The following is a 115,343-nucleotide window of genomic DNA, read 5'->3' as shown; positions in this document are numbered from 1 at the left end:
ACCCAACCTGAGATGGCACGATGTTATCCCGTTGTGCGATATGATGAAAGAATTCTATCCGCAGTTACCGATATTCCTGACAAACGATGCCAACGCTGCAGCTATCGGAGAAATGATATACGGAGGAGCTAAAGGCATGAAAGATTTCATCATGGTAACATTAGGTACCGGTCTGGGCAGTGGTTTCGTTGCCAACGGCCAGTTGATATATGGAAGCGATGGATTTGCCGGTGAACTGGGACACATTATCGTATCTCCGAACGGACGTCAGTGCGGCTGCGGTCGTAACGGTTGCCTGGAAACCTATGTTTCTGCCACGGGAGTAAAAAGAACTGCTTACAAAATGATGGCCAAATACAACTATCCGAGCGATTTGCGTTTGGTTCCTTTCAACGAAATGACGGCCAAAATGGTATCGGAAGCAGCTCAAAAAGGAGATATGATTGCCATCAATACATTCAAATATACCGGTAAAATGCTGGGAGAGGCATTGGCAAACATGGTAGCTATTACCAGTCCGGAAGCCATCTTCTTATTCGGCGGTTTGGCAAAGGCAGGTCCCCTGCTTTTCGAACCCACCAAAGACCATATGGAAATGAATGTACTGAAAATTTTTGCTAACAAAGTAAAATTACTGCCTTCACAACTGGATAAAAATGCAGCTATCTACGGAGCTGCTGCTCTTGTCTGGAATGAATTGAAGATGTAATTCCCATCCTCATGTCCGGTTCCTCAGCTCCGTAGCAACTACGGCTCTGATGTTCCGGACATTTTTCTTTTTTATCGTTTCTCATCCATCCGCAATTGTCCTCGCCATGAAAAATATATTCTTTCTACTTTCGTTCGTATTTATCTTACCATTGGGTAGTTGCAGCAATAAAGAAAAAGACCCCAAAATCACCGAATACGTAAACCCTTTTATCGGTACGGCCGAACATGGACATTGCTTTCCCGGCGCGACTGTTCCCTTCGGAGCAATACAACTCAGCCCTGATAATCCGAGAAGCGGCTGGGACTGGTGTTCCGGTTATCATTACAGTGACAGTATCATCAGTTCATTTTCACACACTCACCTCAGCGGAACCGGAATCGGCGACTTGCAGGATATTCGTTTTTTGCCCGTAATTACAAAACCGGACACAAACCGGAATGCAGCCGACTACATCCGATCCGGATATGCCCGTTTTTCACACGATAACGAACAAGCCGAACCCGGATATTACCGCGTAAAATTTGACAACGGAATCATTACAGAATTAGCTGTCACCCCCCGTTGCGGTTTTCACTATTACCAATACCCGGCCAACTCGGTCCACGGCCTGACCCTGGACCTGACAACTTCCCGGAATTGGGATAAAACGACAGAAGCCAGCCTGAAAAAGATCAATAACAGGACATTACAAGGTTATCGTAAATCCACAGGATGGGCTGCCGACCAACGAGTATACTTCACCATAGAATTCTCTCAAGACGTAGAGGTCCTCGCAGGTAAAAATACGTTAAAACCTTTGCAAAACGGACAGAAAATCGTTACCGATTCCTGTTATGCGTGGATCGACTTCGGCTGCAAAACCGATAAAATACTGGCCAAAATCAGTCTGTCTTCCGCCAACATTGACGGAGCCGACGCCAATTTGAAAAAAGAACTTCCACACTGGAGTTTTGATAAAGTAAAGCGGGATGGCAAACAGGCCTGGCGTAAAATCCTATCCCGTATAAAAGTAGAAGGAAACAATGAAAACAACATACAGGTTTTCTATACAGCCCTCTATCATGCCTATCTGGCCCCGAACCTGTTTTCTGACGTAAACGGCAATTTCAAAGGACCGGATAAAGAAATCCACAGCGTACAAAAACACAAACAATATACGGTATTCTCCTTTTGGGATACTTTCCGGGCAGCCCATCCGTTATTTACCCTCACTCAAAAAAAACGGGTAAACGATATGATAAATTCGATGCTCAAACATTACGACGCATCCGGATTATTGCCCGTTTGGGAACTGGTCGGAAACGAAACAAACTGTATGATCGGTAATCACTCCATTCCGGTCATCGTCGAAGCCTATCTGAAAGACATTGACAATTATGATGTAGATAAAGCCTACGAAGCCATGAAAGCGACAGCCTTATCGGGTAAGGCAGGACTGGCAGAATTGCGTCAATACGGCTATATACCTTATGACAAAGAAAATGAATCCGTTTCCAAAACACTCGAATATGCATACGACGATTGGTGCATTGCTCAAATGGCCAAAGCTTTGAACAAGGAAGAGGATTACCTCTTCTTCTTGAAAGAATCCCGGAATTACACCAACCTTTTCGATAAAAACACCGGTTTTATGCGGGGAAAATCAAGTTCCGGAGCTTGGAAATCACCGTTCTCTCCACTCTATTCAAATCACCGGGATGACGAATACACCGAAGGAAATGCCTGGCAATATTCCTGGTTTGTCCCCCACGATATTGAAGGGCTGATCTCTTTACACGGAGGGAAAGAAGCCTTTGCAACCAAACTGGACAGTCTCTTTACGATCCCAAGTCAACTGGAAGGCAGCAATGCTTCTCCCGATATCAGCGGTATGATCGGACAATATGCCCAGGGTAACGAGCCCTCACACCATGTAGCCTATCTTTTCAACTATGTCGGACAACCGCATAAGACACAATACTATGTAAACAAAATTATGACCGAATTATATACCAACACACCCGCCGGACTGTGCGGTAACGAAGATTGCGGTCAAATGTCCGCCTGGTATGTTTTTTCCGCCATGGGTTTCTATCCTGTCAATCCCGTAGAAGGCAAATATCAGCTGGGGACTCCTTTATTTAACAAAGTAACCTTACGCGTAGGACCGGAGAAAAAATTTGTCGTTACAGCCAACAAAGAAAACGACAATTACATTTACGTTCAGAAAGTCCTGCTCAATGGTAAAGAGTTGAACCGAACCTGGATTACTCACGATGAAATCACACAAGGAGGAACACTGGAATTCGTCCTGACGGATAAAATTACGGAAAAACAACAAGGAGAATCTTAAATTTTGTCAGACCCACAGATTAATTTTTAATTACGATCCAGGATTGAATCCCGGATCGGAGATTTCGCAGATAGATTCAGGATAGGGAACCTGATAAAAATGTTAATTTAAAATAGAAAACCTCCGTAAAGACGGAATGAAAAATAAACATCAAACTTTTTTACAATAAAACACTATTTCTTCGACCAAAGCACTGCTTTACGGGTAAGCTTTACCGTTACACCGAAATTATCGGTAAGCAGACGCCCGAAATCCCCATAAACACCTAAATCAATATGAAAAGGAATATGCCGGAGATCGGGAATACCGGCCTCCAACCCGAAAGAAAATTGCTTTACGGGAAGATCAGGTAACGGCTTTCCGTACGTCCCGTAATTTAAAGTATAAGTCAGCATCGCTTTATAAGGAATTCGCTGAAAAGCATATCCTTTTAATCCGAGATGATGTCCGATAATCCGGTTATTATAAATTCCCATCGTTATGCCATGCACATTGGGAGCCAACGGTGTCATAAGCGGAGTTCCTATGGTTCGCCCATAATACGTCCAACCACTCCTGTATTCTCCGTTATTGAAATAATTGTCATTGCCTCCCAATACCTTTTTCCCATCTTCCGGACGGTCGGGATTTATCGGACGGTCGTGGTAACGCCCGGATTGATATTTAGTGTAGTAAAACTCATAAATCACATCACTCACCCATTGATTCTTGTTGTGAGCTCCGTAATAAAAACTGTACGTTCCGTCGGGGAATGAGCGGAAATCAGTACCGGAAGCGTCTTCGAACGGTATATCATGATAAAAAGTAAGCGTATAATTATCGGCCAGATAATTAATTCGCAAATGCTCTCGCCCCAGATGATTTCCCAGTGCATTAATAACATCGCTAGTCGAAGCGCCTTCCCCTCCCTCCTTACCACATACGATACGCAGATAATCCTTAAAGGAAGAAGGCTGTTTTCCCAAAGTCGGAGATGTACCGCCCCACTGTACCCAATGCTCCAACCCGACTATAATCTCCCAGCGGCGTGCCGGCTTTATCTTTAAGAAAACCGATTTATTATGCAAACGTGTATCTTCTACATAACGGTCGTCAATCATCATATAGTCGGCCCAATTGAATTTAAAAGAAAGCACCTTATTCGTCCAGGGAATAGCGATATAATCAGAACGCAGATTATACCCCGGCAATGTCCGCGAATTATTCGACCATATCATATCCCCGTTCGTAGAAGAAATACCCTCATATTCGGTGTCCCGGTGAATCATCCCCAAATCAAGCCGCAAATTACGCCAGCGTCCGCTGATATACAATTGATCCAACAGAATATTATTGTCGAAATCAGACAGAAACCCCGCTCCCGAGACGCCATAGGCGAAATTGATTTTATGCTTGTCCGTAAAGTCAGAAAATACCCCGACCTCGAGCAATCCTCCCCGTCCGTCCGGCATCAGGCCGTAACGGTTAGAAACAGCCCAGAATGGCAAATTATCTTTTGTAGAGACAAAGCCCGACAATGAAGCTGAATAATCAACCGTTCTGTCCTGAGCCCATACAACCGTAGATACGATTCCCCAAAAGAATATTGACAGTATTATTTTCATATCATTCAATTAAGTCAAAAATCAATCACATACAAAACACCGGCTTTACCAGCAAATTTCAGACCGAAATTTGATTTGTCGATAATTATTATTTAAACCGGTCAGCCAAACGCACAAAATTACACCCCAAATCCCCCTGATACACAATCCTCGATTCACACCGGATTCTACCCCCTACAAATCAGCATTCACCCCAATCGTAAATCAAAAATCATAAATCGTAAATTACACAATAAGTCCGTCCCGGTATGTAATTTTCTCCCTCCCTGTTTTTCAATTTAAAATCTAAAATCTAAAATCATAAACCACCTCTTCTAAACCCTTCTACGAATGAGCATTCACCTCAATCGTAAATCTAAAATCAAAAATCGTAAATTACACAATAAGTCCGTCCCGGTGTGTAATTTTCTCCCTACCTGTTTTTCAATTTAAAATCTAAAATCTAAAATTTAAAATCATAAACCACCTCTTCTAAACCCTTCTACGAATGAGCATTCACCTCAATCGTAAATCAAAAATCGTAAATCGTAAATTACACAATAAGTCCGTCCCAGTGTGTAATTTTCTCCCTACCTGTTTCTCAATTTAAAATCTAAAATCTAAAATTTAAAATCATAAATCACCTCTTCTAAACCCTTCTACAAATCAAAAATCTCCCCAATCGTAAATCAAAAATCGTAAATCGTAAATTACACAATGAGTCCGTCCCAGTGTGTAATTTTCTCAACACCCATTTCTCAATTTAAAATCTAAAATCTAAAATTTAAAATCATAAACCACCTCTTCTAAACCCTTCTACATATCAGCATTCACCCCAATCGTAAATCAAAAATCGTAAATCGTAAATTACACAATGAGTCCGTCCCAGTGTGTAATTTTCTCCCTACCTATTTTTCAATTTAAAATCTAAAATCTAAAATCATAAACCACCTCTTCCAAAACCCTTCTACATATCAGCATTCACTCCAATCGTAAATCAAAAATCAAAAATCGTAAATTACACAATAAGTCCGTCCCAGTGTGTAATTTTCTCCCTCCCTGTTTCTCAATTTAAAATCTAAAATCTAAAATCATAAACCACCTCTTCTAACCCCTTCTACATATCAGCATTCACCCCAATCGTAAATCAAAAATCAAAAATCGTAAATTACACAATAAATCCGTCCCAGTGTGTAATTTTCTCCCTACCTGTTTTTCAATTTAAAATCTAAAATCTAAAATTTAAAATCATAAACAACCTCTTCTAAACCCTTCTACGAATCACCAATCTCCCCAATCGTAAATCAAAAATCGTAAATCGTAAATTACACAATAAGTCCGTCCCAGTGTGTAATTTTCTCCCTACCTATTTTTCAATTTAAAATCTAAAATCTAAAATTTAAAATCATAAACAACCTCTTCTAAACCCTTCTACATATCAGCATTCACCCCAATCGTAAATCAAAAATCGTAAATCGTAAATTACACAATAAGTCCGTCCCAGTGTGTAAATCCGGAATTATATTCTACTGTAATTGATAAAAGAATAAGCAAATTCATTTTTTTCATCCGCTTCGAAATTTTCCTGCGAAAGGATATGCCATTGTCCGGGATCAATAGCGGGTATATCGACATCACCTACGGCTTCGGTATGCACACGGGTCAGATACAGGCGGTCTGCCCGATCCCACAATGCATGATAGAGTGTCGCCCCTCCGATGACAAATACCTCGTCTTCTTCTTTCACCTTTTCCAAAGCTTCTCCGATACTTCCGGCCATCTCAACACCTTCCGCCCGGAAGGCCGCATTCCGGCTGACAACAATATTCCTCCGATTCGGTAAAGCCTTCCCGATGGACTCAAAAGTCTTCCTCCCCATGACAATCGAATGTCCGGTTGTCAAAGCCTTAAAACGCTTCAAATCAGCAGACAAATGCCATATCAGTCCGTTATCTCTTCCGATAACATTATTCTCAGCCGCAGCCACAATAATCGATAAAATCATAGACTCTTATTTATGTTCCGCAACAAAAGTAATATATTCAAAACAATTCCTCCCTCATAGGCAAGGCATTTTTGCTCTTTTTTATTCCTTAAATTGAATTTTATCATATACCTTTGTCCATATTTATTCTGACACTAACAAAATTATAGTGTGTTTAACATGGATTAATACTTACAACATGGATAAAAAAACAATCTATCTCGACCGAAATGAATATAATTACGGACCGGCTCCGGAAGTAGGGGAAGTTTTAAAGAATTTCGACCCGAATAAATTATGCTTTTACACCCGTATTTACGACGAAGGTAAAAAAAGTATCCTATCCGATTATTTATCCCAGGTCTATGATATACCTGAAAAACAAATCATCCTCGGATACGGTGGAGAAGATATTTTAAAGCAAGTTGTACATTGTTTTTTGGCAGGTAAGGAAAAGCAAAAAACCTTATTGATACCGAAATTCTCCTGGTGGTATTACAAATCCATTGCAGATGAAGTCGAAGGAAGAAGTGTACTTTATCCTCTGTACGAAGAAGGCAATACTTTCAAATACGATTTTAAAGCCATGCAGGAAGCGGTCGAACGGGAAAAGCCTGAAATGGTTCTTATCGCTTCTCCCAACAACCCGACCGGCAACTCCCTGACGGCTGAGGAGTTAGACAAGGTACTTTCATTTATCGATCCGGCTACTGCTGTTGTCATCGACGAAGCTTACGCATCATTTGCCAACCAGGACACAAGTTATATCAAACCTTTGCTGGAAAAATTTCCGAATCTACTGATTGTCCGCACCTTATCCAAATTCTACGGGCTTCCCGGATTGCGGCTCGGATTCGCATTTATGGGCACTTCCCTCACCCGCTTTTTAAATTACAGTACAAAATACCTAGGATACAATCGCCTGTCTGAAGAGTTGGGAATCGCAGTATTGAAAGCAACCGATTATTATCAACGTGTAGCCGATCAAATGGCAGAAGACCGTCAGATGTATATCGATGAATTACAACCTCTGGAAGGTTTCAAAGTCTACGAATCCAATGCTAATTTCATGCTGGTAAAATATCCGATAGAACTGAAGGAAAAACTACAGGCAGCTTTTAAAGCCAAAGGATATCTGATTAAATTTATGAACGAAGCGGACATAAATACCCACATGCGGATTACATTGGGTACCCATCATCAGAATTGTCAGGTAATCGAAACCATAAAAGAAGTCGTTTGTTGATGAAAGCTGTAATCCTAGCCGCCGGCATCGCCTCCAGACTACGCCCGTTGACCGATCACAAACCCAAATGTTTGTTGGAGATCGGCAACAAATGCTTGTTGGAAAGAGCGATAACCGGTTTAACCGTTAATGGCATCCGGGAGATTGTAATTGTCACCGGATATTTACAGGAACAAATCATATCCTTCGTAAAAGAGAAATTCCCGGAAATAAAAGTGGAATTTATCTACAATGAGAAATATGCTTCGACCAACAATATTTATTCCTTATGGCTGGCTAAAGAAAGAGTACTGACCCATGAAGTACTCTTGCTCGACAGCGATATTCTGTTCGATCCGGCACTTGTAAAAGCCCTGCTGGATTCTCCTGACAAAAATTGTCTGGCTTTGGCCGTACATCCCCTGGGAGAGGAAGAAATCAAAGTCATTCCCGACGGGCATAACCGGGTCAGGGAAATCAGCAAAACCTGTTCCATAGAACAAGCCATCGGTGAATCCATCGGGATAGAAAAAATGTCGGCTGATTACATTGCAGCATTATACCGGGAATTGGATCAAATGATCCTACGCGAAAATCTCGACAATATTTTCTATGAGGCAGCTTTCGAACGGCTGATTCCACAGGGTAAAACCTTCGGTATCGTCTCTACCGAAGGTCTGTTCTCCATCGAATTGGATACGGTTGAAGATTTTAAAGCAGCAACGGACAGAATTCCGGCTCAATTATTATAAATAAATGGATTATGCGCATCGTACTATTTTGCGAAAACAAATATGCGATCAGCATCCTGACGCCGATTCAGGATGCCGCCCTAAAAAACGGAAATCAGGATATATTCTGGTATGTACACGCTAAAAACATACCGGAATTTCCGCTGAAAAACGAAGTAAAATGGACAAATTCCATACAGGAGATATACGATTATTCACCGGAAGCTATTTTCGTTCCCGGTAATATCGTACCCTACTATTTACCCGGAGTGAAAATTCAGGTCTTTCACGGATATGCCGCAGAAAAAAAAGATCATTGGGTCATCCGGAGATACTTCGACACTTATTTCACACAAGGACCATTTTTCACACAAGGTTTTAAAGCACTAGCAGCCAAATACAAAGATTTTGAAGTAACCGAAACGGGTTGGCCCCGTCAGGATTGGATCTATGCCAATCTGCACACTTTCGATGCCGAAAAACAAGCCTTACTTCAGGAACACCGAAAAGAAAAGCTGGTTCTCTATGCTCCGACTTTTTCTCCTTCTTTGACCTCCCTTCCTTTTATCAAGGAAAGCCTGAAGCAATTGGTAAAAGAAAAAAACATACTCCTGCTTATGAAATTCCATCCGTTGACAAAAGCAGAATGGATGGAAGAATACAAGCAACTGGCAGCTACCGAAAAAGACATCCTCTGGATCGACGACCACAATATAACGAAATACCAGTTGATGGCCGATCTGATGATCAGCGATACCTCTTCTACCGTATATGAATTTCTCCTGCTCGATAAACCGGTGATCACATACAAAAATGTCGCCAAAGACATTTACTGGATCGATATCCGGCAACCGGAACAATTATGTGAAGCTTACGAAAGTGCATTACAAGACGAAGAATACAGACAGAAAAGGAAATGGATCATCGACAATTACGATCCTTATTTAGACGGTAAAGTCGGAGAACGTATGCTGGCAGCAGCCCAGGACTATATTGTGCGACACGGTGTTCCGACACACCGCAAATTGAATCTATGGAGAGTATACACCAGTATTAAACGATTCGGGAAAATCCAAAAGCATAAATAGTTACCCTATACTGCAACCGCAGAGCCGGCCGCCCTGCGGTTGTAATTTTGTTTCTTCCGAATATTTTCCCTAGCTTTGTTACACTAAAAAATATTAACTTACATTATAAAATCCGATCATGACATTTACAACATTGTGCAATAAGATTTTCAACGAGTCTATCAATAAATATCATCTGACCGACAACGTCGATACTCCGATAGAAAACCCCTATCCATTGAAAACCATCGAATATTACCTGTATTTGAAAAATTGGATTGACACGGTACAATGGCATTTCGAAGATATCATCCGCGACCCGAACATCGATCCGGCAGAAGCTTTGGTACTCAAAAGACGAATCGACAAATCCAACCAGGACCGTACTGATCTGGTAGAATTAATCGACAGTTATTTTCTCGATAAATACAAGGAAGTAAAGGTATTACCGAACGCCGTTATCAATACGGAAAGTCCGGCTTGGGCTATCGACCGCTTATCGATCCTGGCATTAAAAATCTACCACATGCAACAGGAGGTCGACCGTACCGACACCACCCCGGAACATCACGCACAATGCCAGACAAAACTGAATATCTTGCTGGAACAACAAAAAGACCTTTCCACGGCTATCGAGCAACTGCTAGAGGATATTGAAGCCGGGCGCAAATACATGAAAGTCTACAAACAGATGAAAATGTATAACGATCCGAGCTTAAACCCTGTGCTTTACGGTAAAAAATAAGTATGAAGCGACTATTGGTATTTCGTTTTTCTGCAATGGGAGACGTAGCAATGACGATTCCCGTCCTGCATGCTCTCGCCAAACAATATCCGGAACTGGAAATCACGGTAGTCAGCCGGGCAGCTTTTCACCCGTTATTTGAAAAGCTGCCGGCAACCGTATCTTTTATAGCTGCTGATCTACAAGGTAAGCACAAAGGGATAAAAGGACTTTTCCGTCTATTCCGGGAATTGCATAAGCAGAAATTCGATGCCGTCGCCGACCTGCACGACGTACTACGTACTAAATTCTTACGGTGGTGTTTTCGGCTGACCGGAACAAAAACCGCCCGTATTGACAAGGGACGTAAAGAAAAGCAAAAACTCACCCGACCCGAAAACAAAGTTTTCCGTCCTTTAAAAACCTCATTCATCCGGTATCAGGAAGTGTTTCAAAAATTAGGATTCCAATTCCCGTTACACTTTTCTTCCATTTTTGAGCAAGCGAAAGCAGATACCGGTCAGATTATTTCCGTAACCGGAGAAAAAGGAAACAATACCTGGATCGGTATTGCTCCCTTTGCCAAACACAAAGGAAAAATCTACCCCCTTCCTCTGATGGAACAAGTCATCGCCAACTTATCCCAACAACCCGACACGAAAATATTCCTGTTCGGTGGCGGTAAAGAAGAAGCTGCAACACTGGCAGCATGGGAGAAAAAGTTTCCGCACACCTTAGCTCTTCCCGGCAAACTACGAATGAACGGCGAACTCGTATTGATGAGCCAGCTGGACACGATGGTATCTATGGATTCCGCCAATATGCACATGGCTTCCCTGACGGGCACTCCAGTCATTTCCATCTGGGGAGCGACACATCCCTATTGCGGCTTCAGCGGCTGGAATCAATCATCTGAAAACACCGTCCAAACGGATCTATCCTGCCGCCCCTGCTCCGTATTCGGTAACAAACCTTGTCTGCGTCAGGACTATGCCTGCCTTTACGAAATCAAGCCGGAAGAAATTCTGCAACAAATAAAAACGGTATTGAAACGCCGGAAATCTTAAAACATCAATTTAAAACCATCTGCATCCGCAAATCAATACTCTCAGATCAGGAATCTCTTAATTCTCGATCCATATCTTCCGGACGTATCCGGCTTTCCCAGATTTTTGCTATTGTCAGGAATTTATAAAAAGCATCCAGACCGGCATTTACCAAACCGGCTTTCCCGTCCCGGAAACCGCCTTTTATAAAATAAGCCTTGATAAAACGATATGCCGGCGCATAAAACATTTTCCACAAGGAGAAGTTTTGTCCTTCCCGTTTCGGAATTTCCATCGTGGAATAAGTATTCATTTTCTGAAGTTTCAATTCCAACGGATTATTGATCAAATGAATAAAAGCCAGATTTTTCTTTTTCCGGGGAATTTTTTCCACGTTACCTTCGATACGGGGAATTGCATGTACATAAGGAGGCCAGAAAACATTGTCTTTTCTAAAAAAACGTAAAATATAATCCGGATAATCCCCGTGCATAAATTTACCGAACAAATAATCTTTACGCGGGATCCACAACCCTTGCAAATCGTCTTTTCGTTCTATCCGCTCATACAAATAACTCCGTAAATCTTCCGGAACGACTTCATCCGAATCAACAACCAATATCCATTCATAAGAAGCAGACTGAATAGCGAAATTACGTGCCGGTTCACAAAAAGGTATCTTTTCATGGTAAACTACCTTACAGCCATAACGTTGTGCTATCTCCAGGGTACGATCGGTACTATACATATCACAAATAACGACTTCATCGAACGACTTTACCGATTCCAGTACCCGCCCAAGATACAACTCCGAATTATAAGTCTGTATAACGACAGATATCTTCATATACTTTATATAAACTGTATTCCAAGTCGGTGGATATTCATATATCCCTGTATCCCCGACTATAACACAACAAACTAAACGGCATTTATTTTTGATTTACGATTTATGATCCCTCTTTTGGCAGGGAAAAATTGTGGATATAATCTAAAATCGTCAATCTAAAATCTACAATTTTAAATGTCCGTTTTAAATGGATAAATTCCGTATTTCAATCTCTTTACTTATCTCTTTGTCAATATGAACGATAAAAAACAAATCAATTCCTTTTTTTTTCTTACTTTTGTCCTCATTAAAACGGACGTTTTAATTGTAAATTTCCGATTGACGATTTTAAATTTAAAAAACTGATAACCAATCGGTTTGTCAAACAACTCAAAATTTACAATCTAAAATTTACAATTTTGACGGGTATTTTTAACTGTCTAAAACAAAAACCTGATTTACTGAAAATGAAAGTATTCGAGATTTTTTCATACAAATACTTTCATTCTTAATAGCAGTCTCATCGACATCTAAACGGCAAAAGATTTATACGATATGTACAAAGTGAAATTTACACCTTACCGTAAAAACCTGGGTGAAATCATGTTACGTCAGACTATTGGCGGTAAAGGTATCTCCGCAGACGGTAAATATCGTTTCTACATAAATGAAGAAATAGAAAATCCTGATTTTTGGGTCGTACAGGGTAAAGGATTACGGCAAAACGAAAGCTGTTATGTCGCTCCGGAAAATACAATTTTACTGACGACGGAACCCCGTTCCGTACTCGTATATCCGCGCCCCTATATCCGCCAGTTCGGTACGGTATGTTCCTGCCAGGAACAAACCAAACATCCGAATCTCATTCTGGGACCGGCTATATTGCCTTGGTTTATCGGATTTACAGAAGATGCGGAAGGGAAATGTGCATATAGTTTAGATTACGACCAACTGAAAGCTGCTTCGGCACCTAAAAAGACCAAACTTATCTCCGTCATCACCAGTAATAAAGCTTTTACGCAAGGTCATCTGGATCGTATCCGTTTCGTTGAGAAACTGAAAGCTCACTACGGAGATCAACTGGATGTATTCGGGCGCGGTTACCGGGATTTCGACGATAAATGGGATGTGTTGGCTCCCTATAAATACCACATCGTAATCGAGAATTCTTCCCAACGTTATTATTGGACCGAGAAAATATCCGACTGCTTTCTTGCCGAAACATTTCCGTTTTACTACGGATGTACCAATTTGTCTGATTATTTCCCGGCCAGTTCTTTTCAACCCATTCAGTTGGACAATTTCGAACAAACCGTAGCTCTTATCGATACATTGATTGCCCAAGACATATATACACAACGTAAATCCGTTCTGGCCGAATGCAAACAACTGGTATTGGGGTCCTACAATCAATTTGAATATGTAGCCTCTTTGTGTGACCGGTTAAACCCTGATGCCCCAAAACAAAAAGTGGAAATTCAACCTTGCCGTTCCATGCAGGACTGGCATAATTTCTATAATTATTCGATTAACCGCAATCTGTTTAAGTGGAAACAAAAATTAAAAAGTATCTTTGCCGGACAATCCGTATTGAAAAAATAAAGGAAACAAACGCCTCAATACAGCTTTAAGTCTGCAAAATATGAAAATCGAATATAATCCTGAATACAAAAATAACCTTAAAGTAACAGAATTCATCGAAAAATTACCTTCCCGATTTGAACAAGAAGGTAGCGTACTTTTTTCAGGACGTAACGTAATCAAAAGTTTCGTTATCAATCCGGCCGACAACATACTTAAACAAGTTGTCGTAAAGCGGTATAAATTTCCCAATGCGATACAACGCATCGCCTACAGTTTTTTCAGAGCCAGTAAAGCAGCGCGGGCATTCCACAATGCTGCTCAATTACGGACAAGAGGCATTGACACCCCCCGGGAAATCGCTTATATCGAAGAGTGGAAAAGCGGATTATTCACATACGGATATTTTATCACGGGCTTCGACGGCGCCCCCGGTATAGCCGAACGCCTGACAGAACCGAAAGAATTTGACCGCGATCTGGCAACGGATTTTGCTCGTTTTGCAGCTCATCTGCATTCCCGGGGCATCCTCCATCACGACCTGAATTCCACCAATGTACTCTATCATTCCGGAGAAGAGCATTATCGTTTCTCTATCATCGATATCAACCGGATGAAACTATATCCTCTCGGCAAATATCCATCCGACAGGGAATGTATGGAAAACCTGACCCGTTTCTGCGGAAGAATGGACCTTTTTGAACACGTTGCCGGAGAATATGTCAAAGCCAGAGGCTGGGGGGCAGATACCGTCCGGAAAATGATCCGGGTAAAAAAACACCACGACAGACAATGGGAACGCCGTAAAGCCTTTCTAAAAAAAATCACGTTCAAATAAAATTTCTCCAAAGATCATAACCACAAACTCCTTATAAAAAGCAGGTAATCTTTTAACATTGCCCGAATAAATTTGGTTCTGTATCCGGCTTGCATTATCTTTGTCCTGAAAGACTACAAACCTTATGAAAAAAGAATTTGATTATTTAATCGTCGGTGCAGGATTATTCGGTAGTGTATTCGCCAATGAAGCCCGGAAAAAAGGGAAAAAATGCCTGCTCATCGACAAAAGATCCCACATCGGAGGAAATCTTTATTGTGAAAATTACGAAGGCATACAAATCCACAAATACGGTGCCCATATATTCCATACTTCCAATAAAAAAGTTTGGGATTATGTAAACGATTTAGTAAGCTTCAATCGCTATACCAATTCTCCACTGGCTTATTATAAAGGAGAAATCTATAATCTCCCCTTCAATATGAATACTTTCAACAAATTATGGGGAGTCAATACACCGGCTGAAGCCAAAGCCAGAATAGAAGAACAACGGGCACGTTACAGCCATATCGAAGAACCGGCGAATCTGGAAGAACAGGCCTTAAAATTATGCGGAGACGATATTTACCGCATCCTCATCAAGGGATATACGGAAAAACAATGGGGCCGGGCTGCCACCGAACTTCCGGCCTTTATCATCCGCCGTCTTCCGTTCCGTTTTACTTACGATAACAACTACTTTAACGATCTCTACCAGGGCATTCCTGTCGGCGGTTATAACAAATTGATTACCGCTTTGCTCGAAGGATGTGAGGTGCGCACGAATACCGATTATTTCAGTGATCGTTCTTATTTTGATAAGCTGGCAGACAAAATCCTGTTTACAGGCTGCATCGACGAATATTTCAATTACGAATTCGGAGCTCTGGATTACCGTAGTCTCCGTTTCGAACATGAATACCTGGACATCGACAACTTCCAGGGCAATGCCGTTGTCAACTATAACGAACGCGAAGTTCCCTATACACGGATTATCGAACACAAGCATTTCGAATTCGGGACCCAGCCCGTTACCGTCATTACCCGGGAGTACCCGAAAGAATTTACCAAAGGAGACGAACCTTATTACCCGGTTAACGACAAAAAAAATTCCGATACCTATCGGAAATACAGTGAAAAAGCCGGACAAACACCCCACGTTATCTTTGGAGGACGGCTGGCACAATATGCTTATTTCGACATGGACGATACTGTCGAAGCAGCTTTAAAACTGACAGAACAGGAATTATAAGATCTACCCTATGAATAAATGTTATATCGAAATACACTCCACCAACAAAGCCAAGAACGACATCGACATATTGATGAATCGTGCAGGCTATCGGAACATCGGCAGCAGTAAAAAACCCTCCGGTAAAATCGGGAAATTCTTCGTTAAACTCGGAATCATTCTGAAAATACCGTTCTGTTTACATAAAAACGAAGTTCTTCTTATACAATATCCGTTCAAAAAGTATTACACCTACCTATGCCGGGTGGCTCATTTCCGGAAGTGTAAAGTAGTGACCCTCATACACGATCTGGGAAGTTTCCGCAGACAAAAATTAACCGTACCCCAGGAAATAAAAAAATTAAGTCACAGCGACTATATCATCGTACACAATCCGTCGATGAAGCGCTGGCTGGAAGAGCAAGGATGTAAGGTGCCCATGGGATGCCTCGAAATATTCGATTATTTATCCGAAACAAAAGCAATCGATTATTGCCCCGTTACTTCTGTTCCTCAAGTGATCTATGCCGGAGGACTCGGTCCGCGGAAAAATGCATTCCTTTATCAGTTGGACGATCATATATCTTCTTACGAACTCAATGTTTACGGCAAAGGACTGGATGAAAAAGTCGCTCAAAACTGGAAGCACATTATCTATAAAGGTTTCATACCTTCCGACGAACTGATCTCCACCAACCGGGGACATTTCGGACTGGTCTGGGACGGAGATTCCATATCTGCTTGTGACGGTAACTGGGGCGAATACCTGCAATACAACAACCCGCATAAAACGTCCTTCTACATCCGCTGCCATCTCCCTGTCATCATCTGGAATAAAGCGGCCTTGGCTCCTTTTGTACGGGAAAACAAGATCGGTATATGTGTAGACTCCCTCGAAGAGCTTAACCAGCGTTTCAATTCGATGAAAGAAGAAGAGTATGCGGAAATACGGCAAAACATCATAGCCATGAGTAACCGTCTGTCCGAAGGTTATTATTTTTACAAAGCGATGCAAGCTGCCTGTGAAAAAATCCAGGAGAGAAAATAACCGTACATGAAAAATATAGCCGTTATTTTAGCCGGAGGAAGCGGTACCCGCCTAGGGGAGAATTATCCCAAGCAATTATTACAAATTGCGGGAAAAAGCGTCATTGAGTATACACTGGATGTTTTTGAAAAACATCCGCTTATTCATGAAATTTTCATTGTGGCAAATTCCGGTTACATTCAGAATATTCAAGACATTGTCACAGCGGGTAAATATCAAAAAATAAGCCGGATTCTGGCAGGAGGAAAAGAACGTTACGAATCCAGTTGGAATGCTATCCGGGCCTGTAAAGAAAAAGAATGTAATCTTATATTCCACGATTCCGTGCGCCCTTTGGTAAGCGAACGTATCCTGACCGACTGTATCGAAGCCCTGAAAACATACAATGCCGTTGACGTTGCCGTCCCGACAACAGACACCGTTATTCAAATAAACGAAAACAACATTATACGGCACATTCCCCAACGCTCGACCTTACGAAACAGTCAAACTCCACAAGCATTCAGGCTTAGTGTTATAAAAAAGGCTTACCGGAAAGCTTTGGAAGATCCCCGTCTGCAAACGACAGATGACTGCGGTATTGTTCTCAGATACCTGCCCGGAGAACCGATATATGTTGTTCCCGGGGATACCGTCAATTTAAAGCTGACTTATAAGGAAGACTTATACTTACTGGAAAAGCTGTTACAACTCAGATTTCCCCATAACACCGAAAATAAATAATACTACTTCATTTTTCCGTGCCGCAATTCTTTCCGTAGCAACTTATAACTTTTTTCCGTATCAAATATCAATCCTCCATGTAATGTAGGCGCCTGCACGGGAGTCATATAATCGGGCCCGAAATCCAGGGTTAAAATCCGGTCGTATCCAATAGGCACAGGCATTTTCATATGCTCAAAATCCACCCATAATGTCTCGGCATACCAGGCTTTATCTCTGATTTTTTGCCTAAAATTAAAAGAGATCGCCGCCACAAATTCTGTATCTTCCAGCCTGTTTTTCCTCAATACATTCTCATACTTCCGAAACATTTTACTATCCAAACGCCATCTCTGATACAATCCATCCGGCAGTAAATTCATCAGGCGAATGGCCAATTTCAGAAGTACCCGATACAACTTCACTTTACGAACCATCCGATAAGAATATTTTATCGCTTTCGGATAGCTGTCCAATATAAAAATATCGACAAAAATACCCTGGTTGTATTTTCTGCGGAAATCCCCTTCGGGAATGGCAGCAGTATCGCTGTTTCTTAATTGAGCATGACGATGATTGTAATGCTTGTCCGAATAGATTGTTTGCAAAAAATAAGGATGTTTGAGTTCCTTATCCGCAATTTCTACAAGTTTATCATAATCTTCCCTCAACATCACCATATCGATATCGTCATCCCAGGGAATATAACCTTTGTGCCGGACGGCTCCCAATAATGTTCCGTAATCGGCCCAACATTTCAGGTTGTATTTATCGCATACACGCAATAATTCTTTCAAAAGGTCCAGTTGACAGGCCCAGGCCCTTTTCATGGCCGCCGGTACCAAATAATCATTACGTATCTCTTCCCGGAAAAAATCCGAACAAGCTATTCCAAAATTTTTCATAACTATAAAAAGGCTCTGCTTATAAACAAGGGAAACAGAGACAATAGAATCAAATATAAATACTTAAAAATAAAAACATTAACCCCTTAAAACACAAACAATAATAAACGCCAATATGCGTCATCTTATAATATGTCCGACAGAAAAGATCCTTGTATTTTTCCTAAAATAATCGGTCGTTTAATATGGAAGGAAAAGGCTGTATTTTGAGATAAATTCATTAGAAAATAAAGTATTGAAAACAATGTGCTTATAATTAAATTGTAATTATTATTTTTGTTCTATATAATAAAAATAGTCAACTGAAAAAAACGACCGTTTTCCTTGACATCAAATCGATCAATATAAGCAAGTATACCGTAAAATATACGCATTGCCAGGTAACTTCCGATGTGTATATTTTGTATTATATAAATATATAGTAAATGAAAAAAATGTCCTTATCGTTGGATTTTCAGCAGGAAGCAATGAAAAATAACCTGGACATATAAAAAAGAAAAATTCTTTATGAAAAATATAGCTGTAGTTTTAGCCGGAGGCTCCGGTAGTCGTATGGGAGAAGATTACCCCAAACAATTACTGAAAATCGCAGGGAAAAAAGTCATAGAGCACACTCTGGATGTTTTTGAAAAACATCCGCTTATTCATGAAATTTTCGTAGTATCGCATACGAACTATATTCATGATATAGAAGATATCGTTACGTCTAATAACTACCGGAAACTGACAAAAATCCTGTCCGGAGGAAAAGAGCGTTATGAATCCAGCTGGGCAGCGATTCAGGCATGTGAAGAAAAAGAATGCAACATTATTCTTCATGATTCGGTGCGTCCTTTGATAAACGAACGCATTATTACCGACTGTATCGAAGCTTTAAAAACGTATAATGCGGTAGATGTCGCAATTCCCACAACGGATACAATTATTCAGGTCAGTGAAGATAATAAAATCAAAAACATCCCCCAACGCTCCACTTTGCGAAACGGGCAAACCCCACAGGCATTTAAACTTTCTGTCATCAAAGAAGCCTATCAGAAAGCCATGCAAGATCCGCAACTACAAACAACAGATGATTGCGGCATTATCCTGAAATATTTGCCCGATGAACCCATATATGTCGTCAACGGAGAAGTTTTCAACCTGAAATTAACATACAAAAGCGATTTGTTTTTATTGGACAAACTATTTCAATTAAAATCGATCCATAATCTTCAACACCGTATCAATAATGAAGAAAAAAAACAATTGGCCGGAAAAGTAATCGTTTTATTCGGCGGTAGCTATGGAATCGGAAAATCCATCGCTGACATTTGTTCCGAAGCCGGGGCCCGGGTATTTTCATTCAGCCGGAGTAGCAATAAAATTGATGTTTCCAATCACGAAAATGTAGCAAAAGCATTAAAACAGGTACATGAAGAAACAAACCGAATCGATTATATCGTAAATACCGCCGGTATCTTAATGAAACAGCCTTTAGAAGGTATGTCCTATGAAAATATCTGGCAAATAGTAAATGTAAATGTGCTGGGAGCAATAAATGTCGCAAAAGAAGCTTTTAAATATCTTAAACAAAGTCAGGGTATGCTACTTTTATATACGTCCAGTTCCTACACCAGAGGACGTTCCTTATACAGTATTTACTCCGCATCGAAATCCGCAGTCGTCAATCTTATGCAAGCATTGAGTGAAGAATGGTATAAACATCACATCTCTGTCAACTGCATTAATCCGGAGCGAACAAAAACACCCATGCGCATCCGGAATTTTGGAAACGAACCTGAAGAAACGCTGCTGACAGCTGAAGATGTCGCCAATGTATCCATTAACACCCTGCTCTCAAATATGACGGGTGAAGTTATTGATGTAAAACTCAGTAAATGAAAAAATATTTTAAAATCATATCCAATAGCATTGCATATACCCTAAGGGGAATTTCGTATTTAATACCACGCAATAAAGATAAATGGGTAGTAGGCAATTCCAGAGGTTTCAACAACAATACCAAATACTTTTTCATTCACGCTAAAACCGTTTTGGAAAAAAACAAATGTTATTGGATCAGTAAAAACAAATCCTCCCGCAAAATTGTACGGACATTCGGATTTAAAGCATATCATCCCTGGAGTATTACAGGGATATATCATTTACTTACCGCCGGAGTTTATATATACGATTCCCGGGTGTCTGCTTTAAATTACTGGGTTTCGGGAGGAGCTAAATTTGTAAATTTATGGCATGGAGTCGGTATTAAAAATATCGAGTTTGCAGGACAGGTAAAACCATTTCCGGCAGAAACCTGTATGAATAAATTTTTAAAACCAGTCATTTACTTAAAACCGGATTTATTTTTATCAACGTCTCCATTAATGACCCGGCATTTTTGTAAATGTTTCAGAATATCCCCCCAACAATGTATTGAAAGCAGTTACCCCCGCAACGAAATCTTACAGTGGGAAGAAAGCAGACTACTCGAATTTATACAAAAGTATGAACCGAAAGAAACAATGGCGATCATCCGGCGTCTAAAAAAGGCAACACAATCTTTTATATATATGCCGACATTCCGGGATGAAAATAAAAATTTCCTCGAACAAAGTGGGATCGATCTCAAAAAGTTAAATGATACCTTAAAAGCACAAAACAAACTTTTTATTTTAAAACTTCATCCTTTTACCCGTATCAATATGGATCTCTGTGCTTTCGATCATATACTTACGGTAAATAATAAAACGGATATCTATCCCATTTTACCATTCACAGATGTTTTAATTACCGATTATAGCTCCATCTATTTCGATTATCTGCTCATGAAAAATAAATCCATCCTTCTATTTCCTTTCGATTACCAAAAGTATATCGAAGAAGACCGGGATTTAGCTTTCGATTTCGTCACTTATATGCCTGGGCAACACGTATACAATTTCAATGCATTAATTGAGACCATAAAATCCGGAAAGATACAGGCCTCCGACAAAAACGAATGGATCAGAAATCAATTTTGGTACAGTCCCCACCCCCAAAATTTGTACGATGCTATTTCAAGATTGTAGTATTATGCATGTAAGAGATACGTCCTGAGCGACACATTTCTCTCCCCTTTCATCGTAAAAAACAAAAGAGAATATTCTATTTGTTTAAAAAATATTCAGTCAATCGGACAGTATTTTATCACCGTCTTTACTGCGGCAAAACACCGATAAGATTGAATCACCCATTTTACTTTTCACCCACAACGGGAATTCCTAAATCCGGAAAGCTACCCCATACATACAGAGACATTAGACATGCACTCGAAATATGTAAAAAACAGGGATAATTATATCAAGTCAATACAATGAAAAAATCCTTCTGTATAAAATTTCACACTGCAACCTCTCCCTTTATATGAGGGTGAGGATTGTAACCGGTCAATTCAAAATCCTCGTATTTAAAACCGAAAATGTCTTTTACATCCGGATTGATATGCATTCGGGGCAATTCCCGCGGTGCACGGGTCAATTGTAATTTCACCTGCTCGATATGATTCAGGTAAATATGCACGTCTCCGAAAGTGTGAATGAATTCCCCGGGTTGTAGACCACATACCTGGGCCACCATCATCGTCAGCAAAGCATAAGAAGCAATATTGAAGGGTACTCCCAGAAAAGAATCCGCACTGCGCTGATACAACTGACAGGACAATTTACCGTTCAAGACATAAAACTGGAACAAGGCATGACAAGGAGCCAATGCCATTTTATCGATCTCTCCGGCATTCCAGGCGCTGACGATCAGCCGCCGGGAATCGGGAGACGTTTTAATATCCTGAATCAACTGAGTGATCTGATCCAGATGCGAACCGTCCGGCCGGGGCCACGAACGCCATTGATAACCGTAAATATGACCGAGATCCCCATCTTCATCCGCCCATTCATCCCATATTTTAACGCCGTGCTCATGTAAATACTTTACATTCGTATCCCCCTGCAAAAACCATAAAAGTTCATAAATAATAGACTTCAGATGCAATTTCTTGGTTGTCAATAAAGGAAATCCTTCTTGCAGATTAAAACGCATCTGATGTCCGAATATACTTATTGTGCCGGTACCTGTCCGGTCGGTTTTGCGTTCGCCTTCTGTTAGAATCCGATCTAATAAATCCAGATATTGCTTCATGATCATCAAAAATTAATACAACAAAAGTACATATTAAATTATAGATTTACGATTTTAGATTTCAGATTAAATACATCTGATAACGAATCAGTTTACCAGGCCATCTAAACTGCTCCGCAAAGATACAGTCCATTGAAAATCCCGATTCTGGATCGTAAATCAGAAATCCGTTTATTTTTTACGAATTAACATCAAGCCATGACGTACAGGCAATATCAGTTTTTCAACACGCTCATCGCCGGCAACCAAATCATTAAATGCCATAATCCCCCGGGTTTGGGCATCTTTATCCGTCAATACTTTCCCTTCCCACAAAACATCATCGGCTACAATAATTCCTCCCGGTTTCAGCTTATCGAAAATTAAACGGTAATACTCCGGATACTGCCGCTTGTCGGCATCGATAAATACCAAATCAAACGTCTCCGCCAAATCCGGGATAAGCTCACAGGCATCTCCCAACAAAAAACGGATTCGTTCCTCCAAACCGCTCTTCCTGATATATTCCCGCGCAATATCTTCAATTTCATCATTGATATCAATCGTATAGACGATCCCGTCTTCCTCAAGTCCTTCTGCTAAAGAAATTGCCGCATAACCGGTATATGTACCGATTTCCAAAACCCGCCTCGCTCCGATCATCCGGCAAAACATTTTCAGCAATTGCCCCTGCATATTCCCCGAAAGCATCCGCGGCCGCATGACATTCAGATGGGTTGCCCTCCGCAATGCAGCCAGGACCTCAGATTCCTGCTCCGAATGAGCCGTAATATATTCCTCCAGTTCCAAACTCCACTCCATAATTTACTCCTGATTCATACTATTAACAGACTTCCGAAAGGTTTTACAGATTTATTCTAAAAATCTACTTGTATATCAATACCGATTGTTTTTCTATAGCAAAAATCTCCGCTGCCACTTCCTGTAAAGTAGACACATCGACTTCCTCCACCTTCGTACAGATTTCCTCGATACTATCAACCCGGTCGTATACCAGGAAACTCTTCCCGATAGAAAGCATCGTATTTTCATAATTTTCAGCCGACAAAGTCAACTGTCCTATCGTCTGAATCTTAATTTTACGCAACTGCCCATGTCCTAAAGCATGAGTATACAAATGCTCCATCTCCCGCTCACACAATTTCCGGCATTTCTCCAGATCATCCGCATCGCAACCGAAATATACAGTAAACAATCCCGTATCCGAATAAGGCGTATAAGCAGCTTCTACATTATAAGCCAATCCGTGTTTTTCCCGGATATTCAGATTCAAGCGCGAATTCATGCCACTTCCCCCCAACAAATCCACCAGCATGGATAAGGCTAAACGCTTATCATCCCGGTAATCATACGCAATATTACCGATTATGCAGTGATTTTGAAAAGTTCCTTTATCGATTTCCCGGAACTGAGGTACATACAACATAGGTTTCACCCGGCAAACCGAACTATCATCTCCGGAAATACCTCCGAAGTATTTTTCCACCCAACGTACCAATTTCGAAAAATCAATATTCCCGACCGAGCTGATCACCATACGTTGCGGTCTGTAATTCCGCCGGACAAAATCCAATATCTGTTCCCGGCGCAAATTCCGTACATTCTCCTCACTTCCCAGGATATTCCGTCCGATCAGTTCCCCTTTATACACCAGCTCCTCGAAATCATCGAATATCAACTCTCCGGGAGAATCCTTATAAGAGTTAATCTCATCGATAACCACCTCCTTCTCTTTCTCAATCTCCTTCTCCGGAAACACCGAATCAAAAATAATGTCCGCAAACAATTCCAAAGCCCGCTCATAGTCCTTCGGCAAAAAAGAGGCATAGATACAAGTGTCTTCTTTCGTCGTATAAGCATTCAATTCCCCGCCTACATCCTCCATACGGCTAAGGATATGATAAGCTTTCCGCTTCTCTGTTCCTTTAAAAATCACATGTTCGATAAAATGCGCAATCCCAGCCTCATCTTCCCGTTCGTCCCGACTCCCCGCATTAATAATCAATCCGCAATAAGCAGCCTTCCCGTCTACCTGCTGATGAATAATTTTCAGCCCGTTACTCAATATATACGTTTGGTACATCACCTTGAATTCACCTCATTTTCAATTCGCCCACAAAAGTAGGCAAAATATAGAAGATTCAGAAACAAATAAACGGTTTTACCCACGTCTTCCGGAAAAGATATATACAAAGCAGAAAATACTAAAAAAACAGGTCGTTTATAAAAATACCTGTAAAAATCGGTCGTTTTTTATGGCTTGATATCAGATAAAAAAACGACTCCTGTTTCATTTTAGCACCTACCAACTACACACTGTAAATGAAACACATAACAATGATTTTACAAAATTAGTCATTTATTTATTATTCAATATTTATTTCCATAAAAAACGACCGTTTTTTTAATTTATAAAATAATATGTAATTTACAGTTAGTCCATGAAACATATCCTTTCGCCGGAAAAAGAAATCCATTTAAAAAAGGGGTTCTTATTTTTCATATCCACTACCGTTATCCTGTTTACTCAATTCTTTGCATACCTGTACAACAGCTACTTAACAACATCCATCGATTGGATCGGCTGGCTGTATTATACCTTATCGGCCAGCGGTCACGCTTTTCTGTTTACACTCATTCCTTTTTTTACTTTGTACCTTCCTTCAGTCCTATTTACCCGTTTTTATAAAACAGCCCTGACCGTCTTATTTTCTTTCTATCTTTTATTGAACCTGTTAGCCTACCTCAACGGAATCATTTTCCGGCTTTACAAATTTCACATCAACGGATTCGTAACCGATATGGTCTTCGGGGCAAATGCCGGGCAAATATTTGTATTCAATCCGGCTTTGGTATACAAAAGCATTGGTGTCGTTCTGGCATTTTTTATCATCGGCTTGATCCTGCTTTGGATAAGTAAAACATATTACAGAAAAATCCATCTGAAAAACGCAATTTTCATCTGTATCTTTTTTATTTCAGGCATTGTCACATCCCACATCGGTCATGCCTATGCCGCTGTTGCCGGTAAAAGTTCCATAGAAAATGCTGCGCTCAGCTTACCTCAATTTTATCCGTTGACAGCCAACCGTTTACTATTAAAACTGGGAGTTGTCAAAAAAGAAGATTTATACACCGACAACTCCGAGAAAAACAAACATAACGTTGTAAACTACCCTTTACACTCCCTGGAAACAGACGATCATATCTCCCGGAAAAACATCATATTTTTGTTGGTCGATTCGTGGAATCCCCGGACTCTTACTCCGGAAACCTGTCCCAATATGTACCGATTTTCCCGGAAATCAGAAAATTACCTCCGGCATTTAAGTTCCAGTAACGGTACGCGGGGTGGAATTTTCGGCTGGTTTTTTGGCATATCTCCCATTTACTGGAAATATTTTGAAATTGCCGGCATTCAACCGGTCTTCATTGAGCGTCTATTGCAACTCGATTACGATATCCGTATACTTGCCAGTGCCAGTCTTGTCAACCCGCCCTTCTACCGGGTAGTATTCGGAAATGTGAAAAACCTCCGGACAGAAACTCCCGGCTCAACACCTTTTGAACGGGACAACCGGATTACAAAAGATTTCCTTGCCTATCTGGATCAACGCGAACAGGATACGATCGCACACTCTCCTTTCTTCGCTTTTCTATTTTACGATTTACCACACGCCATAGATCTCCCTCAAGGTTATCCCCGCCGGTTCCAGCCGGCCTGGGAATACGCGGATTATATGCAACTCGGTAACGAAACAGATCCCACCCCTTTTTTCAATTTATATCGCAATTGTACTTGGCATACCGACTCTTTGATAGGATGTATACTACAAAAACTCGAAACCCGGGGATTACTTGAAAACTCCGTCGTCATCATAAGCGGTGACCATAGTCAGGAATTCAATGAAAATAAGAAGAATTTCTGGGGACACAACGGTAATTTTTCCGATGCCCAAATTCATGTGCCTCTCCTGTACTATTATCCGGGAGTCACACCGGGTCAAATCACCCATCAAACCACTCATTACGATATCATCCCGACCTTGATGCATACCTGGCTGGGTGTAAACAATCCCTATTCCGACTACAGTATGGGACAACTACTCTCCGACAGCCTACGGCCACCGTTTCACATCACCGGCTCGTTTGACAACCATGCCGTCATCACAGACAGTGTCATCTACGAAAAAAAGACAGCCGGAAGGTTAATCATCACCGACCGGCAACTGAATAAGTACGAAGGCCGTTCCGATGCCCGTGTCTTACAAGAAGCCATACGATTTAAAAACCGTTTCCTGAAAGACAAATAACCGAAAAAGAATATCCCGGAAATCCATAGATTTCCGGGATACACATTCTACCGTATTATTTTCCTTACTTCTGGAATAATTTCTCAAAATCAGCCATAGCAATTTCCTGCTCTTCCAACTTCACATTCTCTCTGATTGCAGCAAATATTTTATTATCCACAGCTCTTTCATACAAATGCTGACGCTGTTTGGAATCTTCAAGCAATTTTACGGCAAATCCGTCCAACTGCTCGTCACTCAAACCATACAAACCATATTGCTGTAATTGAGCAGCAGCAACTTCACGGGCAACAGACTTCATATCCGCTTCTTCCACTTTCAACCCGTATTCTTTACCCAAAGCTGTCTTAATGACCTGCCACTTGAATTCGTCACGATATCCCTCGAAATCTTTCTCTACATCCTCAGCCTTCATATCCTTATTGACAGCCACAATCCATCTTTTCAGGAAAGCATCCGGCAATACCACATCTTCGTTCTTTTTCAGGATCTTCTCACGGGCATCAATTGTAAAGCGATATTCCGAATGTCCTTTCAATTGTTTCTCAATATCTTCCTTCACTTTCGTACGGAATTCTTCAACACTCTTCACGTTGTCTTTTCCATAAACCCGGTCAAAAAGTTCCTGATTTACTTCAGCATCCGTATAACGTTTGATTTCATTCACAATAAAACAGAAATCCGGATTCACCTGTTCAGCTTCTTCTTTCGTCACACCGAGCATAGAAGCAAAATCTGCCTTATTCGGGAAAGATTTCACTGCATTGAATTTTACTTCCTGACCTACTTTCGCCCCTTTGAATGCATTGACAGACTCTTCATCCTTAATGTGCATTACCGACAACGAAGCATCTTCATTTTTCACTCCTCCCTCTTTTACACTACCGTCGGCATTCAGTTCGATCAATTCTCCCTTTATATATTCCGTACCTTCGATTTCATCGACCGGTTTCAACTCACCGTTGCCTTTACACATACTTTCAATCTGCTTGTCGATCATCTCATCATCGACTTTTATCAGATAATAAGGTACTTTTTCCCGCTTGCTCAATTTTACATTTACTTCCGGAGAAAGGGCAATATCATATATGAATTCGAATTTGTCATCTTCCAAATTCAATTCTTTCTGCTCCGTTTCATTCGGCAGCGGTTCCCCCAGAATCTGAAGATCATTTTCTTTAATATAATTTGTAAGAGCTTCTCCGAGTACTTTATTGATTTCTTCTACCAGAATCGCTTTCCCATACATCTTCTTAACAATTCCCATCGGTGTTTTTCCCTTCCGGAAACCGTCAATCACAACCTTTCTCTGATAATCTTTCAATACATTCTCTACGCGCTCGGCATAATCTTCTTTACCTAACTCAATCTTAATCATTGCATTAAGATTGTCATTCTGGGTCTTTGTTATATTCATGCTATCGTTTTTGTTACAACAGTCGCAACAGTTACAACAGTTACAACAGTTTTAATTATACATATTATTAAATCCTCATATCTAAAAAAGCCACCTCTTAAGGCGGCTTTCATTCTGTACGGGCGAAGGGACTCGAACCCCCACGTCTTTCGACACTAGATCCTAAGTCTAGTGCGTCTACCAATTTCGCCACGCCCGCTCATTATTTTTTCGGCGTTGCAAAAATAATCTATTTTTTCAAACTGTCAAAATCTTTACCGATTTAGACACAGAAAATACTAAATTACTTTTTCTTACGCAATTCAAAATTCTTGCCCAGGTATACACGTCTCACCTCCGGATCTGCCGCCAAATGCTCCGCAGTACCTGATTCCAATATCCTCCCGTCATACAACAGATAGGCCCGGTCGGTAATCGACAGTGTTTCCTGCACATTGTGGTCCGTTATCAATATGCCGATATTTTTCTCCTTCAATTTCTGAACAATACTCTGAATGTCTTCCACTGCTATCGGGTCAACCCCGGCAAACGGCTCATCCAGTAATATAAATTTAGGACGAATCGACAAAGCCCGGGCAATCTCCGTACGCCGCCGTTCTCCTCCGGACAACTGAATACCGAGACTCTTCCGTATATGCTGCAATCCGAACTCATCCAACATCTCTTCCAAACGCTCCCGCTGTTCTTCTTTGGGCATCTTGGTCATCTGCAACACAGCCTTTATATTATCCTCCACACTTAACCTCCGGAATACCGAAGCCTCCTGTGCCAAATAACCGACTCCCAATTGTGCCCGTCTGTATACCGGTTCTTTTGTGATCTCCCGGTCATCCAAAAAAATACGTCCGCCATTCGGAGTAATTAATCCCACTATCATGTAGAATGAAGTCGTCTTACCTGCTCCGTTAGGTCCCAGTAAGCCCACAATCTCCCCTTGTTCTACCTGAACAGAAACCCCCTTCACAACCGTACGACTCTTATATTTTTTAACAAGATCTTCTGCCCTTAATATCATATTGCCCTATATTATATTTAGGTAATAACCAAATACAGACCCAGCTCCTATTTTAGCCGGAATCTCCCTGAAAACCAAAACAACAAGCAGTCAACAGGCTGCAAAGATAGACAATTATTATCTGAAATTAAAATTCAATCCGGCTTAAACCGTTAGCGGCTTAAAAATTGAGATTTATACTGAAATTTATAGCAAAATTCTGTACATTTTGTCCGGGTACACTATGCCGGTGGCTCAACCGCCAGATCGCATCCACCCGGAGAATCCGGCATATATTTTCAATACCGATACCAGCTTCAAAATAAGGTTTGGATACCGACGACATACCTTCCGGAAAGAGCAATATCGCTTTCGTATCAGCCAAACTTCCGTTATTACGGTCTTCCAGGGTTCCGATCAGCGCCTTGAAAATAAACACTTCCCGCCATTTCAAACGCTTCATCAACGGAATCTTGCCTAAAAAGAAACCTTTAAAATGATGTTCATATATCAACGATACCCATAAATCCGATGCAAATTCATAGTAATTCATACATGAAAAAGCATAGGTATCGTAAAAATAAGTTGCATTTCCTTCATGTAATTTCAACAACGGATAAGGCACCTTACCGAAAACCTTACCACCGTTAATTATAAATTTCGATGTTCCGATAGGAGGAATACCTAAATCATACAATACCGTTCCTACTACCCGATAGTATTCATAATCATTCTTAAACATCCCTTTTACCCCCATCGATAAATCAATTCCCACAATCGGATAATCCGATCCCAGCGAAAACTTATCGAATGTTTTCCGTACCACGATCTCATCACGGGACAAACGGGTTTTCAACTGCAAGGAAAACGTCTGTATTGAATTCACCACTTGTCCGTCCGGTCGCACAAAAGGCACATAAGGAGATGAAAAAATGGTCCGCATTTGAGCGGCAAAAGTATTACTGATTCCTTGTCTCCATTCGTGTTCGTAAGAAATATCACCCTGATTTACCAAACTGAGACGATCGTTATTGCCCCGCGAAAAAACAGAACTCAGTATGTTTCCTTCCGTAAAAGCATTGACACCGGCTCCCAACTGTACGGCATCGTGCTTATAGGCCAGCTTCAACTTCGATGTCGGCAATTCATTGACCATATACTCTATTCCTCCGCCACCTTTAAAATGATTATCCTTCGTACCGTACGCCCCATATCCGCTCAACCGGATTTTCCTGCTAAAATCCGTCGTGGTACGCAACCCAAGCTGGAATCGAGCCCCCTCCAACTTATTAAAACTAAACATTTTATAATAAGGTCCGATGCCTACATATTTGGTATCGTAATACCCTCCGAGCACAGTCGACAGCAATGTATAAATATTATGGTACAAAGGCACATTCTTTATTGAATCCACCATTCCATATATCTGCTTCTCCTTGTCGCTCAATGCAAAAGGACGTATTGAATCCCAATAACTTTCGTCATTTTTCAAAACATCCCTGGATATCACGACATTGTTATCCAACTTTAAAACCTCTGCCGGAATAGGTTCATTCAGGCGCACATGCGTATAATCAACCTGACGGTGTCCTAAAAAAGAAACGACCTTGGCTGAATCGGACATAACGATCGAAAAATCCGCAAAAATCTTATCCTGTTTCGGAAACCACACAGAATCATTTATCAAACGGCTTTTTGTCTCAATCACCAGATGCCTGATCCAGTTCACATTCAACCCCTTCATCATCTTCACATTAGCCGACTGTAAAGCCCAGGAAGCCGAATCGATATTGACCTCTCCGTCCAGGACAGGCGTAGACATCCCCTTCGGATGAAACCGGATCTTATAAGTCTTGCGTCCGTTCACCTGCATACTGTCTACCAGAAAATACTTATAATACAGTAAGCCGTGATCGGACAGCGGACTGGCAAACTTTACGTCGAAAACATCTATATAATTGTCGTATAAATTGACATTACCGTGTAAATGTCCGGTAAACTGAGCCAATGTATAATCCTCTTCAATTCCCGAAATCCGGCTTGCCTTTACGATTTCACGGGAAAAAGAAGGATTTTTGCGATGATAATAATCCGCCGTCGCTTCCGAAATCATTACCGGCAAAAAAGATTTACCGGTAATGACCGAGGTATCCATATGTTCAAATATAAAACCGAAATTCTTCTGGAGTTTTTTATTCTTAAACCACGGGTTTATGTTGGTAAGGTCCAGCTCCATCTTAGTATAGGTTGTACAATTGTACAAAGCTATTTCGTCCGGATTATTCCTTTTCTTATTGTCCGAAACATTCCGTAAAATAGCATGTGCCGGATTTTCTCCCGGACGCACCTTTACCTCTTCCAGGTCAAAAGTAATCGGTACCAACTGAAAATCAACAGCATTAAAGGCCGTCGGAATAATCTTTACCGTCTGGGGTTCATATCCCACAAACGACACCTGGAGTTCGGACACCGGTTCCCGGGTCTCGATTACATAAAGCCCGTCAAAATCCGAAGTGACTCCTATCGTCGTACCTTTAAAAACAACGTTCACCAAAGGCAGCACTTCCCCCGTCTTTGCATCTGTAATCTTTCCCCTGACACGGGTACTCTGACCCGCAACAATGCCGGCAAGCAATAACAATATCCCCAAAAGTACGGTCCTTTTCATTGAAATCTAAATTAAAGTTGCCTCGCAACTCCCGAAAATATTCTTTTAGTTACTCGGTTCCTTTTTAACCCATAATCTGCAAATTCAATCCTAAACTCACCTTTTTTTGCTTTCTCTCATTTTTAAATTTACGATCAAACAACCCCTTCTTTTAAGATATCGTGTAAATGAACCATACCTTTATATCTTTTTTCTTTATCGACAACGACCAGTTGGGTGATGCTGCTCTTCTCCATCAACTGAAAGGCATTGTAAGCCAACTCATCTTCTCCGATTGTCTTTGGAGACGATGACATAATGTCTGTTGCTTTCAAGCCATCAACATCTTCGTATTTCTCCAGCATTCGTCTCAAGTCGCCGTCCGTAATAATCCCCAGCAAATGCTCCCCTTCATCCGTGACAGCTACTGCCCCCAAACAACCGCCGGACATTTCCAATATAATCTTCCGGATATGATCATCTATAGCTACCCGGGGCTTGTTTTCCCGGTCAAACACATCCGCGACCCGGGTATACAACCGTTTCCCCAATGAACCTCCCGGATGATAACGGGCAAAATCCCGGCTTGAAAAACTCCTCAATTCAATCAGGCACATCGCCAAGGCATCTCCCATCACCAATTGTGCCGTCGTCGAATTCGTAGGGGCCAGATTATTCGGACAAGCTTCCCGCTCTACTGTCGCTTTCAATACAAATTCCGCATTTTGAGCTAAAAAAGAATCTGTATTCGACACCATAGCTACAATATGATTATTTCCGATATTCCGGATCAAAGGCAATAACACTTTAATCTCCGGCGTATTCCCACTCTTAGAGATAAATATCACAACATCTTCATCCTGTACCATTCCCATATCTCCATGAATCGCTTCCGCTGCATGCAAAAAAATAGCCGGCGTACCGGTTGAATTCAAAGTAGCTACAATTTTTTGTGCAATAATGGCACTCTTGCCTATCCCCGTTACAATCACCCGCCCTTTGCTTTCATAAATCAATCTCACAACCTTTTCGAAATCATCATCGACATAGCTTATCAAGCGTTTTACAGCCTCCGATTCATCTGAAATAACTTTTCTAGCAATATCCTTTATATCAACCATTTTCATTTATCATTAGAAATCTGTACAGTTAATTACAATATTTATGCCAAAAAAAAAAGTAAGAAACTATTGTAACAACCATTTTTTGCTATAACTTTACTAATGGCAAAAGTATCATTTTTTTATAATACAGCCATAAGAAGAGTAGGTTTAAGATTGTAGATTTACGATTTTAGATTTTAAATTAAATAAATCCGACGACGGACCGGTTTGTCAGGCAATTTAAAATTTACAATCCAAAATTTACAATTTATATGTAGGTTTAAATGAACGGAACAGGTCTTACAACATTGCAAAGACATCATTTCTTTCAAAAGATTTGAGAACTTTCGGATTTCTGAATTATGGATGTATTTTTGTTTGTTCATTCGAATTAAGTTATAAATTTGCAACTCCTTTTTCGAAAAAGTGTGCGAAAACAATATTGCGATGAAATTGGAAATTGATTTACATACAAAATTAAAAGAGTATTTTGGCTTCGATAATTTCAAGGGAAACCAGGAAGCCATAATCAGAAATATATTGGCCGGGAAAAACACCTTTGTATTGATGCCGACCGGAGGGGGAAAATCTCTATGTTATCAATTACCGGCATTGATACTCGAAGGGACAGCCATCGTTATATCTCCGCTGATTGCCCTGATGAAAAATCAGGTCGATGCCATGCGTGCATTCAGTGCAGCAGACGGAGTAGCTCACTTTCTGAATTCTTCTTTGACGAAATCCGAAATTCTGAAAGTCAAAGAAGATATTTTACAAGGCAAAACAAAACTGCTTTATGTAGCACCGGAGTCGCTCACCAAAGAAAGTAATGTCGAATTCCTGAAAAAAATCAGGATATCTTTCTTTGCCGTCGATGAAGCTCACTGTATTTCTGAATGGGGTCATGATTTCCGGACGGAATACCGGAAAATACGCCCTATTGTCGAAGAAATCGGGGAAGCCCCCATCATTGCCCTGACAGCAACGGCAACCCCTAAAGTTCAGCATGACATTCAAAAAAACCTAGATATGCTGGACGCCCAGGTATTCAAGTCATCGTTTAACCGTCCCAACCTTTACTATGAGGTAAGACCTAAAAACGAACCGACAAAAGACATTATCAAATTCATCAAGAATCACGAAGGAAAATCCGGCATTATATATTGTCTCAGCCGGAAAAAAGTCGAAGAGCTGGCAGAAGTATTATGTATCAACGGCGTTAAAGCTGCACCTTACCACGCCGGTATGGATGCTGCTACGCGTAGTGCCAACCAGGACAAATTCCTGATGGAAGAAGTAGATGTCATAGTTGCTACGATTGCCTTCGGTATGGGAATCGACAAACCGGATGTACGGTTTGTCATCCATTACGATATTCCCAAAAGCCTGGAAGGATACTACCAGGAAACCGGACGGGCCGGACGAGACGGAGGCGAAGGAATATGTATCACATATTACAGCTACAAAGACATTCAAAAACTGGAAAAGTTCATGCAGGGAAAACCCATTGCCGAACAGGAAATAGGGAAACAATTGCTCATGGAAACCGTATCTTATGCAGAGACCTCCATGTGCCGCCGCAAAGTACTTCTTCACTATTTCGGAGAAAACTACACCGAAGACAACTGCGGATGCTGCGACAATTGTCTCTACCCCAAAAAAGAATTCGACGGACGGGAATATATGCAGGATGCTTTATCTTTGGTTACTGAAGTAAAAGAAAAATTTAAGATAGAACATCTCGTTAATATTTTGATCGGAGAAGCTGATTCTGCCGTAAAAGCATACAAGCACGATAAACTGGATATGTTCGGAAGCGGTACCGAAAAAACACGCCAATTCTGGACAATGGTATTCAGACGCGCACTTATCAGCAGATTTATCGAGAAAGATATCGAGCAATATGGTGTAATAAAAATAACAAAAGAAGGTTTAGACTTTTTAGAACATCCTAAAGAACTTAAGATGATGGAAGATCGTAATTTTGAGGAAAGTGAAGACAAAATCCAGGAAAAAGGTGGCGTTTCCGCATTAGACAATACATTGTATGCCATCCTGAAAGATTTACGTAAAAAAATAGCTAAAACAAACGGACTGCCCCCATATGTTATTTTCCAGGATCCTTCACTGGAAGATATGTGTATCAATTACCCGATCACTCTCGAAGAACTGGCCAACATACAGGGGGTCGGCATGGGAAAAGCCCAGAAATACGGACAGGAATTCATTGACATCATCAAGCAATATGTAGAGGATAATGAAATTGAACGGGCACAGGACATGGTCGTAAAAACCGTAGCCAATAAATCCCGCTACAAAGTATATATCATTCAGAATATCGACCGACAGATCGACCTCGAAGATATTGCGTCTGCACAAGGCCTGTCTTACGAAGAACTGATTAAAGAAATGGAAGCGATCGTATTTTCCGGTACAAAATTAAATATCGACTATTACATCAATAAGATTCTGGACGATGAGCAACAGGAAGAAATATTTGATTATTTCATGGAGGCTCAAACAGATAATATCTCAGAAGCATTCGATGAATTCGATGGTGAATATCCCGAAGAAGACCTACGCCTGATGCGTCTGAAATTCCATTCTAAACACGGAAATTAACACTACCGTTTATAAAAACAGGGGCTTTCACTAAAATGTAAAAAGCCCCTGTTTTATTGTACAATTCCGACCAAATTCTTATCTACGGCATCATTTGTCGGCCGAGCGGACAAAAGTAATATCCTCCCGGAACAACTTCCGGTAAGTAATATGGGTTTTTACGGCAGTAGCACTCAGATAATCCATCAAATGCATCATTTGCGGATTAAAATCACCGACCCAATTCATTTCCAAAAACTTATAATGACTGTTTCGTTTCACGACCGTCTCACAAAAACATTTAATCAAAGCAGCTTCGACACCTTTCCCCTGAAATTCAGGTATGACACCAAACAACTGTCCCAAAGCCACATCTACTTTCTTTATATGACGATAATACAGGAATTTCAATATTCCCGTCAGATTCATCTTCCCATTCATATGCCTGATCACCTGATTCATTTCCGGAAACATCAGGAAGAAGCCGATCGGAATATTCTTATAATACCCGAAATATATCAAATCCTTATCAATGACCGGTTGCAAACTTTTATAAATCGCCTCCACCTGTGTCCGGGTAATCCCGTCTACCCCATGAACTTCCAGATTCCAGGCTTTATTATATACTTCCAATAAAGAATCGATGGCCTTTTGCTTACCGATTTCCCGGTAAGTATACACGGCATAATCCGGATTTTTCAGTAAACGATCGGCTTTCCACACGACAACCGGTGCCAGACTATCTATAGACAGGCGATTGCGGTACGTAAATTGACGGAAATAATCCCGGAAACCATAATCTTCAAAAAATTTGACGTAATAGGCATGAGTATAGGGCATCGCATAATTGGGATAGCGGTCGAACCCATCCGCCAGCAACCCCCACCATTCAATCCGTTCTCCGAAATTTACCGGCCCTTCCATAGCTTCCATGCCTTTCTCCTCCAACCATTTGCGGCATTGATCAAAAAGCATAAATGCGGCTTTTTCATCATTAATGCACTCGAAAAAGCCCATCTGTCCTACCGTATAATGATCCAAACGGCAAGTCTTTCCGTTTATAAAAGCCGCAACCCGTCCGATAACCTCCCCCTTATCATCCTGTAACAACCAGCGTACACACTCTCCGTTCTTAAAACAGGGGTTTTTATCTTTATCGAATACATGGCGTATATCGCTATCCAACGGACGAATCCAATAAGGGGTATCTTTATATAATTTCACCGGAAGCAGAATAAAAGCTTCCTCCTGTTCTTTCGTTTTTACTTCAGTTATCGAATACATAAATCAAATATTACATACGGTCCTGCCGTATTGAAACTCTATAATTTTTCAGTTTACCCATCTCCGACAATTTCAATTCCAGCCTTCGCTCCCACACGGCCAATATAGCGAGAATTAAACGCGGAATAATCAACCAAAAAACAGGCAAACCGATAACCATAAACAACAAAGGGTCCTCCAGCTCCGAATGAGAAACTGCCAGATGGTGATTCAGCAAATCCGCCTCTCTCCTATTCAAATAACCGGATGCACCGTAATCCATCATGATAGCCGCACCATAGGCCAAACCTACCGTATTTCCGACAATCCACAAAAAAGAAGTCGAAGCCGGCAAACCGAACAAATACATCAAAGGGGCAAACAGCCGAGACAATACCTTTAATATTCCGAATTCTTCCAACAAACGCTGCAATATCATCAAAGAGATAATAATCGCAAAAATCTTGACACACAAAATCAAGCTTCCTTTCAGCCAGGTCAGCATCGTTTCTGTGAATCCGACAGCAGTTCCCATTGTCGAAGATAAAACCTCCGGCATCTGAGGCAAAACCCAATTCAAACCGACGGCTGCAATGAGACTCCCCGACAAACGCAGCAAAACCATACGCAAGGCGGCAGAACCGGTCTTCTTCTGAACCAATGTCTCAATGATAAAACCGTGTGAAATCAGGCACATCACGGCCAATATGATCCCTTCCCGAACCGTGAAGTCCAAAGTTACGATAAGGGCTATTACGGTATAAATATTGGTAAAAATACTGGTCACAAATACCAAAGCAGCATCTCCCGGCAAACCCAGAAACCGGAACAAGGGAGCTGTCAAAGAAGACAAATAAGGCAGTATCCCGAAATAAGACAACAAGGTAACAAAAAGAGTAACCGGTAACATAATCTTCAGAAACCAGCAAGAGGTCCTCAATGCTACCGGAACTGCATTCCGCACACACTTGAATATACGTTCTTTAATCAACGGTTTTTACTTATAAATCCAAACATACCCCCCTTACCTCAGTTCCTCCGTCAGCAAACGAATTTCCATCGTCGGACTGATACGCTCGTACAAAATATTATATACTGCATTTGTTATCGGCATATGTACATTGTAATGTTTGTTGATCTCCTTAATTCCTTTTACAGCAAAATACCCCTCTGCAATCATCAACATTTCCATTTGTGCCGATTTCACCGAATAGCCTTTTCCGATCATCGTACCGAAGGTGCGGTTACGGCTGAATTGCGAATAAGCCGTCACCAACAAATCCCCCAGATAAGCCGAGCTTTTTATATCACGATGAATCGGATGTACTGCCGCCACAAAACGTTCGATCTCCTGAATTGCATTGGAAATCAACACCGCCTGAAAATTATCTCCGTAACGCAATCCATGACAAATACCGGCTGCAATAGCAATCACATTCTTCAATACGGCTGCATATTCCGTACCGTAAATATCGTCTGAAATACTCGTCTTTACATAATGGCAATCGAATGTCTGCGCCACCGAACGGGCCATTTTCAGATCATTGCTGGCAAATGTCAGATACGAGAGTCGCTCCAAAGCAATCTCTTCCGCATGACAAGGACCCGAAATAACGGCAATCTGCTCCAAAGGCACCTCAAAACGCATATTGAAAAATTCCCCGATAATCAGATTATCATCCGGTATCAGCCCTTTAATAGCCGATACCACCACCTTGTTTTTCAAAGAAACGGTAATGTTTGCCGTTACATTTTTCAAAAAGGCACTCGGTATGGCAAAGATGATAATATCACAAGCTCCGATCAACCGATTGATATCATCCGTAAAAGTAATCTTCGAAAGATCGAATTCTACTTCACACAAATAACGCGGATTATGACTTAACTCGCGAAAAGCCTTGATCGTATCAATATTCCGCATAAACCAATTGATATGGTCATTCGTCTCCGTCAGAATCTTGGCAATGGCTGTTGCCCAACTTCCTCCCCCAACGATTCCGAGCCTCGGTTTTTGTGGTAGTTCCATAAAAATAATATTTACGATTACGTTTTTACTTCACGATTACGTATACCCGCAAAGCAAAAACATATTCCTTATCATTTATTGTTCAACCCATCTCCTGACGTCTTCCTGAGCAGGTGCAGTCAGACCGAGTTTTTCCTTCTTATTGATGCCGCATAACTGCTGATGCAATTTGTTCGGATTCTCCGTTGCTTTCAATCCCTCAACCGTTTGTATACCTGCTTTACGCAAAACAGCAACCCATTCCATCGGTATTCCGATTCCAACAAACTTGTCATCAGCATCTACGGTTATTTTTTTCTCGGGTTTCATCTGCGGAAAAAACAATACATCCTGAATGGAAGAACTGTTCGTCAGGAACATACAAAGGCGGTCGATACCGATACCCATACCGGACGTCGGCGGCATTCCATACTCCAAAGCCCGTACAAAATCATAGTCGATATACATCGCTTCATCGTCTCCCCGCTCCTGTAATTTCATCTGTTGCTGGAACCGGTCCAACTGATCGATCGGATCGTTCAATTCCGAATAAGCATTGGCAACTTCCTTGCCGTTGACAAACAACTCGAAACGCTCCGACAAATTCGGATTTGCACGATGTTTCTTTGTCAAGGGCGACATTTCTTTCGGATAATCATAAATAAATGTCGGCTGTATATAATGTCCTTCACACTTTTCTCCGAAAATTTCATCGATTAGCTTTCCTTTGCCCATCGTCTTGTCTACCGGAATATTCATATCGATACAGGCCTGATACAAATCCTCCTCGGACATTTTTTCAATATCGTATCCTGTATATTCCTTAATGGCATCCGCCATCTTCACCCGACGGAACGGCGGTTTAAAATCAATCTCCTGATCTCCGATGACAGCTTTTGTCGTACCGTTTACCGCAATAGCAGCCCGGGATACCATCTCTTCCGTAAAATTCATCATCCATTGATAGTCCTTATAGGCCACATAAATTTCCATACAGGTAAATTCCGGATTATGAGTACGGTCCATCCCTTCATTCCTGAAATTCCGCGAAAATTCATATACTCCGTCAAATCCTCCGACAATCAAACGCTTCAGATACAATTCGTTGGCAATACGAAGATACAAAGGAATATCCAATGCATTGTGATGTGTGATAAACGGACGGGCAGAAGCTCCACCGGGAATAGCCTGCAATACCGGAGTTTCCACTTCCAGATACCCCTGACTATTGAAAAACTCCCGAATGGCATTAATCATCTTCGTGCGTTTCACAAATACATCTTTTACCTGCGGATTTACAATCAGGTCAAGGTAACGTTGCCGATAACGCAATTCCGGATCAGTAAAAGCATCAAACAGCTTCCCGTCTTTTTCCTTCACAATAGGCAATGGCCGCAATGATTTTGACAACATCACCAACTCCTGTGCGTGTATGGAAATTTCGCCGGTCTGCGTCCGGAAAACAAACCCCTTCACCCCGACAATATCACCGATATCCATTAACTTCTTGAAAACAGTATTGTAAATCGTGGCATTCTCATCCTTCGAAATATCATCACGGCTCACGTATACCTGTATACGCCCGGTCGTATCCTGTAATTCAAAAAATGAAGCTTTACCCATCACCCTCCGGCTCATCATTCTCCCTGCAATGACAACCTCCCGCTTAGGAGCAGCATCATCAAAATTATCTTTAATCTCTGCTGCATGTGCAGTTACTGTAAATTCTGCTGCAGGATAAGCTTCTATCCCCAGCTTTTCCAACTCCGTCAATGAATTTCTCCGGATAATTTCCTGTTCACTCAATTCAGTAAAACCCATTTTATTTTAGTTTAATCATTTTATATCCAACACCTTACCTTTTCCAAAGGTCATTTCGAATTGCAAAGATAATAAAAAATAAAAGAATCCTATTCTATTCATTTGATTTGTAACCCTATACCCATTTTATGTTTTAACTATTGAAAATTTATAGTTCTTTAGTTTTGAAATGCCAAGGAATTTCCGCTTCTTTGTAACAGAATTGGAGAAAAGTATAATGAAAAAAAGATGGGTTATAAACACTCCTCCGGAGACAAATAAAATACAAGAACTCGCACATAAAATAAATTGCAATCCGATCATTGCAAACCTTCTGTTACAACGCGGAATCAACAGCCCGGAAGTTGCCCAGGCTTTTTTTTATCCATCCCTCAACATGCTTCACGATCCGTTCCTTATGCAGGACATGGACAAAGCTGTCGATCGGCTGGACAAAGCCATTGCCCGGGAAGAAAAAGTAATGATATACGGTGATTACGACGTAGACGGGACCACCGCAGTAGCTTTATTATACAAATACCTCAAAAATAAATGCAATAAAAATAATCTGGAATACTACATTCCGGACCGTTACACCGAAGGCTACGGCGTTTCTGTGAAAGGTATCGATTATGCTGCTGAAAACGGTTTCAGTCTTATCATTGTGACCGATTGTGGAGTAAAAGCGGTAGAAAAAGTACGTTATGCCAAAGAAAAAGGCATTGACATCATCATCTGCGACCACCACACTCCCGGTGAAATATTGCCGGATGCCGTTGCAGTACTCGACCCCCAACGTGCAGATTGCCAGTACCCATACAAATGGTTGAGCGGCTGCGGTGTGAGCTTCAAGCTGGTACAGGCGCATAGCATCAAGCACAACCTGCCCATGTCCGAATTGTACCGATTACTCGATCTGCTTTGTGTAAGTATTGCCAGTGATATTGTCCCCATTACCGGAGAAAATCGTATACTGGCTTATTTCGGATTGCAACAACTGAATGAAAAACCCAGTCTCGGTCTGAAAACCATCATCGAAGTTTCCGGTATAGATAAAGAAATTACCATCAACGACATCGTTTTCCGTATCGGTCCCCGCATCAATGCAGCCGGACGCGTCGAATCCGGCAATAAAGCAGTTGCCTTATTGACTGCCGATGAAAAACTTTCAGCCAATGACATCGCTTCTGCCATTAATATTTTTAATGACAAGCGAAAAAAACTGGATCACGATATCACAGAAGAGGCCATCGCACATATTCTTCATTCAGAAATAGAACCGTCTAAAAAAACCACGGTACTCTTCAATCCCAGATGGCACAAGGGAGTTATCGGAATCGTGGCTTCCCGGCTGACAGAATCTTTCTATCGTCCGACCATCGTATTGACTGAATCCAACGGGATGGCAACCGGTTCTGCCCGCTCGGTTGAAGGCTTCGATCTGTATTACGCCATTTCACAATGCAGCGAGCTTTTGGAAAACTACGGCGGACATAAATATGCTGCCGGTCTTACACTCAGACTGGAAAACATAGAACCGTTCAAAGAAAAATTCGAACAGATCGTCCGCGAAACGATAAACGAAGAGATGCTGACCCCTCAAATCAACATCGACGCCCAGCTTAAACTTTCGGACATTACCCCGGAATTATATGATATGCTGCAAAAATTCGCTCCCTTTGGCCCCAACAATTCAATCCCCGTATTCATGACAGAAAACGTCGTTAACTTTATCGGTACACGACGGGTGGGACGCAATCACGAACATCTGAAACTTGTCGTTGTCGACGATACCCGGGTTTGTAAAGACCGTAGCGGCATCGGTTTCAACATGGGGTATCTGTATGATGAAGTGAACTCCGGAAAATATTTTGATATCTGCTATTCCTTACAAGAAAATGAGTTTATGGGAAAAACGGATATACAGATGATACTGAAAGACATCCGATTCAACACCTCCGGAAAAGAAAACGAAAGAAACGAAGAATCCAAAGCCTGAGAACCGATATGCAAAGCTTCTCTTCAAAGTTACTGGAAAAAGCCGTAGAACAATTTGCATCCCTGCCCGGTGTCGGGCATAAAACAGCATTAAAATACGCTTTGCACCTTCTGAAAAGAAATCCGGAAGAAGTACGGCAATTTATCAAAAGCCTCAGTGACCTGAAAGAAAACATACACGAATGCCGGGAATGTCATAACATTTCCGACGGGGAACTCTGCGAGATATGCTCGGACCCGAAACGGGAAACCTCTCTGATCTGTGTTGTAGAAAGCATAAAGGATATTATGTCGATAGAAACAACTTCCCAATATCACGGCCTATATCATGTGCTGGGCGGTATTATATCTCCCATGGAAGGAATAGGCCCCGCCGACATACACATCGAAAGTCTGCTGCAACGCATCGCTACAAATGAAATAAAAGAAATCATCTTTGCATTAAGTGCAACCATTGAAGGCGATACGACCGGTTATTACATCTATAAAAAAATCAAAAACCGGGAAAACCTGACGATCAGTACCATCGCCAAAGGTATCTCCATCGGCAATGATCTGGAGTATACCGACGCATTGACCCTCGGACGCTCAATTGTCAATCGGGTAAGCTTCTCTGAATCGTAATACGTATATTTACAGCAATGTAAATGCAAACGGGAGCAAATCGGAAGCCTTCAGACAAACCGAACGGTTCCGGCCTATCATAATGACCTCAAAATCCCCATAACGTTTGACCACTTCCGCCATAACCTGACGGCAAGCCCCACAGGGCGTAACAACATCCTCCGTCTGTATTCCCTTATTAAAAGCCGCAATAGCCAATGCTTTAACCTTTACTCCCGGATAAACCGACTGTGCATAAAACAAAGCTGTACGTTCCGCACAAAGACCGCTCGGATAAGCTGCATTTTCCTGATTCGTTCCGGCTACAATCTCTCCGTTTTCCAGCAAAACAGCCGCCCCGACCGAAAAGCCCGAATAAATACTGTATGCATTCGGAATGATCTCAACTGCTTTACGGCATATAACCTCATAAGCCGAAGGGCAGGAATTTTCATAAACCGTATAATCTATTTTTACTTCTCTTTTATCCATCGCTTATTTTTATTATTTTTACAGCCCGATAACGGATCGGTAAAGTTCGTAAAAGTTTATCAGAATACCACTAAAAATATATTTTTTAATCGCATAGCGGCCATCGCCATATTTAAATTTTATGAAAACAGTTTGTAAAATATTACTTCTTCTGATATTAAGTACACTCACATTAACTCTCTTCGCCCAGTCCCGGAAAGATTTTATCCGCAAATACAAACATATCGCCATCAAGGAAATGGAACGTACCGGTATACCGGCAAGCATCAAGCTGGCACAAGGCATCCTGGAATCCGGTTGCGGGGGTTCTCCCCTCTCTACCGAAGCCAACAATCATTTCGGAATCAAATGTCACGACTGGATAGGCCCGGCTTTTCACATGGACGACGATGAAGCCGACGAATGCTTCCGAAAATACAAAAATCCGGAACAATCCTGGATCGATCACAGCGAGTTTTTGCTTTCACGCCCTCGCTACGCTTCCCTTTTTAAATTAGAAGCGACAGATTATAAAGGCTGGGCCAGAGGATTAAAAGCTGCCGGCTACGCCACCAATCCCAAATATGCCGACATGCTGATAAAAATCATAGAAGAAGAAGAACTTTATCAGTACGATCACCGGGTTAAACATCCGACTGCAGGCGAACAAATACGGGTCTCTGCAATTGAAAAAGCATCAGACCCGAATCCGGTTACCACCACCATAAACTACCGGAAACGGGAAGAAATGCGAAACGGTATCATTTGTATCGAAATCAAAGAAGGTGATTCCCTCGAAGGCATCGCCCGCTATTATAACATTAAACTAAAGAAATTACAGGCATTCAACGACAAGCAGGACAGTAACCTCCAAATCGGTCAGTACATTTATCTGAAAAAGAAAAAAAGCAGAGCCGCCAAAGGATATGAATTCCACCGGGTAAAAAACGGCGACACACTCTACCTCATTTCTCAAATGTACGGTGTACGGCTCAAAAGTTTGGTCAAGTACAATTACATAAACAGCAACACCCCTCTCGTTGAAGGTGAAAAAATATACCTCCGCAGTAAAGCCGGATTTTAATTTAAATTATGGAGCATAAACAACCGACATTCATTCAACAAAACACCCTTTTCGGGATGCTAATCGGCTGTTGCTGTGTGGCAGCTTCATACGTATTTTTCAAACAGACAGGCAACATCTATGCTAATCCGTCCCTGGACAGGATCATAACCTTTCTATTTGTCATTGGGCTTTTCATGCAAATCCGGCGATACCGGGAAAGTGAAGAACTCAAGGGCTACATTTCTTACGGGAGAGCTCTTCTGACAGGTATGTACCTGTCCGCTGTCGCAGGTTTTTTCTATGGCTCTTATGCTCTCATCATCTACTCGAAACATCCGGATACGCTGGAGAATTACCTGATGTATGCAGAAAGCCTGTTCAGGCAACTTTACCCCGAGTCACCTTGGGCTGACAACATGATACAAATGCTTCAGGCATTCACAACGCCCGTGTCGATGGGAATTACAGAATTTTTTTCAAAAGCTTTGATGGGCCTGATTTATACCCTGGTCATCGCTTTTATACTTAAAAAAAGGAAACCGGAATAGCCCGTTATCAGTAATCGGCAAAATAAAAACACATCATCATGAATATCTCCGTAATCATTCCGCTATACAATGAAGAAGAATCCTTACCTGAATTGACAGCCTGGATCAAAAAAGTAATGGAGACCCATAATTTCACCTACGAAATTATCATGGTCGATGATGGAAGCAATGACCGTTCCTGGAAAATTATCGAAGAACTGGCAGCTCAGAATCCGTCTATCCGGGCCATCAAATTTCGCCGTAACTATGGTAAATCCGCAGCTTTACACTCCGCCTTTCAGGTAGCACAAGGAGATGTAGTTATCACTATGGATGCCGACATGCAGGACAGCCCGGACGAAATACCGGAGCTCTATCGTAAAATTATGGAAGAAGATTATGATATGGTCTCCGGCTGGAAAAAGAAACGATACGATCCCATTTCAAAAACCATTCCGACAAAATTATTCAACGCTACGGCACGGCGAGCCTCCGGCATTCGGCTGCACGACTTCAACTGCGGCTTGAAAGCCTATAGAAATACAGTTGTAAAAAGCATCGAAGTATATGGTGAAATGCATCGCTACATTCCCATTCTGGCTAAGCAAGCCGGTTTTACACGCATCGGAGAACAAGTTGTACAACACCGTGCCCGTAAATACGGTAAAACAAAATTCGGAGGGTTGAACCGTTTTATCAATGGTTTTCTGGATCTGTTGTCTATAACTTTCATCACCCGATTTTCCAAAAAGCCGATGCATTTATTCGGAGCTTTAGGCACCTTATTATTCTTCATCGGCTGTGGTTCCATCCTCTGGATCGGTATCGACAAATATTTATGCCTTACCAAAGGGATAAAAGCACCGTTAATAACCGATACACCCTATTTTTATATTGCTCTCACAGCGATGATATTGGGAACACAATTATTCCTCGCAGGCTTTATTGCCGAACTGGTATCCCGCTCCGCAACAGATCGTAACGTATATCAGATCGAAAAGGAAATCTGACGGTTATCCCACAGCCGCAGTTTTTCCCAAGCCTCCTGTCAGCTTTGGGGTGTCCGTGTATCTGCATGTGCCATCCATACGGTTTCGGCCACACAATGCATCAGAGAACCTTCTTCATTCCTGATCTGGTGATAAACAACAACTCTATTTCCTTCCGGCTGCATCTTATAATAAGAGACAATGAGGCTATCCGGCATAATTTCATGTTCATACACCACTTCGACCTCTGTCAGAATGTGGTTTTTTAAAAAACCGAAAGGCAATGAATTAGTGATCCACCGCATATAGGAAGCCTGTGTGACATGTCCGTTAAAATCAATGTTATCAAATGTCGCCGTAAAATAACGACAGTCTTCCATATCCCCGGGCATCTCTTTTTCCCGCAAGAGATGCTCTATAGGCAACTTTTCAATCCCGTGCGAAGTACTCATTTCCACAACCCGGGCCAACGGCCTTACCGGGCGGCGGCGATTCAAATCGACGGTCATCCATTCCGACGTCGCCCGTACCAGCTCTTCTCCGTCATTTCGCAATAAACGGTAATCCCGTAAAGCAAACAACCGGTCGATACCGGACGGCCAGGTTTCTACCACAACATTTTCTTCTTTCTGCGGCATCTTATGTATCAGAATATGCAGACGATGAAGCATCCAGGTCAACCCCGATTTATTCAGGGTATCCACATCCACTCCCAATAATTCCGTTTGCCCTTCTGCAACATCGTTGAATAAATCACACAAGGTTTTTATAAACAAGCGTCCTTTATAGTTTGTGTAATGATTATGTATCTTCAGTTCCTCTCTGTATTTCCCGATTTCCATAAGCTCCGATTTATTTTGATATAGAGTATACAATTCTGCCAATCATATAAAATTTGTCCGCCCGTTTATTTAAAAAACGAAACAGGCTTCTGCAAAAATACAAAGAAAATAAGAATTGTACTGTAACAAGACTCCCGGAGTTTTTCGTACAAGCAATAAAAAATGTCATAGATGTCAAATATTTATCTATTTTCACTGCTGGGCACTTAGTCCCAGCTGATTTTCAATTGTTTATAATTTAGTTCTTTGACATTTTTGTAATCGCAATTGGTAAGTATCTCTCTTACAGGCGTTTTATCCAGTAGAGAAAAACTCAAAATTTGTAGGATTTCGTAGATTGGACGGTTAACTTTCAATTTGTAAGCGACAATGGCAACCAGACAGTATGTTATGATGGCACAGTAGACTTGTGTCTTGACTGCATTCATCGTGGTTCCCCAAAAAGATTTTACTTTCAGGTGTTGCTTTATCCATTTGAAAAATAGTTCCACCTGCCAACGGTTCTTGTATAGCAAGGCTACTTCCTCTGCTGAGAGTTCCATGTTGTTGGTGATGAACACAAATTCTCTGCCCAGTTCTTCATCGTAGTATTTAACCCGCCGAAGTTTGTCCGGATATGCTTTGAGCGATTTATACGTTTCAAGTATTCCAATCTGGTCACATTTTATTCCGGTTGTTTTATCGACTTCACGGGAATACATTCTACGGAATCTCATATTATCCTTTGCACGTGTAACGAAGTAAGCACCACAGGTGTGAAGCTTATGCAAACGGGTGAAGTCAACATATCCTTTATCCATGATATAGAAACTTCCCTTTTCATAACTCAACTCATCCAGCATGTTTACGTCATGTACTTTAGCATTGGTTACCAGTACGATTGTCGGTATGGAAGTCTTTACATCATACAAGGTATGAAGTTTGATGCCTCCTTTGTGTTTCCTAAATTCCGCCCACCAAAAAACATTCAGACAAAGGTCTATGGTGGAGGAATCAAAGGCATAAACATTACCGTCAACTTTCACCTCGAAGTCATTTTTGTTGTAGCTATTACGGGCTTCCGCAATCAGGGTATAAGCAAATTCTTCGTAGATACGATAATCTCTATTCCGGTTTGCTTTCCCCAGATTGGTACGGCTAACTGTTGCACCGAATCCCAAGTGATAGTACTTGCTCTTGTGTGCCTCAAGGCTGAGCATAAGCTCACGCATACTATCTCGGGCGGTCAGTTGTCCGAAAATCATGCACAGCATCTGATTCCAACAGGTGAATGTTCTGATTTTCTTATTCCCGGAATACTTCTCTACCAAACGGTCAAAGACACGACGGGGAAGAAAATCTGTAAGTTGAGCGAAGATATATTTGCCTTGGTTCATTGTTTTTAGCTTTTGGACAAAGCTAAAACAACTTTTCAATTCAAATCGTCACGCTCCAAAAAGATATTTAACTATGCGATTATCAAAGATTTCAAAGAACGATGTTTAATTTAAAGTGCCCACTAGTGATCTATTTTTTCTTTTTCTGCTGCTCCTGACCGCCTGCCAGCAAGAAGCCGATCGTTCCGAAAACATTCCGATACGACCTGTACAGGTTGTAAAAGTCGGGAGTCTGGGTACCATCGACAACTCGTACACCGGCACCGTGGAAGCAGAAGAGTTCAGTATACTCGCTTTTAAAGTATCCGGAACCATTACGGATTTCCCGGTTACCGAAGGCCAGATACTCCCGCAGTCCAAACGAATAGCCCGCATCGATCCGACAGATTACCGGCTCAAATACCAAACTGCCGAAGCCAATTATAAGGCGGCAAAATCCATTTACGAACGCACCCGGCGGCTACTGGAACAAAATGCAACGGCTGTTCAAAACCTCGAAATTGCCCGCGCCGATTACGTCAAAGCTTCCTCTGCCCTCGATATTGCCCGACGTACACTGGGATATACGGAACTTACAGCTCCGTTCCGGGGACTTATTGAAAAAAAATATGCCGAAAACTTTCAGGAAATACTGACAGGCGATCCCATCGTACGTCTGGTTAATCCCGATAAAATCAACGTCCGTTTCATCCTGCCCGAAACGGCTATCCGCTTGATCGGAATTCCCAAAACAATTTATGTACAGTTCGACACCCGCCCGGGACAATGGTTTGAGGCCGATATCAAAGAATACATTTACTCGTCCGACGGTTCCGGTATTCCCGTTACCTTGCGCATCACAGACCCGGCTTTTGCCCCTTTCAGTGAAGAAGTATATCCGGGATTTTCTGCCAAAGTATTATTTAAAATAGAAAATACAATATCCGACAATTTCGTTATTCCGGCAAGTGCACTACGGGAAGAAAACGGGAAATTCTATATATGGATCGTCGATCCCCGAAACCAAACCGTTAATCTACGACCTGTTGATATTCTTCGTTTTGAAGATAAAGCACTGGTCAAAAAAGGAATTGCCTCCGATGATATCATTGTTACGGCCGGAGTATACGATCTACAAAACGGACAAAAAGTGAAAATACAAACCAGTACTAACCCCTAACTTACACCATCATGAGTTTTATAAAAGAATTCAAATCTTTTGCCATGAAAGGCAATGTTGTAGACATGGCAGTCGGTATCATCATCGGCGGAGCTTTCGGTAAAATCGTCTCATCCCTCGTCACAGACATCATCATGCCTCCGCTCGGACTTTTAATCGGAGGCGTTAATTTTCAGAGCCTGGTCATTCATCTCAAACCGGCCGGAGTAGACGCAGCCGGAAAAGCCACCGAAGCCGTTAATATCAATTACGGCAACTTCATACAGACCAGTTTGGACTTTCTTATTATCGCTTTTTCTATCTTTCTATTTATCAAAGGAATAAACAGTCTGCATCGCAAACAAGAAACAACACCCCCACCCCCTCCTGCACCCAGCAAAGAAGAGACATTACTCACTGAAATACGGGATATTCTAAAAGAAAAATAATACCTCGGTCAATCCTGCTGATTTATTTTGGATTTTAGATTGTAAATTAAAGGCAAACAGATTTTATCGGCTTTTCTGATTTACAATCTAAAATCTACTCATCACTTATTCTCCTATGTTTAACCGCTGAAAATAAAGTTCACCGGCACCTTCATACAAAACCCCCAAAGTCGTAGAATCGATCTGTGTCAGGCAAGAATATCCATAGCTACCCGGTTCATATACCAAAGTATGGTATTTTTCCGGCCAGGTAACCCCTTCATCCAAACTGATTTTCAACGTAGAATGTACCCGTCCCTGCGTATTTGCCGGATTAAAAAACGCCAGCGCAGGTTTCCCGCCTTTCAAATGAATACGAATCAGACTCGCCTGGCATACCGGCTCCGGAAGAGCTGAACGGGAAGAAACATGCTCTGTCCATGTTTTACCGAAATCTTTGGTAATCATAACCGCCCGCGAGCCGCCACGGTCATCCCGCATATTCAACATCAGACTTCCGTCTGTCAATTCGACAACCTGAGCCTCTGTCGTGTTAGAACGCGCACCGGTACCGATATCCCAGGTTTTACCCTTGTCTTTACTATAAATAATTGTAGAATACGGCACCTGATTCTTATCTTTAAATTGGGCCGGAAAAACAAGTGTACCTTCCTGTGTCGTAATTCCCATTCCAGGTCCTTGAAAACACAAATACCACTCTTTCTTCTTTACCTGAGACGTAATATTTATCGGTTCTGACCAGGTTGCTCCATCATCGTCGCTATAAGCCAATACAAACTGACCGGTCTCTTCAGGCGTAATTCCAGGCTTAGAAGCCCACCACGCCCGTTTGCCCGGATTACCGTGCAACCATAAACCAGCGATCCAAACCCGGCCGGTTTGCGGATCAACCAGAATAGCCGGATCACCGATTCCGTTTTCTTTATGGGAACGTCCGCCCCATTCCCCCATATCCATTGCAATCTGCATCGGTAACCAGGTCTGGCCTCCATCCACGCTACGGCTAACACCGACGTCGATATTTTCCTGCAAATCGACGGCACTGTTATAACGGACATCATATACAGCTATCAAAGTTCCCTTAGGTGTACACACCAACCCGGGAATCCGATAAGCATTTACCTGATCGTCCCCACGCAACCGGACAGCATACCCTACAGCAGAAGACAGTAAAGGCAGACTATCTGCCACAACGACACAAGCATCTGATAACGTCGCATCCGTACAGGTAAAATGAATCTTATCGGACAATAATGCATTTTCCGACAAACAAACGGACACCCAGAAATGATTGATACCCGGCTTTAAAGCCTGTTGTCCTTTAAATGTATTGACTTCTCGGGCATCTTGTGTATGACCGAACAAAACCGTAGAACTAAAATTAGGATTCAAACCTGTAAAATAAATCCGGACCTGTTTCACAGCTTCTATACGGCTCGTTCCCTTAGCAGATAATACAAGTTTATTCAAAACCAATTCCTTATCCGTTGTATTGTCGACCTGGATATGCAAAACAGAATTCTCCTCCTGTCTGATAAAAACAGGAGCGACCTGTTTATCCATACGCAAAGAAATAGTCGGACACGAAGAATTACACCCACACAATCCACACCACAGAAATAACCCAAAAACAAACTTGATCATAATTATTTATTTTAAATTTACGACTTTATACAAAAGAACCTTCTAATCACACCCGCAATCACCGATCCGAAAAATATCATAACTTAACGTCAGATTCGCCTGTACAGGAAATATCTTTTTGGGATACAAATCCGATTTTTTCATCAAATCCTTTACACTGACATTGATCTTAAACATCAGATTCAGATGCTTGACAATTCTCTGCCCGACCCCGATCACAACCCCCGCATCCCATTTATCCGTATCTGCCTGAAAACGTTTCTTTTTTTCATAAACAGCCAATCGTCCCTTATATATCCATGAAAAATACCCCCCACATAAAATACTATTACCATAAGGCCCAAGCAGATATTTAACATAAACCGGTACATTTAAAGCCTGTATTTTGAGATCAGCCTCCACATCCCGTTGATAAATATTTTCTCCCTCAGAGAAAGAAAAGCTGTGTTTATTCTGGGTTCTTAGCTGATTGTAATTGAACTCCGCCCCCAAAAACCACCTCCGGGTAAACGGAAACGTCATTTTCAATCCGTAAATACCATCAAACTTCATACCGTTGATCTTTCCCGGTAAAAGGATACCGGTACTTCCGCCGGCCTGAACAGCAATAGCTGCATCGTAGTCCACTCTCCGCACCAATTGAGCGGAACAAAAATGAACGACAAGAATAAAAACGGATACAAGAATAACTTTAAACTTCATAATCACACGATAACCAATTTGTAATTTCAGACTCCCGACCGACTTTTTCAGCATGTTCCGGATTAATCAGAGAATCGGACTCCGGAATACATCTCAGACACCACAAACTGATTTTCAAAATTAATACGGGCAACACCGGCTTCTCTTACCAACTTCTCCATTTCATCAAACAAACTACTTACAAGAGTCTCTCTCTGATCAATAAAATAACTTCTTATTTTTCCGGAAAAACGGTTTTCTTTTATTTTACAAACATATAGAATAAATCCTCGATTCTAAAATTTTTTACAAAAAAGCGATAAAACAGTTTCTTCCCGGATATCTGCAAACCAGCCTTTAGCAACACACTGCACGCACAATTCCGGATATTTTCAGACAGACTCAATCATTTTCAATAAAATAACGGTTGGAACCGTTTCCAGCCAAGGACACCGGTACCAACCGTCATTTATTCTCTATCCCCATAGAGAATCGCCCGAAAAGTTGATAATAAAAATAAATGATCTTTTCTACATCACATTAAAACAAATCATTGAAACGATATCCCACCGACAATTGGAACACATGATTCTTATTGTTATCTCCCGCAGCATCCTTATCTATCACATTGGTAATACCAAAATTATAACGGGCTGAAAACATAAAATCTTCCCAATTATAAGATAGTCCCAATGCAAAACTCAAATCAAAGGTATTAAGATCCCGGATTTTCCTTTTTTCAGAATCTCCGTCTTTTGAAAATTTATACTTACCGTTCAACGCAAAACCGAACTGAGGCCCTAAATCCACACTCAATTCATCCCATACATAAAATTTAGCCAAAACAGGTATATTCAGATAATTCACACGCGCCCTACGCTTCCAGCCTTCGAGTTTCTCTGCACGCAACCCTTGACGGGAATACACCAACTCAGGCTGAACCGAAAAATAATCGTTTACCTTGAATTCGGCGAATGCACCCAAATGAAAACTAAGTTTATTCTTATTGTCATCGATGTTCGAAATATTAGTGATATTCCATCCGGCTTTCGGACCGATAACAATCGATTGGGCTTTAAGTCCGGCGACAGACGCCATACATACTGCGAATAGTAAAATAATTTTTTTCATTTTCTCTTCATTTTAATATGAATTCCTCTATTGTTTCAGATCGTAAACTTTAAATTGAGATATAGTCGTCAAAACCGCAATTTAAAATTTCACAATTTTAAATAAAATACAAGAATCATGCCAAAAAAGAAGAAAACAAACAAAAATAAATAAAGAGGTTGCCACAAAAAACAGAATTATCATCACGTCATCTCACGCCATAATCCGTAATTCAAATGATAACAATTGATTAAGATCACCGAATCCTCCCATGGGACAATAAAAAAGTTCCCGGGACAACCTCCTGCATTCCATTTTACAAACGATATCCGACAGACAATTGGAAGACATGATTTCTATTACTGCTTCCGAATTTATCTTTATCAAACACATTACTAAGTCCTAAATTATAACGGGCCGACAACAGAAAACGGTCGAACAGATCGTAAGAAACCCCGAAAAGGAAACTACACTCGATCGTATTTAAATTGCGCATTTTACTTTTGACAGTCGTACCGGACTCTTTATAACGCGCCTTGGCATTCAGTGCGATCCCCAGTTGTGGTCCCAAATCCACACTCAAATGCTCCATGACATAAAGGCGTGCCATAACCGGAATATTCAGGTAATTTACACGATACTTCACGTTCACATTATCCCCGTCAATATCCACCTTATCACGCCATCCCTGACGGGAATAAAGTAATTCCCCCTGAATACCCAGCAGGTCGTTAATCCGCATCTCTGCAAAAGCTCCTACATTTATACTGACTTTATTATCTCCGTCAGAATGGGTCAAATTCGTCACATTCAACCCGACTTTCGGTCCGAATCGGAATTCGGTCTGTGCTTGCGCCGTACCCCAGAGAGCGATCCCCGCGATCAACGCCAATACTAATTTTTTCATTTCGCTCTAGTTTAGTTAGTTTATACAAACACAAAGTTATGAAACATTCTGTGATGAGCGGATACTAAAAATACGGGCATTCACAACAAATACCCGTATTTTATCCTATAAAATGTTAGCGAAACTTAAAAGCGACTTCTTGACTTATTTAATATCGCTGATTTTACATATTTCCATAAAAGAAGCTCCCCTGACATGCCCGAAACTACCTCCGATAACCAGAATATAATCTTCCGGATCATAACCGGCATGCAATAACACATCCGGAATATCACGGATAAACTCATCCCGCGAGGTGGGTTTTTCCGTAAAATAAGGCCGTATCCCAAAAGAAAGTGCCAGTTCCCGCATCACTTTCTGATTATAACAACGGGCATACACAGGCAATGCACCCCGGAAAGCTGACAAATAACGGGCTGTACGTCCACTTAAGGTATCCACGACAATGGCTTTAATGGGCAGCATGGTTGTCGTCTTTACTGCCACACGTGCCAAAGCTGCAGTAATCTCATTATTGATACGCACTAAGCTACGGCCGGAATCAGGAGGTGTCATCAGTTCGTTGGCCTCAGCCACTTTCGTCATCACTTTTACAGCCTCCAAAGGATATTCCCCATAAGCCGTCTCCCCACTCAACATAATCGCATCCGTCCCCATAAACACAGCATTGGCGATATCACTCACTTCTGCACGCGTAGGACGCGGATGGTCAATCATCGTATGCAGCATTTGAGTGGCAATAATAACAGGCTTTTTACTTTCGATACATTTCGTCACAATATAACGTTGAATCCGAGGAATTTTTTCCGCATCGATTTCAATAGCCAAATCCCCACGGGCCACCATTACACCGTAAACATGATCTAAAATCTCATCGATATTATCAACTCCCTCCTGATTTTCAATCTTAGCGATAATTTTGATGTTACTGTTATGCTGGTCCAGGATTTGCTGAATAGCCAGCACGTCTTCTTTATTGCGGACAAAAGAATGGGCGATAAAATCCACTTCGTTTTCGATGGCAAATTCGATAAATGTACGGTCCTTATCACTCAACGACTGCAATTTCATCATCGCCCCCGGTACGTTTACACTTTTCCTATCTTTTACATATCCGGGATTCGTCGCTACAACCTCAAGACGATCGGTATATTTATCCTGTACAATAAACTCCATATCCCCATCGTCAATCAGAATCTTATCCCCGACTTTTATATCGGCCGTAAAATTTTCATAAGAAACATGGATCAGTTTCTCATCCAATGTCAAAGTATCGTCCCCGGTAATATATATGACCTCCCCTTTTTCCACCTCCATCGGCTGCTCGATCAGCTTTGTTCTTATTTCCGGTCCCTTGGTGTCTATCAATAAAGGTATTTTATCAGATACAATCCGGACATTACGGATCACCTTCATAGCATCGTCAAGAGTTTGATGCGCCGTATTCAAACGCACCACATCCATTCCGGCTGCATATAAATCCTGCAAAAAATCCACATCACATCTTTTATCCGATATCGTCGCTACAATTTTTGTTCTCTTCATAATTTTTCAATTTTCTGTCTCCGAATTCTTTATTTTCAAATCTGCATCATTTTCTGCGTAAAAGCAATGCCTGTAATGCCAGTTCATACGAATCCAACCCGAATCCGGTTATCGTTCCAAGACACACTGCCGATAAAAAAGATACATGCCTGAAATTCTCCCGGCGGGCAGTATTGGAAATATGTACTTCTATAACAGGGGTTGTCACAGCAGAAATAGCATCGGCCAATGCAATAGACGTATGTGTATAGGCGCCGGCATTCAATATAATACCCTCGTAAGAAAAACCCGTCTCGTGAATCTTATTGATCAGTTCGCCTTCTATATTGGACTGAAAATAGTCCATATCTATACCTTCATATTTTTCACGTAACACGTTCAAATATTCATCAAATCCCTCTTTCCCGTATATACCCGGCTCTCGTATACCGAGTAAATTCAGATTGGGACCATTCATTATCATTATTTTCCCATTCATCATTCAATATTTCTGTCAGTTCACAAATTTAGTCATTTTTTCGAGGTTAAAAATCAAAAAAGAAGGATTCTTGATATTAATATACCGTTTCATTTTCTGACTTCCAAAAGACGATTTCATACATTTTGAACACAATTCTAATCATTATCCGTTAATAGCGCTCCTCCCAAATAAATTATCATTATGACAAAACTATGTAAAGAATGATATTGCATTTTTGGACGAAATTCTAAATTTTGCATAAGAAATTTTGCCTTTTATCTAATAATTAATTTACTTTGTATTATTATTTTGAGATAATTATAGTGAGATAAATTAAAAAATATATATCTTTACCGACGAATTTATATTATATCGATAAAACAATATTTATATGAATACACTTATATCGATACATTGGGATAATTTATTAATAACTTTAAACTAACACACATGACTTGGGAAAATGCCATTGAAAGCTACAAGACATTCTTAATTCTCGAAAAATCGCTCTCAGCCAATTCAGTTGAAGCTTATTTGAATGATGTCAGAAAATTAGCTACTTATTGTGAAGAAACTTTGAAAGTAAAAGGACCGGAAAAAATCTCCTATGACATGCTGAAAGATTATATCAGTTATGTAAATGAGGCAGGTGTAACCAACCGGACTCAAGCCAGAAGTATTTCCAGCATCCGTTCCTTCTTCAAATATTTAGCTTATGACGGAGTATTGGAAAACAACCCTGCAAAATTGCTGGAAGCACCGAAAATCGGACGTAAACTTCCCAGTGTCCTTACTGTAGATGAAATCGATGCCATTTTACGTGCCGTCGAAATGTATAAGCCGGAAGGACAAAGAAACAAAGCAATCATCGAAACACTCTACTCTTGCGGATTACGTGTATCGGAATTGATCAGTGTAAAAATCTCCAACATCAATTTCCGTGGCGGATATATTAAAATCGAAGGAAAAGGGAACAAAGAACGTATAATTCCATTGAGCAAAAATGCAAAAGAGGAAATCAAATTATACATGAAAGGTTACCGAAGCTACCTGGATATAGAACCGGGATACGAAGACGTCTTATTCCTGAACAAACGCGGAACAGCCCTTTCAAGAGTGATGGTATTCAATATTATCAAACATCTGACCACCCGGGCTAAAATCACCAAACAGGTATCTCCGCATACGTTCCGTCATTCATTCGCCTCACACTTGGTTAGTGGCGGTGCTGATTTACGGGCTGTACAGGATATGCTAGGACATGAATCCATCCTGACAACAGAAATCTACACTCATCTTAACAATAATTTTCTGAAAGAAACCCTCAGTAAATATCATCCGCGAATCATCAAAGAAGAGCAGGAAAAAGAGGAAAAGGAAGAAAAAAAGAAAAAGAACGAATGAAATAATTTCAAAGAGAGCGTTTAAATAAACGCTCTTTTTTTATCTTCGCACTCCTAAGTAATCAATCATGACAACAATGGAAAACAAAGAAGATATATTGAAAAAACTCGGCAGCGAAGAAATCCAGTTGAGACAAGAAGCCCTGGCTGCTGTTAAAAACGAAGGGGACATCACAATCGTTCCGGCTTTACTGGATATTCTGACAACTGCAAAAGATCACAAAACAACAGAAGAATTAGTCAATCTATTGGCAGATATCAAAGACAATGCCTTCCCGCAAATTGTAATCGACCGGATCCGGACAACAACCGAAACGATCCCCAAATCACGGTTATTGAGATTATGCTGGGAATCAGCACTGGATTTCTCTCCTTACATCGTTCTCTTTGCAGAGTTGACTCTACAGGAGGATTTCATAGTTGCCCTGGAAGCTTCTACAGCCATAGAAAATATCCATAGAATAGATGAAGAAAAGCGCACAGCAGCAATTCGTATCTTAAAACAAGGAAGTCCCAGTGAAGAAAAACAATTTCTGATCGATAATGCGCTGCACTTCCTGGCAAACTACACCGAAGAAGACTGACAACCCGTTTCCATCAGTTCACGAATCAGCATGACTTTTTCATCCATAGGCAAATTACCGTCAATCCAATGGATGGAAAATCCTTGCCGTTCCATCTTTCTGAACCAGGTCATTTGCCGTTTAGCAAATTGATGAATGGCAATATTCAGCTTTTCAACCATATCCTCATAAGTCAACTGTCCCGTCAGGTAAAGAGTCAGGTATTTATACTCCAATCCGTAATAAATCAAATCCTCAGGTGCAATATCTTGTTCCAGCAATTGTTGCACTTCTTCAACCATCCCGTTTTTCAATCGTTCCTGCAAACGCTTATCGATACGTGTCCGACGTACTTCCCGGCTGACATCCACACCGACAATCAAAGGATGAATCTCCGGAAACTCCCCTTCGATACAAGAATGCAGTTTATAATATTCCTCAATTTCGATAGCCCGCACAGCCCGCTTTACCGTATCCACATCTGTTGTATTATGCATTCGTTTATATGCCGACAGAATAACACTCAATTCAGACAAACTTTTATTTTCCAGTGTTTTCCGCAATGCTTCATTCACAGGCACAGCTAACAAACGATAAGCCTTCAAAACAGCTTCTAAATACAACCCGCTACCACCACACAAAACAGGAAAAACATTCCTGTTTTTACAATCCTTCCATACTTTTACAAAATCCTGCTGATATTCAAAAACGTTGTATTTATATCCGGCATCCACAATATCGATAAGATGATAAGGTATGGACCGCCCTTCATAATCATATTCCTCCAAATCCTTGCCGGTCCCGATATCCATCCCCCGATACACCTGCCGTGAATCGGCACTGATAACCTCCCCGCCTAATTCTGCCGCCATCCGGACGGCCAAGGCCGTTTTACCGCTCGCAGTCGGCCCCAATACACATAAAAGATTAAACATTATTAGTTAATTTTTCGTATATAAATCGTGTCTGTACCCCGGTCAGAGCCAATACCGACTCTGTCAACGGGCAAAGACAAAAGTAATTAATAATATGTTCTATTTCATGAAAACAGACTATATTTGTCTCATTACACCCGACTAAACGACAAACATTCCATGCTCAAATATATATTACTACCCCTACTTTTCATCACAGTTTTTCCGGACATCTGCTGTGCCGTTCCGGATAAACCCCGGAAAGCAATAGAAAAATGGATCAGTGAAAAAAATTACGGCAAAGCCCTGGAAGCACTTACCCGGCTTCCGGAAAAGTGGCAATACGACACAGAAATATTACTGTTAAAAGGAATATGCTACTATCATACAGACTCCCTTTCCTCACAAGCTGTCGGGATATTACAAACCGCTTATGCTGAAAACCAGGAAAAATCACTGAACAAAAGCATCCTCTATCACCTGGCAAAAGCACACTCGGCCAATCGGGAATACATCGAAGCCATCAAAACATATAATAAATTACAGCAATCTATCCCGGCAAATGCAATAGAGTTACTGGACATTATCGAAGAGGAAATCAACTTCTGTAACAAACAAGTCCGGACATACAAGATGACTTCCGGGAAAACGGGGCAACAAACGACTCCCCTCCCGATTGAAACGACAGAAGAACAAAACCGATCAGACACCACACGAACAATCGGCGAGCCGGAAAAAAACACCAAATATACCATTCAGATCTGTTCGATGAGTTTTCCTTTATCCGATGCTTTCTTCAAAGGACAATACGGAATCAAAGTCATGCGTATGGGAGATTTATACCGCTATGTTTACTCCGTATATTATACCCTGGCAGCAGCACGGCAGGATTTACCCAAAGTCAGAAAAGTATATCCCGATGCTTTCATTCGCGAATTCGATGAAGAAAAACTAGGTAAAGCTATTGATCTGAATATGGAAAAAATAAAATAATTTTATAAATTAAGTCCGTTTTTAAACGAGTAAAATTACACCTAATAATTAAAAGTTAATACCATGATGAAAGACGAATTGGTTCTTATAAGAGCCTTGGAACCGGAAGATTTAGAATATTTATATAAATGGGAAAACAATATGGATTTATGGGAAGTCAGTGATACACTCACTCCCTTCTCTCATTTTGCATTGAAGCAATACATTGAAAACTCTCACCGGGATATTTACGAAACCAAACAGGTGCGTTTGATGATATGCAAAGAACAAGACAATACACCTATCGGTCTGGCAGACATATACGATTTCGATCCCTACAACCTAAGGGCCGGTCTGGGAATTATGATTTATGATAAAGAAAACCGTAAACAAGGATATGCTAAAAATGCGATCAAACTGATTATCGACTATTGCTTCGAAGTCCTTGGATTGCATCAGGTATACAGCAGCGTCCCCAGTTGTAACATCGCCAGTCAGAAATTATTCGACTCCCTGACATTCGACCGCACCGGCTATCGTAAAGAGTGGCTGAAAAGAGGAAATGAATGGGAAGATGTTATTTACTACCAGTTATTAGCTTCCTCCTGGAACGGAGAATAAGTCAAAATATAATAATTTTAAATTGTAAATTTTAGATTGTTTTTGGGAAAGTCAGACTTCGGATGACAGCTTTGTTTCTCTTAGAACCAAAACTACTTAAAATTTTTAAATCAGGTCACCCCAATAGCAGATCCGTTTATCTGTCAATCTAAAATTTACAATTTAAAATCTAAAATAACCCATTATTTTTTCCGCATAAATATCTGAATGGGAACGCCGGTGAAATTCCAATTTTCCCGCAGTTTATTTTCAAGAAAACGTTTATACGACTCCTTCACATATTGCGGCAAATTACAATAAAAAGCAAAAGAAGGCGCATGTGTCGGAAGTTGAGAAACGTATTTAATTTTTACCGATTTTCCTTTTACCATTGGAGGAGGATAATTTTCGATCGCCTCCAACATTACCCGGTTGAGTTCGGATGTTTTAATCTTCTGGGTACGCCGTTCATATACCGCTATCGTTGCTTCGAGTGCTTTCAGTAAACGTTGCTTGGTTATTGCCGAAGTAAAAATAATATCAACATCCCTGAAAGGCGCTATTTTTTCACGGATCTCTTTTTCAAAAACAATCGTCGTTTTATGGTCCTTCTCGATCAAATCCCACTTATTCACCAGAATAACGATTCCTTTACGGTTACGCTCGATCAAATGGAATATATTCAAATCCTGGGCTTCCATTCCACGCGTAGCATCGATCAAAAGCATACACACATCAGCATCTTCGATAGCTCTCACCGAACGCATCACGGAATAAAATTCCACATCCTCATTTACTTTAGCCCGTTTACGCAATCCCGCCGTATCTACCAAAAGAAAATCATGACCGAAACGGTTATAACGGGTATACAAGGAATCTCGGGTTGTGCCGGCAATATCTGTAACAATATTCCGTTCTTCACCGATCAAAGCATTAATCGTAGAAGACTTTCCGACATTGGGACGTCCCACTATCGTTATATGCGGTAAATGATCTGTATCTTCAATCGTATCTTCCTTAAAATTAGAAACAACCTGATCCAGCAACTCTCCGGTTCCAAAACCGCTGGCAGAAGATACACAATAAACTTCACTATCGATACCCAAACGATAAAACTCACTGGCATCATATATCCGGTCATTGGTATCGACCTTATTGGCGACCAGATAGATCGGCTTTTTGACATTGCGCAATAACCGGGCAAAATTCTCGTCCAATCCGGTCAGACCTATTTCCACGTCTACCATAAAGAGAATAACATCCGCTTCATCAAGGGCCAAAAGCACCTGCTTATTGATCTCCTCCTCAAAAATATCATCACTTTTAGACACATACCCTCCGGTATCAATGACCGAAAATTCTTTTCCGTTCCATTCCCCTTTTCCGTAATTCCGGTCCCTCGTCACTCCACTCTCCTCGTTCACGATAGCTTTCCGGCTACCGATAAGCCGGTTGAAAAGTGTAGACTTCCCGACATTGGGTCTTCCGACTATTGCAACTATATTACTCATAAATATCCTATTCAGATTAAATTTAAATGAAAACAGCAAAATAATTTACTGTACATATCCGAATTTTTTCAAATCCTGATCCTTATTCCGCCAGTCTTTTTGCACCTTAACGTAAAGACTCAAAAAAACGTTTTTCCCGAAAAATTGTTCGATATCTTGCCGAGCCTCTGTGCCGACCTTCTTCAAAGCAGCTCCCTGGTGTCCGATAATAATACCTTTTTGCGATTCCCGTTCCACATATATTACGGCCATAATATTGATCCGCTTATTGTCCTCCTGGAATTCCTCCACTTCTACCTGCACCGAATAAGGTATCTCACGGTCATAATTCAACAATATTTTTTCCCGGATAATTTCATTGACAAAAAAACGGGCAGGCAAATCTGTCAGATCGTCTTTCGGGAAATAAGGCTCCCCCTCAGGCAACAACTCCAAAATCCTCCGATATAAATTATCCACATTAAAATTTTCAGTCGCAGATATCGGAAAAATTTCTGCCCGCGGAATCAATGTCTTCCAATTCTCAAATAAAGCTTCCAACTTCTGCTGGTCTGTCAGATCAATCTTATTGATAACCAACAAAACAGGGGCTTTCATGTGATTTACCTTCTCTATAAAATCGGCATTTTTCCGAATATCTTCCACCACATCCGTCACATACAGGATAATATCGGCATCCACCAAAGCGGATTTCGAAAATTCAAGCATACACTCCTGCATCTTGTAACTCGGTTTTACAACTCCGGGTGTATCGGAAAATACGATCTGAAAATCCGGTTCATTCACAATTCCTTTGATCCGATGGCGAGTCGTCTGCGACTTGGAAGTGATGATCGATATCTTCTCTCCCACCAAACGGTTCATCAATGTAGATTTTCCTACATTGGGATTACCGACTATATTTACAAATCCTGATTTATGACTCATGTAGTAACATATATTTTAGCGGTGCAAAGATAGATATAAAAGTCGAAAGTCCCAAAGACACCAACCTCTTATAAAATAACCACATATTAAGGTCAACCGGCCGTTCATAGAACTTCGGCATCCCCAACCTCATTTGATTTTTAACAATTCTTAATTTATGATCCCGTTTCCATAACATCAGCTATCATTTATTCCTATCGTAAACCCTTTCTTGGGCTACGTATCTGCTCCATATTCAATCCAAAACCTAGATAAAATGTAGATTTGCGATTTTAGATTAAACGAAATCCAACGACAAATCCCTTTGCCAAGCAATTTAAAATCTAAAATCTAAAATTTAAAATCATAAACCACCTCTTCGAAACCCCTCTACAAATCAACAATCTCCCCAATCGGAAATCAAAAATCATAAATCGTAAATTACACAATGAGTCCGTCCCAGTGTGTAATTTTCTCCCTCCCTGTTTCCCAATCTAAAATCTAAAATCTAAAATTTAAAATCAAAAACTACCTCTTCGAAACCCTTCTACGAATCAACAATCTCCCCAATCGTAAATCAAAAATCATAAATCGTAAATTACACAATGAGTCCGTCCCAGTGTGTTATTTTCTCCCTCCCTGTTTCTCAATTTAAAATCCAAAATCTACAATTTAAAATTCCAAACAACCTTTTCGAAACCCTTCTACAAATCAGCAATCCCCCAATCGGAAATCATAAATCGTAAATCGTAAATTACACAATGAGTCCGTCCCAATGTGTAATTTTCTCCCTACCTGTTTTTCAATTTAAAATCTAAAATCTAAAATTTAAAATCATAAACCATCTCTTCCAAAACCCCTCTACAAATCAACAATCTCCCCAATCGGAAATCAAAAATCATAAATCGTAAATTACACAATCAGTCCGTCCCAGTGTGTAATTTTCTCCCTCCCTGTTTCCCAATCTAAAATCTAAAATTTAAAATCATAAACTACCTCTTCGAAACCCTTCTACGAATCAGCATTCACCCCAATCGGAAATCAAAAATCATAAATCGTAAATTACACAATGAGTCCGTCCCAATGTGTTATTTTCTCCCTCCCTGTTTCCCAATTTAAAATCATAAACCACAAACTTCCCTTCTGCCTCTTCCTGATTTTTTATCAAATACGGCAAAATAACATTTATTTATTGTAAATTATTTTTTAATTTTTTTATATTTGTAATCGAATTCTTAAACAAAGAGCAAGTTTTTAAAAATATTACATATGGTAGACTTTAGTAGCGTGTTAAAATTCGGAAGTGATAAAAATTCCGGATCAGAATATAAAAATGGTCTATTAAAAAAAAGTATATTGGCTTATCTTGTAACAGTTGAAGAAGCCACAATTGCAGATTTATCCAAAGAATTAAATATAAGTATTCCGACAGCCACCAAGCTGGTCTCTGAACTAAAAGACGACGGTTATCTTACTGACCACGGCAAAATAGAAACAGCCGGAGGACGTCGTCCTAACGTATTCGGATTGGCTTCAGATGCGTTCTATTTTTTAGGTGTTGATGTCAGAAGAAGGAGGATCGAATTTGTTTTGGTCGATTTCAAAGGAAGTATCATCAATAAAAAAGAAGATACACTTTTTGTGCTGGAAAATACTCCGGAAGCTTTCGAACACGTATGTGAAGAAATAGAAAAATTCATCGCAGAGATCGACGTTCCGCAAGAAAAGATCATCGGAATGGGTATGAGCCTTACGGGACGCGTAGATTCGAACAACGGTTATAGCTATACGTATTTCAATTTTAACGAAACCCCTCTTACCGATATTCTGCAGGAACGTTTGAACATACTCACTTATATCGAAAACGACAGTCGGGCGATGATGTATGCCGAAAAAATATTTGGTGTCGTAAAAGACGAAAAAAATGTACTGTTCCTTAATCTGGGCCGGGGTGTCGGAGTCGGTATGATGTTCGATGATAAACTCTATTACGGGAAAACCGGATTTGCAGGAGAATTCGGCCATATCCCTCTGTTCGACAACGAAATCATTTGTCATTGCGGTAAAAAGGGATGTCTGGAAACGGAAGCATCGGGTATTGCTTTGGAAAAAATGTTTGTTACCCGCATGAATGCCGGCGAAACCTCTGTCTTATCTGAAAAAAAGAAAAGCGGTAAAGACATCCTGCTATACGACATTATTGAAGCCGCCAACAATGACGATGTTTTATCCATCAGTCTGATTTCTGAAATTGCAGAAAAGCTGGGCCGGGGCGTCGGTGTACTGATCAACCTATTTAATCCGGAACTGGTCATTATCGGAGGTAGCCTATCGTTAGTGGGCGACTATCTGATGCTCCCTCTAAAAACGGCAATCAATAAATATTCATTGAGTCTGGTCAGTAAAGACACGAAATTCAAAATTTCCCGGCTGGGAGATAATGCAAGTGTCATCGGGGTTGCCATGTTAATCAGGGCTAAAATATTGAATGTCATCTAATAAGTCCACAACATGATCATCGGAAAACTGGAAGACAGTCTGAGAATAGAAGGGTTACATCCGGCCTTCAAACGTGTATTTGATTATATCAAATCACACGATATATTGCATACGGTTCCTGGAAAAATAGACATCGACGGAGAAAATATCTGGATCAATATTGCCGAACCGGAAATGCGTAATTTACGGGATGCCGACATCGAAATCCATAAAGAATACATCGATATACAGGTTCTACTCTCCGGAAAAGAATCTTTTGGCTGGAAAGCAACACGCGATTTGAAAGCCGAAAAAAAAGCCTATACCCGGGAAAACGACATCGCTTTCTATTCGGATAAGGCCGATTTGATTTTCACTCTTTCTCCCGGAGAATTTGTCATCTTTTTTCCAGAAGACGGTCATGCTCCTTGCATCGGAGAAGGACACATCAAAAAGCTGGTTGCCAAAATCAAACTATAACCAACGCCGGCCGCTCTTAGCGGGGACTGCGGCGATCTCCCTGTTCCCGGCGCTCCTGTTGACGTTTAGCCTCATTTTCCCGGTACTGTTTAAATTGTTCCTCTGTCAGGATTTTTTTCAACTGTGCCTCGTTTTCTTCACGGCTTTTCTTCATCTCCGCCCGCATCTCTTCACGGCTTTTTTTATTTTTCCGGACACTTTCACCCCGTTTCTTAAAAGAATCGACAAACCAGGTTTTCAGTTCTTTCTGTTGCTGATCGGTCAGTTTTAATTCCTCATTCATCCGTTCAACCATCCGGTCTGCTACTTTCTCAGGATCCATGCGCTCTCCGGGCTCCCGACGTTGCTGAGGATTCGAATGACAGGAAAATAGAAATACAAATAAAGAAAACAATAATAAAATCTTTCTCATAGCTCTTCAATTAAAATTATGAAATTCTTTTTTATGACAACGATAACCGGAAAAAGTTTATCCGGACAATCCAATTTAATATTGTGAAGCTATTATTTTTAACTTTTTACCTTTTATCATTTAGCTTTTAATTTTAACTTTGCACGTATTTTGGAATTTTTGGAATGACTCAAAGAGAAAGAATAGGACATGAAGGGATAATCAAAAATATCGGTAAAAAAACTATCGATATCCTCCTCATCAGTCGTTCTGCCTGTGCAAGCTGTCATGCAAAAGGGATGTGCGGAATGGCTGATATGGCCGTGAAAACGATTACAGCCCAACGTCCGGACTTTCCCGTAGAACATGGTCAAAAAGTAGTGGTATACGCGCGCATGGAAGATGCTTTATTTTCGGTATTAGTCGCTTATGTATTTCCGGCAATACTGATTATAGCCCTGATAGCCTGGTTGACCTTAACCGGGGAGGATGAACTTTTGGCAGCTTTAGTAGCATTGGGAGGCGTTGTTTTTTATTATGTGCTATTGTATTTATTCCGTAAAAAAATCGGGAAAAGAATAAAATTTACTGTAGAGAGATTCAGAGAAGGAGAAATTTGAACATTCATAGACACGAAGAAATAAAACGGAGAAAAGCCTGTAAAGACAAGCTGAATACAATCCGAAATATACATAAAAGCTAAGTTGATATATAATTTATAATTAAAATACATGAATACACTTGTTATCACGATTATCTCATTATGTGCTATCGGTATAGTATCAGCTATTATCCTTTATGTCGTAGCACAAAAATTCAAGGTGGAAGAAGATCCGCGCATAGACATCGTGGAAGGCCTTCTGCCGGGTGCCAATTGCGGCGGATGTGGCTATCCCGGATGCCGGGGATTAGCAGAGGCAGCTGTAAAATCCGATACGATGGACGGTATTATGTGCCCTGTAGGCGGCAGTGTAACCATGCAAAAAGTCGCTGCTGCATTGGGACGTGAGGTGGCCGAGCAAACACCGAAAATAGCCGTCGTCAGATGCAACGGCAGTTGCGAAAACCGTCCACGGACCTCTCAATATGACGGCGCACGTTCATGTGCCATCGAGCACAATTTATATGTGGGCGACACAGCTTGTAGCTTTGGTTGCCTCGGATGCGGTGATTGTGTCAGCGCTTGTCCTTTCGATGCCATTCATATGAATGAAAAAACAGGACTGCCCGAGGTCGACGATGTTAAATGTGTAGCTTGCGGTGCCTGCGTAAAAGCATGTCCGCGCAATATCATCGAACTGCGTAACAAAGGCCCGAAAGACCGGCGGGTATTCGTCTCTTGTGTCAATAAAGACAAGGGCGGTGTGGCCCGGAAAGCTTGCCAGGTAGCTTGTATCGGCTGTATGAAATGTGCCAAAGAATGTCCTTTCGAAGCAATTACAGTAGAAAACAACCTGGCCTATATCGACTATTCAAAATGTCGCTTATGTCGCAAATGTGTCAGTGTATGCCCCACCGGAGCGATACATGAAGTAAACTTCCCGGCCCGGAAAATTACGACAGACACACCCAAAACAGAAGTAAAAAGCAATGTTGTCAATGTACCCCAGACAGAGGCTACCCGAACAACGGCAGAAGTAAAACCTGAAAAAGCAGTACCTGCAGCAGAAGAAACCGCAAAGCCCGTAGAAAGGCAAGAAATAAAAACCACGGAAACGGTAAAACCTGTAGAAACAGCAAAACCCGTGGAAGAAGCAACAGAAAAAATGCCGGAAAAAACACAAGAGGAGAAAACGGCAACCCAACAAGAAATAGATTTTAAAATTTAAAAATAATACGCTGTGTTAAAGACATTTAAAATCGGTGGCGTACATCCGCCTGAAAGTAAATTGACATCCGGCGGGAAAATACAGAAACTACCTGTACCCGAACAGGTAATTATCCCTCTGGGACAACATATAGGAGCCCCGGCTACTCCTGTTGTACAAAAAGGTGACACTGTAAAAGCCGGTCAGCTGATCGGTCAGGCATCAGGATTCGTATCTGCCAATGTACACAGTTCTGTCTCAGGAACTGTTTTGGCCGTAGAAAACCGTCCGGATGCGGCAGGCCTGCAAAAACCTTGCGTAGTGATTAAGGTCGAAGGAGATGAATGGATGGAAGGAATCGATTGTTCTGAAAAAATCGATCACAACATCACGGCATCCCAAGAAGAAATTTTAAAGGCCATTACGGCTGCCGGGATTGTCGGTATGGGAGGTGCGACCTTCCCCACTCAGGTGAAATTATCTCCGCCTCCGGGTAGCAAGGCTGAAATTCTGATCATCAACGGTGTCGAATGTGAACCTTATCTGACAGCCGACCACCGGATTATGCTGGAACGGGCAGAAGAAATCATCATAGGCGTACAGATACTGATGAAAGCCATCGATGTAAAACAGGCAATCATCGGCATTGAAAACAACAAACGGGATGCCATCGACCGTCTGACATCAATTACCTCAAAAGTTTTGGGCATAGAGATTTGCCCTCTGAAAGTGAAATACCCGCAAGGGGGAGAAAAGCAATTGATTAAAGCAACGACAGGACGTGCTGTTCCGTCAGGTGCATTACCGATTGCTGTAGGAGCCGTCGTACAAAATGTAGGTACGGCACTGGCTGTTTATGAAGCCGTCATGAAACACAAGCCCTTGATGGAACGTGTCGTTACCGTAACCGGGAAATCCATGAACAATCCGGGTAATTTTCTGTGCCGTATCGGTACTCCGGTCTCGGAACTGATAAACGCTGCAGGCGGCCTGCCGGAAGATACGGCCAAAGTCATCGGCGGAGGACCTATGATGGGACGTACAATGGCCAATATCGACTCTCCGGTCATGAAAGGTACGAGTGGAGTACTGATCATAAATGAAAAAGAGGGGCCTCGCAAGCCGAGCCGGAATTGCATCCGCTGTTCGAAATGTGTTTCTGCTTGTCCGATGGGATTAGAGCCTTATTTACTGATGACTCTTTCCCGCCACGACTTATTGGAACGTCTGGAAGCAGAGAAAGTAATGGACTGCATCGAGTGCGGTTCGTGTAGTTACACCTGTCCGGCTGACAGACCTTTACTGGACTATATCCGCTTGGGTAAAGCCCGTACCGGAGTCATGATCAGAAACAGAAAGAAATAATACATGGCAGATTTTAAATTGCAAATCATTCATTCAATTTAAAATCTAAAATCTAAAATTTTAAATATGAAATTATTAATATCTCCATCTCCGCACTTACATAACAACGATTCGATCGAAAAAAATATGTACGGGGTATTGATTGCACTGATTCCTGCTTTCATCTGTTCCGTCTTATTTTTCGGGATGGGAGCAGTCATTGTAACTTTGACATCAGTGGTCGCCTGTCTGATATTCGAATACCTGATTCAAAAATTTTTACTGAAATGCCAGCCGTCTGTTTTTGACGGTTCGGCTATCATTACCGGAGTTTTGCTGGCCTTCAACGTACCTTCCAACTTGCCGGTATGGATTGTTATCATCGGTGCTTTAGTGGCTATCGGAATCGGCAAGATGAGTTTCGGCGGATTGGGATGTAACATCTTCAATCCGGCTTTGGTAGGACGTGTTTTCTTATTGATATCATTTCCGGTTCAAATGACAACCTGGCCGAAACCGCTGGGTTTAGCCAGTTCTTACGTAGATGCCGAAACAGGAGCTACACCTTTGGCTATCCTAAAAGAAGCTTTAAAAAGCGGACAATCGGTGACGGAAGTCATGTCGTCCGGGAATATTGCCGGTTACCGGGAAATGTTTTTAGGCAATATGGGCGGTAGCTTGGGTGAAGTAGCTGCCATTGCACTGCTAGTCGGATTCGTATACATGTTATTCCGGAAAATTATCACCTGGCATATCCCCGTAACGATCTTCGCTACCGTATTCGTATTCTCAGGTATCCTTTATCTATGCAACCCGGAACATTTTGTAAGCCCGGTATTCCATTTACTAAGCGGAGGTATGATGCTCGGAGCCATCTTTATGGCGACGGATTACGTAACCTCGCCTATGGCTGTAAAAGGAATGGTTATTTACGGAATAGGTATCGGTATAATTACCGTTATCGTCCGCGTTTTCGGAGCATATCCGGAAGGGATGTCATTTGCCATCCTGATCATGAACGGTTTCACTCCGCTGATCAACAGATATTGTAAACCGGCAAGATTCGTATAATTTTAAATTGTAAATTATAGATTGTAAATTCTTAATTTAAAATTTAAAATCTAAAATTTAAAATCAATCATGATGGGAAAAAAATTAGAGTCAAACTTTATAAATATGGTGGTAGTGTTATTTGCTGTCACCTTGATAGCATCGGCGGCAGTTGGATATGTCTATTCATTGACTGCGGAGCCGATAAACCAGGCTAAACAGGCAAAACAAGTAAACGCCATCCGCCAGGTTATCCCGGGAGAATTCGATAACAATCCAAGTATGGATGCCTGGAAAATAGCTACGGACAGCAAACTGGATTATCCATACCTCTATAAAGAAAAAAAACCGGACAGCCTGGTTGTTTATCCGGCCAAAAAGAACGGTGAACTGATCGGTACAGCCGTAAAAACATTGAGTAATGACGGTTTCGGCGGACAGGTATGGTTAATGGTCGGTTTCAACAAAGACGGGTCGATCTACAATTATTCAGTACTGGAACACAAAGAGACTCCGGGCCTGGGCTCCAAAATGGACATCTGGTTTACCAAAGAAGGCAAAGGCAGTATTATCGGGAAAATCCCGGGTACAACCGGCCTAAAGGTAACAAAAGACGGAGGCGACGTCGATGCAATCACAGCAGCGACGATCTCATCCCGGGCGTTCCTGGATGCTGTCAACCGTGCTGCTGCCGCAATAAGCAACAACACAACGCCTGTTGCAGATACGACACAACAAAACCAATAAACGACGATTTTTGATTTCAGATTTACGTCACCTCAGATTGTTGAAGCCTTCGTAAATCATAAATCGTAAATCATAAATCCAAAAACCATGAATAATTTAAAAGTTTTTACCAACGGCATATTCAAAGAAAATCCGACATTCGCACTATTGTTGGGAATGTGCCCGACTTTAGGTGTAACCACTTCCGCCATCAACGGTATGGGCATGGGACTCGCTACAGCCTTCGTATTAGTCATGTCGAATCTCGTGATATCTGTGGTATCCAATATTATTCCGGATAAAATCCGTATCCCTTCATTCATCGTTATCATTGCTGCCTTCGTTACAGTTGTAGATATGTCCATGCAGGCTTATCTCCCGGCTTTACATGCCTCTTTGGGCCTGTTCATCCCATTGATAGTCGTAAACTGTATCGTATTGGGACGGGCGGAAGCATTCGCATCTAAAAATAAAGCCCTGCCGTCTATTTTAGACGGACTGGGGATGGGACTCGGTTTTACCCTCAGTTTGACGCTCCTGGGGACAATACGGGAATTACTGGGAAGCGGTAAAGCATTCAACCTGCCGGTCTTTAATGAAAATTACGGAATGCTGGTCTTTGTTCTCGCTCCGGGTGCCTTCCTTGCATTAGGATATCTTATCGCCATCGTAAATAAAATCAGAAAAGCAAACTAATTGATCTAAAACTATGGGTTATATTATACTTATCATATCAGCCATCTTTGTCAGCAACATCGTACTGGCACAGTTTCTGGGTATCTGTCCGTTCCTCGGTGTATCCAAAAAGGTTTCAACAGCAGTGGGGATGACCGGAGCCGTTACTTTCGTCATGATCCTCGCTACCTTGGTAACCTATATCGTTCAGGTGACAATTCTGACGCCCCTGAACATTGAATTCATGCAAACCATTACATTCATTCTGATCATCGCAGCATTGGTGCAGATGGTAGAAATTATACTGAAAAAAGTCAGTCCCTCCCTTTATCAGGCCTTGGGGGTTTTCCTGCCTTTAATTACAACCAACTGTGCCGTATTGGGTGTCGCTATTATGGTTATCCAGAAAAACTTTACATTACTCTCATCCATCGTATTTGCCGGAGCTACAGCAATCGGTTTCGGTTTGGCTCTCATCATCTTTGCAGGAATACGGGAACAACTCGAGTTAACCGAAGTTCCCAAAGGCATGAAAGGCTCCCCGATCGCATTGATTACAGCCGGACTATTAGCAATGGCCTTTATGGGCTTCTCCGGTATTGTCTGAAAGTAAAAAATGAAAGAAAGTCATTATTTATAAATAATTTTTTTACCGAATATTTTTATAAAAAACACATATGTCCCGGAAAAAATCCGGGACATTTATTTTATTTATAATCAAGATATTAACACCACTAAAACATCTATTTCCGCAGCTTGATTTCCTCTCTTCAGACAGATGTTTTTCCCCTCCTTCCCGGCTGAAACGGGAAAAAACCATTTGGTAATATGCCGGATTTTATCGAATATTGCATACGGATTGGTAGTGGTGTATCGATTTTCTAACAATAAAATATAAAAAAAACATTTATGCGTAAAATTACATCGTGTCTGATCGGATGTTGTTTGGCAATGCAAACCTTTGCAGGACAACCTCCACTGAAAGGATTCAGTTATGCCGTGGTAGAATCACCGGCCGGCAATGAATGGAACTCGCCTGAAAATCTGGCATTGAATAAAGAACAACCCCGGGCTTATTTCTTTTCGTTTGAAAATGTGACGAATGCCCGTAAGGTATTACCGGAAAACAGTAAATACTGGCAGTCTCTCGACGGAAACTGGAAATTCAACTGGGCCCCCGATCCGGATTCCCGGCCGAAAGATTTTTACAAGCCGGAATTCGATGTCACAGGCTGGGACAATATCCCCGTCCCTTCAAGCTGGAACATCTACGGTATACAAAAAGACGGCAGTCTGAAATACGGGGTACCCATTTACGTAAATCAACCGGTAATTTTCCAGCACCAGGTAAAAGTAGACGATTGGCGGGGAGGAGTCATGCGTACTCCTCCGACAAACTGGACCACCTATAAATACCGGAACGAAGTAGGTTCTTTCCGGCGGGAATTTGAAATTCCGCAGGATTGGAATGGCCGGGAAGTATTCATCAGCTTCGACGGCGTAGATTCTTTTTTTTATCTGTGGATCAACGGTCAATATGTCGGATTCTCTAAAAACTCCCGCAATACAGCTAATTTCAATATCACCAAATACCTGCAAAAAGGGAAAAATACGGTAGCAGCAGAAGTATACCGCAATTCTGACGGTTCTTTTCTGGAAGCACAGGACATGTTCCGATTGCCGGGTATTTTCCGGACGGTAGCTTTATACTCGACCCCTCAGGTACATGTACGTAATTTAAAGGTTATTCCCGACCTGGATGCAACCTATACCGACGGTTCCCTGACAATCACCGCTGATATCCGCAATTTGGGTAAAAAAGCGGTTAAAGGTTACCAAATGCACTACTCCTTATATGAAAACGAACTGTATTCCGATGCAAACGACAAGTTGGCCGGCAGCGTATCGGCAGCCCCGATTGTTCTGATCACACCGGAACAGACGACAGAATCGCAGGTTGTCTTTAACGTAAAAGCACCCCACAAATGGTCGGCGGAACAACCTTACCGTTATACATTGGTAGCGGAATTGAAAGATAAAAAAAACAAAACGATAGACATCGTTTCTACCATCGTCGGATTCCGTAAAGTGGAAATTAAAGATACGCCGGCATCGGAAGATGAATTCGGTCTGGCAGGACGTTATTACTACGTAAACGGTAAAACCGTAAAATTGAAGGGAGTTAACCGTCACGAATCAAATCCCGCAGTAGGACACGCCATCACCCGTAAAATGATGGAAGACGAAATTATGCTGATGAAAAAAGGAAATATCAACCACGTCCGCAACTCACACTATCCGGACGATCCCTATTGGTATTTCCTGTGCAACAAATATGGTATTTACCTGGAAGACGAAGCAAATATCGAATCGCATGAATATTATTACGGAGCAGCTTCTCTGTCACACCCGAAAGAATGGGAAGCCGCACATGTTGCCCGCGTTATGGAAATGGTCGATAATCACATCAACCACCCCTCCATTGTCATCTGGTCATTGGGTAATGAAGCCGGCCCCGGCAAAAACTTCGTTTCAGCATACAAAGCCCTGAAACAAGTGGATTTATCCCGTCCGGTACAATACGAGAGAAATAACGATATCGTAGACATGGGCTCCAATCAATATCCGTCAATCGGTTGGATGCGCGGAGCCGTAAAAGGACATTATGACATCAAATATCCGTTCCATGTTTCGGAATATGCCCACTCTATGGGAAATGCCTGCGGTAATCTGGTGGACTATTGGGAAGCCATTGAATCGACCAATTTCTTCTGCGGAGGTGCTATCTGGGACTGGGTTGACCAATCCATGTACAATTACGACAAAAAAACAGGCGAGCGTTACCTGGCTTACGGCGGAGATTTCGGAGATACCCCGAATGACGGACAGTTTGTAATGAACGGAATTGTCTTCGGCGATCTGGAACCGAAACCACAATATTTTGAAGTAAAAAAAGTTTATCAGGACATAGCCGTCAATGCCATCGATCCGGCAAAAGGCAGTTATGAAATTTTCAATAAATACTATTTCAAAGACCTTTCGGAATACGACATCAAATGGTCGCTTTACGAAAACGGGAAAGAAATCGAGTCAGGTAATCTGGCCACCGGAACGATAGCCCCGCGTAGCAGAGTACGCGTAACCATCCCCTATCGATATGACCGGCTGAAAAACGACTCTGAATATTTCGTAAAAATCCAGTTCTTATTAAAGAACGATATGCCCTGGGCAAAAAAAGGTTTCGTAGCTATGGAAGAACAACTTCCTGTCAAAGAAGCCACAGCACGTCCGGCCGTCAGAGAAATAGCGGCAAAAGCCGGTAAACTGACCTACACCGATACACCTTCCAATATCAAAACCATAAAAGGTGATGATTTTGAAGTGCAATTCGATACAAATACCGGAACGATTTACAGTCTGAATTACGGTGGGAAAACCATAATTACGGCAGGTAACGGTCCGAAACTGGATGCGTTGCGGGCATTTACCAACAACGACAACTGGTTCTATGCCCAATGGTTCGAAAAAGGTTTACACAACCTGGTACACAAAACGACAGACAGTAAAATCATAACCCCAAAAGACGGTACGATCGTACTGGCCTTTACGGTCGTATCCCAGGCTCCGAATGCCGCCAAAATCCTCGGAGGAACAAGCTCCGGTAAAAACAGCATTGAAGAGTTGACCGGTAAACCGTTCGGAGAAAGTGACTTTAAATTCACAACCAACCAAATCTGGACGGTATATCAGGACGGTTCTATTGAACTGCAGGCAAGCATTATCTCTAATCAGCCGAATCTGATCCTGCCGCGTTTGGGATATGTCATGAAAGTGCCGCAAGCATATAAAAATTTCACCTATTACGGTCGCGGTCCGGCCGATAATTACCCCGACCGCAAAAGCGGGCAATTCATCGAACAACATACGAATACGGTTGCCGGTGAATTCGTAAACTTTCCGAAACCGCAAGACATGGGAAATCACGAAGATGTACGCTGGTGTGCCCTGACCGATGCCGAACATCAAGGGGCTGTATTTGTTGCAACGAACCATTTATCGGCTTCTGCATTACAATATTCGGCCCTCGATCTGATATTGGCTCCTCATCCTTACCAATTGCCGCCGGCCGGAGATACTTACCTCCACTTGGATGCAGCGGTAACCGGATTAGGCGGTAACAGTTGCGGACAAGGAGGTCCATTGGAACAGGACCGTGTTTATGCCGGACACAACAATATAGGTTTTATCATCCGGCCGGCCGGAAAAGATTTAACGACCATCGCAAATGTCGCTCCGTCCGGAGAAATTCCACTTTCCATTACCCGTAACAGAAGCGGAGTCGTAGAACTCTCTTCGGCAAAACAAGGAGCTGAAATCTGTTACACCGTCGGTAAGAGTAAAGCAAAAGTATACACCCAACCGATTCCATTCCGGAACGGAGGTACAATTACAGCCTGGTATAAATCGACTCCGGAAATCAAAACAACCATGACATTCGAAAAGATCGAAACAATACAAACGGTTGTCGTATATGCCAGCAGCGAAGAATCGGGAGAAGGAGATGCAGCAAACCTGACGGACGGCGATCCGAATACGATCTGGCATACCATGTATTCCGTAACGGTAGCCAAATACCCGCATTGGGTAGACCTGGATGCCGGAGAAGTAAAAACAATCAAAGGTTTCACCTATCTCCCCCGGCAAAACGGTGGTAACGGCAATATAAAAGATTACAGCATCCACGTGAGCCAGGACGGTAAAAACTGGGGTGAACCGATCCGGAAAGGAACGTTTGCCAATAATGCAGAAGAGAAAAAAGTAATTTTCACCCAGCCGGTAAAAGCCCGCTACATCCGGTTTACAGCCTTGAGTGAACAAAACGGACAGGACTTTGCTTCCGGTGCCGAGATCACAATTCTGGCTGAATAAAAAACAGGCAATAATTAAAAAGAAAACCCGGCAAATACCGGGTTTTCTTTTTATTAACAGTATACCATAACCGACCGGGAAATCCTTCCGTTCCCGATCAATTCAGGATATCGGTAAAAGAAAGACCCCGAAAATCAGGAACAACAACATCCGCCTTATCTGCAATTTTCTCTGCCGGATTCGAGGTCGCCAAACCGACAACTTTCATTTCAGCCCTTCGTCCGGCTTCCAAACCTGAAAACGAATCCTCAAACACAACACACTCCTCTTTCTTCATTCCCAATTCCCGGGCTGCCAGCAAATAACATTCCGGATCCGGCTTGGAACGGGTGATTTTATCGGCAGTGATAATAACATCGAAAACCTTTTTCACCTCGGGATGCAAACGATATACATTCTGCATCTTCAAATCATTGGAACTGGTAACAATGGCCAGCTTTACACCCTGTTCTTTTAATCCGAGAATAAACTCCCGGGCTCCGGGTATATATTCGATCACCATTTCTTGCTCAAAGCGGCTGAGCCTCTTTATTACCTCATCTGCTTGTTTTTGATCGGGAAAATACCGATCCAAAATCTCTTTCAGAGTGCGTCCTTTTATACGGGCACTAAAATCAGAACTTTCCTGCAATAACTTTCCCTCTTCACTCCAAAATTGAGTATATTGTCCTTCTGTATCGAAAATCACCCCATCCAAATCAAATAATCCGGCTTTCTTCTTCATAGCTTCATTTTTAATTACCAAGTCTTGTATTTATCGGACATCATTTTTATGCCCTTGTTTCATTCGTCCCTCGAAATTACAAAAAATCCTTTTTCCCACCGCCTTTTCGGGCTTTAAAGGCTTAAAAATCTACGCGAACGTTTTATAGCGTCCGAAAACGGGAAAACCGTTCCGGAAGAGCAGGCGGCATAACCGGTCAAAAACAGACAGCTATTTTGATTTCCGGCTCTTTTTCTTTACGGAAAAGATTGTACATTCAAGTTAAAACCGTAAGTCAAAAATCTATAATCTAAAATCAGCCTTTCCTTTATGTCATTTTGCCACCTCTATTTTTTCGTTCTTTTGCCTTTGATATGGTAAAATTGTGGTATTTTTGCAGCCGGTATCAAGAAAAGAAACAATGATGCAGGAATATCTGAAACACCCGGTTTTTAAATTATTGTCTGAAATTGCTGAAGAAAAAGGAATTGAAACATACGTTATCGGAGGTTTTGTCAGAGATATTCTGTTGCATCGTCCTTCCAAGGACATCGATATCGTAGTACACGGCAACGGCATTGCCTTAGCCGAAGCTGCCGCCAAACGACTGGGAAACCTAACGGTATCGGTATTCAAAAATTTCGGTACGGCCATGTTCCGTTACAAAGGAATGGAAATTGAATTTGTCGGAGCCCGCAGAGAATCCTACCGGGCCGATTCCCGGAAACCGATTGTCGAGGAAGGTTCCATAGAAGATGATCAACGACGGCGGGATTTTACGATCAATGCATTAGCCATTTCATTGAACCGGGAAAATTACGGCAGCCTTATAGACCCGTTCGGTGGTTTACAACACCTGGAAGAAGGCCTGATCAAAACACCGCTAGAGCCGGGAATCACATTTTCCGACGATCCGCTACGCATGATGCGAGCCATCCGCTTTGCCTCCCAACTTCACTTCAAGATCGAAGACCGCACATTTCAGGCAATCGCTCAAAATAAAGAACGTCTCCGCATCGTCTCTAAGGAAAGGATTATTGACGAATTCAATAAGATCATGCTCTCTCCGATCCCGTCAAAAGGTATCTACTTACTGGATGAAGCAGGCCTATTGGAGCAGTTTTTCCCGGAATTGTCGGCCTTGAAAGGCATAGATACCGTCAATGGTATAGGTCATAAAGACAATTTCCACCATACACTTACAGTACTCGATACCCTGTCGCTCCATACCGATAATCTGTGGTTGCGCTGGGCAGCCCTTTTACACGACATTGCCAAACCGGTTACCAAAAAGTTTGTTCAGGGACAAGGCTGGACATTTTACGGCCACAATTACATCGGCGAACGGATGGTGGGCAAAATATTCAATCGCCTGAAATTGCCGCAGAACGAAAAGATGAAATATGTACAAAAGCTGGTTAATTTGCATATGCGCCCGATTGTTCTTTCGGAAGATATCGTTACCGACTCGGCAGTTCGGCGGCTTCTTTTCGATGCGGGTGACGATATCGACGATCTGATGACTCTGGCAGAAGCCGACATCACTTCTAAAAATGAAGAAAAAGTAAAACGCTTTCTGCAAAACTTCCGGATTGTCCGGCAAAAACTAAAAGAAGTAGAAGAAAAAGATTCCGTCCGGAATTTCCAACCGCCGATCAGCGGAGAAGAAATTATAGCAACCTTCAATCTTCCTCCCTGCCGGACTATCGGCGATATAAAAAATGCCATCAAAGAAGCAATTCTCGATGGCGTTATATCGAATAATTACGAGGAAGCACGCGAATATATGTTCCGGATTGCACCCCAATTCCTGGAAAAGAAACCCGAACAATAACGGAACGGTTATCCCTTCGCAAATTTAGGAACGACCAACTTCAGTACTCCTTTGTGAATTTTCAACTGTACCGGAGCATTCATAAAAGCCGCCTCCCCGTCAATATGCACTTTGTGAATATCTCCTTCAATCAAAGCCTCTTCACAACGGAATTCTTTGTAAAGACTCAATTTATCCACCCGGGCATTCATAAAGAAAAACAAAAACAAAAGTACATTCCACCATTGGGGACGTTTCAACAGGCATACATTCATCAACCCATCCCTCAAAGAAGCATGCGGTGCAATACAGGCATTATTTCCAAACTGAGAACTGTTGGCAAAACTGAGAATAAAACAGGTTTCTTCCACCGTTTGCCCATTACAGGTAATCCGGTATTTTTTCGAAGAATAATTAAACCACATCTTCAACCCGGCATAAATGTATGAAAAAACACCCCGCAGTTTCTGACGATTGAATTCATGTGCAACTTCCGCATCAAAACCGACACCACTCACATTCAAGGAATATTCTCCGTTTATCTCCATAACATCCACCTGCGAACAAGTTCCGCAAAGCACCTGTCTCAAAGCTTTTTTTAATGAAGTTGAATATCCCAGATGCCGTGCAAACCCATTGCCGCTACCAATAGATACGATACCGAATATGAGATCACTCCCCATTAACGAAGTTCCTACCTCATTGACAGTTCCATCTCCCCCGACAGCCACGACATGGGTATATTGCCCGCTTTTCCGGACATCGGCAACAATTTCACGGGCATGACCGGCATATTCGGTAAATTTTATATCGTAATCGATATCCCGGTATTCAGCCAATTCTTTAATCTTTTTCGGTAATTTTTTACCCGCCCCGTAACCGGAAACAGGATTCACCACAAATAACAGACGCATAATAATAACCTGAATAAAATTCTTTATATAACCGGCATTCGGTCTATATCCTCCAAATATCGATACTATTTCGTCAACAGACGAAATTAAAATTTCCAATCAAAGCTTTCGACCGTCCCCACAAATTTTACTTTCCGATTCCGTAATAAACATACCCGAATTCTTTCATCTGATCGGGACTGTATATATTCCGTCCGTCAAAGATAATCTTTTCCCTCAAAGCCTTCTCTATATATGTAAACTTAGGAACTTTAAACTCCTGCCATTCCGTCACCACAATCATAGCATCGGCTCCTTGCAAAGCCTCGTACATATTCCGGGCATATCCGATACGGTCACCGATGCGACGGCGCGCCTCATCCATTGCCACCGGATCGAACGCACAAACCGTAGCTCCGGCTTCAAGCAATTTATCAATCAAGACCAAAGAAGGAGCCTCGCGCATATCGTCCGTGGCGGGTTTAAAAGACAATCCCCACATTCCGAAATGTTTTCCCCGTATATGACCGCCATAGTGCTTCATGATCTTAGTAAACAACACTTCTTTCTGTCTTTCGTTTACCCGCTCTACAGCTTCCAGCACCTCCATACTATACCCATATTCCTTCCCCGTTTTTATCAAAGCCTTCACATCTTTCGGAAAACAGGACCCCCCATATCCGCAACCGGCATTCAGAAATTTCTTGCCGATCCGGGTATCGCTGCCTATCCCCCGTTTTACGGCACTTACATCCGCTCCGACAATCTCACAAAGATTAGCAATGTCATTCATAAAAGAAATACGGGTCGCCAACATGGAATTCGCAGCATATTTAGTCATTTCTGCCGATGGTATATCCATAAAAAAAATCGAGGTATTGTTCAAAAGAAAAGCATGATACAAACGTTCCATCGTCTTTTTGGCCTGATCCGATTCAACGCCGATAACGATACGGTCGGGAGACATAAAGTCATTTACAGCATCTCCTTCTTTCAAAAATTCCGGATTGGAAGCAACGTCAAATTCCACATCCGATCCCCGTTTTCTCAACTCTTCCGTAATGGTATCTTTAACTTTCCGGTTGGTCCCGACCGGAACGGTAGATTTTGTAACAATAACGGCATAATGATCCAACAACTGTCCGATTTCACGGGCAACCCCTAAAACATAACGCAGGTCGGCACTACCGTCTTCATCCGGAGGCGTACCGACCGCAATGAATACGGCATCGGCATCTATCAAAGCTTCCTGTAGGGAAACAGTAAAAAATAAACGTTCATCCATACGGTTCTTTACCACCAACTCAGCAAGTCCGGGCTCATAAATAGGAATCCCTCCCTTATTCAACAACTCTATTTTCGTTGCATCCACATCCACACAGGTAACCGTAACCCCGGTCTCCGCCAGACAAGTGCCTGATACCAAACCGACATACCCCGTACCGACAACAGCGATTCTCATACCTTCATTTATTTTAATTTACCTCCCGGGGATACTCTATCCCCTTCTTTATGATATCTCACCGTCCACAGCAAGATATAAAACGAACAAAAATATAAAAAATAAAAACAGGAGAAAATATATGCACAGTTTATTATTGTTCTAACTTTGTAACATGGTAAACTACTAAATATCCTTAATTATGAGGCAACAGCATCTACTTTATTACAGCTTATTCCTGCTGATAGGACTATTAAACGCCTGCGGTTCCCAGGAAACAACGGACAAAGAAGCATTCAGTAAATACATTTACGGTCATACTTCAGGAACGATCGTATCCGATAGTCCCGTTGAAATCTATCTGGAAAAAAGTGTAAATCCGGATGTTAAAACAGGAGAAACATTGCCTGCTAAACTACTGAAAATATCTCCGGACATAAAGGGACAACTGATCCTAAAAGACGAACGTACATTAGAATTTACACCGGAAGAACGATTTAAAAACGGTGAAGAATACACCTTCAAATTACATCTAGGCAGTCTGATGGATGTCCCTCAAAAATTCCAATATTACACATTCAAAGTCAAAGTCGTAGATTTAAAAGCATCTTATTCCTCCGGTACCCTTACCACAGGAGAAGCCAACGATACATTGACTTACGAAGCTTCATTAATCACTTCCGATTTTATGGAAAATGAAGAAATCGAAAAACAGGTATCAGCCCGTCTAAGTGACCGTGAAATACCGATTATATGGGAACACAACGGAAATACCCATTATTTCAAAATTCCGGATATCGGCAAAACTGAATCTCCGCAGGAGTTACAACTCTCTTTCGGCAAAAAAATTGTCAACGGTACTGAAACGACAATTAAAATTCCGGGAAAAAGTGAATTCTCCGTACTCGATGTCCGTCTCAATAAGAACGACCGTCAATCTCTACGCATAGACTTGTCGGACAACGTCGATCCGGACCAGAACCTGGAAGGACTTATTACAATTGAGGGTATATCCGATATACGGTACAAAACTGAAGGTAATACAATCTACCTGTATTACACCCTCAATAAAAACCTGGAATACCTCGATATAACAATTCACGAAGGCATCCGAGGTAACGACGGGAAAATACTCACGGAAACCCAGACGTACACAATCTCCTTACCTTCTACCAACCCCGCCGTAAAATTTATCGGAGAAGGCGTCATCACACCTGCAAACGGGAAGGTATTGGTTCCTTTCTCCGCAGTAGCCCTGAAAGCCGTTGACGTACAAATCATCAAAGTGTTCCAGCAAAACATGAATTTCTTTCTTCAACAAAATTCATACAACGGTACAAGCAGTCTGATGCGTACAGCACGTCCCGTCTTCCGGCAAAAAATCGATTTACAGCAAGAAGGTACAAACATAGATCTCAACCGTTGGAACGATTTTACACTCAATCTTTCCGACCTGATAAAACTGGAAAAAGGAGTCATTTACCGGCTGGAAATCCGTTTCCAACGTTCCTATACCACATTTGCCAATAATTCGGACAACGAGGATGATATCAACTATTATAAGAAAAACTGGGACGACGACGATGATGGATATTACTACGATATGTATTATTACAACCCGGATTACCGCTGGGAAGACCGGGATAATCCTTATACCGTATCCTATTACAACAGTCAACGTTTTATCGGAAAAAATATCATCAACACTTCATTGGGACTCGTCGCTAAAAGAGGGGCCGATAACCGGTATTTCGTCGCAGTCAACGACATTGCCACAGCTACGCCGGTATCCGATTGTATGATCACCCTCTACAACTACCAGAATCAAAAACTGGATTCCGTCGAAACGGACAAAAACGGATTTGCATACCTACATACGGAAGAAAAAACGTTTATTGTCCATGCCCGTAAAGGAAACGATCAGGCTTGGCTACGTATTGCCGATGCCAATGCCCTATCATTAAGCAACTTCGACATCAGCGGAGCGAATGTTCAATCCGGACTGAAAGGATTCATCTACGGTGAACGGGGTGTATGGCGTCCCGGAGATGACATCTACCTCTCTTTCATACTCGAAGATAAATTGAATGTACTCCCCCAAGGCCATCCGGTTATCGCCCAATTGGCAGATCCGAAAGGAAATATCACCGAAACCCGGAAAAGCACAACAAGTGAATGCCCGATTCACACATTCCGTTTCTCAACAGCAGAAGATGCACCGACAGGCTACTGGAAAGCAATTGTCAAAATAGGCGGCAGCAACTTCAATAAAACACTGCGCATAGAAACGATAAAACCCAATCGTCTCAGTATCAACATGGAATTTCCGAACGACGACATAATCGGAGAAGGTATTCCCAATAAAACCGTTCGTGTAAAAACACGTTGGCTGAACGGAGCTCCCACGGCAAACCTGAAAGCAATTACAGAAGTTCGCCTGAATCGTAATCGTACGGCTTTCCGGGAATATCCCGACTACGCTTTCAATGATATTGCCGAAGATTTTCAATCTTATGCGGAAACACTTTTCGACGGGACCACCGACGGCGAAGGCAACTTCTCTTTTAACCTGGATAAAATACATACAGAAAATGCACCCGGGATACTCACGGCTTCTTTTACGACCCGGGTCTTCGAAAATAGCGGGGATTTCAGTATTTCAACCTACACCACCCGCTACTCCCCTTACATCCGCTATGCCGGTATCCGCCTTCCCAAAACTTCCGACGGCTGGTATCCTACAAAAGAAAATGTACGCCTGCAAGGTATTCTTCTAACGCCGGAAGGCAAGAAAAGTACAGCTTCATCCAAAATCCACATCAAAGTATACAAAATCAATTGGAGCTGGTGGTGGGAAGCCGATCAGGACAATTCGGGCTCATACATCAACCGCACATACAACGATCCGGTCTTTGACCGCTACACAACATCATCCGACGGGAATTTTACCTGTGATCTGAATATCGATTATTACGGACGTTATTACATACAAGCCACAGACGTCCAATCCGGACATACGGCAGGCATGATCACCTATTTCGGATCCTGGGCAGAAAATGCTTCGGCTGAAATGGCAACCTTATTGACAGTCAATACAGATAAAAAAGAGTATAAAACAGGAGAAAAAATCCGTATCAACATACCTTCCTCAAAAGGTAGTGTCGCTATTGTCAGCCTTGAAAACGGCACAAGCTTCAAAGACATTCACCGCGTCGAGACAACGGAAGGACAAACAACGTTCGAATTTGAAGCAACTTCCGATATGTGTCCGAACATATATGCATTTGTAACTCTGATTCAGCCCCAGAAAAACAGAGACAACGACCGCCCGGTACGCCTCTATGGAGTTGTAAATATCAATGTAGAAGATGCAGCCCTCCACCTTCATCCGGAAATCAAAATGCCTCAGGAATTACGGCCCGGAGAGGAATTTACAGTGACGGTGAGCGAGAAAAACCAACAAGCTATGGATTATACCCTGGCTATTGTAGACGAAGGCCTGTTATCGCTAACCTCGTTCCGTACCCCGGAACCGTTCCCGGCATTTTATGCCCGGGAAGCACTGGGTGTAAAAACATGGGACTTCTATGATTTCATTTTCGGTGCCTATGGTGCCCGCCTGGAAAAAGCCTTTGCAGTGGGAGGCGACGAAGCATTGAAACCGGTACAGGATGAAAAAACAAACCGGTTCAAACCGGTCGTACTGTTTGAAGGCCCGGTTTCCTTGAAAAAAGGAGAATCCCACAGACATACATTCCGTATGCCTGAATACATCGGAGAAGTACGGGCAATGGTGGTTGCCGCAACTTCGAACGGTAAATACGGTTCTGCACATACTTCGGCTTTGGTAAACAAACCCCTGATGTTATCGGTAGCTATGCCGCGCCTGTTTACACCGGGGGATATTATCGAAATTCCGGTAACGATATTTGCAATGAACAACAACATACGTGAAACCCAAGTATCCGTAAGCACAGACGATAAAATAGAAATTCTGGGAGATGCATCCTCCACCCTTACCTTCAATCAGAAAGGCGAAAAGATCGTCTGGTTCAAACTACGGATCAAGGAAACCACCGGTATTTCCACACTCACATTTACAGCACGGGCCGGAAATGAAAAAGCCTATGTAAAAGAAGATGTCGATATACGGGTTCCGAATCCCCGGATCACCAAAGTCGAAGCCCGTACGTTAAAAAAAGGAGAGAAAGCTGATTTCCAGGCGGATATCAACGGCGCTGATCCGACGGCTATATTGGAAATATCTTCTATTCCTCCCCTTAACCTGGGCGAACGTCTCGAAGACCTGATCAGCTATCCGCACGGATGCGCGGAACAAATTACTTCAACGGCTTTTCCGCAATTGTCACTGGGAGAACTGACCGAACTCAGCGTCGCTCAAAAAAATACAATCGAAGCTAATGTCAAATCGGTCATCAACCGTCTGAGCAGCTATCAAACCTCAGAGGGCGGTTTTGCCTACTGGCCGGGGTCGCCCTATACCTCCGAATGGGTAAGTACTTACGTGGCTAATTTCTTATGGGTAGCTTCCCAAAAAGGATATACCATACCGAAACAACTACTGCAAAAAGACCTCAAATTTTTGCAATCCATGGCCAACAGCTATAAAATTTTGGATTATTATGGAGAACTGCAACAAGGCTACCGGCTATACGTACTTGCTCTGGCAGGTAAACCGAATATGCCGGCAATGAACCGCATGAAAGAGCGTAAGCTGCATAATCCGACGGCCGAATGGTTGCTGGCTTCTGCCTATGCCCTTACCAATCATCCCGATGTTGCCGGTAATTTGATCAAAAATGCGGCGCGAACAGTATCTCCCTATCGTCAAACAGGCTATACATTTGGCTCCGATGTAAGAGATAAAGCAATTATGCTCCAGGCGATGGTGTATTTAAATATGCAGCAGGACGCCTGGCAAATGTTGGAGCAAATCTCTGCCGTCCTGTCTTCCCAGGAATGGTTGAGCACTCAAACGACAGCATTCGCTCTGGTTGCTGCTACCGCTTACATCGATAAATTTGTCGGTAAGCTCGACGGACTCAACTGTGAAGTAACGACAGGAGGACACACAGAAACGGTAAAAATCAGCAAAACGATCTGGCAGCAAGACCTGCCGACAAACCAACCCCAAATCAACGTACAAGTTAAGAACAACGGAGAAAGTACGCTTTATACACGTCTTATTACAGCTTCCGCACCCTATGAAGTCGTCAAGGAACGGATTATGTCGGGACTCTCCATGAGTATTACCTATTACAACGATAAAGGGAACGTCATAAACATCGCAGACATCAAGCAAGGCAGTGATATCACGGCAGAAATCACGATACGCAATACCGGTGTCAGCGGCACATACGACAATCTGGCTTTAAGTTATTTGCTTCCGTCCGGCTTCGAAATCATCAACGACCGGCTTACCGGAAATACCCAGGCATTCAAGGATGCAGACTATGTCGACATTCGGGATGACCGTTATTATGTGTATTTCAGTCTCGGTCAGGACCTGACGAAAATCTTCAAATTCCGGTTCAATGCCGCATTCGCCGGAGAATATACCCGGCCGGCCATTCAATGCAGTGCCATGTATGATAACAATATACAAGCCGTACTGCCGGGAGGTAAAACAATCATTCAGAAATAAATTTCTGAACATCATAAAAATACAAGGCTATCGAGGTAGCCTTGTATTTTTTATTTACTCTTTTTCAATCGAAAATCAACTTCCGTATCTTTGTCCGACAGTATTCCAATCGATAATTGTCCAGAGTTTTTCTATATGTTCGGGTCTCCGGTTCTGGTAATCCAGATAATAAGCATGTTCCCACACATCCATCCCCATCAAAGGAATATATCCTCTGGAAAGAGGATTGCCGCCGTTCGGCTCCTGAAAGATAAAAAGCTCTCCCTGGTTATCTTTAGCCAGCCATACCCAACCGGAACCGAAAAGCGAAGCTGCCGACTGTGAAAAAACGTTCTTGAAATTTTCAAACGATCCCCACTTTTTCTCGATCGCCTTCAACAAATCACCGGAAGGTTGATGAACGGCATCCGGAGAAAATGTTAAAAAATAAATCGTATGATTATAAGCTTGAGAACCGTTATTGTATATCGGCCCGGTAGCATACTTCACGATAGTTTCCAAATCACTGTTTTCAAAAGGAGTACCGATAATCAATCGGCTCACATTATCCACATAAGCCTGTAAATGCTTTCCATAATGATAATTCATAGTTTCTTCGCTGATTATCGGTTCCAATGCATTCATAGCATAAGGCAAATGTGGCATATCGATTTTTTTCATCCCCGATTGAGCCCGGCTCTGCTGAATTCCGACTGTAAAAAACAAGCCAAGAATTACGATTAATTGTATTTTCATTTTCATAACAAATTGGGTAAAATTATTACTAACTCACGCGTGCATTCCAAAGCACGGTTTATTTTAATCACGGATATAAAATTATAATTCACAGGCTGCAAATCACCATACAAATAACTATATATCAGATAAATACAACCTAAAACATAAATTAAAAATTACACAATGAGTCCGTCCCTGCGTGTAATTTTATCACCGTTCTCATTTTCAATTTAAAATCTGAAATTCCCAATGACAATTGATCGTAAATCAAAAATCACAGGAACTGAACAGTTGTAGTTATTACGTATCCTCCTAAGGTTGGTTACAGCATGTCCCGGAAGTTTCCGGGTTTATTACTATCTTTGCACCATGAACAGGCTACACAAAGGACACCATTACATATACGATCTGATCTGCCAGGGAGAACACCAGCAACAGGACTTCAAATTTGAAATTTCAGACGCACGCAAAATTGCCAAAAGCCTGTCTGCTTTCTCAAATACGGAAGGAGGCCGGTTACTGGTCGGGGTAAAAGACAACGGGAAAATTGCCGGAGTCCGTTCTGAAGAAGAAATATACATGATCGAAGCTGCCGCCAGACTATACAGCAAACCAGTCATCGACTGTGAAATGCATACACACGAAATCGAAGGACGGACCGTATTGGAAGTCATCATCCCCAAGGGAGAACAAGGACCCTATTACGCCAAAGATGAAGACAATCACTACCGGGCTTACATACGCATAAAAGACGAAAATATTTTAGCCAGTCCGGTCCATTTACGCCTCTGGCAATATAAACACGCCCGTAAAGGGGCTTTCGTCCGTTATTCCATCCACGAACAACAATTATTGGATTATTTGAATACCAACGGTAAAATCACTTTATCTCAATATTGTAAACTATCAGGACTCCCCCGTCCCAGAGCCATAAATACATTGGCCAAATTCATCGCCTTTGATCTGATCGAAGTCGTCTATTCGGAAAAAACATTTTTCTTCCTTTCCAAACCCTGAAAGCCGGAACAGAAGTAAACTGCAATTTTTAAACCTTACTTCTTTTCTCTCCGTATATCCGAAATCAAATCTATTCTATTATGAAAAAATCGGATATTGGAGTTATAGGACTGGCCGTTATGGGAGAAGGGCTGGCCCTCAATCTGGAAGATAAAGGATATCACGTATCTGTATACAACCGTCCACACCCCTCCCACAGTGTTGTTCAGCATTTCATGCAAGAATACGGAAAAGGTCGCCGATTTGAAGGATTCGAGGACCTCAAAGCTTTTGTCCAGTCACTTGAACGACCACGTAAAATACTGATGATGGTTAAGGCAGGTACCGCTGTCGATCAGGTTATCGAGCAGCTATTGCCTCTTTTGGAATCCGGAGATATTCTCATTGACGGAGGAAATTCCAATTTCGAAGACACTGAAAGACGAGTACAATACGTCGAATCCAAAGGCTGCTATTATATCGGAGCAGGCGTATCGGGCGGGCAGGAAGGAGCATTACACGGAGCCTCGATCATGCCGGGAGGTTCCGGGAAAGCCTGGCCCCAAGTGCGGGAAATACTTCAACGTATCGCAGCCAAAGCAGAAGACGGAAGCCCTTGCTGCGAATGGATCGGTGGAGGTGGTGCCGGGCATTTCGTAAAAATGGTACACAACGGAATCGAATATGCCGACATGGAACTCATTGCCGAAGCATACTTTGTTATGAAACAAACTCTTAATACGGGTAATCCGGGAATTGCCACCTGGTTTGAAGAATGGAACAAAGGAAAACTGAAAAGTTATCTGATTGAAATCACTGCAGATATTCTACGTCACAAAGACACAGAAGGTAACTTTCTCATCGACAAAATATTGGATGTAGCAGGTCAAAAAGGCACCGGCCGCTGGTCGGTTATCCAGGCAATGGAACTGGGTATTCCCCTAAACCTTATTGCAACGGCTGTATTTCAAAGAGACCTTTCTTCTCATAAAGACTTACGCATCACAGCCGCCCGGAAATATAAAACGGACGCTCCCGTTTTTACCCACAAACCGGAGATCATGTATCAGGAAATACATGACTCTCTCTATGCTTCGAAAATCATTTCCTACACACAGGGATTCGCTTTGATGCAACAAGCTTCCGAACATTTCCATTGGGAACTCAATCTGGCGGCTATCGCACGTATATGGCGGGCAGGCTGTATCATTCGGGCTGCCCTGTTAACCCCCATTGCAGAAATCTTCGACTCAACACCTCATTTGGAAAATTTACTTCTTTCCTCCTGGTTCCGGGAACAAATCAGAGAAGTACTTCCCAACTGGAAAGCTTTATTGATAAAGACAACCCGGGAGAATACAGCAGTTCCTGCTTTTGCAGCCGCTTTGAACTATTTCTACTCACTGACAACGCAGACCCTTCCTGCCAATCTGATCCAAGCCCAACGTGACTACTTCGGAGCGCACACCTTCGAACGTACAGACCGTCCCCGGAATGAATTCTTCCACGAAGACTGGACGGGTGAAGGGAACGACACCCATGCCGGCATTTACAATGCCTGAAAAAACAATGCCATACACACAACTTTAACAACATCAAACTATGCAACCTTTGGTAGTGATTATTTTCGGCGGTTCAGGCGATCTGACAAAGCGTAAACTAATGCCTTCCCTCTACATGCTTTTCAAACGGGAAGAGTTGCCTGAACACTTTGCAATACTCAGTATTGCCCGTACCTCATTTACGAATGAAGAATACCGCAAACATATCCGGGAACATCTCAGGAAATATACCAAAACAGAAGAGTTTAATACGGAATATGCTGACAATTTTCTGAAATCCGTTTATCACGAAACATTGGATCCATCATCCGAAGACGCCTACCCCGCTTTAAAAAAACGACTGGACGAATTGGACAATACGATCGACAACCCGGGAAATTACCTCTATTATTTAGCCACACCTCCCGTTCTGTACGAAACCATACCCCTCTTATTACAAAAAGCAGGACTGAACCGTCCGACCGAAAAGAAACCCGGTTTCAAACGTATCATCGTCGAGAAACCTTTCGGACATGACCTGGAGTCAGCACGACACCTAGATCACATATATACTTCAATCTTCGATGAAAATCAGATATTCCGGATAGACCATTTTTTGGGCAAGGAAACAGTACAAAACATACTGGCACTTCGATTTGCCAATGTCGTACTGGAACCGTTATGGAACCGGAATTACATCCATCATATAGAAATTACGGCAGTAGAAAATATGGGCGTTGAACAGAGAGGGGGTTTTTACGACCAAACCGGAGCCTTGAAAGACATGGTACAAAGTCATCTGTTACAGGTGCTGGCCGTATGTGCCATGGAACCACCTGTTTCCTTCGATGCAGACAGCTTCCGCAACGAAATCGTAAAAGTCTATCAATCCCTAAAACCCATGACCCCGAAAGAGATTCGCTCACAGGTTGTCCGTGGGCAATACACGGCTTCTGATGCCGGGAAAAAACATTTTTCTGCCTACCGGCAGGAAGAAAAAGTCGATCCCCATTCCCGGACCGAAACTTATGTCGCAATGCAAGTAAACATCTCTAACTGGCGTTGGGACGGAGTACCGTTCTATATCCGCACAGGTAAACAAATGCCGACACAGGTATCGGAAATCGTCATTCATTTCAAACAGACCCCTCACATCATGTTCAGCAGTTTGACACACTGCCCGCACCCTAACCGTATGATCATCCGCCTGAATCCCAATGAAGGAGTCGTATTCACATTGAGTATGAAAATTCCGGGATCGGGCTTCAATATGGGAGAAGTTCCGGTTGAATTCACATACGACAGTTTAGGGGGTGTCCCTACCGGAGATGCTTATGCACGCCTACTGGAAGATTGTATTCAAGGAGAAACGACACTGTTCACCCGAAGTGACGCCGTTGAAGCCAGTTGGCGCTTCCTGGATCCGATTCTCCAATTGTGGGCACAAGACCCTAAGATACCGTTATACGGTTACCCGGCAGGAAGCTGGGGACCGGGGGCGGCTGACCGGATAATCCGGGAAGAAGGCACATGGACAAACCCTTGTAAAAATCTGACAAAAACAAACTTATACTGTGAGCTATGAAAATACACATTTCCGACACCCCGCAAGAGGCCGCACGTGTAGTTACACATCAGCTTCTGAAACAGTTGGACACCATCCGTAAAGATTCCTTCAGTCTAGCCATTTCAGGCGGATATTCAGCAGAATTACTTTTCCGCTTATGGGCGGAAATGTATTATAAAAGTCTTCCCTGGTACCGTATACACCTTTACTGGGTCGACGAACGATGTGTCTCCCCGACAGACGGCGACAGTAACTACGGCCTGGCTAAAAAACTGTTTCTCGATAAAGTAAAGATCCCACACATGCAAATCCATCGCATTATGGGAGAAGCGAATCCGCAGCATGAAGCACAACGCTACTCGGAATTGGTAAAAAAAAACTTACCGGACAATGACGGATATCCCCAATTCGATATGCTGATCCTGGGTATGGGGACAGACGGGCATACATCTTCCGTATTTCCCGGTCAAAATGACCTGCTCACGTCTCCGCAACCTTATGCCGCTTCCATCAATCCCTACAACGGTCAACGCCGTATTGCCCTCACCGGACAGCCTATGCTCCGGGCCGGTTTGACTTCGTTTTATGTCATCGGAAGCGAAAAGGCCGAAATACTTGCGCAAGTACTAAATCCGAATACGGAAGCCGAAAAGTACCCAGCCGGATATATCGCCCGGCATGCAGATCACATCGAATTTTTCACCGATGAAGCAGCCGCCGGAAAATTGGGGAATACACTCAAATGACAGACAAATTCAAGATAAAGACAAAATTTTTATTATTCTATTTTTTTCCGTATTTTCGTACACGATTAAAATCACAGATTCTTAATCTGCAAGTCCCTCATGACCTGCATAAACAGAGTTTGTAATTTATAATTTTATAACTAAATATAATTCGATTATGAAAATTGCAGTAATTGCACATGACGGTAAAAAGGCAGAAATGGTTGCTTTTTTGAACAGACACATGGATTTTCTGAAATCGGTAGGGACAGAAATCGTAGCAACAGGCACGACGGGCAAACACGCTCAGGACTCCGGCCTTGAAGTGGAAAGATTACTATCCGGTCCACTCGGGGGAGATGCTCAAATCGCAGCACTGGTAGCTGAACATAAAGTACAAATGGTTATCTTTTTTCGGGATCCGCTGGGTAAACATCCCCACGAACCGGATGTACAAATGTTAATGCGTGTATGCGACGTACACAATGTTCCTATCGCTACCAATCCGGCTACGGCCGAAATGATGATCCGCGGTTTTCTGTGCTGTCATTCTGAAAACGACAAGTAAATTTGAAGTTACAAAGCCTTCAGGCTCTGTAACTCTGCCAGACAACGCAAACCTTTGCATGTAAGGTTTGAGGTCAAAATATAAAGACAAGCTTGTGCATTTAATCTAAATTTAAAATATTCAATATTTTACATATCTTTGTAAAAATATGAGAAAAAAACGGACAGCCATATTACCTCTTTATTTAGCCGGCATGATCCTGTTGGCGTTTACCGTTTTTCCTCATCACCATCACAACAACTACATCTGTTTTAACGTTTCCCATTGTGAAAAAGCAGATGGGAAACACAATCATCAACACGATTCCGGCAGGGAAGAATCGGGATGTATTTCTCATTTGTTTCAAACACAAATACACGGAAATTCATCCAGAAATATATTCAGTGAAAATCACGAACATATCCCTTTTCACCATTTCTTATTTTCCTGTTACATACTAACAGAAACCGTCGGGTTTTATATTTTCGAAGTTGAATCCGCCTGTTTCCCAAAGGCTCCTGACGAAAATTTCCGAATACTTCTTCTGACAGCGGATAAAGCCAGCCGTGCACCTCCTATCTGTTAAGCAGCACTTATCCTTCCAAATGATTCAGAAGGATCTGCAGCATTTATTTCAATTCAGATTTTAATTGCAGAACTTAGGTATTAAATGAACCTGATAACGGTTACGTTGGCAGAGTCTATTTACAACCTGAAATCTAAAATTGAATCATACGGTTTAATCCCTATAGGTGCCATCTCAAACCGTAAATTCAAAATAAATACTTAACATTTGAAAACATGAGAAATATTATCATTACACTTATCAGTATATCATTGGCTTTTTACAGCTGTAAAAATCAAAATCCGACTCTCGCACACACACACGAAACTCCCGAGGGACATGCAGAACACGATCATGAAGGACATAACCATGAGCACAAACCCGGAGAAAAACACGATGAGCACAACCACGAAGGACATAATCACGAAGGACATGATCACGAAGGACATGATCACGGGGGTAAAACAGAACAAAAAGCAGTTTCAGCCTCCGAACACAGCGACGAAATTATCTTTACAAAAGCACAAGCGGCTAAAACAAACTTTAAAGTAGAAGAAATACTGCCGGAGACATTTCACGGTGTTATCAAAACAACAGGACAAATATTACCGGCCCCGGGAGATGAATCGGTTATCGTAGCCACAAGCAACGGTATCGTATCTTACAACAAAACACTTACGGAAGGGAGTGCTGTACAAAAAGGACAAGTATTATTCAATATTGCTTCCCGGAATATCGCAGAAGGAGATCATTATTCCAAAGTAAAAGCCGGTTATGAAAAAGCCCGGGCGGAATATGAACGGGCGGTTATTCTTATAAAAGACAAAATTATCTCCCAACGGGAATTCGAAACCATACGTCTGGATTATGAAAATGCTAAAATCGCATTTGAAGCCATATCCGGTAACCGGACAGCAAAAGGCGTCGGTGTAACTTCTCCCTTGACCGGATATTTGAAAAACCTGCTGATAAAAGAAGGTGAATACATCACTGTAGGACAACCTCTGGCCACTGTATCACAAAATAAAAAACTGGTATTGCGTGCCGAGGTTTCCGAAAAACATTATAAATCCCTGAACCTGATACGAAGTGCCAATTTCAAGACTCCATACGACAACAAAGTATATGTCTTGTCAGAATTGGACGGTAAACTACTCTCTTTCGGAAAAGCCTCCAACACCAACTCCTTCTATGTGCCGGTTTCTTTCGAATTCGACAATAAAGGTGATGTCATCCCCGGCTCTTTTGTAGAAGTATTTCTGATTTCTGCCCCGATTGACAATACGTTAAGCATCCCTGTCACGGCGTTGACGAATGAAATGGGTACATTTTATGTATATGTCCAATTGGATGAAGAAGGATACCGGAAGCAGGAAGTCACACCAGGCATGAATGACGGCCGTCAGGTACAAATATTAAAAGGGCTCAAAGCCGGAGACCGGGTCGTAACCCAAGGTGCTTACCAGGTAAAAATGGCTTCTTTTTCAGGGGCTATACCTCACGGTCACAGCCACGAACATTAATAAGCCGGATACGGGAGATACACATCAATATCATTTCCCGGACACTTTACCAACTTCAATAAAACATGTAATATGCTAAATAAAATTATACAATATTCTTTGCGCAACCGGCTACTCATTCTAATGGCAGCCGCAATGCTATTGATCTGGGGTAGTTACACCGCCTCCAGAATGGAAGTCGATGTCTTCCCGGATCTAAATGCCCCTACTGTAGTGGTCATGACCGAAGCACAAGGGATGGCTCCTGAAGAAGTGGAACGTTTGGTTACTTTCCCTGTGGAAACTGCCGTAAACGGAGCCACCGACGTCAGACGTGTCCGTTCCTCTTCTACGACGGGATTTTCCGTCGTATGGGTTGAATTCGATTGGGGCACGAACATCTATACAGCCCGGCAAATTGTATCCGAAAAACTAGCTACACTAGGAGATGCCCTGCCCTCTACTGTCGGTCAGCCTACTTTGGGACCTCAATCTTCCATCCTGGGAGAAATGATGATCATCGGTCTGACAGCAGACACGACCTCTTTACAAGATTTACGAACCATCGCCGACTGGACCATACGTCCCCGGCTTCTCTCTACGGGAGGCGTTGCACAGGTCGCTGTCATCGGAGGCGATATCAAGGAATATCAAATCTTGCTGGACCCGTCACGAATGAAACACTATAATGTGACCCTGGACGAAATACTCCCGGTACTCGACAACATGACCCAAAATTCAACCGGAGGTATCCTCTACGAATACGGCAACGAATACATTGTCCAAGGTGTTATGGCTACCACCCAGCCGGAAGAAATCGGTAAGGCCGTTATCAAAACCACTAATGATGTTCCGCTCTTGATTTCAGACGTCGCAGATGTCCGTATCGGAGCTAAAGCGCCCAAACTCGGACTTGCTTCAGAGAAAGGCAAACCGGCCGTCTTGATTACTGTAACCAAGCAACCGTCGACAAATACGCTTGAATTAACGGAGAAATTGGATGTTTCTTTACAAGAGCTACAAAAAACCCTTCCGGCAGACGTACACGTCTCAACCGACATATTCCGCCAATCCCGATTTATTGAAAGTTCGATCAACAATATCCAAAAAGCCTTATTCGAAGGATCTGTTTTCGTGATTATCGTCCTTTTCTTCTTCTTAATGAATGTACGTACGACAATCATTTCACTCGTTGCCCTGCCTTTGTCTCTATTGGTTGCAATTCTGGTATTACATGCTTTAGGACTGACGATTAACACCATGAGTCTCGGAGGTCTGGCCATTGCCATCGGTTCTTTGGTTGACGACGCGATAGTCGATGTAGAGAATGTGTACAAAAGATTACGGGAGAACCACCTGAAAGCGGCAGAAGAACGATTGTCCTCCTTACAAGTTGTTTTCGATGCCTCCAAAGAAGTCCGGATGCCGATCCTCAACTCTACATTGATCATCGTCGCCTGTTTCCTGCCTTTATTTTTCCTTTCCGGCATGGAAGGCCGTATGTTGATCCCTTTAGGAATTGCATTCATTGTAGCCTTATTTGCTTCTACAATCGTCGCCCTGACACTCACGCCGGTCATGAGCAGTTATATGTTGACGACACGGAAAGCATTGAAAAAAAGCGAACAGGAACCTTTCGTCTCCCGCATTCTGAAAAAAGGATATAAAAAAGCGTTGATCACTGCATTGTCACACAAAAAGCTGATTATCGGAATAACCGGAGGTTTGCTGATTTTTGCCCTGGTTATCATGTTCGGACTGGGACGTAGCTTTCTGCCTCCGTTTAACGAAGGCTCACTTACCATCAACGTAAGTACAATGCCCGGCATTTCTCTGGATGAGTCGGATAAAATCGGACGAATGACCGAAGAAATACTGATGGATATTCCCGAAATACAAACCGTTGCCCGCAAAACAGGTCGTGCAGAACTGGATGAACATGCCTTGGGGGTCAATGTCTCTGAAATCGAAGCTCCCTTTATCCTGGATAAACGCAACAGGGACGAATTTCTGGCAGATGTACGCCAGCAATTAGGTATTCTCAAAGGAGTAAACATCGAAATCGGACAACCGATATCCCATCGTATCGATGCAATGCTTTCCGGAACAAAAGCCAATATCGCCATCAAACTCTTCGGAAACGACTTGAATAAACTATACAATATAGGTACGCAAATCAAATCGGCCATCAGTAACATAGAAGGCATTGCCGACTTGAATGTAGAACAGCAAATCGAACGGCCGCAACTACAAATCAAACCGAAACGGGACATGTTGGCTAAATACGGTATCACCTTACCCGAATTTTCCGAATTTGTCAATGTCGCTTTGTCGGGTAAAATTGTCTCTCAAATCAACGAAAGCGGTAAAGTATTCGATCTGACTGTAAAAATCGACGATTTTGCCAGAGATAATACAGAAGCCATCGAAGAGCTCAGTATCGATGCCAACGGGCGGAAAATACCGCTTCACTATATAGCGGAAATTCTGCCGTTAAGCGGTCCGAACACGATCAGCCGGGAAAATGTACAGCGCAAAATCGTGATTTCGGCCAATGTAGCCGGACGTGACTTAAAAGGTGTGGTTAACGATATCCAAAAAGAAATCGGAGCAAATATCTCTTTACCGGAAGGATACCACATCGAATACGGCGGACAATTTGAAAGCGAACAGGCTGCCTCCAGGATCCTCTTTCTTACCTCTCTGATTTCCCTGTTGATCATTTTTCTGATCTTGTATCACGAATTCAGAAATCTGTCGCTGGCCGGAATTATTATGCTCAACCTCCCGCTGGCTATCATCGGGGGAATCATCAGTATTTGGACAACTTCCGGAGTGATCAGCATTCCTGCTATCATCGGCTTCATATCCCTTTTCGGTATCGCTACCCGAAACGGAATTCTATTGGTATCACATTATAACCAATTATACTCAGAAGGTTACAATCTGAAAGACAGTATCATACAAGGTTCATTAGACCGTCTGAACCCGATATTGATGACAGCCCTGACCTCTGCCCTCGCTTTGATACCATTGGCTGTCGGCGGAGATCTGCCGGGAAACGAAATTCAAAGTCCGATGGCCCAGGTCATATTAGGAGGATTACTCAGCTCGACTTTACTGAACGGATTTATCATTCCGATCGTATATTTCTTATTGAAACACAAACAACGCAATTCTGCAGTACAAAACGAAATACCGCTCCATTAATAACGGCATAATACAATAAGCACATGAAAAAAATTATATACACTACCTTCTTTACAGGCCTGTCATTCTTATTGCAAGCCCAATCAGACATCGGCAGCATATTGACAAACATTGCCGTCAATAACAAAACTTTACAGGCAAGCAGTCATTTGACAGAAACTCAAAAGCTGGAAGCACACACCGGTAACTACCTCTCCAACCCTACAATCGAATTCAATCAATTGTGGGGCGATAAAACCACCGGCGGAAATATCAATGAACTGGCAGTCGTTCAATCTTTCGACTTTCCGACAGTCTATACCAATAAAAACAAATTAGCGGGTTTAAAATCAACCGGATACGACTACCAATTCGCTGGTATCCGTCAACAAATTTTATTGCTGGCCCAACAAACCTGTCTGGAAATTATTTACCTACGCAAACAACAGGCATTGCTGGACGAAAGACTGGAAAATGCCCGTCATCTCTCCGAACTATATGCCAAACGCCTGGAACAAGGAGATGCCAATCAACTGGAGTTGAATAAAATCCAACTAGAACTACTCAATGCCCAAAACGGAGCCCGGCTCAACTCGGCAGCCCTAAAGGCAAAACAAGAGCAGTTACAAACCCTGAACGGGGGTATACCCATTGAATTCACCGGTACTCAATACCCTGTAAGTGAAAACCTGCCGGATTTCCAACAACTGGAAAGCGAGTATATGGCTCTGGATCCCAACCTAAAGAATCTGTCGACACAGGCAGAAATTGCAGGACGTGAAATTCGTTTGAGCCGCGCACAAAGCTTACCCAAATTTGATATCGGTTACCGGAGAAATGGAGGCAGCGATGAAACCCTCAACGGATTTGTCGTAGGCTTGTCAATACCGCTATTTGAAAATAAAAACACCGTACGAAAAGCAAAAGCCCAATTCGAATATTCAAATGCAGTTATCGAGGATAACACGCGCAACCTGAAATCCAATTTGCAACAATTATACGAGCAGGCCACCGCCCTGCAAACCTCCTGCAAAGAATATTCCGAGATATTGACAAAACAACACAGTGTAGAATTATTGAATAAAGCCCTGATGGCAGGACAAATTTCAATGATCGATTATTTTGTAGAACTCACCACATTTTACGACAGCCGGCAAAACTACCTGAATGTAGAAAAAGAGTACTACAACACACTCGCTCAACTATACCGGTATAAGCTATAACCATATCCCCCGAAAATAAAACCGGATTTTGTATTTTTTACAAAATCCGGTTTATTTGCAAAATACCGTTATTAATTCAAAAGCAAATCCGGGATACATTCCATCCCTTGTATAACATCTCCTTTTTCCAGCAAACGCCATTCACTATTGTGCCCTCCGGTATACAACAACTTCCCGAATCCTAAAGCTTCCGCTACCTCGGCATCATGAGTCGTATCTCCGATCATAAGGGTTTCCTCCGGACAAATACCATACTTCTCAACCATCCGTTTTCCCCGTTCGATTTTTCCGGCCGCATATATATTATCAGAACCGCAAACCTGAAAAAAATAACGGCCGATATTGAAATCCTTCACCATTTGAGAAAGTAAATCCTCACGCAAAGCAGAAAGTATATATTGTCGTATTCCTGCTTTTTGCAAAGCATCCAGCGTTTCCCGTACCCCCGGGTTCAATCCGATTCCTTCCGCAAAAATATCGTATGTATCCACAAAATCCACCGAAATATCATGTAGCGTCTCCTTTTGTAAATCAAACCCTACCCGCCTGTAAAAATCCTCCACCGGAAACCCGAAAACATCCCGGTAATTTTCCAAAGACAACGTCTTCAGCTTCCTTTTTTCCAACATCCGGTTCAGCGTATTTACACCTGTATTCTTATCGTCTAACAACGTTCCGTTCCAATCCCAAACAATGTTCTTATACTGCTTCATTATTCTATTTATCCAAATTCAACATCCTGCAGCTCACTCCTTATAAAATGCTTCTACACCCGGCCAATCCAGCTTTTTACGTGCAATCTCTTCCGGATAAACCATATAAACGACATCGGCTTCCGTTGCCAGTTCTCCTGCCGCATTAAAAAGTTCGACACGGGCAGTAACCAACCTTTTTTCTGCCTTCGTCACCTTGGCACGCAAATGAATTCCTCCCCGGTTGGTATAAACCGGTTTCCGGTATTTTACAGCCATCTCGGTCGTCACTCCGGCAGTCTTCGCATAAGAGAAGATAGCCCAACTGGCAATCTCATCGATAAGGGTCGCCTGAATACCTCCGTGCAACACGTGAAAAAAACCCTGATAATTTTCCGAAGGCTCCCAATCACAAGTAATATATTCACCTTCATCAAAAAATTTACACTTCAACCCGTAGGGATTGGCCGGAGAACAACCGAAACAGTTGTACCCCTCCAAATCCGCATAAGCATTATACATTTCACGTCTCTTCATAAGTTATTCACAACTTGATTTCCAACTGTAAAATTAATTCATTTTCCGAAAAATAATTCATCGGTTCCTTAAACTTTACGCAGTAAGCCCGTTTTTATTATTTTATAAAAACATTTAAACATACCGGGACCTCATGCAGGACATTCGTAGATAAACGGTTTTACCTCCTAGGCAGACTTATGAAGATAGTCTTCAAAACCTTTTGCAATTTCCTCTCCGGTAATTCCAAGTAATTTCATACGCCTGAAAAGCTCCGGCAACTCTTGCTCCAAAAAAGCTGTCCGCTGATCCTCCAAAATATGTTGTCGTGCATCTTCATATACAAAAAAGCCGATTCCTCTTTTATTATATATGATTTGCCGGTTTTCCAACCATTCATAAGCCCGCATGACAGTATTGGGATTCACCTCCAATTGCATGCCCAGTTCCCGGACAGAAGGTATTCTTCCATCCCCGCTCCATTTGCCCGAAACAATATTGTCACAGACAAAATCGGCTATCTGCATATATATTGCCTGAGTATCCTTAAAATCCATAACTATTATTCTTGAAAATCAACATTAGGTGCTGCGGACAGGATTACCTGCATAGAATCCGGAATCGTCATACGGATATAATCGCGGTCTGCTCCCATCGGGGAACCGATATACAGCGTATCTCCCGCCAAACGCATGGCTTCTTTATTTGTCCGGCAGAGATTTCCTCCCCTAATCTGAACCCGGTCTTCATCTGTACGCCGGATTTTTACATACATTTCCGTATTTCGAATAACAACGGCTTTCAGATCTGTACGGCGGATAGCATCAACCAGTTCATTCACCTCCCGCCGGTCTTCCATATTTGTATAAACATAACTCTTCAATACACCCCATAAAATGAGCAAAAAAGCAACATATAAGGCAATCAATATCAAATCGTATTTTTTCATAGCTTCTTACTTTAATTGTTTTCTTTTTAATTTAATCCATACCACCCACAAATAGATAAACGGGAAAAGATAAAAAGCCAATCCCCAATAAGGTGAAGGCAAATCCGGTTCCACATTCACCATTGAAGATAGGTAATAAGCTTCCATAACATGACGTACAATAAGATACATAAAATACCCCACTACCAGGAAGAGTAATAAATGTAATAATGTCGTCAACAAAATCACCCGTTTCCGGAAAGTTATCGATCCCCACATAAATATGGCAATCACATACAACCAGCAACCCAATATCGGGTAAAATGAGAAAGCAGTATGATAAGAACAACTGAAATCATCCCGATTGACAACGGTTAAAAATCCACTGTCCCCGGAAGATATATTCAGGACATTAGCAAGCGACGGACGCAGCATTTGTTGTCCTTCCTCGATCAACGGAATTTTCATGCCGAACCATCCCGTGGTATAACTTGCCTGACTTATCCCACTGTATTTATAAGTATTCACAAGCCAGTCCAGTCCATAAAACAACAGTAAATAAACCAAAAAGAAAACGACAGTCGAGTTTAAAAAAGCCAATAAATACTTCTCAAAAGAAGAGGCCGGCAACAACAAGGTACTTACCGATTTATAAGGTGAAATGACATTCTTAAACGAACGGGCAGCAACAACAATAGAAAAGAAAAACAGGACACTCCAAAAAACGATAAACTGCCTTTCAGCCTGTTCCCTGACAAACGAAATTTTTGTTCCATCTGAATTGACGACAGTATACTCCGGAGTAAAAGGATTAAAACGACAAAGACACAAAAAAGTCACAACAGCAATGACAGCCAGTAATACCAGATTTGCTCTCAAATTCTCACGATTCGTCTTTATCCATAAAGCACCGAATCTATTTATATTGAATATCTCTTTCATCTCTTCTTTATTTTAACATTTGACAGATCCGATCCGGATTTTGCAGCACGGCATTGAAAAACAATTCCATATCCAAACGGCTATCCTGATTCCCGGCATTCGGCACACACCCCCAACGTCCTCTTATGGAAACTTCTTCAAACAATACGTCATCTCCTTCTGTAACTTGTTTAAAAAGTAGTTTCTCCGTTATTTGATCCGTCGTCGCATTAATCAAAATACGACTTTCATCAATAATCACAATTGCATCGATCAAACTCTCCAAATCCCTTACCTGATGAGTTGAAATAATCATACAACGATTGTCTCCGGATACAGAAGAAATCAATTTCCGGAAACAACTTTTGGCAGGGATATCCAAACCGTTCGTCGGTTCGTCCATTACCAACAAGGCCGTATTACAGGCCACCCCCAAAGCTATTAAAGATTTTTTCTTTTGTCCATAGGACATCCGGCTAAAACGTTCTTCCATAGGAACTTCCAATTCATTCATATATTCCTCCAACTGCTCCTTATTAAAACGAGGATAAAACGGAGCCATTAAGCCGATATAAGTCCGCATACTCATATCCGGCAAATAAAACTCCTCCGGAATAAAAAATAAATCCGATAAAAAAGAAGGATGACGCAATGACGGACAATCACCCAAAACTTTCAACTCGCCCCGATCCGGGAATAATAAACCGGTAATCAGCTTCAGCAAAGTACTCTTACCGGCACCGTTCTTACCAAGCAAGCCATAAACATGACCAGCTTTCAAATTCAGGTTCAAACCCGAAAAGACAGCATGTCTACGGCGATATCCAAACCCTAATTCTTTCATTTCTATCATAATCTTAACTTTTAGGTATACATCAATAATAGTGTATTACATCACTAATACACTACAAATGTATACACTTTTTCGGAAAAACAAAAAAAATAGAGGAAATCTTCTCAAATTTCCTCTATTTTTCTATGTATAACCCTCTTTTATTACATATTAGAAGCTATTAACCCGGCACATGCCTGCATGTCTTCCTTGGAAAATTCTTTTTTCGGATTAGCAAAATTAAGATCATTCCCTCCCTGAAGAGGCACCAAATGAATATGTGCGTGGGGTACATCCAAACCGATAACGGCAACTCCCACCCTTTTACAGGGCACACTTTTCTGTATAGCCTTAGCGACCTTTTTAGCAAAGACCATCATTCCGGCCAATTCTTCATCACTCAGATCGAACAGATAATCTTCTTCCCTTTTAGGAACAACCAGTGTATGTCCTTTTTGTAAAGGAGCAATATCCAGAAAAGCATAATACTTATCGTTCTCTGCCACCTTATAAGAAGGGATTTCACCGTTTATGATTCTTGAAAAAACAGATGCCATAATTTACAGTTTCAAAATTTGAAAATCGGATCATTTAAAACAAAGCAATTACAGACTGATATCCATAATTTCAAATTCAACTTCTCCCGCCGGTACATTTACTTTAACGACATCCCCGACTTTTTTCCCGACCAAAGCCTGAGCAATAGGCGTATGAATCGACAATTTTCCGGCTTTAAAATCAGCTTCGGTTTCGGACACCAACGTATAAGCCATCGTTGCTCCGGTCTTTACATTTTTAATTGTCACCTTATTAAGCATCTGTACTTTCGAAGTTCCCAACTGGGATTCGTCAATAATGCGGCAACTGGCAATCGTATCCTGCAATTGAGCAATCTTCGCTTCCAATAAGCCTTGTGCGTCCTTTGCTGCATCATATTCCGCATTTTCCGAAATATCGCCTTTCTCAATGGCTTCCCCTATCGCCTTGGAAATTTTCGGTCTTTCCACATTCTGTAGTCTGTCAAGCTCATCCTGTAGCTTCTTCAAACCTTCTTTGGTTATATATGATACTTTTACTCCCATAATATATAATTTAAGCTCGTTAATACATAAAAAAAATAAATGACACTTATCCTCCAATAAGTGCCTTTTATCTATAAAAGAATTCCTATAACTTGGAATCCTCACCTCCGATACAAAAATAGAAACTTTCCGTGAATAAAAAAAGTTTTTCAACAAAATTATTCAAACGTTTTCATTTCAAATTTCTGGAAATAACCCGATAACAAGCTGATTAAAAACGATTACCTACAACAGCCTTTGTCCGTTTATCACCAGTTCAAATCTGATCTGCAAATATTCTGCAGCTTTCCGGCTAAGCATCATTCGGCCGAGGAATATCTCAAAATAATCCATGACAGCCGAAATTGTCGTATCGATTTTCAACTCCAATACAATAGCCGTTTTATCTTCATTAAAATAAATTTTAGACTCTTCAACGGCATAGTTAACCCGGTCGTGAATATCAAAATTGGCAAAGTCTCGGTTGCGTACACGGCTCCGTCGTACATCGGTCTTATCTGCTAAAATCAAAGCGGCAGCAATGGGATTAATCGCAGCAGCAGTACTTTCATCGTGATTTCCGATGGCACTGATTACCTGAGCGATTTCGTTGGCCTCCATACCCATTTTTTCCAATAAACGAAACGCCAGAATTGCTCCGCTCTGGGCATGATCGATACGGTTCACGATATTACCGATATCATGCATATACCCGGCTATCTTCGCTAACTCTGCCTCCCGTTCCGGATATCCCAATGTCTTCAATATTTTCTCAGCAGCATCTGCTGCCTTCACCACATGAGCAAAAGAATGTTCCGTATACCCCATGGCAGATAAAGCTTTATCCGCCTGTGATATATAACACTTGATCTCTTCATTGCCCCGCACGTCTTCAAAAGTGACTCTCTTATTTGTATTCTGCATTTTAATCTGATTATATATTTTTACGGTTCATACCGTTTTCCCCTTTTATACTTTCTGAAGCTTTAAAAGTTACTAAATTACGGATAAAAAAGCTTCAGCTAAAACACCGGAAATACTTGTATCAACCGCAAATCAAAAGTAATAAAACCCTTTCAACCTTCTCTTACTCTTGTCAATATTTTTTAACGGAAACCCATAAACCTATTTCCTGTTCATCCGTTAGTAAAAAAATAAAAATTTAATTTCTAAACCACCCCTATTCCTAAACGATGAAAAAAATAAAAAATATTTCTACCACTCAATTGGCCCTGATGACAGCCGCAGCTATCATCAGCCTGCGGGGATTACCCATGATGGCCCAGGAAGAACTGACCATGTTCTTCTACATCTTTTTTGCCACATTCCTGTTCCTGATTCCGGCAGCACTTGTCGGAGCAGAACTCGGCAGTGCTTTCGCCGACCGGGGAGGCGGTGTATACACCTGGGTAAAAGAAGCATTCAATCGGCCTATGGGATTCACCGCCATATTTTTACAATGGATACAAAATGTCGTATGGTATCCGACAGTACTCGGATTTGCCGCTGCCGCCGTTGCCTATATGATCGGGAAACCGGAACTGGCACAAAACGGTGTATTTGTAGGGGTATTTGCCATTGTCATGTATTGGTTCGCTACCTGGATAACCTTAAAAGGTACTTCCGTTATTTCCCGGATTACCAGTCAGGGATTTTTACTGGGAACGGTCTTGCCGGGAATCGTTATCATCGTTATGGCGATTATCTGGCTGGCCGGAAAGAACCCGATAGCTTTCGAACATATACCGGACTCTGTCAACCAGATCGTAAATACTGCCGGTAATCATGCACATCCCCGCTTCTTTCCACACATGACAGGAATGAGCGATATTGCATTTCTGGCCGGTATCCTGCTCTTATTTGCAGGAGTCGAAGTACATGCCGTACACGCCCCCGAATTGAAAAATCCGCAAAAACAATTCCCGGCAGCCATGTTCCTGGCAGCCCTCATATCTTTCGGACTTTTTACGCTCGGAGCATTAGCCGTAGCCATCGTAACTCCCTACGACCAGATTAATTTACAGGACGGTCTATTGGTCACTTTTACACAATTGTTCGATCACTACCACATAGGTTGGCTCACCAACATCATAAGCCTGCTCATTGCATTCGGAGCTCTGGCCGGCGTCATGTCCTGGATTTCAGGACCCAGTCGCGGTCTCCTTTGGACAGCACACGACGGTGAGTTACCTGAATTTCTGAAAAAAACGAACAAAAACGGTGTACAAATTCACATTCTGCTTATCCAGGGATGCCTTGTCACCGTACTTTCTTCACTTTATATTGTAATGAGTAATGTCAGTGTCGCCTTCTTCCTGTTAAGCGCCCTGACAATCGGTCTGTACCTGATTATGTACATGCTGATGTACGCCTCCGGCATCAAATTGAGATACACCCAACCGGATCTGCAAAGAAGCTACCGGGTACCCGGAGGAAATACAGGCATGTGGATCATTGCCGGAATAGGTTTTCTGGCCGTATTATTCTCTTTCATCGTCACCTTCTTCCCACCGTCCCAGTTGCCTGTCGGGAGCCCCGCATTTTACACGGGTTTAGTCATCACAGGTACTGTTATTTTTGTGGGTATCCCCATTATCATCAGTCTGACCATGGAAAAAAAGAGGAAAAAACAGGCCTTACACGGACAGCATACCTAACTCGCAAAACATTTGCCTATATATACGGGCTTTCTCTTCCAGAGGCTTTGGATAAGCCCTGGAAGAGGAGGGCATCCGATAAATCCGCAAATCGCGTCCGTTGTAATTACACCCGACATATCCCCCCACCGAGGGTTGCGGCGCATCCAACAAAGCAAACAAAGTATCTGTTGCTTTCTGCCCCGTCGTTACCAACGCGCGGCACTCCGGTAATTGCTCCAACACCTTTTGTAAATCGATCGATTGAACGATCTCCAAAAACTTATCGGAAGCATTTCCTTTTTGTCGTATGACCTCCCGGGCCGTATCCGATAAAGCAATTCCTTTCCGGTTTAAAAAATCTTTTATAGAAACTTCGTCAAAAGATTTTCGGTCTTGCGTCAGAAAATATTCCTTATTCTCAAAAAAGACCCAACCGAAAATACGCCACATGTCATTCTGAAAATTAGGATAATAAAATTCCATCTTCCATCTTTTCCGGGCCGGAGGAAAACTACCCAGCATCAAAAGTTTTGTCCCCTCCGGAAAAAACGGCTCAAGCGGATGCAATTCTGTAGGTAAATCAATCATAATAAGCTCTTAATTAGAACAAAACGGTTAAATTTACGATTTTAGCTTGAAAAAATAGCTGATCCCGCTGAATTCCAACCGCAAATCAACGTTTCCAGATGAATCAATCCAAAATCTAAAATCGTAAATTCAATTTATACGCTTACTCTAAACCCGGGTGTACATAACTCATCATCGGATTTTCTCCGGTCAATGTCTTCATAAACAAAACCAACTTATCGATTTCTTCCTTTGAAACTTCCTTACCGGTCTGAAAAGTAAACATCGCTTCCGTAGCCGCTTCCAACGTCTGTGCCGAACCGTCATGCAGATAAGGAGCCGTTAAAGCTACATTTCGCAATGTTGGGGTTTTAAAACGCTGGAAATCCACAGAATCCTGAGTGACATTAAAATGACCGTAATCTTTATTATCGTGAAGCGGTAATCCCCGGTGTTCAAAATAATCCGCCACAATCCCCATATATTCATAGGACCGGCCACCTATATTTTCTCCGGCATGACAAGTAGCACAGTTGTATTTTTTAAACAGATGATAACCGGCAATCTCATCCGCTGTCAATACATTTTTATCTCCTTTCAGATATCGGTCAAAACGACTGTTCGGAGTCAGCAACGTTTTTTCAAATTCAGCAATAGCATCCGTAATCGTATGCTCACTAATTCCTTCGGGATAAATAGAAGCAAACTCTTTTACCATCTCTTTATCAGCCCTCAACTTACCGTTAATTTCATCCCAGTTCGATCCCATTTCCAAAACATCCAAAGGAGGACCGCCTGCCTGAGCCTGTAAATCCGCAGCTCTTCCATCCCAAAACTGACTCATATTCAGACCGGCATTATATACAGTCGGAGCATTAATACCTCCGATTTGGTCGTAAATTCCCTTCGACGTTTTCAGACCGTCTACACCAGCCTTATGCAATGGGTGACAGGTTGCACAAGATACCGTATTGTCCGCAGAAATACGAGTATCGTGATAAAGTTTAAATCCCAAAGCCACCTTACGGGGATCGACAGGAATCGAATCAGGAACCGGTTGCAGCGGTTCTCCGGCGAATTCAGGCGCAGCCAATGAATTCGGATAATAAAACGCACGGGTTTCTTTCACCCAACGGGTTAAAACATCCTTTTCCGCATCATTATAAGACGTTCCCCAATGTATCATTTTATACTTTGTCAAAGGCATCGACTCATTTATCATACTCTGTTCGATCTTCGCCAAATTAACTTCCGAAACCGGCTTACCGGCTTCCAATTCCTGGCATACTTTTCCTAAATCGATATAACGCAATCCGTTACGCATATCCTGTTGTACCAATTTTCCAGCTACCGGAAAATTAGAGTAAAACGGTTTCTCTGCATCCGAAGCATGACAGGCCAAGCAACCGTTATTCGTCAATACCGCTTTTACCTGTAAAGCCAAAGAAGCTTCGGGGATGGATTTACGAAAATTAAATCTGTAAATCGCAATCGCTCCCAATCCAAGAATCAACACCAATAAGGTGAATAAAAACGCTCGTTTTTTGTTCATAACCATTCCTTTTTAATTCATATTCTATTTCGTTCCCTGCCCCTCTTTCTGTAAAAACTTATGCATACGTATGTATGCTCATTTCTGCCGAAGGCAAATAATTAACTCCGTACCAACATATCTGTAAAAATAAAAATGCCAACACCACAATCCATAACGCACAGGCATATTTCTGCGGATAACGGTAGCGTACATGTACATACATCAAATAGGTAAACCAGGTTATCGCCGCCCAGGTCTCCTTCGGATCCCATCCCCAATAATGTCCCCAGGCTTGTTTCGCCCAGATAGCACCGAAAAGCATCCCCAAAGTCAATAAAGCCAGTCCGGTATACACCAAATTATCGGCAACACTGAACAAAACCGGACGTTTTACACGTCCTGCCGGTAAACAACCGTATATTCCGACCAGCATGGCACATCCCAATAAAGCATAAGCGAACATATAAACAATTACATGAGGTACAAACCAAGCACTCTGCAAAGCCGGCATCAATGCCTTATCGTGAATTTCAGGTTTCAATAGATTGACAACAATAAAAACGACAGACAAAACCGCACTTACAGACAATATCCAAGGGTAACGCCAGCGTAAATACACCATCAGCCCGACAACAGCCACAAACCAGGAATAAAACAAACGGGTTTCTCCCATTGTACGTAACGGCGGACGTTCCAAAAACACCCACAAACCGCCGATAAAGCCTCCGAATATTAAGATCCCAAGCAGAGACAAAGCAATCACAGCCTTTCCCCTTCCCTTACGGTAGGCCAACAAAGCTGCGACACTCCAGCACAAAACAGCACCCGCAGCAAATATGATAAAATCATCCCAGGTCAACATCATTTTCTTTTTACATTATTGATTCGGTTTACGCAACGGGCCGCATACCACCAGTCCGACAGCTCCGATGATCATCATTAGAATCCCGGTATATACAATACCCAGCCATGGATCACGCACCAATAACAAGACGGAATACAACCCTTTTTCCCGATCGTAATTGTCCTGATATATAGAATAGCCTCCAAAATCGACCGGTTCATTCACCTCAATTGCTGTATACAGCCGGCACTCTTTATTTTGTAAAATCAACTCCGAACGAAATTTCTTGGGAACCCGCTGCATCCGGTCGTAATATTCAACCTGAAACTTTTCCAGCGTAACGGTAAACGGAAGCGGATACAATCTTCCCGTCTCATCCACAGCCGTATATTCCGGCTGCCGGAGATAAGCAATCAATTTTACCGATTTCCGGTCAGGAGCCCCCCATAATGCTCCTCCCAAAGCCAACCACAATCCCAAATGATTCAACAGAAACAAAACATTCCGCAACGAACACGCACGAATATGTCTAAGGACAACCAAACCGAGATTTACCCACAACAGCAGTAACAAACACACAAAAGGCCAGGTACAAAACCATCGTCCGGCCAATATCCCTTCTCCCAGCAACACAAAAATCAAGCTACCGATAATCCACAATGTTCCCTGCATACCCCCCAACCATTTCACAAACCGGTTTTCCCTGTAATAGACATACAAAAAAATAATCACGCCCACCAGAAAAATGCCCGCAATTAAATTGAGTGGAAAAGCAAAATAAGCCAAACGGTCTATATAAAAAACATTTTCCATTACATCGGTTTAGTTTTGATTTATGTTTTTCTTTTCTCCGTATGGGAGAACTGTGGGTTCAATCTAAAATTACACACTGAGACGGACTCATTGTGTAATTTCTACACTTATCAATTTAAAATTAAGTCTTCCTATAAATTGTAAATTTTAGATTGTAAATTTTAAATTGTTTGGCAATCTAACTCATTATCAGATTTTTTAATCTAAAATTAAAATGTTTATTTATTTATAATTCCTCTTTTTGGCAGCGAAGAATCATAGATATAATCTAAAATCGTCAATCTAAAATTTAAAATCCTGATTTCACACTGTCAAAAATATAAAAGAATTATAAAGGAATAATAATCATATATAAAATCATTCATTCTTATTATTTATGTACACATAAATAAAATCTATAATTTACCAATTTTAAATCTAATTTTGTATATATAAGATTTTTATTAGTTTTGCACAATTCATCAATAACACAAATTAATAATACATGAGTACGACAGCAAAAAACAAAGAAAAAATTCGCTTCAGCAAAGCATTCTGGGTCGCCAACACAGTTGAATTACTTGAGCGTGCTGCCTATTACGGAGTTTTTATTGTAATCACCCTTTATCTCAGTCGGATCCTTGGTTTTAATGATATTCAGGCTGCAACAATAGCCGGTACATTTTCAGCTTTTCTTTATTTATTACCGACTTTCGCCGGTGCTCTAGCCGATAAAATCGGTTTCCGCAATTCCATGCTTTTAGCATTTGGGCTTTTGACTTTAGGCTACGGAGGCCTTGCACTTTTTCCAACTTATCTGGAAAGCGCCGGCTTGGTGGAATATAGCCAGACCACCACATTCAAAGGATTAACGGACAGCAGTATACGTTATGGAATTATCCCCATCATGGCTCTCATCATCATCGGAGGTGCTTTTATTAAAAGTGTCATCTCCGGTACGGTCGCCCGGGAAACAACAGAAGCAACCCGGGCAAAAGGTTTTGCTATCTTTTATGCTATGGTCAATATCGGGGCTTTTTCGGGAAAAACAATCGTAAAACCGTTACGTGAAGCTTTAGGCAATGAAGGACTTATTACGCTCAACTACTTTTCAGCATCCATGACATTGCTGGCTTTAATTGCTATTTGGTTTTTCTACAAAAGCAGCAATCACAGCGGAGAAGGAAAAACATTCCGCCAGATATGGAAAGCTCTCCTGAAAGTATGTGCCAACGGAAGACTTATCCTGCTTATCCTCATTATTACCGGCTTCTGGATGGTACAACATCAACTGTATGCCACAATGCCCAAATATGTTTTGCGTTTGGCCGGAGAAGGAGCTTCTCCCTCCTGGTACGCCAATGTAAACCCCTTGGTCGTTGTATTGACCGTCAGTTTAGTAACTCAGTTGATGAGCAAGAAAACAGCACTGACATCCATGACGATCGGAATGTTCATCATGCCGATCTCCGCCTTGTGCATGGCCTCCGGAAATATGTTCAATACGGACACCACCATCTTAACCATGCATCCGGTCGCTTTTATGATGGTTGTCGGCATTGTATTCCAGGGCTTAGCAGAAACGTTCATCTCTCCCCGTTTTCTGGAATATTTTTCCTTGCAAGCACCCAAAGGGGAAGAAGGATTATACCTCGGATTCAGCCATCTTCACTCGTTCCTGTCCTCCATCGTAGGATTCGGACTCTCCGGTTATTTACTCAGTAAATATTGCCCGGAACCCACTCTTTTCTCAACACAGGAAGAATGGCGGGCAGCCAGCGCTAACGCTCACTATATCTGGTATTACTTCGCAGCCATCGCCCTGGTATCCGCAATAGCCCTGATCATTTACGGCCAAATCGTCAAAAAAATAGATAAAGCCCAATTGCAAAACAACCCGGCGAATTCATAATACCAAGTCTAATATAGACTACCCCTCAGATCCTACAGCAATTTACTACCGATAAATAACTGTAACCTCTGCGGGGTAATTCATTAAAAAAAATTACACAGTGGGACGGACTCACTGTGTAATTTCTGGTCTACGGTTTTAAATCAAATCACGCGAATCACGCAGACTTCGCTGAGAAATCCCAGACAGAAATAAGCGATTACTCATCCGGATTAAGTCAGGCCGTAAAGAAAATGCCAGACGGAAAAAATCAAAAAAATACACAATGGGACGGACTCAGTCATGTTCGGAAGAAAAAATATTGTCCATGGTTGTCTTTTTCCATATATTCTTTTTTTCTGGTCTTCTCAAGTGCTCCTAAATTTTCAGACAGGAGGTCTGAGTTGCGTTTTATTCAGATCTCCCCCGCTTTCAATAACGATAATGGCCATAATCAGATTTTCGAGTTCAATGCCCATTCTTCTGACAGCCGTGGTATATCCGATATTATTTTCCCGTTTATAAATCATCACCAGCATAGCCGTAATCAGGGTCATATACATCACAATCTGTATTCCGTTTTCATTCATGGAGAGAAAATGGCTGAAATTCAGTTCCTGTTTGATAAAACGAAAAAAGACTTCAATATCCCACCGTCGACGGTATATCTGAGTAATAGTCTGAGCTGTAAGTTCCAGACAGTTAGTTATGAGTAAAATTTCGCCTTTACCCTGAGGTTTAAAACGCACTACCCGGAAAGTTTCATCAACGAGTCTGGTTGTTACTACTTTTCTTCCTTCTTTATTGAGTTTTTCTTCCCGTTTATAAAGTTTAACCAATTTGTCTTCAAGAAGGTCTCCGTCTGTGAAAACATCATTTCCCTTTTTCAGGTCCTCCACCACCAGCATTTTCCGTTTATCGGTCAGTCTGCCTACAAAAAGGAGTCCATCCTGACTTTTCATTGTCCTGAATGCTTCGGCAGAATTCTGACCGCGGTCAAGGATATAAACAGAAGAGTGATCCTTTATCTTTTGAAAATGGCTGAGCACATTCTCAGGAAGTACATGGGATTCGCTGGCTTCACTATCACCCGAATGAGTCGTTGCAAAAGAAGCAAACATTCCGTCAAAATTGATGGTATATTTCATCATTTTCTTTTTCCCGTAAAGATTGCCGCACGGCATTCCCTGTTTGAGGTGATTGCAGGCTTCACTTACAAGAGTACTGTCCACACGCTGAAGACATAAGTTTTCGATCTCTTTCGTACTGTATAAAGAACTGAAAATATGATAGATCGTTTCGTAGCACTCCCGGAAGAAATCAGTATTCATGGTGGACAGACGATCGGATATGGAACTATGGGATATCGTTGGTTTACCTTTAAAATTAAATAAAGTACGAAAAAGAGGAGAGGAAAAGGAATCAGCCAGACCACGCTGGCTCAATTTATCTGTACGAAGGATTCCTGATAAAAGCAAATAAAACATCAAACGGCCATTCAATACTTTGGCATAATGATCAACTTTACTTTTAGTGGCTATTTTTAGGATATGTTCATCAGGAATCTGACGCAATAGCTGAATCAAATCAATTTTCTGATTAAAGATGGTTGACATATATCTATTGTTTATGAAAACAAATATAGATATTTAAATACAAGTCAATACA

Annotated in this window: 97 protein-coding genes and 1 tRNA gene (1 of these 98 running past the window's edge); 50 read left to right on the top strand and 48 right to left on the bottom strand. The window is 41.9% G+C overall.

Features of this window, described 5'->3' with window-relative positions; genetic code table 11:
• Together BN8908_RS01610 and BN8908_RS01605 are read left to right on the top strand one after the other, a co-directional pair.
• On the top strand, positions 1 to 709 hold the 3' portion of the coding sequence (locus tag BN8908_RS01610; protein ID WP_021986665.1) for an ROK family protein. Its footprint begins 254 nt before the window's first position; only the last 709 of its 963 coding nucleotides appear in the window; its start codon lies beyond the left edge, outside the window; the stop codon is at positions 707 to 709.
• Between the two features lie 106 nt (positions 710 to 815).
• The gene (locus tag BN8908_RS01605; protein ID WP_068688585.1) at positions 816 to 3,044 is read left to right on the top strand and encodes a GH92 family glycosyl hydrolase; all 2,229 of its coding nucleotides are present in this window, start codon (positions 816 to 818) and stop codon (positions 3,042 to 3,044) included.
• A gap of 173 nt (positions 3,045 to 3,217) precedes the next feature.
• Here BN8908_RS01605 and BN8908_RS01600 read toward each other — a convergent pair whose 3' ends face one another.
• Complete coding sequence (locus BN8908_RS01600; RefSeq protein WP_021986663.1) at positions 3,218 to 4,648, bottom strand: capsule assembly Wzi family protein; 1,431 nt, start codon at positions 4,646 to 4,648, stop codon at positions 3,218 to 3,220.
• A gap of 1,498 nt (positions 4,649 to 6,146) precedes the next feature.
• Positions 6,147 to 6,632 (bottom strand): dihydrofolate reductase, encoded by a 486-nt coding sequence (locus tag BN8908_RS01595; protein ID WP_068688583.1) that lies wholly within the window; start codon positions 6,630 to 6,632, stop codon positions 6,147 to 6,149.
• A gap of 178 nt (positions 6,633 to 6,810) precedes the next feature.
• Here BN8908_RS01595 and BN8908_RS01590 point away from each other — a divergent pair, with 178 nt between their 5' ends.
• From BN8908_RS01590 to BN8908_RS01570, 5 genes are all read left to right on the top strand, one after another.
• Positions 6,811 to 7,857, top strand: coding sequence for a pyridoxal phosphate-dependent aminotransferase (locus tag BN8908_RS01590; protein ID WP_021987567.1), 1,047 nt, complete (start codon positions 6,811 to 6,813; stop codon positions 7,855 to 7,857).
• A complete protein-coding gene (locus BN8908_RS01585) occupies positions 7,857 to 8,588 on the top strand; it encodes a phosphocholine cytidylyltransferase family protein (RefSeq protein ID WP_021987568.1) in 732 nt (243 codons plus the stop codon). The genes BN8908_RS01590 and BN8908_RS01585 overlap by 1 nt, the downstream gene beginning before the upstream one ends.
• Positions 8,589 to 8,599: 11 nt before the next feature.
• Positions 8,600 to 9,655: a CDP-glycerol glycerophosphotransferase family protein gene (locus tag BN8908_RS01580; protein WP_021987569.1), complete on the top strand. Its 1,056-nt coding sequence runs from the start codon at positions 8,600 to 8,602 to the stop codon at positions 9,653 to 9,655.
• 118 nt (positions 9,656 to 9,773) lie between these two features.
• Positions 9,774 to 10,379: a DUF4254 domain-containing protein gene (locus BN8908_RS01575; protein ID WP_068688581.1), complete on the top strand. Its 606-nt coding sequence runs from the start codon at positions 9,774 to 9,776 to the stop codon at positions 10,377 to 10,379.
• Positions 10,380 to 10,381: 2 nt separating this feature from the next.
• On the top strand, positions 10,382 to 11,425 hold the full coding sequence (locus BN8908_RS01570) for a glycosyltransferase family 9 protein (protein ID WP_021987571.1): 1,044 nt from the start codon (positions 10,382 to 10,384) through the stop codon (positions 11,423 to 11,425).
• 46 nt (positions 11,426 to 11,471) lie between these two features.
• Here the strand turns inward: BN8908_RS01570 and BN8908_RS01565 are convergent, their stop codons facing one another.
• Positions 11,472 to 12,251 carry a glycosyltransferase family 2 protein gene (locus BN8908_RS01565; protein ID WP_021987572.1) on the bottom strand — a complete coding sequence of 260 codons (780 nt, stop codon included), beginning with the start codon at positions 12,249 to 12,251 and terminating at the stop codon, positions 11,472 to 11,474.
• A 537-nt stretch (positions 12,252 to 12,788) separates the two neighbouring features.
• Here BN8908_RS01565 and BN8908_RS01560 point away from each other — a divergent pair.
• The 5 genes from BN8908_RS01560 to ispD all read left to right on the top strand — a co-directional run bounded on the left by BN8908_RS01560 (position 12,789) and on the right by ispD (position 17,633).
• Positions 12,789 to 13,835: a glycosyltransferase family 10 domain-containing protein gene (locus BN8908_RS01560; RefSeq protein WP_021987573.1), complete on the top strand. Its 1,047-nt coding sequence runs from the start codon at positions 12,789 to 12,791 to the stop codon at positions 13,833 to 13,835.
• A gap of 40 nt (positions 13,836 to 13,875) precedes the next feature.
• A complete protein-coding gene (locus BN8908_RS01555) occupies positions 13,876 to 14,652 on the top strand; it encodes a lipopolysaccharide kinase InaA family protein (protein ID WP_068688579.1) in 777 nt (258 codons plus the stop codon).
• A gap of 124 nt (positions 14,653 to 14,776) precedes the next feature.
• Positions 14,777 to 15,883 (top strand): UDP-galactopyranose mutase, encoded by a 1,107-nt coding sequence (gene glf, locus BN8908_RS01550; RefSeq protein WP_068688577.1) that lies wholly within the window; start codon positions 14,777 to 14,779, stop codon positions 15,881 to 15,883.
• Between the two features lie 10 nt (positions 15,884 to 15,893).
• On the top strand, positions 15,894 to 16,910 hold the full coding sequence (locus BN8908_RS01545) for a glycosyltransferase (RefSeq protein WP_021987576.1): 1,017 nt from the start codon (positions 15,894 to 15,896) through the stop codon (positions 16,908 to 16,910).
• Positions 16,911 to 16,916: 6 nt separating this feature from the next.
• Positions 16,917 to 17,633 carry a 2-C-methyl-D-erythritol 4-phosphate cytidylyltransferase gene (gene ispD, locus BN8908_RS01540; protein ID WP_068688575.1) on the top strand — a complete coding sequence of 239 codons (717 nt, stop codon included), beginning with the start codon at positions 16,917 to 16,919 and terminating at the stop codon, positions 17,631 to 17,633.
• 2 nt (positions 17,634 to 17,635) lie between these two features.
• Here the strand turns inward: ispD and BN8908_RS01535 are convergent, their stop codons facing one another.
• Positions 17,636 to 18,517 carry a LicD family protein gene (locus BN8908_RS01535; RefSeq protein ID WP_068688573.1) on the bottom strand — a complete coding sequence of 294 codons (882 nt, stop codon included), beginning with the start codon at positions 18,515 to 18,517 and terminating at the stop codon, positions 17,636 to 17,638.
• 507 nt (positions 18,518 to 19,024) lie between these two features.
• Here BN8908_RS01535 and BN8908_RS01530 point away from each other — a divergent pair.
• Positions 19,025 to 20,398, top strand: a complete 1,374-nt coding sequence (locus BN8908_RS01530) for a bifunctional cytidylyltransferase/SDR family oxidoreductase (RefSeq protein ID WP_068688571.1) — start codon at positions 19,025 to 19,027, stop codon at positions 20,396 to 20,398.
• Positions 20,395 to 21,567, top strand: a complete 1,173-nt coding sequence (locus BN8908_RS01525) for a CDP-glycerol glycerophosphotransferase family protein (protein WP_021987580.1) — start codon at positions 20,395 to 20,397, stop codon at positions 21,565 to 21,567. Before BN8908_RS01530 ends, BN8908_RS01525 begins: the two co-directional genes overlap by 4 nt.
• A 310-nt stretch (positions 21,568 to 21,877) precedes the next feature.
• On the opposite strand, the gene BN8908_RS01520 is transcribed toward BN8908_RS01525, so the two are convergent.
• The 3 genes from BN8908_RS01520 to BN8908_RS01510 form a co-directional block, all read right to left on the bottom strand.
• Positions 21,878 to 22,672, bottom strand: a complete 795-nt coding sequence (locus BN8908_RS01520) for a thymidylate synthase (RefSeq protein WP_068688568.1) — start codon at positions 22,670 to 22,672, stop codon at positions 21,878 to 21,880.
• 171 nt (positions 22,673 to 22,843) lie between these two features.
• Entirely contained in the window at positions 22,844 to 23,473 is a 630-nt protein-coding gene (locus tag BN8908_RS01515; RefSeq protein WP_021987582.1) for an O-methyltransferase, read from the bottom strand.
• A 64-nt stretch (positions 23,474 to 23,537) separates the two neighbouring features.
• Positions 23,538 to 24,758, bottom strand: a complete 1,221-nt coding sequence (locus tag BN8908_RS01510) for a M16 family metallopeptidase (protein ID WP_148453120.1) — start codon at positions 24,756 to 24,758, stop codon at positions 23,538 to 23,540.
• A 355-nt stretch (positions 24,759 to 25,113) separates the two neighbouring features.
• Between BN8908_RS01510 and BN8908_RS01505 the strand changes: the two genes are divergently transcribed.
• Positions 25,114 to 26,985 (top strand): sulfatase-like hydrolase/transferase, encoded by a 1,872-nt coding sequence (locus BN8908_RS01505; RefSeq protein ID WP_068688564.1) that lies wholly within the window; start codon positions 25,114 to 25,116, stop codon positions 26,983 to 26,985.
• 64 nt (positions 26,986 to 27,049) lie between these two features.
• Here the strand turns inward: BN8908_RS01505 and tig are convergent, their stop codons facing one another.
• The 5 genes from tig to BN8908_RS01480 all read right to left on the bottom strand — a co-directional run bounded on the left by tig (position 27,050) and on the right by BN8908_RS01480 (position 33,164).
• Positions 27,050 to 28,402 carry a trigger factor gene (gene tig, locus BN8908_RS01500; protein WP_021987585.1) on the bottom strand — a complete coding sequence of 451 codons (1,353 nt, stop codon included), beginning with the start codon at positions 28,400 to 28,402 and terminating at the stop codon, positions 27,050 to 27,052.
• Between the two features lie 117 nt (positions 28,403 to 28,519).
• Positions 28,520 to 28,601: transfer RNA gene (locus tag BN8908_RS01495), tRNA-Leu, on the bottom strand.
• A gap of 84 nt (positions 28,602 to 28,685) precedes the next feature.
• Positions 28,686 to 29,417: an LPS export ABC transporter ATP-binding protein gene (lptB, locus tag BN8908_RS01490; protein ID WP_021987586.1), complete on the bottom strand. Its 732-nt coding sequence runs from the start codon at positions 29,415 to 29,417 to the stop codon at positions 28,686 to 28,688.
• Positions 29,418 to 29,577: 160 nt separating this feature from the next.
• Positions 29,578 to 32,064: a DUF5686 and carboxypeptidase-like regulatory domain-containing protein gene (locus BN8908_RS01485; RefSeq protein WP_068688562.1), complete on the bottom strand. Its 2,487-nt coding sequence runs from the start codon at positions 32,062 to 32,064 to the stop codon at positions 29,578 to 29,580.
• 134 nt (positions 32,065 to 32,198) lie between these two features.
• The gene (locus tag BN8908_RS01480; protein WP_021987588.1) at positions 32,199 to 33,164 is read right to left on the bottom strand and encodes a KpsF/GutQ family sugar-phosphate isomerase; all 966 of its coding nucleotides are present in this window, start codon (positions 33,162 to 33,164) and stop codon (positions 32,199 to 32,201) included.
• A 429-nt stretch (positions 33,165 to 33,593) separates the two neighbouring features.
• On the opposite strand from BN8908_RS01480, the gene recQ reads away from it, so the two are divergent.
• Complete coding sequence (gene recQ / locus BN8908_RS01475; protein ID WP_021987589.1) at positions 33,594 to 35,768, top strand: DNA helicase RecQ; 2,175 nt, start codon at positions 33,594 to 33,596, stop codon at positions 35,766 to 35,768.
• 90 nt (positions 35,769 to 35,858) lie between these two features.
• Here the strand turns inward: recQ and BN8908_RS01470 are convergent, their stop codons facing one another.
• The 4 genes from BN8908_RS01470 to lysS form a co-directional block, all read right to left on the bottom strand.
• Positions 35,859 to 37,031 carry a hypothetical protein gene (locus BN8908_RS01470; RefSeq protein WP_021987590.1) on the bottom strand — a complete coding sequence of 391 codons (1,173 nt, stop codon included), beginning with the start codon at positions 37,029 to 37,031 and terminating at the stop codon, positions 35,859 to 35,861.
• A gap of 10 nt (positions 37,032 to 37,041) precedes the next feature.
• A complete protein-coding gene (locus BN8908_RS01465; protein ID WP_021987591.1) occupies positions 37,042 to 38,001 on the bottom strand; it encodes a nucleoside recognition domain-containing protein in 960 nt (319 codons plus the stop codon).
• Positions 38,002 to 38,034: 33 nt separating this feature from the next.
• Positions 38,035 to 39,036 carry an NAD(P)H-dependent glycerol-3-phosphate dehydrogenase gene (locus tag BN8908_RS01460; RefSeq protein ID WP_021987592.1) on the bottom strand — a complete coding sequence of 334 codons (1,002 nt, stop codon included), beginning with the start codon at positions 39,034 to 39,036 and terminating at the stop codon, positions 38,035 to 38,037.
• Between the two features lie 75 nt (positions 39,037 to 39,111).
• Complete coding sequence (gene lysS, locus BN8908_RS01455; RefSeq protein WP_068688557.1) at positions 39,112 to 40,836, bottom strand: lysine--tRNA ligase; 1,725 nt, start codon at positions 40,834 to 40,836, stop codon at positions 39,112 to 39,114.
• Positions 40,837 to 41,053: 217 nt separating this feature from the next.
• Between lysS and recJ the strand changes: the two genes are divergently transcribed.
• On the top strand, positions 41,054 to 42,814 hold the full coding sequence (gene recJ / locus BN8908_RS01450; RefSeq protein WP_021987594.1) for a single-stranded-DNA-specific exonuclease RecJ: 1,761 nt from the start codon (positions 41,054 to 41,056) through the stop codon (positions 42,812 to 42,814).
• Between the two features lie 8 nt (positions 42,815 to 42,822).
• Entirely contained in the window at positions 42,823 to 43,437 is a 615-nt protein-coding gene (gene recR, locus BN8908_RS01445) for a recombination mediator RecR (protein ID WP_068688555.1), read from the top strand.
• Between the two features lie 9 nt (positions 43,438 to 43,446).
• Here recR and cdd read toward each other — a convergent pair whose 3' ends face one another.
• Positions 43,447 to 43,908, bottom strand: a complete 462-nt coding sequence (cdd, locus tag BN8908_RS01440; protein WP_068688552.1) for a cytidine deaminase — start codon at positions 43,906 to 43,908, stop codon at positions 43,447 to 43,449.
• 121 nt (positions 43,909 to 44,029) lie between these two features.
• On the opposite strand from cdd, the gene BN8908_RS01435 reads away from it, so the two are divergent.
• The 3 genes from BN8908_RS01435 to BN8908_RS01425 are packed head-to-tail and all read left to right on the top strand — an operon-like array spanning position 44,030 to position 46,490.
• A complete protein-coding gene (locus tag BN8908_RS01435; protein ID WP_021987597.1) occupies positions 44,030 to 44,971 on the top strand; it encodes a glucosaminidase domain-containing protein in 942 nt (313 codons plus the stop codon).
• A gap of 8 nt (positions 44,972 to 44,979) precedes the next feature.
• A complete protein-coding gene (locus BN8908_RS01430; protein WP_021987598.1) occupies positions 44,980 to 45,501 on the top strand; it encodes a DUF4199 domain-containing protein in 522 nt (173 codons plus the stop codon).
• 38 nt (positions 45,502 to 45,539) lie between these two features.
• Positions 45,540 to 46,490, top strand: a complete 951-nt coding sequence (locus BN8908_RS01425; protein WP_021987599.1) for a glycosyltransferase family 2 protein — start codon at positions 45,540 to 45,542, stop codon at positions 46,488 to 46,490.
• 38 nt (positions 46,491 to 46,528) lie between these two features.
• On the opposite strand, the gene BN8908_RS01420 is transcribed toward BN8908_RS01425, so the two are convergent.
• A complete protein-coding gene (locus tag BN8908_RS01420) occupies positions 46,529 to 47,311 on the bottom strand; it encodes an acyl-[acyl-carrier-protein] thioesterase (RefSeq protein ID WP_021987600.1) in 783 nt (260 codons plus the stop codon).
• A 206-nt stretch (positions 47,312 to 47,517) separates the two neighbouring features.
• A complete protein-coding gene (locus BN8908_RS01415; protein ID WP_068688305.1) occupies positions 47,518 to 48,687 on the bottom strand; it encodes an IS4 family transposase in 1,170 nt (389 codons plus the stop codon).
• Between the two features lie 115 nt (positions 48,688 to 48,802).
• On the opposite strand from BN8908_RS01415, the gene BN8908_RS01410 reads away from it, so the two are divergent.
• Together BN8908_RS01410 and mscL are read left to right on the top strand one after the other, a co-directional pair.
• Positions 48,803 to 49,846, top strand: a complete 1,044-nt coding sequence (locus BN8908_RS01410) for an efflux RND transporter periplasmic adaptor subunit (protein ID WP_068688550.1) — start codon at positions 48,803 to 48,805, stop codon at positions 49,844 to 49,846.
• Between the two features lie 11 nt (positions 49,847 to 49,857).
• Positions 49,858 to 50,274 (top strand): large-conductance mechanosensitive channel protein MscL, encoded by a 417-nt coding sequence (gene mscL, locus BN8908_RS01405; RefSeq protein ID WP_021987602.1) that lies wholly within the window; start codon positions 49,858 to 49,860, stop codon positions 50,272 to 50,274.
• 105 nt (positions 50,275 to 50,379) lie between these two features.
• On the opposite strand, the gene BN8908_RS01400 is transcribed toward mscL, so the two are convergent.
• The 6 genes from BN8908_RS01400 to aroQ all read right to left on the bottom strand — a co-directional run bounded on the left by BN8908_RS01400 (position 50,380) and on the right by aroQ (position 56,624).
• Entirely contained in the window at positions 50,380 to 51,918 is a 1,539-nt protein-coding gene (locus BN8908_RS01400) for a sialidase family protein (protein WP_068688548.1), read from the bottom strand.
• A 42-nt stretch (positions 51,919 to 51,960) separates the two neighbouring features.
• Positions 51,961 to 52,674 carry an outer membrane beta-barrel protein gene (locus BN8908_RS01395; RefSeq protein WP_021987604.1) on the bottom strand — a complete coding sequence of 238 codons (714 nt, stop codon included), beginning with the start codon at positions 52,672 to 52,674 and terminating at the stop codon, positions 51,961 to 51,963.
• A gap of 465 nt (positions 52,675 to 53,139) precedes the next feature.
• On the bottom strand, positions 53,140 to 53,730 hold the full coding sequence (locus BN8908_RS01390) for a porin family protein (RefSeq protein ID WP_021987605.1): 591 nt from the start codon (positions 53,728 to 53,730) through the stop codon (positions 53,140 to 53,142).
• Between the two features lie 295 nt (positions 53,731 to 54,025).
• The gene (locus BN8908_RS01385; protein WP_068688546.1) at positions 54,026 to 54,616 is read right to left on the bottom strand and encodes a porin family protein; all 591 of its coding nucleotides are present in this window, start codon (positions 54,614 to 54,616) and stop codon (positions 54,026 to 54,028) included.
• Positions 54,617 to 54,760: 144 nt separating this feature from the next.
• Complete coding sequence (gene pyk, locus BN8908_RS01380) at positions 54,761 to 56,161, bottom strand: pyruvate kinase (protein WP_021987607.1); 1,401 nt, start codon at positions 56,159 to 56,161, stop codon at positions 54,761 to 54,763.
• A 46-nt stretch (positions 56,162 to 56,207) separates the two neighbouring features.
• A complete protein-coding gene (gene aroQ / locus BN8908_RS01375) occupies positions 56,208 to 56,624 on the bottom strand; it encodes a type II 3-dehydroquinate dehydratase (RefSeq protein ID WP_235837400.1) in 417 nt (138 codons plus the stop codon).
• A 447-nt stretch (positions 56,625 to 57,071) separates the two neighbouring features.
• On the opposite strand from aroQ, the gene xerD reads away from it, so the two are divergent.
• Entirely contained in the window at positions 57,072 to 58,025 is a 954-nt protein-coding gene (xerD, locus tag BN8908_RS01370; RefSeq protein WP_021987611.1) for a site-specific tyrosine recombinase XerD, read from the top strand.
• 76 nt (positions 58,026 to 58,101) lie between these two features.
• Positions 58,102 to 58,608, top strand: a complete 507-nt coding sequence (locus tag BN8908_RS01365; RefSeq protein WP_068688541.1) for a hypothetical protein — start codon at positions 58,102 to 58,104, stop codon at positions 58,606 to 58,608.
• Here the strand turns inward: BN8908_RS01365 and miaA are convergent.
• Complete coding sequence (miaA, locus tag BN8908_RS01360) at positions 58,590 to 59,522, bottom strand: tRNA (adenosine(37)-N6)-dimethylallyltransferase MiaA (protein ID WP_021987613.1); 933 nt, start codon at positions 59,520 to 59,522, stop codon at positions 58,590 to 58,592. The genes BN8908_RS01365 and miaA overlap by 19 nt on opposite strands.
• A gap of 159 nt (positions 59,523 to 59,681) precedes the next feature.
• Between miaA and BN8908_RS01355 the strand changes: the two genes are divergently transcribed.
• Both BN8908_RS01355 and BN8908_RS01350 read left to right on the top strand, forming a co-directional pair.
• Positions 59,682 to 60,494, top strand: a complete 813-nt coding sequence (locus tag BN8908_RS01355) for a tetratricopeptide repeat protein (protein WP_021987614.1) — start codon at positions 59,682 to 59,684, stop codon at positions 60,492 to 60,494.
• A 63-nt stretch (positions 60,495 to 60,557) separates the two neighbouring features.
• A complete protein-coding gene (locus BN8908_RS01350) occupies positions 60,558 to 61,094 on the top strand; it encodes a GNAT family N-acetyltransferase (RefSeq protein ID WP_021987615.1) in 537 nt (178 codons plus the stop codon).
• Between the two features lie 182 nt (positions 61,095 to 61,276).
• Here the strand turns inward: BN8908_RS01350 and der are convergent, their stop codons facing one another.
• From der to BN8908_RS19025, 3 genes are all read right to left on the bottom strand, one after another.
• Entirely contained in the window at positions 61,277 to 62,584 is a 1,308-nt protein-coding gene (gene der, locus BN8908_RS01345; protein WP_021987616.1) for a ribosome biogenesis GTPase Der, read from the bottom strand.
• A 45-nt stretch (positions 62,585 to 62,629) separates the two neighbouring features.
• Positions 62,630 to 63,511, bottom strand: a complete 882-nt coding sequence (gene era / locus BN8908_RS01340; protein ID WP_068688539.1) for a GTPase Era — start codon at positions 63,509 to 63,511, stop codon at positions 62,630 to 62,632.
• Between the two features lie 1,027 nt (positions 63,512 to 64,538).
• Positions 64,539 to 64,667 (bottom strand): hypothetical protein, encoded by a 129-nt coding sequence (locus BN8908_RS19025; protein ID WP_262361046.1) that lies wholly within the window; start codon positions 64,665 to 64,667, stop codon positions 64,539 to 64,541.
• Positions 64,668 to 64,759: 92 nt separating this feature from the next.
• Here BN8908_RS19025 and BN8908_RS01330 point away from each other — a divergent pair, with 92 nt between their 5' ends.
• Both BN8908_RS01330 and BN8908_RS01325 read left to right on the top strand, forming a co-directional pair.
• On the top strand, positions 64,760 to 65,989 hold the full coding sequence (locus BN8908_RS01330) for an ROK family transcriptional regulator (protein ID WP_021987657.1): 1,230 nt from the start codon (positions 64,760 to 64,762) through the stop codon (positions 65,987 to 65,989).
• Between the two features lie 12 nt (positions 65,990 to 66,001).
• Positions 66,002 to 66,448, top strand: a complete 447-nt coding sequence (locus BN8908_RS01325) for a NanQ anomerase/TabA/YiaL family protein (RefSeq protein WP_021987658.1) — start codon at positions 66,002 to 66,004, stop codon at positions 66,446 to 66,448.
• 16 nt (positions 66,449 to 66,464) lie between these two features.
• Here the strand turns inward: BN8908_RS01325 and BN8908_RS01320 are convergent, their stop codons facing one another.
• A complete protein-coding gene (locus tag BN8908_RS01320; protein WP_068688535.1) occupies positions 66,465 to 66,860 on the bottom strand; it encodes a DUF4890 domain-containing protein in 396 nt (131 codons plus the stop codon).
• Positions 66,861 to 67,024: 164 nt separating this feature from the next.
• On the opposite strand from BN8908_RS01320, the gene BN8908_RS01315 reads away from it, so the two are divergent.
• The 8 genes from BN8908_RS01315 to BN8908_RS01280 all read left to right on the top strand — a co-directional run bounded on the left by BN8908_RS01315 (position 67,025) and on the right by BN8908_RS01280 (position 77,371).
• Positions 67,025 to 67,459, top strand: coding sequence for a SoxR reducing system RseC family protein (locus tag BN8908_RS01315; protein WP_021987660.1), 435 nt, complete (start codon positions 67,025 to 67,027; stop codon positions 67,457 to 67,459).
• A 111-nt stretch (positions 67,460 to 67,570) separates the two neighbouring features.
• A complete protein-coding gene (locus BN8908_RS01310; RefSeq protein WP_082989193.1) occupies positions 67,571 to 68,668 on the top strand; it encodes a Fe-S cluster domain-containing protein in 1,098 nt (365 codons plus the stop codon).
• A 12-nt stretch (positions 68,669 to 68,680) separates the two neighbouring features.
• The gene (rsxC, locus tag BN8908_RS01305) at positions 68,681 to 70,012 is read left to right on the top strand and encodes an electron transport complex subunit RsxC (RefSeq protein ID WP_068688533.1); all 1,332 of its coding nucleotides are present in this window, start codon (positions 68,681 to 68,683) and stop codon (positions 70,010 to 70,012) included.
• Between the two features lie 66 nt (positions 70,013 to 70,078).
• On the top strand, positions 70,079 to 71,062 hold the full coding sequence (locus BN8908_RS01300) for an RnfABCDGE type electron transport complex subunit D (protein WP_021987662.1): 984 nt from the start codon (positions 70,079 to 70,081) through the stop codon (positions 71,060 to 71,062).
• 105 nt (positions 71,063 to 71,167) lie between these two features.
• Positions 71,168 to 71,788 carry an RnfABCDGE type electron transport complex subunit G gene (locus tag BN8908_RS01295; protein ID WP_227461899.1) on the top strand — a complete coding sequence of 207 codons (621 nt, stop codon included), beginning with the start codon at positions 71,168 to 71,170 and terminating at the stop codon, positions 71,786 to 71,788.
• 87 nt (positions 71,789 to 71,875) lie between these two features.
• The gene (gene rsxE / locus BN8908_RS01290; RefSeq protein WP_021987664.1) at positions 71,876 to 72,463 is read left to right on the top strand and encodes an RnfABCDGE type electron transport complex subunit E; all 588 of its coding nucleotides are present in this window, start codon (positions 71,876 to 71,878) and stop codon (positions 72,461 to 72,463) included.
• Positions 72,464 to 72,476: 13 nt separating this feature from the next.
• Positions 72,477 to 73,049: an electron transport complex subunit RsxA gene (gene rsxA, locus BN8908_RS01285; protein WP_021987665.1), complete on the top strand. Its 573-nt coding sequence runs from the start codon at positions 72,477 to 72,479 to the stop codon at positions 73,047 to 73,049.
• A 344-nt stretch (positions 73,050 to 73,393) separates the two neighbouring features.
• Entirely contained in the window at positions 73,394 to 77,371 is a 3,978-nt protein-coding gene (locus BN8908_RS01280; protein WP_455550271.1) for a glycoside hydrolase family 2 TIM barrel-domain containing protein, read from the top strand.
• A 97-nt stretch (positions 77,372 to 77,468) separates the two neighbouring features.
• Here BN8908_RS01280 and BN8908_RS01275 read toward each other — a convergent pair whose 3' ends face one another.
• The gene (locus BN8908_RS01275) at positions 77,469 to 78,095 is read right to left on the bottom strand and encodes an HAD family hydrolase (protein WP_021987667.1); all 627 of its coding nucleotides are present in this window, start codon (positions 78,093 to 78,095) and stop codon (positions 77,469 to 77,471) included.
• A 400-nt stretch (positions 78,096 to 78,495) separates the two neighbouring features.
• Here BN8908_RS01275 and BN8908_RS01270 point away from each other — a divergent pair, with 400 nt between their 5' ends.
• Positions 78,496 to 79,908 carry a CCA tRNA nucleotidyltransferase gene (locus BN8908_RS01270; RefSeq protein ID WP_021987668.1) on the top strand — a complete coding sequence of 471 codons (1,413 nt, stop codon included), beginning with the start codon at positions 78,496 to 78,498 and terminating at the stop codon, positions 79,906 to 79,908.
• 8 nt (positions 79,909 to 79,916) lie between these two features.
• On the opposite strand, the gene BN8908_RS01265 is transcribed toward BN8908_RS01270, so the two are convergent.
• Both BN8908_RS01265 and BN8908_RS01260 read right to left on the bottom strand, forming a co-directional pair.
• Positions 79,917 to 80,801, bottom strand: a complete 885-nt coding sequence (locus BN8908_RS01265) for a diacylglycerol/lipid kinase family protein (protein WP_068692037.1) — start codon at positions 80,799 to 80,801, stop codon at positions 79,917 to 79,919.
• A 127-nt stretch (positions 80,802 to 80,928) separates the two neighbouring features.
• Positions 80,929 to 82,242 (bottom strand): UDP-glucose dehydrogenase family protein, encoded by a 1,314-nt coding sequence (locus tag BN8908_RS01260; protein ID WP_068688526.1) that lies wholly within the window; start codon positions 82,240 to 82,242, stop codon positions 80,929 to 80,931.
• A gap of 181 nt (positions 82,243 to 82,423) precedes the next feature.
• Here BN8908_RS01260 and BN8908_RS01255 point away from each other — a divergent pair, with 181 nt between their 5' ends.
• Positions 82,424 to 87,886 (top strand): alpha-2-macroglobulin family protein, encoded by a 5,463-nt coding sequence (locus BN8908_RS01255; RefSeq protein WP_068688524.1) that lies wholly within the window; start codon positions 82,424 to 82,426, stop codon positions 87,884 to 87,886.
• Positions 87,887 to 87,961: 75 nt separating this feature from the next.
• Here BN8908_RS01255 and BN8908_RS01250 read toward each other — a convergent pair whose 3' ends face one another.
• A complete protein-coding gene (locus tag BN8908_RS01250; protein ID WP_082989192.1) occupies positions 87,962 to 88,627 on the bottom strand; it encodes a superoxide dismutase in 666 nt (221 codons plus the stop codon).
• A 345-nt stretch (positions 88,628 to 88,972) separates the two neighbouring features.
• Here BN8908_RS01250 and BN8908_RS01245 point away from each other — a divergent pair, with 345 nt between their 5' ends.
• From BN8908_RS01245 to BN8908_RS01205, 9 genes are all read left to right on the top strand, one after another.
• Complete coding sequence (locus BN8908_RS01245) at positions 88,973 to 89,620, top strand: AlbA family DNA-binding domain-containing protein (protein WP_068688522.1); 648 nt, start codon at positions 88,973 to 88,975, stop codon at positions 89,618 to 89,620.
• Between the two features lie 80 nt (positions 89,621 to 89,700).
• The gene (gene gnd / locus BN8908_RS01240; RefSeq protein ID WP_068688520.1) at positions 89,701 to 91,161 is read left to right on the top strand and encodes a decarboxylating NADP(+)-dependent phosphogluconate dehydrogenase; all 1,461 of its coding nucleotides are present in this window, start codon (positions 89,701 to 89,703) and stop codon (positions 91,159 to 91,161) included.
• Between the two features lie 40 nt (positions 91,162 to 91,201).
• Entirely contained in the window at positions 91,202 to 92,725 is a 1,524-nt protein-coding gene (zwf, locus tag BN8908_RS01235; protein ID WP_021987675.1) for a glucose-6-phosphate dehydrogenase, read from the top strand.
• Positions 92,722 to 93,453, top strand: coding sequence for a 6-phosphogluconolactonase (gene pgl / locus BN8908_RS01230; protein ID WP_068688518.1), 732 nt, complete (start codon positions 92,722 to 92,724; stop codon positions 93,451 to 93,453). Before zwf ends, pgl begins: the two co-directional genes overlap by 4 nt.
• 157 nt (positions 93,454 to 93,610) lie before the next feature.
• Positions 93,611 to 94,000 carry a methylglyoxal synthase gene (locus tag BN8908_RS01225; RefSeq protein WP_021987677.1) on the top strand — a complete coding sequence of 130 codons (390 nt, stop codon included), beginning with the start codon at positions 93,611 to 93,613 and terminating at the stop codon, positions 93,998 to 94,000.
• Between the two features lie 148 nt (positions 94,001 to 94,148).
• Positions 94,149 to 94,565: a DUF6769 family protein gene (locus BN8908_RS01220; RefSeq protein ID WP_068688516.1), complete on the top strand. Its 417-nt coding sequence runs from the start codon at positions 94,149 to 94,151 to the stop codon at positions 94,563 to 94,565.
• A gap of 215 nt (positions 94,566 to 94,780) precedes the next feature.
• Complete coding sequence (locus tag BN8908_RS01215; RefSeq protein ID WP_021987679.1) at positions 94,781 to 96,067, top strand: efflux RND transporter periplasmic adaptor subunit; 1,287 nt, start codon at positions 94,781 to 94,783, stop codon at positions 96,065 to 96,067.
• A 72-nt stretch (positions 96,068 to 96,139) separates the two neighbouring features.
• Entirely contained in the window at positions 96,140 to 99,256 is a 3,117-nt protein-coding gene (locus tag BN8908_RS01210) for an efflux RND transporter permease subunit (protein WP_068688514.1), read from the top strand.
• A gap of 23 nt (positions 99,257 to 99,279) precedes the next feature.
• Positions 99,280 to 100,458: a TolC family protein gene (locus BN8908_RS01205; protein ID WP_068688512.1), complete on the top strand. Its 1,179-nt coding sequence runs from the start codon at positions 99,280 to 99,282 to the stop codon at positions 100,456 to 100,458.
• A gap of 71 nt (positions 100,459 to 100,529) precedes the next feature.
• On the opposite strand, the gene BN8908_RS01200 is transcribed toward BN8908_RS01205, so the two are convergent.
• The 9 genes from BN8908_RS01200 to BN8908_RS01160 all read right to left on the bottom strand — a co-directional run bounded on the left by BN8908_RS01200 (position 100,530) and on the right by BN8908_RS01160 (position 106,332).
• Positions 100,530 to 101,171, bottom strand: coding sequence for an HAD family hydrolase (locus BN8908_RS01200; RefSeq protein WP_021987682.1), 642 nt, complete (start codon positions 101,169 to 101,171; stop codon positions 100,530 to 100,532).
• Positions 101,172 to 101,204: 33 nt separating this feature from the next.
• Positions 101,205 to 101,687, bottom strand: a complete 483-nt coding sequence (locus tag BN8908_RS01195; protein ID WP_068688510.1) for a PaaI family thioesterase — start codon at positions 101,685 to 101,687, stop codon at positions 101,205 to 101,207.
• A 167-nt stretch (positions 101,688 to 101,854) separates the two neighbouring features.
• Entirely contained in the window at positions 101,855 to 102,223 is a 369-nt protein-coding gene (locus tag BN8908_RS01190) for a GntR family transcriptional regulator (protein WP_021987684.1), read from the bottom strand.
• Between the two features lie 5 nt (positions 102,224 to 102,228).
• Positions 102,229 to 102,615 carry a hypothetical protein gene (locus tag BN8908_RS01185; RefSeq protein WP_021987685.1) on the bottom strand — a complete coding sequence of 129 codons (387 nt, stop codon included), beginning with the start codon at positions 102,613 to 102,615 and terminating at the stop codon, positions 102,229 to 102,231.
• Positions 102,616 to 102,621: 6 nt separating this feature from the next.
• Positions 102,622 to 103,536: a hypothetical protein gene (locus tag BN8908_RS01180; RefSeq protein ID WP_068688507.1), complete on the bottom strand. Its 915-nt coding sequence runs from the start codon at positions 103,534 to 103,536 to the stop codon at positions 102,622 to 102,624.
• A 7-nt stretch (positions 103,537 to 103,543) separates the two neighbouring features.
• Entirely contained in the window at positions 103,544 to 104,368 is an 825-nt protein-coding gene (locus tag BN8908_RS01175; RefSeq protein WP_021987687.1) for an ABC transporter ATP-binding protein, read from the bottom strand.
• A 143-nt stretch (positions 104,369 to 104,511) separates the two neighbouring features.
• Complete coding sequence (locus BN8908_RS01170; protein WP_021987688.1) at positions 104,512 to 104,904, bottom strand: HIT family protein; 393 nt, start codon at positions 104,902 to 104,904, stop codon at positions 104,512 to 104,514.
• A gap of 48 nt (positions 104,905 to 104,952) precedes the next feature.
• The gene (gene greA / locus BN8908_RS01165; protein WP_021987689.1) at positions 104,953 to 105,429 is read right to left on the bottom strand and encodes a transcription elongation factor GreA; all 477 of its coding nucleotides are present in this window, start codon (positions 105,427 to 105,429) and stop codon (positions 104,953 to 104,955) included.
• A 225-nt stretch (positions 105,430 to 105,654) separates the two neighbouring features.
• On the bottom strand, positions 105,655 to 106,332 hold the full coding sequence (locus tag BN8908_RS01160; RefSeq protein WP_021987690.1) for an HD domain-containing protein: 678 nt from the start codon (positions 106,330 to 106,332) through the stop codon (positions 105,655 to 105,657).
• A gap of 269 nt (positions 106,333 to 106,601) precedes the next feature.
• Here BN8908_RS01160 and BN8908_RS01155 point away from each other — a divergent pair, with 269 nt between their 5' ends.
• Positions 106,602 to 108,065: an amino acid permease gene (locus BN8908_RS01155; RefSeq protein ID WP_068688505.1), complete on the top strand. Its 1,464-nt coding sequence runs from the start codon at positions 106,602 to 106,604 to the stop codon at positions 108,063 to 108,065.
• Here the strand turns inward: BN8908_RS01155 and BN8908_RS01150 are convergent.
• From BN8908_RS01150 to BN8908_RS01135, 4 genes are all read right to left on the bottom strand, one after another.
• On the bottom strand, positions 108,045 to 108,635 hold the full coding sequence (locus tag BN8908_RS01150) for a uracil-DNA glycosylase family protein (protein WP_021987692.1): 591 nt from the start codon (positions 108,633 to 108,635) through the stop codon (positions 108,045 to 108,047). The genes BN8908_RS01155 and BN8908_RS01150 overlap by 21 nt on opposite strands.
• 142 nt (positions 108,636 to 108,777) lie before the next feature.
• A complete protein-coding gene (locus BN8908_RS01145; RefSeq protein ID WP_068688503.1) occupies positions 108,778 to 110,166 on the bottom strand; it encodes a cytochrome c peroxidase in 1,389 nt (462 codons plus the stop codon).
• Positions 110,167 to 110,224: 58 nt separating this feature from the next.
• A complete protein-coding gene (ccsA, locus tag BN8908_RS01140; protein WP_068692033.1) occupies positions 110,225 to 111,007 on the bottom strand; it encodes a cytochrome c biogenesis protein CcsA in 783 nt (260 codons plus the stop codon).
• Between the two features lie 18 nt (positions 111,008 to 111,025).
• Positions 111,026 to 111,805 carry a cytochrome c biogenesis ResB family protein gene (locus tag BN8908_RS01135; protein WP_021987695.1) on the bottom strand — a complete coding sequence of 260 codons (780 nt, stop codon included), beginning with the start codon at positions 111,803 to 111,805 and terminating at the stop codon, positions 111,026 to 111,028.
• 484 nt (positions 111,806 to 112,289) lie between these two features.
• Between BN8908_RS01135 and BN8908_RS01130 the strand changes: the two genes are divergently transcribed.
• Positions 112,290 to 113,696, top strand: coding sequence for an MFS transporter (locus tag BN8908_RS01130; protein WP_021987696.1), 1,407 nt, complete (start codon positions 112,290 to 112,292; stop codon positions 113,694 to 113,696).
• A gap of 365 nt (positions 113,697 to 114,061) precedes the next feature.
• On the opposite strand, the gene BN8908_RS01125 is transcribed toward BN8908_RS01130, so the two are convergent.
• Entirely contained in the window at positions 114,062 to 115,291 is a 1,230-nt protein-coding gene (locus BN8908_RS01125) for an IS4 family transposase (RefSeq protein ID WP_068688501.1), read from the bottom strand.
• Positions 115,292 to 115,343 lie beyond the last annotated feature (52 nt).

The sequence above is a fragment of the Culturomica massiliensis genome (assembly GCF_900091655.1).
In the GTDB taxonomy this organism is placed as follows: domain Bacteria; phylum Bacteroidota; class Bacteroidia; order Bacteroidales; family Marinifilaceae; genus Culturomica; species Culturomica massiliensis.
The sequence above is the reverse complement of the archived record's forward strand: the minus strand, read 5'-3'. Positions and strand labels throughout refer to the sequence as shown.

Excerpts from the sequence above, each read along its gene's own strand:
- BN8908_RS01605 (WP_068688585.1), top strand. The coding sequence starts at position 816 with ATGAAAAATATATTCTTTCTACTTTCGTTCGTATTTATCTTACCATTG.
- BN8908_RS01600 (WP_021986663.1), bottom strand. The coding sequence starts at position 4,648 with ATGAAAATAATACTGTCAATATTCTTTTGGGGAATCGTATCTACGGTT.
- BN8908_RS01595 (WP_068688583.1), bottom strand. The coding sequence starts at position 6,632 with ATGATTTTATCGATTATTGTGGCTGCGGCTGAGAATAATGTTATCGGA.
- BN8908_RS01590 (WP_021987567.1), top strand. The coding sequence starts at position 6,811 with ATGGATAAAAAAACAATCTATCTCGACCGAAATGAATATAATTACGGA.
- BN8908_RS01585 (WP_021987568.1), top strand. The coding sequence starts at position 7,857 with ATGAAAGCTGTAATCCTAGCCGCCGGCATCGCCTCCAGACTACGCCCG.
- BN8908_RS01580 (WP_021987569.1), top strand. The coding sequence starts at position 8,600 with ATGCGCATCGTACTATTTTGCGAAAACAAATATGCGATCAGCATCCTG.
- BN8908_RS01575 (WP_068688581.1), top strand. The coding sequence starts at position 9,774 with ATGACATTTACAACATTGTGCAATAAGATTTTCAACGAGTCTATCAAT.
- BN8908_RS01570 (WP_021987571.1), top strand. The coding sequence starts at position 10,382 with ATGAAGCGACTATTGGTATTTCGTTTTTCTGCAATGGGAGACGTAGCA.
- BN8908_RS01565 (WP_021987572.1), bottom strand. The coding sequence starts at position 12,251 with ATGAAGATATCTGTCGTTATACAGACTTATAATTCGGAGTTGTATCTT.
- BN8908_RS01560 (WP_021987573.1), top strand. The coding sequence starts at position 12,789 with ATGTACAAAGTGAAATTTACACCTTACCGTAAAAACCTGGGTGAAATC.
- BN8908_RS01555 (WP_068688579.1), top strand. The coding sequence starts at position 13,876 with ATGAAAATCGAATATAATCCTGAATACAAAAATAACCTTAAAGTAACA.
- glf (WP_068688577.1), top strand. The coding sequence starts at position 14,777 with ATGAAAAAAGAATTTGATTATTTAATCGTCGGTGCAGGATTATTCGGT.
- BN8908_RS01545 (WP_021987576.1), top strand. The coding sequence starts at position 15,894 with ATGAATAAATGTTATATCGAAATACACTCCACCAACAAAGCCAAGAAC.
- ispD (WP_068688575.1), top strand. The coding sequence starts at position 16,917 with ATGAAAAATATAGCCGTTATTTTAGCCGGAGGAAGCGGTACCCGCCTA.
- BN8908_RS01535 (WP_068688573.1), bottom strand. The coding sequence starts at position 18,517 with ATGAAAAATTTTGGAATAGCTTGTTCGGATTTTTTCCGGGAAGAGATA.
- BN8908_RS01530 (WP_068688571.1), top strand. The coding sequence starts at position 19,025 with ATGAAAAATATAGCTGTAGTTTTAGCCGGAGGCTCCGGTAGTCGTATG.
- BN8908_RS01525 (WP_021987580.1), top strand. The coding sequence starts at position 20,395 with ATGAAAAAATATTTTAAAATCATATCCAATAGCATTGCATATACCCTA.
- BN8908_RS01520 (WP_068688568.1), bottom strand. The coding sequence starts at position 22,672 with ATGAAGCAATATCTGGATTTATTAGATCGGATTCTAACAGAAGGCGAA.
- BN8908_RS01515 (WP_021987582.1), bottom strand. The coding sequence starts at position 23,473 with ATGGAGTGGAGTTTGGAACTGGAGGAATATATTACGGCTCATTCGGAG.
- BN8908_RS01505 (WP_068688564.1), top strand. The coding sequence starts at position 25,114 with ATGAAACATATCCTTTCGCCGGAAAAAGAAATCCATTTAAAAAAGGGG.
- tig (WP_021987585.1), bottom strand. The coding sequence starts at position 28,402 with ATGAATATAACAAAGACCCAGAATGACAATCTTAATGCAATGATTAAG.
- lptB (WP_021987586.1), bottom strand. The coding sequence starts at position 29,417 with ATGATATTAAGGGCAGAAGATCTTGTTAAAAAATATAAGAGTCGTACG.
- BN8908_RS01485 (WP_068688562.1), bottom strand. The coding sequence starts at position 32,064 with ATGAAAAGGACCGTACTTTTGGGGATATTGTTATTGCTTGCCGGCATT.
- BN8908_RS01480 (WP_021987588.1), bottom strand. The coding sequence starts at position 33,164 with ATGGTTGATATAAAGGATATTGCTAGAAAAGTTATTTCAGATGAATCG.
- recQ (WP_021987589.1), top strand. The coding sequence starts at position 33,594 with ATGAAATTGGAAATTGATTTACATACAAAATTAAAAGAGTATTTTGGC.
- BN8908_RS01470 (WP_021987590.1), bottom strand. The coding sequence starts at position 37,031 with ATGTATTCGATAACTGAAGTAAAAACGAAAGAACAGGAGGAAGCTTTT.
- BN8908_RS01460 (WP_021987592.1), bottom strand. The coding sequence starts at position 39,036 with ATGGAACTACCACAAAAACCGAGGCTCGGAATCGTTGGGGGAGGAAGT.
- lysS (WP_068688557.1), bottom strand. The coding sequence starts at position 40,836 with ATGGGTTTTACTGAATTGAGTGAACAGGAAATTATCCGGAGAAATTCA.
- recJ (WP_021987594.1), top strand. The coding sequence starts at position 41,054 with ATGAAAAAAAGATGGGTTATAAACACTCCTCCGGAGACAAATAAAATA.
- recR (WP_068688555.1), top strand. The coding sequence starts at position 42,823 with ATGCAAAGCTTCTCTTCAAAGTTACTGGAAAAAGCCGTAGAACAATTT.
- cdd (WP_068688552.1), bottom strand. The coding sequence starts at position 43,908 with ATGGATAAAAGAGAAGTAAAAATAGATTATACGGTTTATGAAAATTCC.
- BN8908_RS01435 (WP_021987597.1), top strand. The coding sequence starts at position 44,030 with ATGAAAACAGTTTGTAAAATATTACTTCTTCTGATATTAAGTACACTC.
- BN8908_RS01430 (WP_021987598.1), top strand. The coding sequence starts at position 44,980 with ATGGAGCATAAACAACCGACATTCATTCAACAAAACACCCTTTTCGGG.
- BN8908_RS01425 (WP_021987599.1), top strand. The coding sequence starts at position 45,540 with ATGAATATCTCCGTAATCATTCCGCTATACAATGAAGAAGAATCCTTA.
- BN8908_RS01420 (WP_021987600.1), bottom strand. The coding sequence starts at position 47,311 with ATGGAAATCGGGAAATACAGAGAGGAACTGAAGATACATAATCATTAC.
- BN8908_RS01415 (WP_068688305.1), bottom strand. The coding sequence starts at position 48,687 with ATGAACCAAGGCAAATATATCTTCGCTCAACTTACAGATTTTCTTCCC.
- mscL (WP_021987602.1), top strand. The coding sequence starts at position 49,858 with ATGAGTTTTATAAAAGAATTCAAATCTTTTGCCATGAAAGGCAATGTT.
- BN8908_RS01400 (WP_068688548.1), bottom strand. The coding sequence starts at position 51,918 with ATGATCAAGTTTGTTTTTGGGTTATTTCTGTGGTGTGGATTGTGTGGG.
- BN8908_RS01395 (WP_021987604.1), bottom strand. The coding sequence starts at position 52,674 with ATGCTGAAAAAGTCGGTCGGGAGTCTGAAATTACAAATTGGTTATCGT.
- BN8908_RS01390 (WP_021987605.1), bottom strand. The coding sequence starts at position 53,730 with ATGAAAAAAATTATTTTACTATTCGCAGTATGTATGGCGTCTGTCGCC.
- BN8908_RS01385 (WP_068688546.1), bottom strand. The coding sequence starts at position 54,616 with ATGAAAAAATTAGTATTGGCGTTGATCGCGGGGATCGCTCTCTGGGGT.
- pyk (WP_021987607.1), bottom strand. The coding sequence starts at position 56,161 with ATGAAGAGAACAAAAATTGTAGCGACGATATCGGATAAAAGATGTGAT.
- aroQ (WP_235837400.1), bottom strand. The coding sequence starts at position 56,624 with ATGATAATGAATGGTCCCAATCTGAATTTACTCGGTATACGAGAGCCG.
- xerD (WP_021987611.1), top strand. The coding sequence starts at position 57,072 with ATGACTTGGGAAAATGCCATTGAAAGCTACAAGACATTCTTAATTCTC.
- BN8908_RS01365 (WP_068688541.1), top strand. The coding sequence starts at position 58,102 with ATGGAAAACAAAGAAGATATATTGAAAAAACTCGGCAGCGAAGAAATC.
- miaA (WP_021987613.1), bottom strand. The coding sequence starts at position 59,522 with ATGTTTAATCTTTTATGTGTATTGGGGCCGACTGCGAGCGGTAAAACG.
- BN8908_RS01355 (WP_021987614.1), top strand. The coding sequence starts at position 59,682 with ATGCTCAAATATATATTACTACCCCTACTTTTCATCACAGTTTTTCCG.
- BN8908_RS01350 (WP_021987615.1), top strand. The coding sequence starts at position 60,558 with ATGATGAAAGACGAATTGGTTCTTATAAGAGCCTTGGAACCGGAAGAT.
- der (WP_021987616.1), bottom strand. The coding sequence starts at position 62,584 with ATGAGTAATATAGTTGCAATAGTCGGAAGACCCAATGTCGGGAAGTCT.
- era (WP_068688539.1), bottom strand. The coding sequence starts at position 63,511 with ATGAGTCATAAATCAGGATTTGTAAATATAGTCGGTAATCCCAATGTA.
- BN8908_RS01330 (WP_021987657.1), top strand. The coding sequence starts at position 64,760 with ATGGTAGACTTTAGTAGCGTGTTAAAATTCGGAAGTGATAAAAATTCC.
- BN8908_RS01325 (WP_021987658.1), top strand. The coding sequence starts at position 66,002 with ATGATCATCGGAAAACTGGAAGACAGTCTGAGAATAGAAGGGTTACAT.
- BN8908_RS01320 (WP_068688535.1), bottom strand. The coding sequence starts at position 66,860 with ATGAGAAAGATTTTATTATTGTTTTCTTTATTTGTATTTCTATTTTCC.
- BN8908_RS01315 (WP_021987660.1), top strand. The coding sequence starts at position 67,025 with ATGACTCAAAGAGAAAGAATAGGACATGAAGGGATAATCAAAAATATC.
- BN8908_RS01310 (WP_082989193.1), top strand. The coding sequence starts at position 67,571 with ATGAATACACTTGTTATCACGATTATCTCATTATGTGCTATCGGTATA.
- BN8908_RS01300 (WP_021987662.1), top strand. The coding sequence starts at position 70,079 with ATGAAATTATTAATATCTCCATCTCCGCACTTACATAACAACGATTCG.
- BN8908_RS01295 (WP_227461899.1), top strand. The coding sequence starts at position 71,168 with ATGGTGGTAGTGTTATTTGCTGTCACCTTGATAGCATCGGCGGCAGTT.
- rsxE (WP_021987664.1), top strand. The coding sequence starts at position 71,876 with ATGAATAATTTAAAAGTTTTTACCAACGGCATATTCAAAGAAAATCCG.
- rsxA (WP_021987665.1), top strand. The coding sequence starts at position 72,477 with ATGGGTTATATTATACTTATCATATCAGCCATCTTTGTCAGCAACATC.
- BN8908_RS01280 (WP_455550271.1), top strand. The coding sequence starts at position 73,394 with ATGCAAACCTTTGCAGGACAACCTCCACTGAAAGGATTCAGTTATGCC.
- BN8908_RS01275 (WP_021987667.1), bottom strand. The coding sequence starts at position 78,095 with ATGAAGAAGAAAGCCGGATTATTTGATTTGGATGGGGTGATTTTCGAT.
- BN8908_RS01270 (WP_021987668.1), top strand. The coding sequence starts at position 78,496 with ATGATGCAGGAATATCTGAAACACCCGGTTTTTAAATTATTGTCTGAA.
- BN8908_RS01265 (WP_068692037.1), bottom strand. The coding sequence starts at position 80,801 with ATGCGTCTGTTATTTGTGGTGAATCCTGTTTCCGGTTACGGGGCGGGT.
- BN8908_RS01260 (WP_068688526.1), bottom strand. The coding sequence starts at position 82,242 with ATGAGAATCGCTGTTGTCGGTACGGGGTATGTCGGTTTGGTATCAGGC.
- BN8908_RS01255 (WP_068688524.1), top strand. The coding sequence starts at position 82,424 with ATGAGGCAACAGCATCTACTTTATTACAGCTTATTCCTGCTGATAGGA.
- BN8908_RS01250 (WP_082989192.1), bottom strand. The coding sequence starts at position 88,627 with ATGAAAATGAAAATACAATTAATCGTAATTCTTGGCTTGTTTTTTACA.
- BN8908_RS01245 (WP_068688522.1), top strand. The coding sequence starts at position 88,973 with ATGAACAGGCTACACAAAGGACACCATTACATATACGATCTGATCTGC.
- gnd (WP_068688520.1), top strand. The coding sequence starts at position 89,701 with ATGAAAAAATCGGATATTGGAGTTATAGGACTGGCCGTTATGGGAGAA.
- zwf (WP_021987675.1), top strand. The coding sequence starts at position 91,202 with ATGCAACCTTTGGTAGTGATTATTTTCGGCGGTTCAGGCGATCTGACA.
- pgl (WP_068688518.1), top strand. The coding sequence starts at position 92,722 with ATGAAAATACACATTTCCGACACCCCGCAAGAGGCCGCACGTGTAGTT.
- BN8908_RS01225 (WP_021987677.1), top strand. The coding sequence starts at position 93,611 with ATGAAAATTGCAGTAATTGCACATGACGGTAAAAAGGCAGAAATGGTT.
- BN8908_RS01220 (WP_068688516.1), top strand. The coding sequence starts at position 94,149 with ATGAGAAAAAAACGGACAGCCATATTACCTCTTTATTTAGCCGGCATG.
- BN8908_RS01215 (WP_021987679.1), top strand. The coding sequence starts at position 94,781 with ATGAGAAATATTATCATTACACTTATCAGTATATCATTGGCTTTTTAC.
- BN8908_RS01210 (WP_068688514.1), top strand. The coding sequence starts at position 96,140 with ATGCTAAATAAAATTATACAATATTCTTTGCGCAACCGGCTACTCATT.
- BN8908_RS01205 (WP_068688512.1), top strand. The coding sequence starts at position 99,280 with ATGAAAAAAATTATATACACTACCTTCTTTACAGGCCTGTCATTCTTA.
- BN8908_RS01200 (WP_021987682.1), bottom strand. The coding sequence starts at position 101,171 with ATGAAGCAGTATAAGAACATTGTTTGGGATTGGAACGGAACGTTGTTA.
- BN8908_RS01195 (WP_068688510.1), bottom strand. The coding sequence starts at position 101,687 with ATGAAGAGACGTGAAATGTATAATGCTTATGCGGATTTGGAGGGGTAC.
- BN8908_RS01190 (WP_021987684.1), bottom strand. The coding sequence starts at position 102,223 with ATGGATTTTAAGGATACTCAGGCAATATATATGCAGATAGCCGATTTT.
- BN8908_RS01185 (WP_021987685.1), bottom strand. The coding sequence starts at position 102,615 with ATGAAAAAATACGATTTGATATTGATTGCCTTATATGTTGCTTTTTTG.
- BN8908_RS01180 (WP_068688507.1), bottom strand. The coding sequence starts at position 103,536 with ATGAAAGAGATATTCAATATAAATAGATTCGGTGCTTTATGGATAAAG.
- BN8908_RS01175 (WP_021987687.1), bottom strand. The coding sequence starts at position 104,368 with ATGATAGAAATGAAAGAATTAGGGTTTGGATATCGCCGTAGACATGCT.
- BN8908_RS01170 (WP_021987688.1), bottom strand. The coding sequence starts at position 104,904 with ATGGCATCTGTTTTTTCAAGAATCATAAACGGTGAAATCCCTTCTTAT.
- greA (WP_021987689.1), bottom strand. The coding sequence starts at position 105,429 with ATGGGAGTAAAAGTATCATATATAACCAAAGAAGGTTTGAAGAAGCTA.
- BN8908_RS01160 (WP_021987690.1), bottom strand. The coding sequence starts at position 106,332 with ATGCAGAATACAAATAAGAGAGTCACTTTTGAAGACGTGCGGGGCAAT.
- BN8908_RS01155 (WP_068688505.1), top strand. The coding sequence starts at position 106,602 with ATGAAAAAAATAAAAAATATTTCTACCACTCAATTGGCCCTGATGACA.
- BN8908_RS01150 (WP_021987692.1), bottom strand. The coding sequence starts at position 108,635 with ATGATTGATTTACCTACAGAATTGCATCCGCTTGAGCCGTTTTTTCCG.
- BN8908_RS01145 (WP_068688503.1), bottom strand. The coding sequence starts at position 110,166 with ATGAACAAAAAACGAGCGTTTTTATTCACCTTATTGGTGTTGATTCTT.
- BN8908_RS01135 (WP_021987695.1), bottom strand. The coding sequence starts at position 111,805 with ATGGAAAATGTTTTTTATATAGACCGTTTGGCTTATTTTGCTTTTCCA.
- BN8908_RS01130 (WP_021987696.1), top strand. The coding sequence starts at position 112,290 with ATGAGTACGACAGCAAAAAACAAAGAAAAAATTCGCTTCAGCAAAGCA.
- BN8908_RS01125 (WP_068688501.1), bottom strand. The coding sequence starts at position 115,291 with ATGTCAACCATCTTTAATCAGAAAATTGATTTGATTCAGCTATTGCGT.